This window comes from Streptomyces sp. AM8-1-1 (assembly GCF_032229325.1).
Classification (GTDB): domain Bacteria; phylum Actinomycetota; class Actinomycetes; order Streptomycetales; family Streptomycetaceae; genus Streptomyces; species Streptomyces achmelvichensis.
This window is the reverse complement of record NZ_CP135086.1, coordinates 5,819,584-5,932,012: the sequence shown is the minus strand read 5'-3', so window position 1 is coordinate 5,932,012 and position 112,429 is coordinate 5,819,584. Positions and strand designations below refer to the sequence as shown.

Here is a 112,429-nt window from a genome sequence, read left to right as displayed (position 1 = left end):
CTCGCCGAAGCCCATGACCTCGGTGGTCATCGAGGCCAGGTACGAGTAGACGGCGAAGACGCCCGCGAAGCCGAAGACGGCGGTGAGCAGGCCGAGGAGCACCTGGCGGTTGCCGAGCGCGCGCATCTCCCGGCCGAGGCTCTGGTGGTCGTCGACGGGTATCCGCGGGACGAGCCGGGCGAGCGCCGCCATGGCGACCAGTCCGATCACGGTGACCACGAGGAAGGTGGCGCGCCAGCCGAGGTGCTGGCCGAGGAGGGTGGCGGCGGGAACACCGACGATGTTGGCGACGGTGAGGCCGAGGAACATCGTGGCCACGGCCCGCGCCTGCCGCCCGTCGGCGACCAGCCGGGCTGCGACGACGGCGCCGACGCCGAAGAACGCCCCGTGCGGAAGACCGGCGAGCACCCGGCCCGCGACGAGCCAGCCGAAGCCGGGGGCGAGCGCGGAGGCGAGGTTGCCGACGACGAAGAGCGCCATCAGGAGCAGCAGCATCTTCTTGCGCGGGATGCGTGAGCCGACGGCGGTGAGCAGGGGCGCGCCGAGGACGACGCCGATCGCGTACGCGGAGACGAGATACCCCGCGGTGGGGACGGAGGTGCCGAGGTCGTCGGCGACGTTGGGCAGCAGGCCCATCATCACGAATTCTGTGGTGCCGATGCCGAAGGCGGAGACGGCAAGCGCGAGCAGCGCCAGGGGCATGGGGGTGGGCCTTTCACAACGCGTAAGTTCCTTTACTGAACAAAGGGTCTCACGAGCTGGGTCCCCCGGGGTGAACGCCGGGTTTCGGTCCGGGGTCCCCGGCCGGAGACCTCGCGGACCTTGAGGACCACGCGGACCGCAGACCGCGGTCAGAACCTGACGCGCGCCGCGATCGGCAGATGGTCGCTGTCCGTCTGCGGCAGCGTCCACGACGAGACCGGGTCGATCCCCCGCACCATGATCTGGTCGATCCGCGCCATCGGGAACGACGCCGGCCAGCTGAACCCGAAGCCGTCCCCCGCCGCGCCCTGGGTGGAGCGCATCTGCGAGGTGATGGCCTTCAGCGAGCGGTCGTTCATCGTCCCGTTGAGGTCGCCGAGCAGCACGACCCTGGTGACCGGCTCGCGGGCGATCGCCTCGCCGAGCGCGTCGGCGCTGTTGTCCCGCTGGTTGGCGGTGAAGCCGGCGTTCAGCTTCACCCGCACCGAGGGCATGTGGGCCACGTACACCGCGACCGCGCCCTGCGGGGTCTGCACGGTGGAGCGCATCGCGCGCGTCCAGCCCATGTTGATGTCGACGGGCGCGGTGTCGCTCAGGGGGTACTTGCTCCACAGTCCGACCGTGCCCTGCACCGAGTGGTACTTGTACGTCCCCGCGAGCGCTTCCTCGTAGGTGGAGACCTGCCCCTGGGGCAGTTCCTGGAGGGCCACGACGTCCGCGCCGGAGGCGGCCACCTCTTGGGCGGTGCCCCCGGGGTCCGGGTTGCCCGCGTTCACGTTGTGCGTGGCGACCGTCAGATCGCCGCCGGCGACCGACTTGTCGGTCAGCAGCCCGCCGAAGAGGTTCAGCCACACGATCGTCGGGAGCAGCAGGGCGATCAGCGCGGTGGCGGACCGCCGCCACACGGCGGCGACGAGGATCACCGGGATGAAGACGCCCAGCCACGGGAGAAACGTCTCCGCGAGACTGCCGAGGTTCCCGATCCTGTTGGGCATCTGCGCGTGCAGGATCATCAGCAGCGCGATCACCACGGCGCACGACGCGAGGAGGAGACCGCGCCGCCAGATGCCGCTGTCACCCCGCCAGCGCTCCAGGAGGCGCCGGACCCGGGATGAGGTGAACCGGTCCCCCGGGCCGCCGTTCCCGGTCTCCGTCTTGTACGCCTGCACCATGGAGCTGTCCTCACTGCCTTGCCGTCACACCAGCCTCGGCGTCGACACTAGGCGATGACGGTACTTTCCCTGCCGCCCCGGGGCGGCCGTACTGTTTCGGAGACGACAGCGTGGCGCACGGGGTTCCTGGTATCGGGCCAGGTTGGGGCGCTGTGACAGAACACGCACACTTCGGGCAACACCTCGGCCCGGCGTGTCACACGGGCCCGCGGACCCCGGCGAGCACCGCGTCGACCATCTGTTCCGCGCTGCCCGCGCCCGGCGTTGCCCCGGACCGCAGCACGGTCCGTACGAGCATCGGGCCGAGGAACAGGTCGCCGAGCAGATCGACGTCGACGTCGTCACGGATCTCGCCCATCTCGACGCCCCGGCGCAGCACTTCGTCCATCCGGCCGCGACGGGGTGCCACCGAGGTGCTCTGGTACATGTCCCAGAGCCGGGGGTAACTCTGCATCTGGGCGAAGACGTTGTGCAGCAGGGCCGAAGCCCCTTTGTCGAGTCCGCGCCGGCGCACGCTCTCCACCATCGCGACCAGGTCGTCCCGGACCGAGGTGCCGGGCAGCGGCGGGTCCACCGGTTCGATGGAGCGGACGACGTCGACGAACAGCGCCTCCTTGCCCGCCCAGCGGCGGTAGACGGTGGCCTTGCCGACGCCGGCGGTGCGGGCGATGCGGTCGACGGAGAGTTCGCAGAGCGGCAGGCCCTCCTCCAGCAGGGTCACCACGGCCTCGATGATCGACCGTTCGGCCGCCTCGCTGCGCGGCCGGCCGCGGCGGGCCACCGGCGCGGATCCGCCGGCGGTGCGGGACTCGGCGGGACGCGCGGCCCGTGCGGGGCCGGGGGACTCACGGCCGGGGCGCGCCTGGCCGTCCTGCACGGGCATGTCCGCACCGCCTCTCACTGTGTCACCGTCCGCCGGTACCCGGTTCGTCGCGGCCCGGTGCGCCGCCGCCGTCCGTCCGCCGCCGGGCCGCGGGTCAGCGTCCGGCGCCCTCCCGCTCGGGCAGCGCGTCGGGCTCGGGGGCCTGCGGGGCCGGGGCCCTGCCCGGCAGGAAGAGCGCCACGACGACCGCTCCGGCGACGGCCACAGCCGCCGCACAGGCGGCTGTCAGATGCATGGCGTCGAGAAAGGCGTCCTGCGCCGGGCCGACGAGTGCCCTGCCCGCCGGACCCATGGTGTCCGCCACACCGAGGGTGGCCTCGATCGATTCCCCGGCCGCGCTCCGGGCGTCCGCCGGAACGCTCAGCAGGTGCCCCTCGATCTCGCTGCGGTAGCGCGTGGACAGCAGCGAGCCGAGGACGGCGACGCCGAGCGCTCCGCCGACCTGGCGGAAGGTGTTGTTGATCGCGGAGCCGGACCCGGCCTTCTCGCGGGGCAGCGCCTGCATCACGGACAGCGTGACCGGCGGCATGATGTGCGCCATTCCCACGCCCTGGACGAACAGCATGAACTCCACGACCCACAGGGGCGTGGACGCGTCGAAGAAGACGAAGGCCGCGAGTCCGGCCGCGACCATCACCATGCCGACGGCGCAGACGGGACGGGCGCCGAACCGGTCGACGACGAGGCGGGCCCGCGGGGCGAAGACCACCTGGGCGACGGCGAGCGGCAGGACGAGCATGCCGGCGCGCAGCGGGCTGTAGCCGCGGATGCTCTGGAGGTAGAAGGCGGAGAAGAACGTCACGCCCATCACCGCGAAGAAGACCAGCGCCATGGCGGCGATCGCCGCGGAGAAGGCCGGCTTGGCGAAGCAGGAGAGGTCCAGCGCCGGATGGTCGATGTGCTTCTCGTACAGGACGAAGAGGGCCAGCACGACGAGGCCGCCGACCAGCGGGAGCAGCACGGACGCCGCGGTGAAGTCGGCGAGTTCGCCGCCGCGGATGATGCCGTACACCAGCAGCACCAGGCCGACGATGGACAGCAGCACACCGACGGGGTCGAGACGGCCGGGATTCGGGTCCTTGGAGTCGGGCACCAGGATCGCCATCGTGATCAGCGCGACGATCACGACGGGCACGTTGATCAGGAAGATCGAGCCCCACCAGAAGTGCTCCAGGAGCACTCCGCCGGTGAACGGGCCGATGGCGATGGCGACGCCCACGCTGCCCGTCCAGATCCCCATGGCCCGGGCCTGCTCGTCGCGCTCGAAGACGTTCATCAGGACGGCGAGCGTGGCAGGCATCACAAAGGCGGCGCCGAGGCCCATGATCGCCCGGTAGACGATGAGTTCCGAGGGGGTGGCGGAGAAGGCGGCGAGCGCGGAGCCCGTGCCGAACACCAGGACGCCCAGGAGCAGCACGTTCTTGCGCCCGAACCGGTCGCCGACCAGGCCGGCGGTGAACAGGAGGCCGGCGAAGACGAGCGTGTAGGCGTTGATGGCCCACTCCAGCTCGCTCTGGGTGGCGCCGATGCCCGTGGGTGCGGGGGTGGCGATCGTCTTGACCGCCACATTCAGGATCGAGTTGTCCAGCACCACGATGAGCATGCTGAACGTCAGGACGGTGAGGATCGCCCAGCGTCGACGGTGGACGATTTCGGGGACAGAGGGTGCGACACGACCCGGCGGTGTGGCCATCGGCGCAGAATATCCCATTTCGATACGAAATCGTCTCGTATGGCAGGCCGACACCCGGCCGGCCCCCTCCCCTTCCGTCCGGACGGCACGAGGTGCCACCATGGAGCTGATCCGGGGACGCCGTCAGGGTGCCTCGAGATGACGAAGGAGCCGTTAGCCATGACGCTTCAGGCTGCCCAGAAGCCCACCGACAGCAGCAAGGCGCTGTACGGCGGCAAGGGCACTCGCCGCATCACGGTCCACGACATCACCGCCGCCAAGGAACGCGGCGAGAAGTGGCCCATGCTGACCGCCTACGACGCGATGACCGCCTCCGTCTTCGACGAGGCCGGTATCCCGGTGATGCTCGTCGGCGACTCGATGGGCAACACCCACCTCGGCTACGACACCACCGTGCCGGTCACCATGGACGAGATGACCCTGCTCGCCGCGGCGGTCGTCCGCGGCACCAGCCGCGCCCTCATCGTCGGCGACCTCCCGTTCGGTTCGTACCAGGAGGGGCCCGTCCAGGCCCTGCGCAACGCCACCCGGCTGGTCAAGGAGGCGGGCGTCGGCGCGGTCAAGCTGGAGGGCGGCGAGCGCTCGCTGCCGCAGACCGAGCTGATCGTCCAGTCCGGCATCCCCGTGATGTCCCACCTGGGCCTGACCCCGCAGTCCGTGAACACCATGGGCTACCGGGTACAGGGCCGCGGCGACGAGGCGGCCCACCGGCTGGTGCGCGACGCCAAGGCCGCGCAGGACGCCGGCGCCTTCGCGGTCGTCCTCGAACTGGTCCCCGCGGAGCTGGCCGCCGAGGTCACCCGGTCCCTGCACATCCCGACGATCGGCATCGGCGCCGGGCCCGACACGGACGCCCAGGTCCTCGTCTGGACGGACATGGCGGGCCTCACGGGCGGCAAGGTGCCGCGCTTCACCAAGCAGTACGCCGATCTGCGCCGGACGCTCGGCGACGCCGCGAAGGCCTTCGCCGACGATGTCGTCGGCGGTGCGTTCCCGCAGGAAGAGCACACCTTCCACTAGCCACTCCCGGCACAGACGACAGCCCGCCGATCTTCCCCCGTCGGCGGGCTGTCGGCATGCTCACGTCAGAAATCGCACGCGCGGGGGCGGCCCCTCCCCGAGCAGTCGGACACCGGCCGTCGTCCGGCCGTCGACAAGGTGTCGGCGGCTTGTCGGCGGGCTGTCGGTGGGACCCTGCATTGTTGACGCCATGACGCGAATCGACAAGAACCCTGACGGCGGCAAGGACAACGCCGTCGAGGTGCGGGGGCTGGTCAAGCACTACGGCGAGACCAAGGCGCTGGACGGGGTGGACCTGGACGTCCGCGAGGGCACCGTGCTCGGTGTGCTCGGCCCCAACGGCGCCGGCAAGACCACACTCGTACGCTGCCTCTCCACCCTCGTCACCCCCGACGCCGGCACCGCGATCGTGGCGGGCTACGACGTGGTGAAGCAGCCGCGGCAGCTGCGCCGCACCATCGGACTCACCGGTCAGTACGCCTCGGTCGACGAGAAGCTGTCCGGCTGGGAGAACCTCTACATGATCGGGCGGCTGCTCGATCTGCCGCGCAGGGCGGCACGGCAGCGCGCCGACGAGATGCTGGAGCGCTTCTCGCTCACCGACGCGGCGAAGCGGCCCGCGATGCAGTACTCCGGCGGTATGCGCCGGCGTCTCGACCTCGCCGCCTCGATGATCGGGCAGCCGGCCGTGCTCTATCTGGACGAGCCGACGACCGGACTCGACCCCCGGACCCGCAACGAGGTCTGGGACGAGGTGCAGCGGATGGTCGCGGAGGGGGCGACCGTCCTGCTCACCACCCAGTACATGGAAGAGGCCGAGCAGCTCGCGAACGAGCTCACGGTCATCGACCGCGGGCGGGTCATCGCCAACGGCCGGGTGGACGAGCTCAAGGCCAAGGTCGGCGGACGCACCCTGCAGATCCGGCCGTCCGACCCCGCTCAGCTGCCCGCGATGGCGCGGGTCCTCGCCGAGGCCGGACTCGACGGCGTCTCCGGCGCCACCGTCGTGCCCGACGAGGGCCTGCTGTACGTGCCGATCCTCAGCGACGCCCAACTGACCGCAGTCGTCGGCCTGATGGGCTCGCACGGCTTCGGCATCGCACACATCGGCACCCATCTGCCCAGCCTCGACGAGGTGTTCCTGGCCATCACGGGCGAGAAGACGTCCGTGTCCGACACGATCGAAGAGGAGGTCGCCGCGTGAGCACGGCAACTGCCACCCCCGCGCCCACCGAGGCGCCCGCCCGACGCCCGGAGGCGCCGGCCGGCGAGGGCCGGATCGGCCTGCGCGGCAATCTGCGCCACATCGGCGCGCTGGTGCGCCGCAACGCGCTCCAGATCAAGCAGGACCCGGAGTCGATGTTCGACGCCGTGCTCATGCCGATCATCTTCACCCTGCTGTTCGTGTACGTCTTCGGCGGCGCGATCTCCGGCAAGGGCAACCAGGACGCGTACGTCAACTACGTGATCCCCGGCCTGATGGCCATGATGGGCATGAACATCGCCATGGCCGTCGGCACCGGTGTCAACGACGACTTCAAGAAGGGCGTGATGGACCGCTTCCGGTCCATGCCCATCGCACGGTCCTCGGTGCTCATCGCCAAGATCGTCGTCGAGGTCGGCCGCATGCTGGTCGCCACCACGATCCTGCTCGGCATGGGCTTCGCGCTCGGCCTGGAGATCAAGACCTCGGTGCTGCACCTGTTCGCGGCGATCGGTCTGTCCACGATCTTCGGCGCCTCGCTGATGTGGATCTTCATTCTGCTCGGTCTCACCATGAAGACGGCACAGGCCGTCCAGGGAGTGGCCATGCTCGTACTGATGCCGCTCCAGTTCGGGTCGTCGATCTTCGCCCCGCCGACGACGATGCCCGGCTGGCTGGAGAGCTTCACCGACTACAACCCGCTGTCCAACCTCGCGGACGCGGCACGGGCCCTGATCAACGGCGGTGCGGTCGCCCACTCGGTGTGGATGACGCTCGCCTGGGCCGCCGCGATCACGGTGGTGACCGCGCCGCTCGCGGTCGCCAAGTTCCGCAAGAAGACCTGAGTCCGCGGCCCGGTGGGGCCGGCGGATCAGATCAGGGCGGCGGCCTCGTCCACGGTGAGGCCGTCGCCCTCGGCGTAGGCGCGCTCATAGCCCTCGTCGCCGAGTTGTCCGCGCAGGACCGTCTCGCACTCGGCGCGGTTCTCCCGCTCGTGCAGGGCCGCGAAGTGACGGGGCGGCAGCTGGGCGTCGGCCACCGCGAGCATCCGGGCCGCGTCCGCCGAGCGTTCCGGCCGGTCCAGCGCGACCGCCCGGGCGGCCGTCACCAGATGCATGGAGAGCATTTGAGGGGCGACCATCATGCTCAGCGGGTCGCGTGCCCGCTCCAGCGCCGTGCGCGCGCCTGCCACCGCCTTGGGGTAGAAGCCGTCGACGAGATCGAGCCAGGCGACGAACCCGATCACCATGCCTTCGAAAATGGCCAGGGTGTTGGAGCGGAACTGCTCCATCAGATGGGCGATCTCGACCCGCGCTTCCTCGCCGCGGCCGGTGCTGCCGAGCCGCAGGGCGAGGAAGAGCCGGGCGACCGCTCTCGATTCGTTCTCCAGACCCCGGTTCTCGGCGAGGACCTCGCGGATGATCCGCTCGCCCTGCTCGCCCTCGCCGATCTCCATCATGATCCCCGCGAGCCGGCACCGCAGGACGGCCACCTGCGCCTGCGCGCCGATCCGTTCGGCGTATCCGATGGCCGCGCGGAAGTCCTCGGCGGCGCCCGTGTACTCGCCGCGCCGCTCCTGGGCCTCACCGCGCGCCGAGAGGGACTCGGCCGCGCCCCAGGCGTCACCGAGCCGGACGAAGATCTCCAGCGACTCGTCGGCGTCGCGGGTCGCGTCGCCGGCCCAATGGGTGCGGTTGGCCAGGACGTTGGCGCGGTTCTGGAGTGCGGCGGCGAGCTCCCACTCGTAACCGTAGGCGCGGCAGGCGCTGACGGTCTCGTCCAGCAGCGCCTTCAGGCTGTTGATGTCACCGGTCATCAGGACGGCGAAGAACCACAGCGCGCCGGGCGAGCGGCAGGTCTGCGGCAGGCCGGGGGCGTAGACCCGGGTGACGCTGCGCAGCCAGTCCATGGCCTCGGGAGTGGTCCACGCGTCGAGGTCGTGGTTCATGAAGACCATGCGCATCAGCGCGACGCAGCGCCGGGCCTCCTGCAGCAGCTCGGGCCCCATGGGCGGCGGGGCGTCCGTGAACCGTTCGAAGACCGGGGGCGCGGCCTCGGCCGGCGGCAGGAACGGATCCGGGCCGAGCGCACCGGCGGCGGAGGCCCAGTGCCGGGCCTCCGACCGCAGGTCCCGCATCTGCCAGTACCAGGCCAGCGAGAGGACGACGTGCAGCGCCTCCTGCTCGTCGCGGGCCGCGACGGCCCGGCGCATGGCGGTGCGCAGGTTCTCGTACTCGCGCTCGAAGAGGTCGATGGCGGCACGCTGGTCCGGGCCGCGCAGGAGCGGGTCCGTCGTCCGGGCCACCTCCCGGTAGTGGACGAGGTGGCGGCACTCCACGGCGGCCCGCTCGCCGGCCTCGTCGAGACGCTCGGCGGCGTACTCCCCCACGGTTTCCAGGAGCCGGTAGCGCATCAGGCCGTCCGGGGCGGGGGCGGCGACGACGAGCGACTTGTCGATGAGGGATCCGAGGCTGTCGGCGACGTCACCGGGGTGGGACGGACGGGCACCGGGCCGGGCGCCGTCCGGGCCGGCGTCCTCCGGGTCGGCGCACACCGCCTCGGCGGCGGCGAGGTCACAGCCGCCGGCGAAGACCGACAGCCGCCGCAGGACGGTCCGTTCGGCGTCGTCGAGCAGGTCCCAGGACCAGTCGACGACGGCGCGCAGGGTCTGCTGGCGCGGCAGGACGGTGCGGCTGCCGCCGGTCAGCAGCCGGAAGCGATCGTCGAGACGGTCGGCGATCTGCCGCGGGGTGAGCATACGCAGGCGGGCCGCGGCGAGTTCGATGGCCAGCGGCAGTCCGTCGAGGCGGTGGCAGATCTCCGCGGCCGCCTCCTTGTCGTCCTCGATCCGGAAGCCCGGGCGGGCGGCCGTGCCGCGGTCCGCGAGGAGCCGCAGCGCCATCGGATCGGGCAGTGGGTCCACCGGTCGCACCAACTCGCCCGGAACACCGAGGGGTTCCCGGCTCGTGGCGAGCACGGTGAGGCCGGGGCAGTGCTGGAGCAGCCGCTCGGCGAGCACGGCGGCGGCCTCGATCACATGCTCACAGTTGTCGAGCAGCAGCAGCATGCGGCGGTGCGAGCAGTGCTCGACGAGGCGGACGAGCGGGTCGTCGCCGTGCCGCTCGGCGGCCCGCAGCTCCTCCGCACCGGCACCGCGCAGCACGGTCTCGCGCCCACCGAGGGCGGTGAGAACGGCGTCCGGCACGTTGTCGGGGTCGTCCACGGGGGCGAGTTCAGCCATCCAGACGCCGTCGGGCCACGCCATGTGCGGCGCGGCGTGCTCGGCGGCCTCCTGCGACAGCCGTGTCTTCCCGGCCCCGCCGGGCCCGAGGAGGGTGACGAGCCGGGCGGCGCCGAGGTCCTGGCGGATGGCGTCGATGTCGGCGTCACGGCCGACGAAGGAGGTGAGCCGTGCGCGGAGGTTGCCCGCGCCGCGCACGGGACCGGTGTCCGTGCCGTCCACGTCCGGCCGCCCGTTGCCCGCCGTCTGCGCGGGAGCGGTGTCGGCGGCCGGGTCCGCCAGCAACTCCGCGTGCAGGGAGCGCAGTTCGGGCCCCGGATCGGCGCCCAGACGGTTGGCGAGGGATCTGCGCACCGTGTCGTACGCGGCCAGTGCCTCCGCCGGGCGGCCCGTGGCCCGCAGCGCGCGCAGCCGCAGCGCCTGGAGCGACTCGTCGATCGGATGGTCCTCGCAGAGCGCCACCAGCTCCGGCAGCGCCTCCTCGGCGCGGCCGAGGGCCAGCGCGGTCGCGAGACGGGTACGCCGGGCGTCCAGACGGCGGGCCTCCCAGCGGGCCGATTCGGCCGCGCGGGCGGGCAGGTCCGCGAGCACCGGGTCCTGCCACAGCGCGAGGGCGTCGTCGAGGAGGGCCGCGGCCTTGACCGGGTCGCCGCGTTCCAGCGCCCGCGCCCCCTCCCCCGCCAGCCGGTCGAAGCGGTGCAGGTCCACGTCGTCCCCGTCGGCGCACAGCCGGTAGCCGCCGCCCTCGGGTGAGGCGACCGCCTCGCGGCCCAGCACCCGGCGCAGCCGGCCCACGAGCGCCTGGACCGCGCCGACCGCGTCCGCCGGCGGATCGCCGTCCCACACCTCGTCCACGAGGGTGGTGACGGGGACCGTACGACCGGGCCGCAGCGCCAGGACGGTCAGCAGCGTCCGCAGCCGCGCACCGCCGAGCGCGACGGGGGTTCCGTCGTCGTGCCATGCCTGAGTGGTGCCGAGTAGCGAGAAGCGCACCCGCCCATTGTCCCTGCCGCGCCCGCGGACCCGTGCGGCAGGAACCCCCGGGCCGTCCCGGAACGTTCTGTTTCCGTCACCGGTACGGTCGACCGCACGTCCCCGCATCCCCAGGAGCCGCACCCATGACCACCGCCACCTCCCGCCACAGCGGCCGGGGCATCAGTCCCGTCTTCCTCGGCATCGTCGCCGTGATGGCGGTGACCGGCTGGGCGGTGTGGACGGAGTTCTCCGCGAGCACGGGCCTCGCGGTGTTCCTGTTCGTCACCTCGGCCTGGGTCGTCTCGCTCTGTCTCCACGAGTACGCGCACGCCCGGACCGCGCTGCACAGCGGCGACATCTCCATCGGGACGAAGGGGTATCTCACCCTCAACCCCCTCGCCTACACACATGCGCTGCTGAGCATCGTGCTGCCGGTGCTGTTCGTGATCATGGGCGGTATCGGTCTGCCGGGAGGCGCGGTCTTCATCGAGCGGAACCGCATCCACGGCCGCTGGAAGCACAGTCTGATCTCGGCCGCCGGGCCGCTGACGAACGTCCTGTTCGCGGTCGCCTGTACCGCCCCGTTCTGGCTGGACGCGCTGGACGGCGTGCCGCCGGTGTTCCAGTACGCGCTGGGGTTCCTCGCGCTGCTCCAGGTCTCCGCGGCGATCCTGAACTTCCTGCCGGTGCCGGGCCTCGACGGCTACGGCGTGATCGAGCCCTGGCTCTCGTACAAGATCCGCCGGCAGGTGGAGCCGTTCGCACCGTTCGGACTGATCGCGGTGTTCGGTCTGCTGTGGATCCCCGAGGTGAACGGGCTGTTCTTCGACGCGGTCGACGCGATCCTGCGCGGGCTCGGCGTCGAGACCGGGTTCCCGGGCTGCGGGCTGGACTACTACCGCTTCTGGCAGGGGACGCCCGAGGCCTGCCCGGCGTGACGGGGGCGAGGCCGGGGCGGCAAGGGCGCGCGGGTCAGCCGGCGGCGCGCTCCGCCTTAGCGCGGCGGAAGTAGTACCACGCCATGTTCGAGGTGAGGCCGGCGATCAGCACCCAGAGGATCCCGAGCCAGCTGCCCTGCACGAACGAGACCACGGCCGCCACGACGGCGAGCACGCAGAAGATGAGGGCGTAGAGAGCGAGGCGGGGCATGGGGTACGGCTCCTGTCGGGGGGTGATTCGTCCCGCCCAGTGTCCCCCATGCCCCCGCGCGACTACACGTCGGTGACGCGGAGCCCGGCGTGTGCCTTGTAGCGCCGGTTCACCGAGATCAGATTGGCGACCAGCGACTCGACCTGGTGGGCGTTGCGCAGCCGGCCCGCGAACACTCCGCGCATCCCCGGGATGCGTGCCGCGATCGCCTGCACGATGTCGGTGTCCTCGCGCGACTCGCCCAGCACCATCACATCGGTGTCGATCTCCTCGATCGACTCGTCCTGGAGCAGCACCGCGGACAGATGGTGGAAGGCGGCGGTCACCCGGGAGTCCGGCAGCAGGGCGGCGGCCTGCTCGGCGGCGCTGCCCTCCTCCGGCTTGAGCGCGTAGGCGCCCTTCTTGTCGAAGCCGAGCGGGTTGACGCAGTCGACGACCAGCTTGCCCGCGAGCTCCTTCTGGAGGGTCTCGAGCGTCTTGGCGTGCCCGTCCCACGGCACCGCGACGATCACCACGTCACTGCGGCGCGCGCACTCCGCGTTGTCCGCCCCCTCGACGCCGAGGCCCAGTTCGGCGGCGGCGGTCTCGGCGCGCTCCGCCGCGCGGGATCCGATGATCACCTTCTGCCCGGCCCGGGCGAGGCGGTAGGCGAGCCCGCGTCCCTGGTCCCCGGTGCCGCCGAGCACGCCGACGACCAGGCCGGACACGTCCGGGAGGTCCCAGGGGTCCTTGGCCGCGGGCTTCGGCGCCGTGCCTGCGTTGTCAGTAGAAGTCATGCAGCCGACCTTACTTGCTGGTATCGGGCTCACGAACGGGTGAGCCGCACCGAAGCCCGCCCGCCGGCGCGGGGTGTCGGGCAGGATGCGGGGCCATGGATGCCGTACGCGTCGCGCTGCTGCGCGAAGTCCTCGCGGGTACCGAGTGGCCGGCGGCGACCCGGCGGTTCGCCGGGGTCCTGCGGTCGTCCGTGGTCCCGCAGGGCGGCGGGCTGCTGCTGGTGGGGACCGAGGCGTACGAGCCCTGGCATCTCGCGGCGCATCTGGTGGACGAGGCCGCGTGGTCGGGGCAGCCGGAACTGACGCCGACGCTGGTACGCCACCGGGTCCGGCCCGGGGACCCGCCGCAGCTCGCGGTGGGACTCGGCCGGCTGGAGGCGGCGCGCCGCGGCGAGACGCTGCTGGTGGTCGCGCCGGGGCAGCCGGAGGCGGAGCTGCTGGAGCGGGTGCACGACGCGCGGCGGGCCGGTGCGACGGTGCTGGCGCTGGACGGCGGGGATCCGGAGGTGCACGGGCTCGCGCACGAGGCGCTGACGGTGACCGCGGCCGCGGACGAGGTCGATCTGGACACCGTGCAGCATCTGGTGAGCGCGGCGGCCGGGGAGAACAGTCTGCCGGTGGCACGCGGCCGGCGGAGCCTGCGGGACCGGCTCTCGCGCCTCGCCGACCAGCTGACCTCGCCGCCGCCGCCTCGCTGGTAGTCCGTCGCCTCCCAGGAAATCCGGTTGCCGCAGGCTACCGGCCGCCCGGAACATGGCCTCCTGTGACCTCCAAGCTCTCCGCGCTGCTGCCCGACCTCTCTCCGTGGCGCTCGTCCCGCGACTTCCGCCTCCTGTGGGTGCAGGGCGTGGTCACGTACTTCGGCAGTTTCATGGCGATGATCGCGCTGCCGCTCCAGATCAAGGACCTGACCGGATCGCCGCTCGCGGTGGGCGTGATGGGCGCGGTGGAGCTGGTGCCGCTGGTGGTGTTCGGCCTCTACGGCGGGGCGCTCGCGGACTCGGCCGACCGCCGGAAGCTGATCCTCGGCACGGAGGCCGGGCTCGGCGTGCTGGCGGTCGTCCTGCTGGTGAACGCGATGCTGCCCGATCCGATGCTGTGGCCGCTGTACCTGGTCGCGGCCGGCGTCTCGGCCCTGGCGGGTCTGCAACGCCCGGCGCTCGACTCGCTGATGGCCCGTATCGTCCCGCACGACCAGCTGACGGCGGCGGCCGCGCTGAACGCCCTGCGCTACCAGCTGGGCGCGATCGCGGGACCCGCGCTGGCGGGTCTGGTGGTGGCCTACGCGGGCCACGCCACGGCGTACGGCGTCACGGTCGCCGGTTTCGCGGTGTCCGTCGTCCTGTGCCTGCGCCTGGCCCCGGCCCCGGCGGCACACGATGCCCAGAAGCCTTCGCTGCGGGGCATCGCGGAGGGCGCGCGCTATGCGTGGTCCCGCCCGGTGCTGCTGGGGACGTACGCGATCGACCTGGCCGCGATGTTCTTCGCCTTCCCGAACACGATCTTCCCGTTCCTGGCGGACGACCTGGACGCGGAGTGGTCACTCGGCCTGATGTACGCGGCGGGTTCGGTCGGATCGCTGGCCCTGAGCATGACGAGCGGCTGGACGTCGCGGGTGCGGCGGCACGGCCTGTTCGTGGTGTTCGGCGCGGCGGCCTGGGGCCTGGCGATCGCGGCGGCGGGATGGTTCTCGAACGTGTGGCTGGTCCTGCTGTGCCTGGCGTTCGCGGGCGCGGGCGACATGCTCAGCGGCCTCGGCCGCTCGACGATCTGGAACCAGACGATCCCGGAGGAGCTGCGGGGACGGCTCGCGGGGATAGAGGTGCTGTCGTACAGCGTCGGCCCGCAGCTGGGCCAGGTCCGCGCGGGCGCGATGGCGGGATGGACGGGCACACGAGCGTCGATCTGGTCCGGCGGCGTGGCCTGCGTGGCCTCGGTCGGCCTGCTGGCCGCGGTACTCCCGAAGCTGATCACGTACGACGCCTCGACGGACGAGGACGCGTTGCGCCGCCGCGCGCAGCAGGAGGCGCTGACGAAGGCGTGAGCCTTCGCGCACGGGCCGCGCCGGGCAGGCGGAGGACCACGTCCAGCCCCGCCGGACGGGGCTGAACCTGCGGACCACATGCGGCCGTATTCAGCCCCGCCGGCGATTGAGGCGCGGGGTCCGGGGCAGAGCCCCGCGAACAGCCCGCACCCACGGGTACGCGCCCACCCCGCGAGGGCGCGCCCTTCAACCACCCGGCAAACCCAGCCCCGCCGGCGATTGAGGCGCGGGGCCCGGGGCAGAGCCCCGCGAAGGGCCCGCACGTCCCGCACCCGCCTCGATCGCCGGGACCGGCTGAACGAGCGCGCGCACAACGGGCGCGACCCCGTGGCCCACCGCCGTGAGGACTACTCGCCCTTCGGCGCGTCGTGCCAGCGCGGATCGTTCTCCCATTCGAGGTTCTTCTCCCGCGCTGTCTCCATCGCGTGGGTCGCCTCCTCACGGCTCGCGTACGGGCCGAAGCGGTCCTTCGCGGGGCACTCCGGGCCCTCCTCGACCTTCTTGTGCTCCAGGCAGTAGAACCACTCGCCCGGTTTGCCGGCCGTACGCTTCTTGAACAGGGCCATCGTCGGCTCCTTCCTCTGACGCCATGCTGCCCCAAGGACGTCCCCCTACGCCCGGGAGGCGTGCCGGGCCCCCGGTTAGACTCGCGGCATGTCTGGCCAGTCGCTGCTCGTACCAGGCGAGCTCTCCCCCACCCGCTCCGTCCCCGGCTCCATCCGGCGCCCCGAGTACGTCGGAAAGCCCGCGCCGACCCCGTACACCGGGCCGGAGGTGCAGGACGCCGACACCGTCGAGCGGATGCGCATCGCGGGCCGTATCGCCGCGCAGGCGATGGAGGAGGCCGCCAAGCACATCTCCCCCGGCGTGACGACCGACGAACTGGACCGCGTCGCGCACGAGTTCATGTGCGACCACGGCGCCTATCCGTCCACGCTCGGCTACCGCGGCTTCCCCAAGTCGCTGTGCTCCTCGGTCAACGAGGTGATCTGCCACGGGATCCCCGACTCCACCGTCCTGCGCGACGGCGACATCGTGAACCTCGACGTCACGGCGTACATCAACGGTGTGCACGGCGACAACAACGCCACCTACCTCTGCGGCGACGTCGACGAGGAGTCGCGGCTGCTCGTGGAGCGGACCCGGGAATCCCTCAACCGGGCCATCAAGGCCGTGAAGCCGGGCCGCCAGGTCAATGTCATCGGACGGGTCATCGAGTCGTACGCCAAGCGCTTCGGCTACGGCGTGGTCCGTGACTTCACCGGCCACGGGATCAATTCCTCGTTCCACTCCGGCCTGATCATTCCGCACTACGACGCCCAGCACGCGACGACCGTGATGCAGCCGGGCATGACGTTCACCATCGAGCCGATGCTCACGCTGGGGACGTACGAGTACGACATGTGGGACGACGGCTGGACCGTGGTGACCAAGGACCGCAAGCGGACCGCGCAGTTCGAGCACACGCTGGTGGTCACGGAGAGCGGCGCCGAGATTCTCACGTTGCCCTGACGCCGTTCGGGGGTAGCGTTTTACCGACAGGTCGTCGGGAACCAGTTGACTTAGGTAAGCCTAAGTAGCAGGATCATAACCGGTTCCCGTCCCCATCGGTCCCCCGGAGGTCCGCCTTGGACACGCCATTCTCGACACTCATCCGTGTTGCCTCGCACGAGCAGCACACCGAGGCCGAGACCTCGCCCTTCATGAGCGATCTGCTCGGCGGCCGGCTGGGCGTCGAGGCCTACGCCCGCTACACCGAGCAGCTCTGGTTCGTGTACCGGGCACTGGAAGGTGCCGCGGGCGCGCTGGAGGACGACCCGGTGGCGGGGCCCTTCATCCGCCCGGAGCTGATGCGTACCGCCGCGCTCGAACGCGACCTCGCGCATCTGCGCGGCGCCGACTGGCGCGCGGGCGCCGCTCCGCTGCCGGCGACCGAGGCGTACGCCGCCCGGGTCGAGGAGTGCGCCCGCACCTGGCCCGCCGGGTACATCGCGCACCACTACACCCGTTACCTCGGTGACCTCTCCGGCGGCCAGATCATCCGCGACCGCGCCGAGAAGACCTGGGGCTTCGCCCGCAAGGGCGACGGGGTCCGGTTCTACGTCTTCGAGCAGATCGACAACCCGGCCGCCTTCAAGCGCGGTTACCGCGAACTGCTGGACGCGGTGAACGCCGACGAGCTGGAGAAGAAGCGGATCGTCGAGGAGTGCAAGCGGGCCTTCGACTTCAACGGAGCAGTCTTCCGCGAGCTGGGCGAGGAGTTCCCGCTCAGCGCATGAGCGAGATCCGGCGGGCGGCCGGCACGGGCGTCGCGAGGCGCACCCGCCCGCCGATCTCGATCGTGCCGTCGGGGCCGGGGGCCGTCAGAATCTGCGACCCGCGGCCCTGCGTGATGTTCAGCGCGCGGCCGAGGCTGTCGGTGAGCAGCAGGGCAGCCGCGCCGGTCGCCTCGTCCTCCACGATGCCGTCGTCCCGCCGGGGGAAGGCGCGGGCCCGGACCCGGCCCGCGGCCTCGTCCTCCCAGGCCCAGGCGTAGAGCCAGCCCTCACCGGGCGGCGGCGCGGGCAGCGCGTCCACCTCGGCCGGTGAGGCGTACTGCCGCAGCGTGCGCGGCGGGGCCCATTCGGCGCGGGCGGTGATCCAGGTGAACTCGCCGTCGCTGCGCGCCCACACCTCGCCCGCGGGAGGGTTCACCGCCTCCAGGTCGAGCAGCCAGGCCACTCCGACGAGCGGGTGCCCGGCGAACGGGAGCCTCAGGCCGGGGGTGTAGATGTCCACGACCCCGCGCTCGGGGTCGTCGACGAACACGGTCTCGCTGAAGCCCAGTTCGGCCGCGAGCGCCTGCCGGGACGCCGGGTCGGGAACGGCCCGGGCGTCGCGTACGACTCCCAGGGCGTTGCCATGGCCCCCGTCGGCCCCGCAGAAGACGTGGAGCACGTCCAGTACGTCGAGTTCGTTCACCCCGGCATTCAAGCATCCCGGTACGACAGGGCCGCACCGGCGGCGACTGCTGCCGGTGCGGCCCGTGACGCGGGACCCGTGGGTCAGGAGCGGGTCGCCTCCCGGCGGCGGATCGCGAAGACCACGGCCGCGCCCGCCACCGCGATGCCCGCCGAGGCGGCCGCCAGCGCGGTCGTCGGGACCTCGGAACCCGTGGAGGCCAGGGCGCCGCCCGTGCCGCCGACGGTGCCGCCCCCGGTGGTCGTACCGGCCGAGCCGCCCTCCGTCGAACCGCCCGCGGAACCGCCGGAGCCGCTCGTGCCGCCGGTGCCCTCGGGCAGTTCGGCGTCCTCGTCGAGGGAGACCGCGACCGTGACCGGGTCCAGCTCCTCACCGGCCGGGTACATGCCGCCGAACGCCTTGGTGCCCTCCGCCGTGAGCTTCGCCGGTACGCCCGTCAGCTTGACCACGTCCGCCTGTGCCGTGAGCGCGCCGGCCGGAACAGTGAGCGAGGCGATGCCCAGGTTCTGGTAGGTCGCGACCTTGCCGGTCTCCCGGTCCTTGGTGCTGACGTCGGCCACCAGGGTGCCCCGGGTGCCGTTCACCTCGACCTCGACGCCGCTCAGCTTCAGATCGAGGACGTACTGGCCGCCGGTGAGGTGGCCGAGGAAGCGGACGCCGCCGTCGAAGGAGGCCGCCAGGGTCTTCGTGCCGGCGTCGTAGGAGCCGCGGCCCTCGGGAAAGCGGTAGCCCTCGCCCGACTTCGCCGCGCCGCCGGACAGTTCGACCTTGCCGTGGGCTATCGGGCCCGTGACGTAGTCCCGGAACCGCTTCTTGACACCCCAGTCGAGATTGCCGTCCACGACCGAGCCGTCGCCGCTCTCGGGGTCACCGGTCGCGGTGTCGGTGGGGGACGGTGTCGCGGTGGGGTCGGTCGTCGCGGTCGCCGTCGCGGTCGCGGTGGCCGTCGGGGTCGGCGTCACCGGCGGGGTCACGCTCGGCGTGGCCGACGGGGCCGGCTTCACCGCCTTGACCGAGAGGGTCGCCGGGTCCAGCGCGTCGCCCTCCTTGTACATACCGTTGAAGGCTTTCGCGCCCTCGGCGGTGAGCGCGGCCGGAATGTCCTTGAAGACCATCGCACCGCCCTCGCCCTGCCCCGGGGCGACCTTCGACAGATCGAGCTTCGCCACCGCGATGTCGTCCTGCGTCGTGCCGTTGAGGGTGACGTCGGCCTGGATGCTGCCGGTGGTGCCCGCGGTCAGCACCTTCACATCGGCGAGCTTGATGGCGAAGCCGTGGGCAGTGGAGGAGAACAGGACATTGCCCTTGAAGGCGGTGTCGGTGGCGTGGGTGCCCGTGTCGTAGCTGCCCGTACCGCCGGTGAAGGTGAAGGGGCCGTTGTCCGGCGCCTGCGTGGCGCCGTCCGCCGCCACGATCGTGCCCTTGGCCATGCCCGTGACGTACGAGCGGAAGGACTGCTTGAAGCCCCAGTCCAGGGTGCCGTCCTTCAGTTCCAGTTTCGGGGCGCCGGGGGCGGCGGAACCGCTGCCGGCCGCGAGCGCCGGGAGGGCGAAGGCGGTGGCGCCGAGCGCGGCCACGACGGCTGTCGCGGCGGCGAGGGTGATGGGGCGGCGAGTGGCTGCCATGGTCGTTGGTCTCCTCAGTGCTGGGCCGTCCGGCGGCGCCGGACGACATACAGGGCGATGGCCGCGGCGGCGAGGGCTCCGGCGCCCACGGCGAGGTAGGTCCCGATGGGGGACGAGGTGTCGGACGACGCGGTGGCCGCCGCCGGCCCGGAGGCGGTGGCTGGCGCGGTCGTGGTCTGTCGCGGTGACGGGGCGGCCTCGCTGCCCAGGTCGGGCAGGGCGGGCAGGCGGGCGGCCCGGTCCACGGTCACGGCGAGCGAGACCGGGTCCATGACCGTGCCCGCGGCGTACATCCCGCCGAAGGCCTCGGCACCTTGCGCGGTGAGGGTCGCCGGTGCCTCGGTGACGGCGGCAAGGCCCTTCTTCGGTACGAGACGCGGGGCGGCGAAGGTCACCAGGGGTACGGCTCCGAGCGTCGTGCCGCCGCGCGCCACATCGGCGGTCAGCGTGCCGCGGCCGGCCGACACCGTGGCCCTGACCTTGCTCAGCCGGAGGTCCAGTCCGTCGCCGGTGAACCGGACGGAACCGGCGAACGACGCCGCGAGGGTTCCGCGTCCGGCGTCGTAGCTGCCCTTGCCGCGCGGGAAGCGGAAGAGCGCCCCGCCGTCCTGCGCGCCGTCCGTGAGGGTCCAACGGCCCTGCGCGACCGGGCCGGTGACGTATTCGCGGAAGGTGCGGCGTACGCCCCAGTCGACGGCGGCGTCCTGGAGCGAACCGGCCTTGGCGGGCAGGGTGGCGGTCGCGGACGGTCGCGCGGAGGGCTTCGTGCGGGCGGGCGCGAGGTCGACGCGGAGGCTGATCGGGTCGAGCGGGGTGCCGGAGGTGTAGTAGCCGGCGAAGGCGGCGGCGCCCTGCGAGGTCAGTGTGGCGGGGACGGTGCGCAGTTCGATGGGCCCCGCGCCGCCCTTCATCGAGATGCCGGAGAGGTTGAGCGAGGCGAAGGGGACCTCGCTCGACGTGGTGACCCTGCCCGTCGACCGGGCCCTGCTGACCATGTCCGCGAAGAGCGTGCCCTGTCCGCCGGAGATTCTCACCGTGGGGCGGCTGAGCGCGAGGTCGAGCTCATGGCTGCCGTCGGCCTTGCGGTGGCCCAGGAAATGCACGCCGCCCGAGAAGCGGGAGGTGAAGGAGCCGGTGGCGGGGTCGTAGGTACCGGTGGCGGAGTGGAAGCGGAACTGACTGCCGCCGACGGTGGCCGCGCCGCCGGTGAGCCGCCAACTGCCGTGCGCGATGGGGCCGGTGACATACCGCTGGAACGAGGACTTGATGCCCCAGTCCAGTCTGCCGCCCTGCACCGTGCGGTCCGCCGCCTGTGCGGTGCCGGCCGGGAGCAGGGCTCCGAGCAGGACCGCGAGAAGCGCCACGGCGGACCCGCGGGCCGGTCTGAAGGGCAGCATGACGAATCCTCCGGGGCACAACGCACTGGTCAGTGAGGTAAGGCTAACCTAAGCTCTGATCCGTGCGGTTCGGAAGACCCCACCCACCCGAAACATCGGCCAACTCCCCGCCCACCCATGGCAGACTGCCGCGGTAACCGTCTTAGACAGTGAACAAGAGAAAGGTGTCCCGGTGCGCACACCTCGCCTGGCAGGTGCTCTCCTCTCGGTCCTCGCCCTCGCCCTGACGGCGACCGGCTGCGGCGGAGGCGACGAGTCGCCCGCCGCCACGGGCAAGCCGAAGGCCTCCGTGGCCGCCGACCGGATCGAGCCGCTCGCCGCGACCCCGAAGCCCGAACTCCCGGTCACCGTGCGCTCGGCCGACGGCAAGAGCGTCACCGTCCCCGCCGCGGACCGGATCGTGCCGTTGTCCGGTGGGCTCAGCGAGATCGTCTTCACGCTCGGCCTGGGCAAGCAGGTGGTGGCGCGCGACATCACCGCGACCTTCGAACAGGCCCGCGCGCTGCCGGTGGTGACCCGGGGACACGACGTCTCCGCCGAGAGCGTGCTGTCGCTGAAGCCGACGCTCGTCCTCGCCGACTCGACGACCGGCCCGGCCGAGGCCATCGCCCAGATACGCGCCGCGGGCATCCCGCTCGTCGTCGTCAAGGCGCCCAAGAGCCTCGCCGACGTCCGGACGCGGATCGACGCGGTGGCCGGCGCGCTGGGGGTCAAGGCGGCCGGGGACCAGCTCAACACCCGTACCGCACAGCGGATCGCGGCGGTGCAGAAGGACATCCCGAAGCCCGCCGAGGGCAAGCAGCCCCGCGTCGCCTTCCTCTATCTGCGGGGCTCGGCGTCGGTCTACCTCATCGGCGGCGCCGAGTCCGGGGCCGCCTCGCTGCTGGAGGCGGCGGGCGCCGTGGACGCCGGCAAGGAGTCGGGGCTGGCGAAGGACTTCACCCCGATCACCGCCGAGGCCCTCGCGAAGGCCGCGCCGGACGCCATGCTGGTGATGACGGACGGTCTGACGTCGGTCGGCGGCATCGACGGTCTGGTCAAGATTCCCGGCGTGGCCCAGACCCCGGCCGGGATGGACCGCCGCGTGGTGAGCGTGGACGACGGCGTCCTGCTGAACTACGGACCGCGCACCGACCGGGTGCTCCGGTCGCTGGTTGACCAGCTCTACCCGGGCGGCCGGTGACGATGGCCACGCACGCTGACCACTCCCCCTCACCCGCCCGTCCGCGCGACCGGGACCCGGAACCGGACCGGGACCAGCACCAGGACCGGGAGCGGGACCGGGACCGACCGAGCGGCCCCGAGGGCCGTGAGGTCCCGGGGCGCTCCGAGGCCCGCGAGAGCCGTGAGGCCCCTGAGGGCTCCCGAAGCACTTCCGACCCGGGCACCCCGAAGGACACCACCGACGCCGTCCCCCTGGCCCGCACCCGCACCGGGGCCGGACTGCTCGCCGGCGGACTCCTGACGGGCGTGATCGTCCTGGCCCTGGTGTCCGCGGCCTACGGCGCGTACGACATTCCCGTCACCGATGTCATCGCCTCGGTGCAGCACCGGGCCGGGCTCGGCGGGCACGCGCTCGACCGGGTCGGCGAGAGCGTGTTGTGGAACGTCCGCCTTCCCCGTGTCGTCCTCGCGCTCCTCGTCGGCGCGTCCCTCGGCTGTGCGGGTGCCCTGATGCAGGGCGTCTTCGGCAACCCCCTCGCCGAGCCCGGCATCATCGGCATCTCCTCCGGCGCGGCCGTCGGCGCCGTCGCGTCCATCGCGCTCGGGCTGAGCTTTCTCGGCAACTGGACCATCACGGCCTGCGCGTTCGTCGCCGGCCTGGTGACCGTGCTCCTCGTCTACGCGATGTCCCGCTCGGGAGGGCGGACCGAGGTCGTCACCCTCATCCTGACCGGCATCGCCGTCAACGCCTTCGCCGGCGCTCTCATCGGCCTGTTCATCTTCTTCGCGGACAACGCCCAGATCACCCAGATCACCTTCTGGCAGCTGGGTTCGCTCTCCCAGGCGACCTGGCCCAAGGTGCTCGCCGTGCTGCCGTGCGCGCTCCTCGGTCTCGCCATCGCGCCCCTGTACGCACGGAAGCTGGACCTGCTCGCCCTCGGCGAGCGGCCGGCGCGGCATCTCGGCATCGACGTCGAGCGGCTGCGGATCGTCCTCGTCCTCGTCGTCGCCCTGTTCACCGCTGCCGCGGTCGCCGTCGCCGGGATCATCACCTTCGTCGGGCTGCTCGTCCCGCATCTGCTGCGGATGGCGCACGGGCCCGGCCATCGCTTCCTGGTGCCCGGCAGCGCACTCGGCGGCGCGCTGATGCTGGTCGCGGGAGACCTCGCGGCACGCACCGTCGCCGAGCCCGCCGAACTCCCCCTCGGCGTGCTCACCGCACTCTTCGGCAGCCCGTTCTTCTTCTGGCTGCTGCTCAGGACCCGTCGCAGGCAAGGTGGTTGGGCATGAGGTCCGTGACCCGTCTGTTCGGTGTGCGCCGGCGGGAGCTGCCCGCGCGCCCCGAACCCGGTTCCGTCGTCGCCGAGGCCCGCGGTCTCCATGTCCGCCTCGGCGGCCGTGAGGTGCTCGCCGGGGTGGAGCTCGCCGCACACGCCGGCGAGGTACTGGCGCTGGTCGGGCCGAACGGCGCCGGGAAGTCGACCCTGTTCGGCGCTCTCGCCGCCGATCTGCCCGCCGACGGCGGCTCGGTGAGCATCGCGGGCCGGCCGGCCGGCGGCTGGACCGCTCCCGAACTCGCCCTGCGCCGCGCCGTGCTGCCCCAGGCCGCCGCGCTCTCCTTCCCCTTCCTGGTGGAGGACGTCGTACGGATGGGGCGCGCACCCTGGGCCGGGACCGCGCTCCAGGAGGAGGACGACGCGGCCGTCGCCGAGGCGATGGCCGTCACGGAGGTCGGCGGCTTCGCGGCCCGCCCCTTCTCCGCGCTCTCCGGCGGTGAACGCGCCCGGGTCGCCCTCGCCCGCGTCCTGGCCCAGCGGGCCCCGCTGCTGCTCCTCGACGAACCGACGGCGGCCCTCGATCTGCGCCACCAGGAACTGGTGCTGCGCATCTGCCGTGAGCGTGCCGCGGCCGGTGACGCCGTGGTCGTCGTGCTGCACGATCTCGGTCTCGCCGCGGCGTACGCGGACCGGGTCGCCGTGCTGCACGAGGGCCGGCTCGCGGCCGAGGGCCCGCCCGCCGAGGTCTTCGACGACGTGCTGCTGAGCCGGGTCTACCGGCAGCCCGTCGAAGTGTTCCCGCACCCTCGCTCGGGCGTCCCCGTGGTGCTTCCGCAACGGGCCGGTTGACCTCTGCTTGACCGAGTCCTGGGGTCCCGATGGGCAGCCTGTGACCCGTCCGTTTCCGGACGTACGTCATGAGTCCCAGATCACTGCACGGGCGGGTACCGCCGAGGTAAGGCTCGGTTAAGTTAGGTCAGCCTCACCCACCCTCAGCCCGCCTCCGCCGGGCCTCTTGCCGCATGGAGTCCGTATGCGAGTCCGTCTTTCCGTCGCCACCGCCACCGCCGTCGCGGCCGCTCTGGCCGCCGTCACGGGCTGCGCCGAGAAGGCCGACGACAAGGCCGGTGACGGCGGCGCCATCAAGGTCACCGCGAAGGACGATTCCTGCGAGGTGTCGAAGAAGGAGTTCGCCGCCGGGCACGTCCAGCTCGACATCGAGAACAAGGGCGGGAAGGTCACCGAGGTCTACATCCTGTTCCCCGACGACCGGATCGTCACCGAGCGGGAGAACATCGGTCCCGGCACCAAGGCCCGGCTCACCGCCGAGGTGAAGTCCGGTTCGTACGAGATCGCGTGCAAGCCGGGTATGAAGGGTGACGGCATCCGTCAGAAGGTCACCGCGACGGGCGGCAAGGCCGTCGAGCGGAGCCCGGAGATGGACGCCGCGGTCGCCGGCTACCGCAAGTACGTCCAGGCGCAGGCCGACGAGACGCTGCCGAAGGCGAAGGTGTTCACCGACGCCGTCAAGGCCGGTGACATCGAGGCGGCGAAGAAGGCGTACGCCGAGTCCCGTATCGGCTGGGAGCGCACCGAGCCGGTCGCCGAGTCCTTCGGCGACATCGACCCCAAGGTCGACCTGCGCGAGGACGGTGTCGAGAAGGGCCAGAAGTGGACCGGCTGGCACCGGCTGGAGAAGTCCCTGTGGCAGGACAAGAAGCTCGGCCCCGCCGACACCGCGCTCGCCGACACCCTGATCAAGGACCTCACGGTCTGGCAGAAGAAGGTCGGCACCGCCGAGATCACGCCGACCTCGATGGCCAACGGCGCCAAGGAACTCCTGGACGAGGTCGCCACCGGCAAGGTCACCGGTGAGGAGGAGCGTTACAGCCACACCGACCTGGTGGACTTCAAGGCCAACGTCGAGGGTGCGCAGACCTCGTACGAGCTGCTCAAGCCGGTCGCGTCGAAGAACGACCCGAAGCTGGTGGCCGAGCTCGACAAGCAGTTCGCCGCGCTGAACACGCTGCTCGACAAGTACCGCAAGGACAAGACCACCTACGTGTTCGCCTCGTACGACACCGTCGGCAAGGACCAGCGCAAGGAGCTCAGCGACGGCGTCAACGCCCTTGCCGAGCCGCTGTCGAAGCTCGCCGCCGCGGTCGTCAAGTAAGGGGACCGTGATGTCGGCTTCCGACGACCAGCAGACCGACGCGACGCCCGGGGCCGCGGGCCCCGGGGAGCCCGGCACGGGCACCGGTACGCCGTCCCGGCGTGCGCTGCTCGGCTGGGGTGGTGCGGGTCTCGCGCTCGGTGCCGCCGCGGCCGGCGGCACGGTGGCCGCGCTCGGCGGCGGGGACGAGACCGCCAGCGCGGCGGCGAGTGGTTCCGCCGTTCCCTTCCACGGGGTGCACCAGGCCGGCGTCGCCACCGCCGTGCAGGACCGGCTGCACTTCGCGGCCTTCGACGTGAAGACGAAGGACCGTGCCGAGCTGGTCCAGCTGCTGAAGGACTGGACACGGGCCGCGGAACGCATGACCGCCGGACTGCCCGTCGGCGAGGGCGCGTTCGGCGGCCTCGCCGAAGCACCGCCGGACGACACCGGCGAGGCACTGGGACTCAAGCCGTCCCGGCTGACGCTGACCATCGGCTTCGGCCCCTCCCTGTTCACCAAGGACCGCTTCGGACTCGAGGGCCGTCGGCCGAACGGCCTGGCGGAGCTGCCGAAGTTCTCCGGCGACAACCTCGACCCGGCACGCAGCGGCGGCGACCTGTGCGTCCAGGCCTGCGCCGACGACCCCCAGGTCGCGGTGCACGCCATCCGCAACCTCGCCCGGATCGGCTTCGGCACCGTCGCCGTGCGCTGGTCGCAACTCGGCTTCGGCAAGACGTCGTCGACGACCCCCGACGCCCAGACACCCCGCAACCTCTTCGGCTTCAAGGACGGCACCCGCAACATCGCCGGCACGGACGCCCCGGCACTGGAGAAGCACGTATGGGTGGCGCACAAGGACGGACCGGCCTGGCTGGCCGGCGGCTCCTACCTCGTCGCCCGCCGGATCCGGATGAACGTCGAGACCTGGGACCGCACCTCCCTGCAGGAGCAGGAGGACATCTTCGGCCGGGACAAGGGCAAAGGCGCTCCCGTCGGCAAGGCGAACGAGCGCGACGAGCCGTTCCTGCCCGCGATGCTGCCCACCTCGCACGTCCGGCTCGCCCACCCCAACTCCAACGGCGGGGCGAGGATGCTGCGCCGCGGCTACTCCTTCACGGACGGCACGGACGGTCTCGGCCGCCTGGACGCGGGGCTGTTCTTCCTCGCCTACCAGCGCGACATCGACAAGGGGTTCGTCCCGGTGCAGCGCTCGCTCGCGCGCGACGACCTCAACGAGTACATCCAGCACGTGGGTTCGGCGCTGTTCGCGGTCCCGCCGGGCGTCCGGGACACGGACGACTGGTGGGGACGGGCGCTGTTCTCATGACCAGAAGGGACCGGCCGTGTTCGGCAACTATCTGATCGGCCTGCGCGAGGGCCTGGAGGCAAGCCTCGTCGTCTGCATCCTCGTCGCGTATGTCGTCAAGACCGGCAGACGGGACGCGCTGCGGCCGATCTGGACCGGCATCGGCGTCGCGGTCGCCCTGTCGCTCGGATTCGGCTTCGCCCTCGAATACGGCTCGCAGGAGCTGACGTTCGAGGCACAGGAGCTGCTCGGCGGTTCGCTGTCGATCGTCGCGGTGTGCCTGGTGACCTGGATGGTCTTCTGGATGAAGCGCACCGCGCGGCACCTTCGGTCCGAACTGCACGGCAGGCTCGACGCCGCCCTGCAGATGGGCACGGGCGCGCTGGTCGCCACCGCGTTCCTGGCGGTGGGCCGCGAGGGCCTGGAGACGGCGCTGTTCGTCTGGGCCTCCGTACGGGCCGCCACCGACGAGGCGGGCTCACAGGGCCCGTTGACCGGAGTGCTCCTCGGTATCGCCACCGCGATCCTGCTCGGCTGGCTCTTCTACCGCGGCGCCCTGAAGATCAATCTCGCCAAGTTCTTCACCTGGACCGGCGGCATGCTCGTGGTCGTGGCCGCGGGTGTCCTCGCGTACGGCGTCCATGACCTGCAGGAAGCCCGCTTCCTCGGCGGTCTGGCGAACAAAGCCTTCGACATCAGCACGACGATTCCGCCCGACAGCTGGTACGGGACGCTGCTGAAGGGCGTCTTCAACTTCCAGCCGGATCCGACCGTTCTCCAGACCGTGGTGTGGGCCCTGTATCTGATCCCGGCACTCGGGTTCTTCCTCGCCCCGGTAGGGTTCGGACGGTCAGTGGGGGTCGAGGAGCAGAAGGCAGCCGATGAGAAGTCCGATTCGGGTGACAGGACCGCGCCGGGCGGCGACGGGCCTCGTGGCGATGACGACGCTGGCCCTGACGGCGAGCGGGTGCGTGACGGTGCACGGGGAACGGGAGATCGTTCCGTCGGTGACGAAGGCTGAGGCCGTCGAAGCCGTCAAGCAGTTCACCGCCGCCTACAACGCCGCCGACAAGGCGTACGACCCGGCTCTGGACGCGGGCCGGGTCACCGGTGCGCTCGGAGCCATCAACCAGGCCGGGTTGAAGGCACGCAGCGTCAACTACCCGGACGGCAATCCGCAGCACGTGCCGCTGGAGCTCAGCGACCCGAAGATCACGATTCCCAAGAAGGCCGGCTGGCCGCGCTTCTTCCTGGCCGACGTCGACTCCAACCGCGACCGGGACCGGGGCAGCGAGGACAACCGCTGGGTGCTGATCTTCGTGCGCAACGGTCCGGCGGAGGTGTGGAAGGCGACGTACCTGACCATCCTCACCCCCGGCCGCATTCCGGAGCTGAAGACGGACCAGGACGGCTACGCCGAGCCGGTCGCCGTGGACAGCGGTGAGCTGGCGGTCGCCCCACGCGATCTGAGCGGGGACTACTCCTCGTACATGCAGAGCGGGCAGCCGGACAACTTCAAGGACGGACCGCACACCTCCGACTGGCGCGCCTCGCGGCAGAAGGAGGAGAACCTCCCGGGCATGTCCACGCAGTACATCGACCAGCCGCTGGACAGCGGTGACTTCGCGCCGCTGGCGCTCGCGACGCGGGACGGCGGGGCGCTGGTCTTCTTCACCGTGCGCAACTACGAGCGGCAGACCGCGGCGAAGGGTGTGCGCCTGAAGGTGCACCCGGACGTGAAGGCGCTGCTCACCGGCGAGGTGAAGCAGACGATCACCAAGGAGCGGGTGTCGAGCCAGGCGGTGGCGGTCCCGGCCTCCGGCGTCGGCAAGGTCGACGTCCTCGGCCGGCTGACGGGTCTGACCTCGGCGAAGGGGTCGTAGACAGGCGGTTCCGGGCCCGGCGAGGTCGGGCCCGAATCGAACGACATGCTCCGGGTCCGGCCCGAACCGAACGACAGGCCCCGGCAAGGTCCGGCCCGGACCGAACGGCGGGCCCGGGTCGCGGCCCAGCAGCCCCCGCGGCCCAGTAGCCGCCGCGGCTCAGCGGCCCAGCGGCCAGGCCGGCGCGTGCCGGTTCAGTTCCTCGTCGTCACCCGCGTAGCGCGCGCACGCGTCGGTGAGCGTCTCCAGCAGGGTCAGCGGGTCCGGCAGCGGATACTCCGGGCCCCGTACCCACTCCACTGCCAGATCACCGGGAAGCCGGGCGGGCGGTACGAGTACATAGCTGCCCCGGCAGTGCCAGCGCAGCCCCGGGTGCTCGTCCATCGTCTCGGGGTGGCAGTCCAGCTCGCAGGGCCACCACTCGTCCTCGTCCTCGGGCGTACCGCGGGTGGCGGTGAAGAACAGCAGCCGTCCGTCGCCGCCCGTGCCGCCGGACTCGGCGACCGGACCGACCTCGATGCCCCGCTCCAGGAGGCGTTCGAGTGCGTCGAGCCCGGCTTCCAGCGGGACGTCGAGGACGTCGTGGACCATGCCGGTCGCGGTGATGAAGTTCGCCTCGGGCTGGCCCTGGGCCCACCGCTCGATCTGGGCGCGGTCGGTCGTGGACTGGGTCTGCCAGGCGAAGGAGACGGGGTGCATCGCGGGCGTCGGACAGCCGATGCGGTCGCAGGAACAGCGGTACGCGACGGGATACGCGGCGGGCGCGAGCGGCAGTCCTGCTCCGGCGGCGGCCAGGAGAAGCGACTCACGGCGTGAGTCCTCCGGCTCGGTGTCGCGGGGGCGCCGGCGCAGCCACTGGGGCAGCCGGCTCTCGCGGGGGAGCCTGTTCTCCGTGCCGCGGTAGCGGCCTTTACCGTCGCCCATCTATCCCCTCACACCTCACACTCGGCACCGGCGGACTCTGCCATGGTCCCACCATCCTGCTCCCCGGGTGGCCACAGTGCTCAACCGGGGGGTGGACCCGGGCATTCCGCGGGGGTCAGCCGCGGGGTGCGAGACCGTTCACGGCGTACGGGGTGCGAGACCGTTCAGGGCGTAGTCGACGACGGTGTCCGCGTACGCGTGGGTGAGGGGCAGCGTGCGCAGCAGCCAGCGGTGGGTCAGCGGTCCGACCAGGAGTTCCAGCGCGATCCGCAGGTCGGTCCCGGCTCGTACCTGGCCCGCGTCCTCGGCGGAGCGCAGACGGGTCGCGTAGAGCTCCAGCTGGGGGTCGAGGAGCTTCTCGACGAACCGGGCCCCGAGGACCGGGTCGATCACCCCCTCGGCGGCGAGCGCGCGTGCGGGTCCGTCGTAGGCGGGGCTGTTCATCTCGTCAACGGTGGCGCGCAGCACGAGTTTGAGGTCGGTCGCGAGGTCGCCCGTGTCGGGGATGTCGGCCTCCCCTGCGGCCGCCTGCTCGGCCAGGTCGAGAAAGGCTTCGAGGAGCACGGCCGACTTGGAGGGCCACCAGCGGTAGATCGTCTGCTTGCCGACACCGGCCCGGGCCGCGATGCCCTCGATGGTGGTGCGGGTGTAGCCCTCCTCGGTGACGAGGGCGAGGGCGGCCTCGTAGATCGCACGGCGGGATCGTTCGCTGCGACGGCCGGCGTCGGGTGCCTTGGTGTCGGTCATCCCGTCAATCTAGGTGCCGTTCCGGGCAACCACAAACCGATACGTATCGTCTCGATTCGTCGGTTCGCATGACACGGTGGAGTACGCCGGCCTGCGCTTACCTCACAAATCGGTGAACCACGTGGTCGATCTCCTGCGAAGCGGCCGGTTAGGCCGCACCATGGCTGCACGCAGACCGCGTGCCCCTGTTCGTTCGTGAGGAGCCCTCATTGCGCTCATCGCTTCGTGACGCATCGCCGCGTCGCTATCTCATGTGCCCACCCGTGCACTTCAAGGTGACGTATTCCATCAACCCATGGATGGATCCGGCGAAACCGGTCGACCTACCGCTGGCCCTGACCCAGTGGGAGGACCTGCGCGACCGCTACCGCGCGCTCGGCCACACCGTCGAGCTGCTGGAACCGCAGCCCGACCTGCCCGACATGGTCTACGCCGCGAACGGCGCGACCGTCATCGACGACCGGGTGCTGGGCGCCCGGTTCGCCCACCGGGAACGCGAGGCCGAGGCGGCCGCGCACCTCGCGTGGTTCCGCGCGGCCGGCTACACCGAGATCCACGAACCCCTGCACATCAACGAGGGCGAGGGGGACTTCGCGGTCACCTCGTCCTATGTGCTGGCGGGCCGCGGGTTCCGCTCCAGTCCGCTCTCGCACGACGAGGCGCAGGAGTTCTTCGGCCGGCCCGTGATCGGGCTGGAGCTGGTCGATCCGCGCTACTACCACCTGGACACCGCGCTGAGCGTGCTGGACGACGCGGCCGACGAGATCATGTACTACCCGGGCGCGTTCTCCCCGGGCAGCCGCAAGGTGCTTGAACGGCTGTTCCCCGACGCGCTGATCGCCGAGGAACGGGACGCCGCCGCGCTCGGTCTGAACGCGGTGAGCGACGGGCGCCATGTACTGCTGCCGCAGGCGGCGGTGGGCCTCTACGAGCCGCTGCGCGACCGCGGCTTCGAACCCCTGGGCATGGACCTGGGTGAACTCCTCAAGGGCGGTGGCAGCGTGAAGTGCTGCACACAGGAGCTGCGCCCCTGAGATCAGCCGGTGTGGGGTGGCCAGGCGTCGCCCCACGCCGCATCCCGTGCGGCCCTGTAGAGCTCGCCGTGGCGCTTGGTCGTCGTCGTACGGGTCAGGGCCCCCTCCGGCTCGCAGAGGTCGAGCAGCACCAGGCCCTTGCGGATCTGCGGCTTGCGGACGATCCGCGACGACGCCGGCTCCGGCGGGAAGCGGGTGGCCGCGACATAGCTGAACTTCTCGTCCTCGTACGGCAGTGAGCCGCCCTTCACCTGCCGGTGCAGCGAGGAGCGGCTGACGCGGGCCGCGAAGTGGCACCAGTCCGTACCGGGGACGATCGGGCAGTCCCCGCTGTGCGGGCAGGGCGCCGCCACGGTCAGTCCCGCCCCGATGAGCAGGTCGCGGGCCTCGATGATCCGGGCATAGCCGTCCGGCGTGCCCGGCTCGACGATCACCACGGCCTGTGCGGTGCGCGCCGCCTCGGTGACCACGGCGGCCCGGTCCGCCTCGGTGAGTTCCTTGAGGACATAGGACACCGTGACGAGATCACTGCTCTCCAGCCGGAGCGACGCGCTGATCCGTGAGCGCTCCCAGCGGGCGGCGCGCAGCGCGGGCACGCCCGACGCCGCGGCCAGCTCCCGGCCCAGCGCCAGCGCCGGCTCCGCCCAGTCCAGCACCGTGGTGTGCGGGGCCTCGTCCTCCCAGGCCTCGGCCACGGCCCAGGTCGCCGCGCCCGTGCCGCCGCCGATGTCGGTGTGGGTGGCCGGGGTGAACCCGGGCGCCGCGTCGCGCAGGGCGCCGAGCGCGGACCGTACGGCCTCGAAGGTCGCGGGCATCCGGTACGCGGCGTAGGCGGCGACGTCGGAGCGGTCGCGCAGCACGGGGGCGTCGGTCGGCGTCGTCCCGCGGTAGTTGGCGATCAGCCGGTCGACGGCCTGCACGGCCTGCGAGGGCGGCAGCCCGTCCAGCAGACCGGCGAGTGCGCTGCGCAGGGCGTCCGCGGTGGGAAGGGTGGCGTTCACCGAGCGATTCTAGGTCCTGTCCGGTGGTCTCGGCAGCCCGCGAAGATCAGCCGGGCAGGACCGGGGTGATCGACGCGGCCACCCCGGGGCACGGCGGGGCCACCGCACCGGGTACGGGATCGAACTGCTGTGGCCTCAGGGGCGGTTGCTACGCTGTGGCCCTCGCCGCACACGGAACGTGAGGCGTGGCTTCCGGGGGGACCATGAGACAGCGGGTCGTGCGGTTGGCTCTGGTGGCCGGGGTGACCGCCGTGGCGCTGCTCCTCGCACTGAGCCTGCGCGGCGGCGAGGGCGGGACCTCCGAGGACAAGCCGCGCACCGCCCGGCACTCCGCGGCGACGCAGCCCCGGCTCACCGTGCCCGCGGGCTACGATCCGCGGCCCGGCTGGGAGATCGCCATGGCGTCGGCGGAGTACGCGATCGCGCGGAAGGCCGGCCGGATCGGTTATCTGGAGCGCACGGGCGGCGACCGCTTCCGGCTGCGGACCCTGGACGCGGCCACCGGCAGGGCCGGCTGGACCGGCCGCCCGTGGCGTCCGCCCGCCTCAGACGGTCCGGTCCCCCGGCTGCTGTCCGTCGCCAGGGACGGCCGCGAGTACTTCGTGACCTGGACGTTCGGCCGGGCGGGCGAGGACTCGCTGACCACGGCCGGCACCTTCGTCGTGCTCGATGTGTACGGCGCCGACGACGGCACCCGGCGGCGGGTGGAGATCCCATGGCCGACCGCGCCGACCGTGTCCGGCACCGGTCCCGGCATCCTCATCGGGGACGGGCGCACCCGCAGCGCCGTGGTCGACCCCGCGTCCGGCACGGTGACGCAGGTGCCCGAGACATCGCTCGGCCATCCGAAGGGCTGCGCGGGGTGCCGGCGGCTGACCGAGGTACGCGCCCTGACCGCCAAGGGGCTGCTGCTGAGCGGCGAGTCGGGCTTCTGGGTCCGCGGGGGCTGGTACAGCCGCGATGTCGCCCCGGCGGGCAGTGACCGCGCCTCGGGGGTGCCGACGTCGGTGGTGGCGGGCCGGCTGCTCGCCGTGTGGCGGCCCGCGAAGGGCGCCAAGGACGCGGCCACGCACGACATCTGGGCGGTGCACGACTCGGCGTCCGGCCGTCCGCTGGTCCAGGTGCGGTGCCGGCGGCCGGCGATCGAGCCGGGCGAGTACCCGCAGGCGGTACTCGCGCCCGGCGGCGGCTTCCTGGTCGCCGGGAACCTCGCCTTCGACCTGGAACGGCGCGAGGGCCGCTGCTTCGAGGAGTCGGACGGCTCCAAGCCGCTGACGCTGACGACCGTGACGGACGCCGGTCTCGCGTACGGCGCGACGAGCGCCCGCGGCCCGGCGGACGCGCTGGCGGGCGGCGGCACACCCATCGCCCTGGACCTGGCGTCGGGGGTGCCGCAGCCGCTGGCGTCCGGGGTCCGGCTGCCGGGCGCGGAGGCCGCGGGCGTCGGCCTCTTCGGCTGGACGGACGCCCAGGACCGGCCCCGGCTGAGCGGGCATCCGGCCCGTACGCCCTGAAGCGCGCCCGTACGCCCCGAATCACGGCGGGCGGTGGGCGGTCGGCGACCGCGCTCAGGCGATCGCTTCGGCTCGCCGCTGCCACGGCCGGCACAGCCCGAGGAAGCAGCCCACCGCGCCGAGCGCGCAGGTCAGTTGGACCGCGGCCATCGGGACGGCCGTCGCCTCGCCGGCGATCCCGACGAGAGGTGAGGCGACCGCGCCCAGCAGGAACGCGGAGGTGCCGAGCAGCGCGGACGCGGAGCCGGCGGCGTGCGGAGTGCGCATCAGGGCCAGGGCGTTGGTGTTCGGCATCGCGAGGCCCATGGCGGACATCAGCACGAAGAGTCCTGCGGCCACGGCGAACAGGCTCGCCCTGCCGAAGACGCCGGAGGTCATCAGCAGCAGCCCGGTCGCGGCCAGGGTGATCATGCCCAGTCCGAAGCCGAGCGCCTTGTCCAGACTGACCCGGCCCACCAGCACTCTGCCGTTGATCTGGCCGACCGCGATCAGGCCGACGGAGTTGAGGCCGAAGAGCAGGCTGAAGGTCTGCGGGGACGCGCCGTAGATCTCCTGCACCACGAACGGCGAGGCCGCGACGTAGGAGAACAGGGCCGCGAAGGCGAGCCCGCCGGTGAGCATGTAGCCGCTGAAGACCCTGTCGCCCAGCAGCGACCGCACGGTGCGCAGGGTCTCCCCCACGCCGCCGCTGTGCCGCCGCTCCGGGGCCAGGGTCTCGGGCAGCCACCTCACCACCACGAGGGTGAGCAGGATGCCGACGCCGGTGAGCACGACGAAGATGCCGCGCCAGTCGGTGACCCGGAGCACCTGGCCGCCGATGAGCGGCGCGATGATCGGGGCGACGCCGGATATCAGCATCAGGGTGGAGAAGAACCGGGCCATCTCGACGCCGTCGTACAGATCGCGGACCACGGCGCGGGCGATGACGATGCCCGCGGCGCCCGCGAGGCCCTGGAGCAGCCGGAAGCCGATGAGCAGCTGGACGGAGGGGGCCACCGCGCAGATCGCGGTGGCCACGACGTACACGACCATGCCGATCAGCAGCGGTCTGCGGCGTCCCCACCGGTCGCTCATCGGGCCGACGACGAGCTGGCCGAACGCCATACCGGCGATGCACGCGGTCAGGGTCAGCTGGACGGTGGCGGCGGGCGCGGTCAGGGAGTCGGTGACCGCGGGCAGCGCCGGGAGGTACATGTCCATGGAGAGCGGCGGCAGTGCGGTGAGGCCGCCGAGGACGAGGGTGACGAGCAGGCCGACGCGGCGCGCGGCGGCGACCGCTTGGTGTGCGACGGGAGCGATGGGTCCCGTGGGAGCAGGCGCCGTCACCGGGTCGGCGGCCGGTATGTGTCCTTCTGTACGGTCCTGGCCGGTCTCCGGCTGCGGCATTGGCTCTCCATGTTGTTGAATCCCTCCCTATGCTCTCAGCTCGTCCGGAGTGGTCGAGTCCCTTTTCAGGCTGGGATGGAATGAGCGGAATCATGCGATGGGGCGTACTGGCGACGGGCGGCATCGCCGCCGCTTTCACGGCTGATCTGCAACAGATGCCGGATGCCGAGGTGGTGGCGGTGGCGTCCCGCAGCGAGGCGTCCGCGCAGGCCTTCGCCGACCGCTTCGGCATCCCCCGGGCGTACGGCGACTGGGCCTCGCTGGCCGCCGACGAGGACGTCGATGTGGTGTACATCGCCACACCGCACTCCGCGCACCGGGCGGCCGCGGGGCTCTGTCTGGCGGCCGGAAAGGCGGTGTTGTGCGAGAAGGCGTTCACGCTCGACGCGGCCGAGGCCGGGGAACTCGTGGACCTCGCCACCGAGCGCGGGCTGTTCCTGATGGAGGGGATGTGGATGTACTGCCATCCCCTGATGCGCCAACTCGTCGAGCTCGTCGCCGACGGCACGATCGGCGACATCCGCTCCGTGTCCGCCGACTTCGGCCTCGCGGGCCCGTTCGACGCCGGCCACCGGCTGCGCGATCCGGCGCTCGGCGGCGGCGCGCTGCTCGATCTCGGTGTCTATCCGGTGTCGTTCGCGCAGCTGCTGCTCGGCGAGCCGGACCGGATCGAGGCGCACGCGCTGCTCGCGCCCGAGGGCGTGGATCTGCACACGGGCATGCTGCTGGGCTGGGAGTCGGGCGCGTCCGCGCTGCTGTCGTGCTCGATCGTGGCGGACACCCCGATGACGGCGTCGGTGACCGGCACGAAGGGCCGCGTCGAGTTTCCGCGCGGCTTCTTCCACCCCGAGCGGTTCGTCCTGCACCGGGAGGGCGAACAGCCGCGGGAGTTCGCGGTTCCGGCCGACCCGCATCCGTTCCGGCACGAGGCGGCCGAGGTGATGCGGTGTCTGCGGGCCGGCGAGAAGCAGTCGCCGCTGGTGCCGCTGGAGGGGACGCTCGCGGTGATGCGGACGCTCGACGCGGTACGGGACCGCATCGGCGTCCGCTATCCCGGCGAGGCGGGCAGCGTCACACCGGGGTGAGGCCCGGGTTGCCGGACTCGGTGACGAACGACGCCGCCGTGGTGAGCGGCGCGCCCGGGGTGGTGACGGCGCTGACGGTCTTGAAGTCCGCCCGTGCCTGACGCTCGCCGTAGGTGACCGTCACATAGCCGCGCCGGCCGTTGTAGAACTTCATGTGCGGGTTGGCCTGGGTGAAGCTGTCCCAGTTGGCGGGCTTGTCGGCGCCGTCCTTGCCGCTGCTGATGGACGTGGCGACGATCTCGGTGCCGAGCGTGCGGGACGCGGGGTCGGCCCAGTCCTTCTTGAGGTCGAAGCCGTAGCCGACGTGCACGTCACCCGTGAGGACCATCAGGTTCTCGATGCCGGCGGTCTGCGCGCCGGCGAGAACCCGCTGCCGGGACGCCGGGTAGCCGTCCCATGCGTCCATGCTGAGCTTGTAGGCGGCAGTGGGGACGTCCCGGCGCTGGGCGAACGCGACCTGCTGGGGCACGACGTTCCAGCGGGAGCCGGACCGCTTCCAGCCGTCGATGAGCCACCGCTCCTGCGTCGCACCGGTGAGGGTGCGCGACGGGTCCTCGGACTCCGGGCCCGGCACCTTCCAGCCGTCGCCGTACGCCTGGTCGGAGCGGTACTGGCGGGTGTCGAGGATGTCGAACTGGGCGAGCCGGCCGAAGTGCAGCCGCCGGTAGAGCTGCATGTCGGGCCCCTTGGGCTGCTGGGGCCTGCGCAGCGGCTGGTTCTCCCAGTACGCCCGGTAGGCGGCGGCGCGGCGGAGCAGGAATTCCTCCGGCGGGACGTCGTTCTCGGGTGTCTCGTCGGCGTAGTTGTTCTCGGTCTCGTGGTCGTCCCAGGTCAGGACGAAGGGGTGCGCGGCGTGGGCGGCCATCAGGTCGGGGTCCGACTTGTAGAGGCCGTAGCGCATCCGGTAGTCCTCGAGCGTGACCGTCTCCCGGTTGAAGTGGGCGGGCAGCCGGCGGTCGGTGTAGTTGCGGGCGCCGCCGACGGCGTTCACGGCGTACTCGTAGAGGTAGTCGCCGAGGTGGAACACGGCGTCGAGCTCCTCCTCGGCGAGGTGCCGGTACGCGGTGAAGTAGCCGTCGTGGTACGCCTGGCAGGACACCGCGGCGATCTTCAGCTCGCCGATGCGCGCGGAGCGGGCGGGCGCGGTGCGGGTGCGGCCGACCGGGCTGATCCAGGTGCCGGTGCGGAAGCGGTAGTAGTAGGGACGGTCGTTGTCGAGCCCGCCGGCCTCGACGTGCAGGCTGTGGTGGAACTCGGGGTGGGCGGTGACCGAGCCGCGCCGTGCGATGCGCGCGAAACGGGAGTCGTGGGCGATCTCCCAGCGCACGGTGAACGTGCCGCGGGGCAGTCCGCCGTCGGGCTCGTAGGGGCGGGGGGCGAGACGGGTCCACAGCAGGACGGAGCCGGGCTGCGGGTCCCCGGACGCGACGCCCAGCGTGAAGGGGTCCTCGGTGATCTTCCTGGAGTCCAGTGCGGCTGCGTGGGCGGTGCCGGGCAGGTCGACGGCGAACGCGAGCGCCGCGGCGGCACCGGTCACGGTGAGAAACCTGCGGCGGCCGATGTGCTGGGCGGCGGCCCGGAGCTCGGGTGCGTGCGATGCGGGTCTCATGTGCCCCTCCCATGACGGATGTTGTCCTTCCGCATTGGAGTAGGGGCCGACGACTCCGCGTTGTCGAGTACACAACATCCGTATGTCGGTCGGATGAGTTCCCCGTACAGGTACGCGGCTACGCTGCGCGTCCATGAACACTGGGACGAGGATTGCGGTGGTGACGGGAGCGGGTTCCGGCATCGGCCGGAGCGTCGCGCTGACGCTGGCCGAGGCGGGATGGTCGGTCGCGGTGGCGGGCAGAAGGGCTGAGGCTCTGGAGGAAACGGCGTCGCTGGCGGGTGGGAATGTCCTGTGTGTTCCCACTGATGTGACGTCACCGCCCGATGTCACCACGCTCTTTGCCACGGTTTGTCAGCATTTCGGGCGTGTCGACCTGCTCTTCAACAACGCGGGGGTGTCGGGTCCCCGGGGTGTCCGCTTCGAGGACCTCTCGTACGAGGACTGGCGCACGGTCGTGGACGTGAATCTCACCGGCGCGTTCCTGTGCGCGCAGGCCGCGTTCCGGGTGATGAAGGACCAGTCCCCGCAGGGCGGGCGGATCATCAACAATGGCTCGATCTCGGCGCACGTCCCGCGTCCGAACTCCGCCCCCTACACCGCGACCAAGCACGCGATGACCGGTCTGACGAAGTCCCTGTCGCTGGACGGCCGTCCCCACGCGATCGCCTGCGGCCAGATCGACATCGGCAACGCGGCCACCGAGATGACGCAGCGCATGCGGTCGGGGATTCTCCAGGCGAACGGCGAGGTGGTCGTGGAGCCGGTGATGGACGCGGCGGACGTGGCGCGGACGGTGCTCCACATGGCGGAGCTGCCGCTCGCCGCGAATGTGCAGTTCGCGACGGTGATGGCGACGGCGATGCCGTACATCGGGCGGGGCTGAGGGAGCGGACGCTCCGGGGTGGGTGCGGGTGCGGGTGCTCCGGGGGTCGGTGCGGGTGGTCCGGCTCCGGTGCGGGTGCGGGTGGTCCGGCTCCGGGTCGCGTACGGGTACTCCGGGGCGGGTGCGGGTGGTCCGGCTCCGGGTCGCGTGCGGGTGGTCCGGCTCCGGGTCGCGTGCGGGTACTCCGCCCGAGCCCGGGCCGCTCGGAGGGCGGCCGGAGCCGCGGCCGCCCCGGGGCTCACCCTCCGAACCGCACCGGCAGGTATTTGATGCCGTTGATGAAGTCCGACCGCATCCGCCGCGGCTCGCCCGTCAGCTCCACCTCGGTGTGCCGGCGCAGCAGCTCCCGCGTCAGGGCCTTGATCTGGGTCCTGGCCAGACCCGCGCCGAGGCAGAAGTGCGGCCCGCCGCCGCCGAAGGTCAGATGCTCGTTCGGGGTCCGGCGGATGTCGAAGGTGTCCGGCTCCTCGAAGACCGCCTCGTCCCGGTTGGCGGAGGTGTAGTACAGCACCGCCTTCTGTCCGGCCTTGACCGGTACGCCCCGCACCTCGGTGTCGCGGGTCGCCGTACGCCGGAAGTTGTGGATCGAGCCGTTCCAGCGCAGCAGCTCCTCCGTCGCCGTCGCCCACAGCGCGTCGTCGTCGATCCCCGCGGCCAACTCGGCGCGTGCCGCCGGCTGTTCGACGAGCGTGAGCATCGTGCCCGCCAGCAGGTTGCGGGTGGTCTCGTTGCCGGCCACGACGAGCGTCACAAAGAACATGTCGATCTCGTGGGTGCTCAGCCGCTCCCCCTCGACCTCCGCGTGGACCAGCGCGCTCATGATGTCGTCGCGCGGTGATCCGCGGCGGACGGCCGCCAGATCGTCGCAGTAGGCGTAGATCTCCGCGGCCGCGTTCTGCCCGTCCTCGGGGGAGGTACGGAAGTCCGGATCCTGGTGGCCGACCATCCGGTTGCTCCAGTCGAAGATGCGGTCCTCGTCCGCGGCCGGGACGCCGATCATCTCGCAGATGATCTGCAACGGGAGGCGGGCCGCGATCTCCTGGACGAACTCCGACTCGTACCCCTTCGCCGAGACCGTCGATGCCAGCACCTGTGCCCGGCGCTGGATGTCGTCGGTGAGCTTGCGGACCATGCGCGGCGAGAACGCGGAGCTCACCAGGCGCCGGTAGCGGGTGTGCTTGGGCGGGTCCATCCCGACCAGGGTGAGGCCGAGACTCTCCAGCGCCTCGGGGGTCTGGTCCCGGATGAAGAACGAGCCGAGCTCCACCGACCACAGCTCGGGGTCGCGGCTCGCGGCGACGATGTCCTCGTGCCGGGTGAGCGCGAAGAAGCCCTGGTTGCCCGGGACTTCGTGCCAGTGCACCGGATCCTCGCGCCGCAGCAGGGCGAACTGCCCGTGCGGAACCTCGCGCGCCCACGTGTCCTCGAGCAGATCGATCATGACCGGGCTCCCCGGGATGTCGTCGCAGTGGCGGTACATCCCGAGGAACCCACAGATCTGACGGTCCGTCAATCCTGTCGTCGGTCCTGTGTGCGGGAGAGGAGCCTGTCGATCTCCTCCATCTGCTCCGGCCGCAGCGGGCCGTACGCCAGCGCGCCGGCGTTCTCCTCCGCCTGGGCGACGGTCCGGAACCCGGGGATCGGCACGGTCCGCGGGCTGCGCGCCCACAGCCAGCCGAGCGCCCCCTGGGCGAGGGTGCGGCCGCCGGAGGTGAGGATGTCGCGTACGGCGTCGACCCGCGCCAGCCACTCGGGCTCGGGAACCCCTCCCGCGCCGAACCAGCGCAGCCAGGACGGCGGTGTCGCCCGGATGTCGCCCGCGGCGCCGCGGCTGCCGGAAGCGTGCTTCCCGGTGAGCAGTCCCATGGCCAGCGGGCTGCGGTTGATGCTCGCCAGACCGTTTTCCTCGCAGAGCGCGAGCATCGCCGGCGCGTCCTCCAGCACGTTGCAGGCGTGCTGCACGGCCGCGCAGTGCGGGCCCTCGGCGAAGACGGCGGCACGTTCCGGGTCGTCGGTGCTCCAGGCGTACGCCCGGATCAGCCCCTCGGTGACCAACTCCTCACAGGCGTCCCGTAGTTCTGCCGCCACATCGAGCGGAGCGTCGGAGAGGTGCAGCTGGTAGAGGTCGACACGGTCGGTACCGAGGCGGGTGAGCGAGCCGGTGAGCGCCCGGCGCACATACCCGGGATCGGCGTCGCTCCCGGTCAGGGTGCGCGTCGTCTCGTCGAACCGGTTGCCCCACTTGGTCGCGAGCACCACCTCGTCGCGCCGGCCGGCGACCGCCCGGCCGAGCACCCGTTCGCTGTGCCCCGCGCCGTAGGTGTCGGCCGTGTCGAAGAAGGTGACGCCCAGGTCCAGGGCGCGGCGTACGGCGGCGACGGACTCGTCGTCGTCGACCGCTCCCCAGCCGAGCGGGTTGCCCGCGCCGTCCTGCCACTCACCACCGATGGCCCAGCACCCGAACCCGAGCGCGCTGACCTCGATCCCGCCGGCGCGTCCCAGTGTCCTCGTGCCGGCCGTCCGTACTGCATCCGTTGCGTCCATGGCGCAGGAGGCTACGAGTTGGAGTGCACACCAGGACAAGGCCCGCGACCGCCGGGCGAGCGGGGAACGCCGATCACCGGGTGGGCGACTGGTTCGCCGCCCTGCGACCCCGCGGCAGGCTGTGCGTCGTCGGCCTGCCGACCGAGCCCATCACCGTCAGCCCTCTCAGCGTCATCCCCGCCGAGAAGTCCGTCGTCTCGGCGGGGATGGGGCCTCCGGCCGTCACCCGGCGGCTCCTCGGCTTCGCGGCACAGCACGGCTCGGCACGGCATCCACCCCGAGGTGGAGGTCTTCCGTCCGCACGCATCGACGAGGCCATCGACCACGTCCGCAGGGGCCGTGCCGCTACCGGACCGTCGTCGACCTGCGGACGAACGGCTGACCGGCCCGACGTGCCCCGTACCCGACCGGCCCCACGCGCCGGTACCGCTGACCGGGCCCCGCGCACCCGGTACCGCTGACCGGGTCCCGCGCTCAGGCCTGGCCGGTCTCGAAGCGGGCGACCCTGCCACCCTCGATGCTGAACTTCCACGACGTCCGCATCTCGCCCCAGGTGTCGTTGCGGTAGCGGGCAACGAGGGAGAGACCGTCCGCCGACTGCGACTCGACCTCCATGTGGCCACGCGAGTCGAAGACCTCACGCCCCGTCCACTCGTCGATGTCACGGTCGTTGCCGTCGTCGGACATCGTCGCGCCGGGCGCCAGGGTGGTCCGGAATCTGTCCCGGTCACCGGAGTTGAGGGCGCCGACGAAGGCACGGACGGCGGGTTCGGTGAGCTTGTCCACGGAGATGGTCACGGAGGTCTCCTTCGGGTGCGGGACGGGCCTGCGGCCCGTATCGGTACCGGTGTGCGCCGGGGGCGCGGTCCCCTTCATGCCTACACCTCCGCGTCCGCCCCCACCTGTCGGCCTGCTCCACCCGCGCGCCCCCTGCGGGGCCCCGCGGCGTGGGAGGCTAGCGCGCATGGACCACACCCTGGACGCCACGCTCGACCCCATCTGGGACACGGTCGACCGCCTCAACACCTGGCTGGACGAGAACCGGACCCTTCCCGCGCAACAGGAGGTGCTGCTGCGCATACTGAAGCTCTCGGAGGAGGTGGGCGAGGTCGCCCAGGCGGTGGTCGGCGCGACCGGCCAGAATCCCCGCAAGGGCCACACCCACACCTGGCGGGACGTCGAGTCCGAGCTGTGCGACGTGGTCCTCACGGCCATGGTCGCCCTGCGCACGCTGACCCCGGACGCACCCGAGGTGTTCGGCGCGCATCTGCGCAAGGTCGCGGCGCGCTCACTCTCTTCCTGACGGCGGCCGCCGTCAGGTCGCTGGCCGTCGCCACGGACGGCGGGACCGACGCCGGTACCGGCTCAGCCGCCCGGCGGGGGCTCCCACGGCAGCGCCTCGACCGTGGCCAGCGGCCAGCGGTGGTCCTGCTTCCTGTCCGGGTGGTACGCCTCCGCGTCACTCGCCTGGCGCTCCCGCCACAGCGTCTGCTCGTGGTGCAGCGCCGTACGCGACAGCCGCCCCAGCGAGGGGTGGCAGGCGCCGAGGACCTCGGCCAGCACCAGCGCGGCCCGGGCGTCGCTGCCCGGGTCACCGGGGTTCTCGTGCGGGACGCCGTACCAGGCGGTGACCTTGCGCAGGGAGCGGCCGCCGCTGCGGTACCGGTCGACGTGGCGGTCGACGACCAGCGGGTCGCAGAGCGGGAACAGCCCCGCCGGACAGCGCTCGGCGAGCGGTCGCAGCCCGTGGCGCAGCAGTTCGGACTCCATGAAGGTCAGGACGTACGGCGCGTGCCAGACCACGAGCAGTTCTTTGGTGGCCAGATGCGCGGCGACCGCGTCGGCCGTCTCGTCCAGCGCCCGCTCCGGCGGGAGACCGTCCGCACGGGCCCGGTCCAGGGTGATGCCGTGTGCGGTCCGCGGATCGAGGGCGAGTCCCGGCCCGGGGTCGATCAGCCAGTCCCGGCCCGGACCGTCCGAGACGCGCAGGGCGACGGCGAGGATGCGGTCGACGCCGGTGCGCGGGCCGGTCGACGCGATGTCCAGGGACATCAGGCGGCGGTGGTGCCAGCCGGGGTGCGTGCCCCGGGGCGGCGGACCCGGCTCGCGGGCGTGCTCGGGGTGGTAGATCTCCCAGCCGCCGTGGCTTTTGGGCAGGACGACACCGGCTTCCGCGGGAACGGTCGTGCCGCACACGGCGCACGGGCCCTCGTAGTGGTTCGTCCGCGCCGTCGTGTTCACGGGGCCGCCTTCGCTCGTCGCAGCTCTCTCCCCCCGCGGAGGCGGCAGACGAGTCGGCTGTACGCCGGAGAGTGCCCACCGCAACGCTATGACCTGCACAAACCGTATAGGGAGGGCGCTTGTGTGGCTACTTTGATGGCTACGTAAGACCACGTCGCACCCTGCAGCAGTCCGGACGGGGTCTTTGTCCTTTGAGGTCAGACGGTCTGCTCGATGCGCTCGACGACGCCCGGTTCCGACTCCATTCGACCGCCGTCGCATACTGCAGCGAACCCGACGGGTGGTCACGTAGACCGCGAGCCCCTCAACGGCTGGACGGAGCGGAGCCTCAGCAGGAGCACAGACACGAGGTTCTCCTAAGGGGCAATCGACTCGCACGGGTGGGGGGTGCCCTCACCTAGGGGAAGCCCGTCGGACCGCAATTGGTACAGGTGATCTTAGTTTCTCGTGGACGTCTATTCAGGCCCGCTACGCGGCCAGGTGGCGGATTCCCGCTCGGCTCGGAGGCACCGCCGTGGCCTGGATCCCGACGACCTCGACGGCGACGCCCCACGCCTCAAGGAGCTTGGCCGTCTGCACAAGGGTGACCTGGGAGAACGGGAACAGCGTGTCGGCGGTGAGGTCGGTCCCGCTCTTCAGCAGGATCGCGAAGACGACCTTCGACGGCCGGAAACCCTCCGGCAGGGCCCGGAAGGTCCGGGCCGCGGCCACCTTCCGAGCGAACCCGTCCATGGCCTCCGGCGAGTGCAGCAAGGTCTGCACGGCGACCACGGCCTGACCGAACAGATGGCTCAGCGCATCGGACCCCTTGGCCCGCTTCACCATGACCAGGACGTCATCCGGGCTCAGCAGGTCGCAGATCTCCACGCCGTTGCCCCGGTGCAGCGCCGTCCGGACGTTGTCACGGTCGAAGCAGACGTACCCGGGCCGCAGGTCGGGCACCGACTCGTTGTAGTCCCGCTCCTTGTCCCCGAGCACCCAGGCCGGAAGGTCGACCGAGGGCACGTCGGCGATGAGCCGCTCCACCTGCGAACGGATCGCCTTCAGATACGCCTCGCCGATCTCGTACCACTGCCCGTCCAGCAGGAAGAACCGGCGGACACCGAGCGCCAACTCCGCCTCGATCCAACGCAGCACACTCGACGTCCAGATGACGTCGCCCTTCTCTGCCCTGGTGTGCGCATGAAGAGTGACCGTGCCGTCCCGGAGCGCGGCGAAGCGCGTTCCCGCCCTCTGCACGCGGGCCCGGTTGAGGACGTACTCCAGGCTGAAGTCGTCGGCGAGGTGGGCGTCCTTGCTGTGCACCTTGATGGCGAACGCCTGGGCGGCGCCGAAGTCGTCCCAGTGGTCAGACGGGACGGCGACCGCGATACGGCCGTCCGGCTGCTCGCCGAGCATGTCGTCGAGCCGCTCCTCCAGCCGCGTGACGAGGTCGTCGTCCTTGACCGGAACGATGTGCTCGACGAACTCCAGTTCCGGAGTCGGGGCCTCGTCCCGAAGGACGCGGGCGATGGCCCGGATGTCCGCGACCAGGTCCGCGGCGTCGATTCCGAGGCGCATCCGCAGCCCGGTACCGCCCTCGACGCTGGAGATCTTCGTACGGTCGTCCTGAGCGATCGTCAGCTGGAGTGCGTCCAGCCGACCGCCCAGCCGCCGCACGATCTGCGCGTGCTCCTGGACACCCAGACTCCAGACCGGAGCGCCGCCGGGCACGAGGGTGATGTCGGTCCGGCCGCCGCCCGGCGTATGGGAGACCATGTCCCGGATCTGGGCGGGGTCCACCCTGCGGATCACGAAACTCAGCCCGAACCGCCGGTCCTTGACCCGGTCGGGCACCAGGCGGAAGCCCTGGTCGTAACCGACGGCGTACACCTCGTCGTCGACCGCGAGCATCAGCAGCCCGGCCGACCGGTTCACGGGTCGCGACACCTCGCACCCGGTCGTGCGATTGATCTCGCCGCACCAGCTCGCGACCGGCTGCTCGAAGCTGCCGGTGACCAGCAGCGCCGGAACACCCAACCGCTCCTCCGGGAAGTGCAGCTCCGCGTCGACGGCTTCGAGCCGAGCCGGGTCGAGTACGTCGAACATCGCGTCGACCGTGGGAGCGATACCCGTGAGCCGGTAGAGGGTGCGCTTGGACGTGCCGGAAGTGCTGGTGGCCATGATGCCGCTCCATTCGAATCGACGTGATGCGGGCAGAGGGATGCCCGGGAGACCCGGGGAAGCCGGGAAGCCAAGTGAAAGCACAACCAGTAGAGCGTCAACTGAAAGCACTGTCAAACACTTCACATCGATTGGGCGCCGGTATAGAGTGAAGCCGTCCAGCACGCCCGCCCCCACGTCACCCGGCAGGAGCCCATGAACCAGCAGGCCAGTGCCCTCGTGACCGCCGCCGACATCTCCCGGCTGGCCGGCGTCACCCGCGCCACGGTGAGCAACTGGCGTCGTCGGCATCCGGACTTCCCCGCCCCTACGGGAGGCACGGACGCCAGTCCCACCTACGATCTCGACGTCGTACGCGCCTGGCTCTCCGCCCGTGGCCAACTTCCCGAGGACACACCGGCGGACCGGCTTCGCACCGCGCTGCGCACCCACCCCGGCGGCGGCGAACTGGCCCTGCACCTGCTCCCTGTGGTGCTCGCGGCTGCCCGGCTGGACCGGAGAGACCGCGAAGCCCTTCCCGAACTGCGCGACGACGCACTGCTGCGTTGGGTCCGGTCAGCTGCGGACGACGGAGCCCAGGACATCCCGGGAACCGAGGACGCCGCATACGGCCCCGAGGCGGCCGGGCCGCTGAGGGCCTTGTTGCAGGCCGTCGTCACGGATGGCGCCGAGGCTGCGACGGATGTCCTGGCCGAACGCCTGCTGGAGGACACGGGGGGCACCGGCACCTACCTCACGCCGCGGCCGTTGGCCGCCCTCATGGCCCGGCTCCTGACCGACAGCGCGGGTGCTTTCCCCACGACCGTTCTCGACCCCGCGTGCGGTACCGGATCGCTGCTCGCCGCTGCGGCATCCGCCGGCGCGACCGAACTGCGCGGCGAGGACGTCCTGGTCGCGCAGGCCGCGCAGGCCGCAGTGCGGCTCCGATTGAGCGCCCCTGAGACTGCCGTCACCGTACGTGCGGGAGACAGCCTGCGCTCGGACGCCTTCAAGGGCCTCACCGCTGACGCCGTCCTGTGCAATCCTCCGTACGGAGTCCGTGACTGGGGGCACGAGGACCTGGCGTACGACCAACGCTGGGCCTACGGCGTGCCGCCCAAGGGCGAGCCCGAACTCGCCTGGGTCCAGCACTGTCTGGCCCACCTCGCGCCCGGGGGCCGTGCCGTACTACTCATGCCGCCCGCGGTCGCGGAGCGCACCGCCGGCCGGCGTATCAGGGCTCAGCTCGTACGTGACGGAGCCCTCCGGGCGGTCGTCTCGCTTCCCCAGGGCGCGGCCACCCCGCTCCACATCGGCCTGCACCTGTGGGTGCTCGAACGGCCCGATCCGCAGGCTGAAGCCCCGGGTACGGTCCTGCTCGTCGATGCCTCCGCTTCCGAGAACCGGGATCTCGACTGGGCCGCCATCGACGACACCGTGCTCTCGGCGTGGCGGCCGTACCTCGCCGACCAGAACGGCTTCACCGGAGCCCCGGGCATCGCCGGCGCCGTACCGATCACCGACCTCCTCGACGAGGCCGTGGACCTGACTCCGGCCCGCCACATCCGAACGGCTTCCCGGCAGACTCTGCGCCCCGCCCTACTGGCCCGGCAGGCATCGGAGCTGTACGACCAACTCCACCAAGCCGCAAGGGACCTGACCGGCCTCAGCACCGAAGGCGACTGGCCACCGGCCGACGACCGACCCCGCGACTGGCGCACGGCGACGGTCGCGGATCTTCTGCGCGGCGGCGCACTCAGTCTCCTTCGCACCGCGCCCGGAAGCCGCCGGACCCGTAGCGGTCAACCGCTACCGCAGCCCGAACCAGAACTCGGCGGACGACCGACGCTCACGGCAACCGACGTCATGAAGAACCAACCCGCCTCCGGAACGGAGGCGGACCTTCCCACCGGCGCCGCCCTCCCCTTGGTCCAGGGAGGCGACGTGCTGCTCACAGAGACGCTCCGCGTGAGGCTTGACTCCGTGGCCCGGGTCGTCGAGCCGAGCGAGACAGGCTGCTTCCTCGGACCCCATCTGCTGCTCTTCCGCCCGGATCAACGTCGGCTCGACCCCTGGTTCCTGGCCGGGTTCCTCTCAGCGGAGCAGAACGTCAACGCTGCGGCCACCGGCACATCCATCGTGCGAGTGGACCCTCGACGACTACGCGTTCCCTTGCTCCCACTCGCCGAACAGCAGCGCTACGGCGCCGCCTTCCGCCGCCTGCACGAACTGCGTACCGCAGCCCGCCGTGCCGACCAGGCCGCCGAGGACGTCACGCGTCTCCTCAGCAGCGGACTCGCCGGCGGCGCGCTGTTGCCGCACGGCCACGGATCGGCGTGAAACGTGCGGCCCGGCACCGCGAACGGCCAGACTTGACCTCTCCGTCCCTCAGGGACGGCGAAACTCCGGAAGGACAGCGTTGAACAGCAGTAAGCACACGGAACTGGCGAACCACGCGTGGTCGGTCGCCGACCTCCTGCGCGGCGACTACAAGCAGTCCGACTACGGCAAGGTGATCCTGCCGTTCACCGTGCTGCGGCGCCTGGAGTGCGTCCTCGCCCCGACCAAGGACAAGGTCCTGGAGGTCGCCGCCCGCTACGAGAACCAGGACATCAACCCCGACCGCTTCCTGCGCAAGGCGTCCGGCCACAGCTTCTACAACACCAGCACCTACACGCTGAAGGCCATCGCGGGCGACGCCTCGCACGCGGCGAAGTACCTCAACCAGTACTACGGCGCCTTCTCCCCCAACGCGCGGGAGGTCCTGGAGCGGTACGACTTCGCCCAGCAGATCAAGCGGCTGGACGCGGCGGACCTGCTGTACCAGGTGGTCGGGCGGTTCGCCGACCTCGACCTGCGGCCGGTGAAGAGGGACGTAGACGGCAACCTCGTGCTCGACGAGCACGGCAAGCCGATCGAGATCGTCACCAATCACCAGATGGGTTACACCTTCGAGGAACTGATCCGCCGCTTCGCCGAGCAGTCCAACGAGACGGCCGGTGAGCACTTCACGCCCCGGGAAGTCATCCGGCTGATGGTCAACCTGCTCGTCGCACCGGACAGCGACGCGCTGGCCTTGCCGGGCACCGTCCGCACGGTCATGGACCCGGCCTGCGGCACCGGCGGCATGCTCAGCGCGGCCGAGGAGCGCATCACCGCTCTCAACCCGGACGCCACGGTCAAGGTCTTCGGCCAGGAACTCAACCCCGAGTCCTGGGCCATCTGCCGGTCAGACATGATGATCAAGGGCCAGGACCCGGAGAACATCAAGTTCGGCAACTCCTTCAGCGACGACGGCTTCGACAGCAACGACCCCAAGAGGGACGAGAAAACGCCCACCACCTTCGACTACCTGCTGGCCAACCCGCCGTTCGGCGTGGAGTGGAAGAAGGTCAAGGACGCGGTCGAGGACGAACACGAACGCCTCGGTGAGAGCGGGCGGTTCGGGGCCGGCTTGCCGCGCATCAACGACGGCTCGCTGCTCTTCCTCCAGCACATGATCTCGAAGATGAAGCCGGTGGACGCGTCGGGGGCGGGCGGCAGCCGGATCGCGATCGTCTTCAACGGCTCCCCGCTGTTCACGGGGGCGGCGGAGTCCGGTGAGTCCAAGATCCGGCAGTGGATCCTGGAGAACGACTGGCTGGAGGGCATCGTCGCCCTCCCCGACCAGCTCTTCTACAACACCGGTATCTCCACGTACTTCTGGGTGCTCAGCAACCGCAAGGCCAGGGACCGGCGCGGCAAGGTCGTCCTGCTGGACGCGCGCGACTACTGGCGCAAGATGCGCAAGTCTCTCGGCGACAAGCGCAAGGAACTGAGCGAGCAGCACATCTCCGAGATCACCAGGCTCTACACGGAGGCGCTGGCGGTCGTCGACGCGGCGGAGAAGGGCGGCGGCCACGACCTTGCCGACCGGGCCGGGAAGATCAAGGTCTTCCGCAACGAGGACTTCGGATATCACCGGATCACCGTCGAACGGCCGTTGAAGCTCCGCTTCGAGGTGACGGAGGAGACGTTGGCGGCGATCACCGCGTCGAAGCCGATCGCACGAGCCACGGACGCCGAGGAGTTCACGGCGGCGCTGCGCCCGCTGGTCGGCAAGTCCTGGAAGACGAAGTCCGATGCGTGGATCGACCTGAAGGACGCGATCGTCGCGGCCGGCCTGATGTGGCCGACGGGCGCGCCGTTCGGCAAGGCGCTGCGGGAGGCGGTCGGCGTTCGTGACCCGGGGGGCGAGGTGCAGAAGGTCAAGGGCGAGCCGGAGCCTGATCCGGAGCTGCGGGACTACGAGAACGTGCCGCTGGAGGAGGACGTGGAGGATTACGTGCGGCGGGAGGTTCTGCCGCACGTTCCGGATGCGTGGATCGACCGGAGCAAGACGAAGGTGGGGTACGAGATTCCGTTCACACGGCATTTCTACGTGTACAAGCCGCCGCGACCGTTGGCGGAGATCGACGCGGAGCTGAAGTCTCTGGAGGCGGAGATTCAGGCGCTGCTTGGGGAGGTGACGGAATGAACATCACACTCCCTTCACTGCCCGCCGGATGGAGCAGAACTCGGGTGGATCGGGTGGCTACGGTCAACGCGCGAATTGGCTGGAAGGCTCTCACGGCAGCCGAGTACCAGTCAGACGGATACGCGTTCCTTTCGACTCCCAACATCAAGGGGCGGGATATTGATTTTTCCAACGTGAACTATATTTCCGAGTTCCGTTACGAAGAGTCTCCAGAACTTCGACTGAAGCCAGGAGATGTGCTGCTCGCCAAAGATGGCAACACGCTTGGAATCGTCAATATCGTTCGGAACCTTCCTCGCCCGGCGACCGTGAACGGATCGATTGCCGTCATCCGACCGACCGGAATTAATCCATCCTATCTGCGGCACGTCCTAGCCAGCCGGGTGACACAGGAAACCATCAACATGCTTAAGGGCGGAATGGGAGTTCCGCATCTGTTCCAGTGGGACATCAATCGCTTGCCTATCCCACTACCGCCGGAGGAGGAACAGCACCGCATCGCCGACTTCCTCGACGCAGAAACTGGGCGTGTCGAGCGGATGATCTCACTACAGCACAGGATCGCGCGTCTCCTTGAGGAACGTGAAGCCGCGCAGTTGGACATTGCGATCGACGAACAGAGCGCACGGTCGGGAGTGTTGCCACTTCGTCGTTTCCTGTGGGGAGTCGACCAAGGAACTAGCCCACAATGCGATGCCGTCCCGGCTGGCGAAGATGAATGGGGCGTGCTCAAGGTGAGCTGCCTTCGTCCAGGTGAATTTCTCGCTCATGAAAATAAGCGCCTCCCCACCTCCGAGCCGCCGATTAGGCGCAGCGAAGTACACGAGGGGGACTTGCTTATCACGCGGGCTAATACACCTCAATTGGTTGGGTCTACGGCCGTGGTCCCCAAGGTAAGAGGCAAGTTGTTGCTTCCGGACAAGATCTTTCGCGTCCGACTGAGAAACGGATTGGATCCGGAATACGTGGCAACGGTGGCCCGGGGAACTCGAATCCGGTCTCTCTGCTCTGCAACTGCGAATGGGGCCTCGCAGTCGATGGCCAATATTCGATTCGACGAGGTCAAAGCATGGCCCATCCCTGTTGCCGATTTGTCGGAGCAGCGAGACTTTGCCGAAAAGATTGCTTGCAGTCGCGAGCAAGTTAACGCGCTCCGCTCGACCATCACGCGTCAAATCGACCTCCTCGCCGAGCGCCGCCAGGCCCTGATCACCGCCGCCGTCACCGGTCAGATCGACGTGTCCACCGCCAGCGGACGAGGAATCGAGGAATGATCGCGCCATGAGCCCCGCCGCGCCCCACCGCCCGCCGCCGTCCATCGCACGCGGTCGGGTAGACAACTCCAAGTCCATCGCTAGACGTTACGCGACGGCAAGGTCTGGCTGACTCGAGAAACCGACCTTAACCTTGCCCGCACCAAATCATCGTCTATCGACAACTTCTGCCACGGCATCACCTATCAGGCCACCGGAAAGCGGGGGGAATACCGCTCATGCCCGTCCACGATGAAGCAGCCTTTGGAAACGCAATAGTCGGCGCCTTGCTCAAGCGAGGTTGGTCTGAAGGAAACCGACAGGACTACCGCCCCCAACTCGGCCTGGACACAGCTCAGCTCTTCGATTTCATCGGCAAGACCCAAGCCGACGACTGGGCCGAACTGATCGCCCTCTACGGCGAGGATGCCAACGCCGCCCAGGCCGGGTTCGCCAAGCGCGTCGACCAGGCGATCGCAACCGACGGTGTGCTGGACGTACTCCGCAAGGGCGTGAAGGACCACGGAGTCCTGATCAGGCTCGCGTACTTCAAGCCGTCGCTCGTCGCCTCGGATGCTGTCCTGGACGACTACCGGGCGAACCGGCTGACCTTCGTCAAGGAGTTGCAGTACGCGGCGAAGCAGGCGGACAAGGGCAACGAGCTGGACCTCACCCTGTTCCTCAACGGAATCCCGCTGGCGACCGCCGAGTTGAAGAACGCCCTCACACGGCAGGGCGCGGAGCACGCCAAGGAGCAGTACCGGTCCAAGCGGGACCCAACCGAGCTGATCTTCGCGCGACGCGTCATCGCGAACTTCGCCGTGGACACGGACGTGGTCTACGTCGCGCCCGAACTGCGCGGCAAGCTCACGCGGTTTCTGCCGTTCAACACGGGATCGGAGGGCCCGGGGAACCCCGGTGGTGCCGGGAATCCTGCGCCCACCGTCCCCGGGACGTACGCGACCTCCTACCTCTGGGAACAGATCTGGGAGCGGGACACCTGGCTGGACCTGATCGAACGGTTCGTGCATCTCAGCAAGGAGAAGGGCCCGGACGGGCGGACGCGGAAGAAGCTGATCTTCCCGCGCTACCACCAGTGGGACATCGTCAAGAAGCTCACTGGCCACGCCGCCCGCCACGGCGCCGGTCACAACTACCTGGGCATGGCCTCCGCCGGGTCCGGCAAGTCGAACACCATCGGGTGGTTGGCGCACCGCCTGTCGTCGCTGCACACGCCTACCGACCCCGCCGAGATCGACCCCGAGGCCCTGGCCGCCGGACTCAAACCCGGCGTGCCCGTCTTCGACAAGGTCGTGATCATCACCGACCGTCGCAATCTCGACGCCCAACTGCGCGAGACGGTCGGCAGTTTCGAGAAGACCGCCGGCCTGGTCGTGAAGATCGACGAGAAGCACGGCGCGAAGTCGGACCAGCTCGCCAAGGCGCTGTCCCGCGAGACCGGGAAGATCATCACCGTCACGCTGCACACCTTCCCCGCCCTCATCGACTACCTGCGCCGCAACCCCACCGAGATACAGGGCCACAATTTCGCGATCATCGTGGACGAGGCGCACTCCTCGCAGTCCGGCGGTGCGGCCACCGACGTACGCGCGGCCCTGCGCGACCTGGGCCTTGACTCGGACTCCGACGAGGCCGGGGCAACCGAGCAGGCGGCGGCCACCACCGACGCCAAGCTCATCCGCAAGGCCATCCAGCGCAGCATGGCCTCCAACCTCTCCTACTTCGCCTTCACGGCCACGCCCAAGGCCAAGACGCTCGAACTCTTCGGCACTCTGGACACCGTCGACGGCAAACCGGCGTACGTCCCCTTCCACACGTACTCGATGCGCCAGGCCATCGAGGAAGGGTTCATCCTCGACCCCCTCCGCACCTACGTCACGTACGACACGTACTGGAAGCTGGTGAACAAGAACCCGGCCGAGCGCGAGGTGGACCCGTCCAAGGCGAATCCGCTGCTCGCCCGGTACGCGCTCACGCACGACTCCACCGTGACACAGCAGGCGCAGGTGATCGTCGAGCACTTCCGCACGCACACCGCCGGCCGGCTCGGCGGGCGTGCCAAGGCCATGGCGGTGACGGCCTCCCGGCACAGCGCCGTACAGATGGCCCGTGCCATCAGGAAGTACATCGGCGACAACGCGTACGCCGACCCCGGCGTCCTGGTCGCGTTCTCCGGCAGCCTGACGTATGACGGCGAGGAGACCACCGAGCCGAAGGAGAACGGCGGCCTCGCCGAGTCCGCGCTGCCGAAGGCGTTCGCGTACACGCGCAAGGACGACAAGGCCGTGCGCACGGGCGGGACGGCGACTCAGCGCGAGTACCGCATCCTGGTCGTCGCCGAGAAGTACCAGACCGGCTTCGACCAACCGCTGCTCACCACGATGTACGTGAACAAGAAGCTCGCGGGCATCAGCGCCGTCCAGACCCTCTCCCGTCTGAACCGCACCGCCGACCGCAAGTCGCAGGCGGACTTGGCCGTACTGGACTTCGTCAACGACGCCGAGGACATCAAGGAGTCCTTCCGCCCGTACTTCGAGGAGGCGAACACCCTTCCCTCCGACCCCAATCTCCTCTACACCGCGCAGAGCCAGGTCATGCGGGCCGACATCCTCGTCGAGGAGGAGATGCGGGAGTTCGCGGACGCCTATCTGGCAGCCGAGGAGAAGGCAGCAGGCTCGGCCGCCCGCTGGGAGAAGCTCCACGCGGAGCTGTACCGGCACCTGGACCCTGCCGTCAAACGGTTCACCGAGTTGCTGGACCGCAAGGACGAGGCGGGCGATCCCGACGAGGAAGCCGCCGAGGCCGCCGAACAGTTCCGCGCGGATCTCAACGACTACGTGCGGAAATACGGCTTCCTCTCGCAGATCGTGCCCTACCGCGACGCCGACCTCGAATGCCTCTACCTCTACGGCCGCCACCTGCTCAACCGCCTGCCGCGACGCGGAGACGGCGGCGTGGACATAGGAGACGTCGACCTCAGCCACCTGCGCATCCAGAGGACCGGCCAGCATGACCTCGCGCTGACCGCCGAGGGAGCCGCGGAGCTGCGCGGCTTCGGTGAAGGCGGGGGCGGTGCCAAAGAGCAGGAGAAGTCGCTGCTGTCGGAGTTGATCGAGAAGTTCAACGACAAGTTCGGCACCGACTTCACCGATCAGGACGTGATCACGCCGTTCTCGGAGGCGAAGGCCGACCCGAAGGTCCGCGCCGCCGCCGTCAACGACGAGGAGAACTTCGGGCTCGTCTTCGATGAGGTCTTCGAGGACAAGATGGCCGAACACATCGACACCATCGCCGACATGGGACGGCAGTACTTCAGCCACGACGACAGCTTCAAGCAGTCGCTCAACCAGAGTGCGCGCCGGGCGGCCTGGCGAATGATCCGCCGGGAGGAGAACATCGACGACGACGCGGCCTGACCCGCCGGGCCCTCCGCCCCCTCCCTGCCGACCGCTTCCCCTGGTCAGCCTCCCTGGTGGAACGAGAGCCCCGCGATCACGGACGTTCCGCGCGTGGGGCGGGGCCTGACGGTCCAGGCGGTGGCGAGGCTCTCGACGAGGAGCAGGCCCCGACCGTTCTCGCAGTCAGGGCCCGGGTGGGCCGGAACGGGTTTGCCGGTACCCGGGTCGGAGACGGCCAGCCAGTAGTGTCCGTCGGCCGGCCACAAAACGAGTTCGACGAGGTCCCCGTCCTCCCCGCAGGCGCCGTGACGGATGGCGTTGGTGAGCAGCTCCGAGGTCAACAGGCCCAGGTCGTCGCCGAGGTGTGGGCGGAGGACGTCCGGCAGCGATTCGGTGACAGCGTGCCGGGCCCGCCGTACGGAGGCGGGATGGGCGGGGAAGCGCCAGTGGGCAGGGACGAGGGGGATCTCGGGCATGGCGAACTCCACGACTCTGTGAGGGGTTTGGGTCGCCGGTGGCCTACCGCCCTGGTCGCGGGCACACCCGTCCCAGGGCGGACGGGCATGCTCGCGCGGTGCGCTTCCGGCATTGCGGTGTGTAGCGTGCGCGATACTCACAGTAGGACATCAGGGGTACATGTGCTACCAAGTCCCGAAGTCCGTTGGAACGAACTTCGCTTCGGGGCAAACTGAGCCGCACGCGACGAGAGGGAACGCATGCCGCCGAGGAGCAATCCGACCGCACGCCAGCAGCGTCTGGGCGCAGAGCTTCGCAAGCTGAGGGAAGGGGCGGGACTGTCCACCGAACAGGCCGCCGTGCTGCTGGACACGAAACGGACCGTAATCACCAGCACCGAGGCTGGACGCCACGGCGTCAGCCCGGAGCGTGTCCGGCGCATTGCCTTCCGGTATGAGTGCACTGACCAGGCCCTGGTGGATGCACTGGTCGCCATGTGCGGCGACCGCACGATCGGCTGGTGGGAGGCGTATCGCGACCTCCTGCCCGCGACATTCTTGGACATCGCCGAGTTGGAGTGGCACGCCAAGGGCTTGCGTGTCAGCACGATGACGCACATGCCGGGACAGTTGCAGACCGAGGCATACGCGCACGCTCTCTTCCAAGCTGCCATCCCGCCGCTGCCCGCCGAGGAGTTCGAGGCCAGAGTCGCCCACCGCGTGCAAAGACACCAGGTTATCGACCGGCCAGGGGCTCCGGACTACGTGCTGGTCATCCACGAAGCCGCCCTACGGATCGAAGTCGGTGGACGCGCGGTGCTACGAAACCAACTTGGTCACCTGTTGGCAGCCGCAGACCGCGACAACGTCACAATCCAGGCCATCCCCTTCTCCGCGGGGGCGTTCCCCGGTTCGGGACAGGCGATCCTGTACGCCCTCGGCCAGATGCCCCCGCTCGACACCGTGCAACTGGATCGCACCACGGCAGGAGAATTCCTTTATTCAGGCGCTCATTTGTGCAAGTACCGTCTGCAACTCGACGAGATGCAAAGGATTGCGCTCAAGCCTGAGGAGACCCTCGATCTCATGCACACCATTTCCCAGAGCCTTTAGGAGAGTCATGTCTGACATCAGCTGGGAAGCCCCCTTCTGCCAGGATGCGAGCAACTGCTTCCGCCTCGGCACCGACGCCGACGGCAACGGCTACATAGCCGTCAACGGCCAGGAGGACCGCTACCTCACCGACTCCCTCGAAGCCCTGCGCACCCTCATCACCGACATCAAGGCCGGCAAAGCCGACCACCTGCTGTAACCCCTGCCGCGCGCCCCGCCAATAGGTACCGTGTACAGCGATCGACTGACGTGGCATCAGGACGACGGGGGCGCAACGCGTGGCGCAGGCACGGAGAATCGGCGAGCAGGGCCGCTATGAGCTGATCGAGGAGATCGAATCCGGCGGTATGGGCACGGTCTGGCGCGGCTACGACGCCGTTCTCGACCGTGAGATCGCGGTCAAGCTCATCCGGCCCGACGTCGTCGCATCGCCGGCACAGGCGGAAGAGTTCGCCCGCCGCTTCGAACGCGAGGCGCGCGTCACCGCTCGGATCGGGCATCACGGAGTGCCGCAGGTGTTCGACGCGGTGCTGGACGAGGCGTCGTACGACCGGCTGTACCTGGTGATGGAGTACGTGCGCGGGATCTCCCTGCGCAGGGTGCTCACGGGCCTGGGGGACGGCGCGGCGGCGCTGCTCCCGGTGAGCTGGGCCGCGTCGATCGCGGCGCAGATCTGCACAGTCCTGTCGTACGCGCACGCCATCCCGGTCGTGCACCGCGATCTGAAGCCGGACAACGTCCTGATAGCCGCTGACGGCACGGTCAAGGTGCTGGATTTCGGCATCGCGAAACTGCTGCGCACGGACGTCACCCGGCTCACGGCCACGGGCAGCCGGATCGGTACCAGCCGTTACATGCCGCCCGAGCAGATCGACTGCGCGCAGATCACCCCGCTGAGCGACCTCTACGCGCTCGGCTGCGTGCTGCACGAACTCCTCGCCGGAGAGCCGGTGTTCAGCGGCGACAACGAGTACCAGCTTCTGCACCAGCACATGAACGTGCCGCCGAAGCCATTGCGCACCCTGCGGCCCGAGGTGCCGGAGGACCTTGAGGCGCTGGCCCTGGACCTGCTGGCGAAGGTGCCGGAGCAGCGTCCCGTCGACGCGTACGCGGTGTACGAGCGCCTGTCGCCGCACCTGCCGCAACCGGGATCCGCAGCCGATTCCCTGGCCCTCACCCATGGCGGCTCCCCTTCCGAACTTCCCGATCCGACGGTGGTCTACCGACAGCCGAACGCACCCCTGCGACGGACCACGCCGCCCGTGCCCTCGCTCGGGCCGGTGGCGCCCCTACCGGTCCCGGCGCGCGTCGACACCGCGCTGCGGGACGCGATCAGGGACGCCTACGCCCGGTCCGCGGACCTCGCCGAGAGCGGACGGTTCGCCCAGGCCGCGGACGTCCTCAAGGCGGTGATCGCCACAGCGGCCACCGCCCTCGGCGCGCACAACTCCCGTGTGCTCGGCCTTCGGAGGCAGCGCGCGGCAGTCCTCATGGCCGGCGAGGACTTCCGGCGTGCCTTGCCGGAGTTCGACGCTCTGGCCGCCGTCTACGCCCGCACGGCGGGACCGGGCGATGAAAGCACGCTGGAGTGCCGTCGGCACGCCGCCCACTGCCGGGCAAACCTAGGTCAGGCCACCGTCGCCCTGCGGGAGTTCCAGGAGGTTCTGGAAGTCGTTTCCGACGCGGCCGGGGACGCCTCGGAAACCGCTCTCGACCTACGGCGCAGTATCGGCGTGCTCCTCTTCTCCGAGGGGCGCCGCACCGAGGCCGAGGGGGTCCTCGACGCCCTCCACGAGGACATGTGCGTCCTCCTCGGTGAGGACCACGAGGAGACCCGCGAGATCGCCGATCTCCTCGCCCGGCTGCGCGACCCGGAGGGACCACTCCCTGACTGACGTCCTGCCGGTGCGGTGCACACGCCGTCAGGCCTCGTCCTCGGCCTCTTCGCCGTGGATGCGCTGAGCCAGATTCCACAGGCTCAGACCATCCGACTGGAACCAGCGAGCCGTTCCCTGGTTGGCCACGGGTCGCTCGTCCCAGTCGGCGTCCGCCCACATCTTCGACACCAGCCCGGACGGCGAGTACTGCTGCTCGTCGTGCGCCCAGAGGATGGGCTTCGTCCGGTGATTGACCCAGGTCGCCTGGCGTCGGCTTTCGTCTGCGGCAAGCCACTCTTCCATGGCGTCACGTTCGGGCTCGGTCTGAGCCACGTACCGAAGGGGCGATCCGTCCTTGATGGCACGGCGGTCGACCAGGAGCGGCACGGTGTTCGGGCGACGCGGCTTGCGCTCCTTCGCGGGAGGTGCGGGAATGGCGACGCCATTGGCCAGGTCACCGAGGACCTGCTTCGCGAGATCCCGGCACGTATCCACGCTCTGGAAAGCGGTCCTGATCTGGGGACGCGGCCCGTAACGAGTGACGATCTGGTGCGTCAGCCGACGCACCAGGTCCGGTACGAGGGCGGGAATCTTCTCCAGCACCTCGCTCTCCCAGTCGAAGTCGGGGTCATCGATACTGGTGGCGCCGAGATGCTGAAAGAGCAAGTGTGTGACGAGAAAGCCACCGTGCTCGGTGGTAGCGGCCTCGCGGCTGTTCTGACCACTGCCCAGTTCGTAGACCGCGCTCCGTGCCGCGCGCAGCGTGAGCACGGAACGCCACACCTTTTGTGGCGAGGGCTCGCGTTTGAACAACAGGGTGTGGCTGCCCTTGGGGCCCTGCTCCCAGAGGTTCTCCGTCGAACTGGCGGCCCGGGCGGCCTGTTCCGCATCCGGGTACAGGCACGCGAGCGCGAGAGCGAGCTCGTCCAGTGAACAACCCGTCTCGGGCGCGGCGACCGGCTCGCCCCGCTTGATCACGTACTGCTTGCGCAGTTCGGCGCGCAGGTTGGCCTTGATCGCCTGGTGCACAGGCTCGAGCGCGATGTGATCGCGCTGCTCGATGGCGTTCTGCCGGTTCGCCGCCTGCGAGACCTGGATGCCGAATTCCCGGTCTTCATGCGTGTTGATGACCTTGATGCTCAGAGTGGCGTTGGCCGCAGCCTCACCGTCGTCGTGCATGGCTCTGGCGACAGCCCGTACCGTCTGAGCGCCGTTGACGATGCTCGCCCCACTCACGGTGAGAGTGGTCGGCCTGCTCTGCGGTGCCTTGGCGCTGTCGTGCTTCGCCGTGAGCGAGTCGCAGATCATGGTGATGCCGTTGTTCAGGTGCCAGAACTTGGTGGGATCGGACGTAAGGGTCTGACCGATCTCCGCATTCGTGACCGTCGTCCCGAGGGGGGCCCGGAGATTCTGCTCGAACAGGCCGGTACCGTGCGTCTCGTACCACTCGGCAACGCTCTCGGCGGAAACCGTGCCCTGATAGGCGTCGAGCGGTCCCTTCTGCTGGTACCAGTCGTCAAGGCGGACGTCCAGGCAGATCGGCTCCGGCCGAAGATCCGCATGGATCTGGTCATGGAAATCTGCGGCGTACAGCACCTCGACGCTCAAGCGGGCACCATGCTTGTTGAACTCGTCGAGAGCATTGTTAAGAACCTCGAGCGCTGGCGGAGAAGGCTCCGCCGTGCCCATCAGCGCGATGAGCAGGGTGGCCTTTTTGTTGATGATGAACGGCCTGGCTTCCAGCGCGAGGGCGCCGGCACGCTGGTTGAACTGGTCGTACAGCTCGTTCTCGATGCGGTTCAGGCCGTCCACCATCGCCTTGGCGGCATCCACGTCGAAGGTCGCCGTACCCTTGTCGCTCCACTTTGCCTGGACGAGCAGAGCCTGCCCGCTCTCCGGCAGGGGCGCCACGGCATCCAAGCCCTGGTCCGCGATGCCGTCCGTGACGAACCGGGCCGCCTCGGCCACAGAGCATTGGGCCACGCGTCGTACCGCGAGGGCTGCGAGGGCGCGGGAGAGGAAGCGCTGTTCGTAGTTGCCCCCGCGGAAGTGGGCGATGTCGCTGTCGAATATCACCCCGTCAAATGTCTCGTGCAGCTGCTCGCGGACCTGCGTGACCTGGCGAGGTGTGTCCGCCCCCGAGGTGGCCATGGATGGTTGCCTTCCCACTGGTGGTGTCTTGTTGATGGCCTACGCCGGCGTCTTGATCCCTGAGCCGTCGCCACGCTGCCGGAGGCTGAAGTCCACGACCACCAAAGCAACACCAGCCGTGTCGATCGTGGCCTCCACCCAGTCCAAGGCCGCTTCGAAGGGCACCCCGCTCGCGCCGAACCAACCGTCGCGCACCAGCTGGGCGAAGTGGGTCGGTACCAGGTGACGGGTGAGCGCGCCTACGGAAGGGCCTGGGAGACCGGGTTCCGCCGCGGCCGAGATCGCTGCGGCGACCTGGTCGTAGGGGTAGATCGCACCGGAGCTCGTCCGGTGCAGAGCGGCGGTGAAGGGCTCCGGCTCATGCATGCGGAGAAAAAGAGGGTCGTCCAGCAAGCTGTAATCGTCGGCACTCCGCCGGTCGCGTCGCGGCAGGCGGTGAACACGGCTGTGGAACTCGTCCAGACTGTGCCGGGCCTCAGGCGAGAAGAGCCCGTTCGGGTCGGGACGCACGTAGCGCAGCGTGACGAGCGTCCGAGTGTCGACGTGGTAGTAGTAGGCGTCGAGGGAGCCCTCCCGACCGTCCACCACCGACTGATCGGTTATCGACGTGGCCTCGAAGTCATAGCTTCGGTTAGCTCCGCGACTCGCGAATGCTTGGACGACGGTCTCACCAATGCCGCTGAACCTCGTCGCTGCCTGCCCGCGGATGTCGCCGAGCATCGGCTGAACCGGAGTCCCGACAAGCCCGCTGATAAAGGCTGCCTGGGCGGCTGTCCTGTCCCAGAGACGTACCTCCGAGAAGTCGCTCCGGCCCAACCCCGCTATCTTGGCGAAGAGCAGAAGAGCGTCACGCTCATCACGCCAGCGGAGTTCCCGCTCGCTCCAGCCTTCGGCGTCGTCGAGGAGAGGCATCAGCCTCTGGACTTCGGCCTCGACATCAGGGGAGATCCGCCGGAGATTGGCGAACACAGTGTCTGCGCCGACCGTGACAGGACCGCTTTCCGGTAACGACTTGGAGAGTGCGGTGTCCCCCTCGCCGCCGGCGCACCAGAGCCCTGAGGCAGGCACCATGCCTCGAAGACGTCTCACACGGGCGACGACGACCTTCCGGTCTCGGTCGGTCTCATGAGCAGGGCGCACGATACCCAGCCCCCAGATCCGGTCCGCTTGCTCCCCGCCGTCTTCCTCCCCCTGCTGGTCGGCGGGAGCAAGCAGGATCGCGAGGTGTGACTTGACCTCGGGCCAGTCACGGCAAGGTTGGGAGTAGGACCTTTCCTTGGAGTGGTCGGCATCAAGCAGACGAAGTAGGTCTTCGTCAGGGCGCAGAATCGCCAGTCGCGGCGATCGCCCAGAAGACGGGAAATCTAATCGTCTTGGCTGTACGAACGTCATTCACTCCCCCGAACCGCCTGCCACCACACCGAGCCAGGCTCAGGGGAATGGTAGCGCGCCAAGTCCAGCTTCCGGCTTACACGTCCCCAGTTCTCGCTGCCCCCGCCGACTCCGTTCTCCCAGTTCCTCAGAGACCAAGCCTACGGACCCACCGATTGCCTGACGTCCGGTCAACGGTGCGCTCAGGTCGTTGCCCCCGCATCAAACGGCCTACCCTGGAAATTACAGCCGTCCGCTGGTGGAGGGTTCCTTGCGTTCGGGCGAGCCGGGCAGTAATGCACAGAGAATCACCGCAGCCCAGTGATCAGGACGAGTGCCCACAGGGGCCGCGTGGGTGGCTACCTTCGTGGCTACGTTCATAACCGTGAGGTCCGGTTTGAACCGGTACAGACCGGGGTTCGATCAAGCTCCTGACCTGGCGCAAAAGGGCCCCTGACCAGCATGTTCCCTGGTCATGGACGCTTGGCGGCAGACGAGTCGGGCTGTACGCCGGGTTCTGTCGCCCGGTCGCCTCGCGGCGGCCGGGGAGACGGCCATCCATCTAGGGCCGGCGTTGCCGCCGGCCTCGTGCGGTCTACCCGCGGACTCGGGCGGGCAGCCCTCGAACGTCCGCGCAGGAGCACCTCGTATCGCTACAGGCGCTCCCTCTTGACCTTGCTCCAGGTGGGGTTTACCTAGCTGCCCAGGTCACCCTGGGCACTGGTGGTCTCTTACACCACCGTTTCACCCTTACCGAGGACCGAGGTCCCCGGCGGTCTGTTTTCTGTGGCACTGTCCCGCGGGTCACCCCGGGTGGCCGTTAGCCACCACCTTGCCCTGTGGAGCCCGGACGTTCCTCGGGAGGATCCGAGGATCCCCACGCGGCCGTCCGCCCGGCTCGTCTGCCGTGCCGACCATGCTACCCGGCACCGGCGGACGGGAACGCCGTGGAGCCGGCGGCCCGGACCGCGGGCCGCCCCGGGACCCGTCCCCGAAGCCGGCGGACAGGGCCGCGCGGGCGAGTCTTGACCCTGCCGCAACGTCATGGTTTCTACTGGCCGCATGAGGATCGGAGAGATCGCCGCACTCGCCGGCGTCACCCCCCGTACCGTCCGCCACTACCACCATCTCGGCCTGCTGCCCGAGCCCGAACGCCGGCCCAACGGCTACCGCGACTACGGGCTCCAGCACGCCGTGCTGCTCGCCCGTGTCCGCCGGCTCACCGAGCTCGGTCTCGGGCTGGCCGAGGTCCGCGACGTGCTCGCCGACGACGCCGGCCGCGAACTCGCCGAGGTGCTGGCGGAACTCGACGCCGATCTGGCGCAGCAGGAGAGCGCCATCGCCGAGCGGCGCGCCCGCCTCGCCGAGCTGATCCGGCAGGCGAAGGACGGCACCCTGCCCGCGGAGGGGCCGGTCTCCCCCGAACTGGCCCGGCTGCTCGGCTCGCTCACCGCGAGCGACTCCCCCGCCGCCGCCAAGGACCGGGCCCATCTGGCGCTGCTGGACTCGATGGTCGAGCCGAAGGACCGGGACCGCCTGTTCACCGCGCTGCAACCCCTCGCGGACGACGCCGAATTCTCCGCCCGGGTCCAGGAGTTGTACGAACGCCTCGACGAACTCGCCGACGCGGACGGTGACGACCCACGCGTCCGGCCGCTCGGCGAAGAACTCGCCGCCTGTATGCCGGACGAGTTGATCGCGCTGATGAACGAGAGCGGCGAGGGCTTCGAGGAGAGCAAGGGGTCGTTCGGCGAGGCGTTCCTCGCTGACTTCTCGCCCGCGCAGGCCGCCGTCGTACGGCAGATGCTGGCCACCCTTTCCGCCCGTGCCGAGGAGCTGCGATGAGATCCGCCACCGTTCTCCGCCGTCTGGCCGTGCACGAGGTGCGCGCCCTGCACAGCCTGGCGCTCTGGGTGCTGCGCCGCCGGCACGGGGTGCGGACGGCCGCGTACACCGCCAAGTACACCGAGCCCCAGACCGCGATGCTCTACGGATTCCTCTTCGTGGCGATCGTCGAGACGGTGGCCCTGGCGGTGCTGATCCCCTGGCCGCTGGTGCATGCCATCACGCTGTTCATCGATGTCTACGGCGTGGTCCAGCTGATCGGTTTCCACGCGGCCTGTGTCACCCGGCCGCATGTGGTGGAGGCGGACGGATCGCTGCGCATCCGCTACGGGGCCCTGTTCGACCTGCGGATTCCCGCGGAGCAGATCGTCCGGGCCAGCGTCGACCGCCGCTATCCGGACGGCAGTCGGGGCACGGCGCGCGACGACGGCACACTGGAACTGGCCGTCGGCGGGCAGACGACCGTGACCGTGCAGCTGGCCGCGCCCGTCACCTTCGTCCGGCCGCTCGGCAGGGTCGGCACCGCGCACACCGTCCGGTTCAACGCCGACGATCCCAGGGCGCTGGTCGCCGCGCTCAGGCCTGCGCAGGAGCGAACTGCACCTTCGCCGAGCCCGGTTCCGCCTGGATGAGCCGCACCCGCAGCCGCTCGCCCAGCGGCAGCGGGCCACCGCCCTCGACCCTGGCCACCACCGCCGGCTCCTCCACCTGGACGGTGCCGACGGCCGGTTCGTGCTCCTTCACATCCACCACGACACCCTCGAAGACCTCGCCGATCCGGTCCTTCAGCAGGGCCGCCTCGATGATGTCGACGCACTCACGCTCCACGGTGTTGGCCCGCCGCCCGCCGTCCGCCATCTCCCGGGGGAGGTCGTCCAGCGCGGCGAGCACCCACTCCGGCACGCCCTGCCCGGCGCTGATGGCCAGACACAGCTCGCCGGCGTAGCGGTCCACGAGTCTGCGCAGCGGTGCGGTGCAGTGCGTGTAGGCGGCGGCGACGGCCGCGTGGACGGCGTGCGCGGGCAGTTCGCCGCCGCTGAAGACGGTGTAGCCGGCGCCGCGCAGCAGGGTGGTGCACTCGTGCAGAAAGGCCGCGTGCGAGGCGTTGCCCGGGTCGAGGGACCGTACGACGTCCGCGTACGAGACATGGTGGGGCCAGTCGATGTGCAGGGCCCTCGCGGAGCGGCGCAGCCGTGCCACCGCGCCGTCGGGTGCGGTGGGCAGGGTGCGCAGGATGCCGGTGCCGGACGCGGTCATGAGGTCGGCGGCGGCCATGCCGGTGAGCAGGGAGATCTGGGCGTTCCAGCCGTCGGCCGGCTGCGGGGCGCGGTAGTGGAGGAAGTAGGTGCCGTTCCGCTCGGTGATCTCCTGCTCGGGGACGCCGAGGGAGATTCCGCCGCGTTCGCGTTCCAGCTCCTCGCGCAGCAGGCCGACGGTCTTCAGCAGCGCGAGGGGCTCCTCGGCGGTGCCGTCGTCGATCTGCCGCTGCGCCCCCTCGTAGTCCAGCTTGGCCCGGCTGCGGACGAGCGCCCTGCGCAGGTCGGTGGCGACGGTACGGCCCTCGGCGTCGAGGTCGATCCGCCACAGCAGCGCGGGCACGTTCCGGCCGGGCAGCAGGCTGGCCGCGCCCTCGGAGAGTACGGCCGGGTGCAGCGGCACCTTCCCGTCGGGGAAGTACAGGGTCTGGACGCGACGGTGCGCCTCCGTGTCGAGCGCGCCGCCGGGCTTCACGAAGGCGGCGACGTCGGCGATGGCGTAGTGCACGCGGAAGCCGTCGCGCCGCCGGGCGAGATGCATCGCCTGGTCCAGGTCGGCCGAGTCCGGGGGGTCGACGGTGAACAGCGGGAGGTCGGTCGCGTCGGTGTCCGGCAGCGCGGGCGCCGCGGCGGCCGACTCCGCCTCCGCGAGCACCTCGGGCGGGAACTCGCCCGGGACGCCGAGAGTGATGCGCAGCTCGCGCAGTGCGGCCCGCAGCGGAGCCTCGGCTGCGCCGGTGGTGTGCAGAGGGCGGCGGGGCATGGACCGAGCGTATGGCGGCGGGCGACGGACGGCACCCCGGATGACCGTAGGCTGGCGCGGGGGCCGCACCCCCCGCCCCCGTACGTACGAAGGAGACTTGCCGTGCTCGTGCTGTTGCCGCCGTCGGAAGGTAAGGCCGCTTCCGGTCGCGGGGCTCCGCTGAAGCCCGAGTCGCTGTCGCTGCCCGGTCTGGCCGGCGCCCGCGCCGCGGTGCTGGACGAGCTCGTCGAGCTGTGCGCGGCCGACGAGGACAAGGCGCGGGAGATCCTCGGGCTGAGCGAGGGCCTGCGCGGTGAGATCGCGAAGAACGTGCAGCTGAGGACCGCGGGAGCCCGGCCGGCGGGCGAGCTCTACACCGGTGTGCTGTACGACGCCCTGGGGCTCGGGACGCTGGAGCCGGACGCCCGGCGCCGGGCGCGCGCGTCGCTGCTGGTGTTCTCGGGGCTGTGGGGCGCGGTGCGGATCGGCGACCGGATTCCCCCGTACCGCTGCTCGATGGGCGTGAAGCTGCCGGGGCTCGGCGCGCTCGGGACGCACTGGCGCACGCCCATGGACTCCGTGCTGCCGGAGGTGGCGGGCAGCGGTCTCGTCCTCGATCTGCGCTCGTCCGCGTACGCGGCGGCCTGGAAGCCGAAGGGCGAGGTGGCCGGGCGTACGGCGACGGTCCGGGTGCTGCACTCGCAGCTGGTCGACGGGGTCGAGAAGCGGTCGGTGGTCAGCCACTTCAACAAGGCCACGAAGGGCCGGCTGGTGCGGGACCTGTTGGTGACGGGTGCCCGGCCGAAGGGTCCCGGCGAGCTGGTGGAGGCGCTGCGGGACCTGGGGTACGTGGTGGAGGCCGAGCCTCCCGCGCGGGCGGGCCGGCCGTGGTCGCTGGACGTGGTGGTCACGCAGATCCACTGAGCCGCAACCCGCCGCGTTGCGCTCTGCGCAACGCTCGTTGCGCAGAGTGTGGGCATCGGGGCAGGATGGCGGCATGACCTCCCTGCTGGACCTCGCGCCCGTCGTTCCCGTCGTCGTGATCGAGGACGCCGCCGATGCCGTACCGCTCGCACGGGCGCTCGTGGCGGGCGGACTGCCCACGATCGAGGTGACGCTGCGTACGCCCGCCGCGCCGGACGCCATCCGCGCGATCGCCGACGAGGTGCCGGACGCGGTCGTCGGCGCGGGGACGGTGATCTCCGCACACGGTGTGGACGCGGCAATGGCGGCCGGGGCCCGGTTCCTGGTGAGCCCGGGCTGGACGCCGACGCTGCTGGAGGCGATGCAGCGCTCGGGTGTGCCGTTTCTGCCGGGCGTCTCCACCACCTCGGAGGTGGTGGCGCTGCTGGAGCGCGGGGTCGACGAGATGAAGTTCTTCCCGGCCGAGGCCGCGGGCGGGACGGCCTATCTGCGGTCCCTCGCCGGGCCGCTTCCGCAGGCCCGCTTCTGCCCGACCGGAGGCATCTCGCTCGCCTCGGCGCCCTCCTATCTGGCGCTGCCGAACGTCGGCTGTGTGGGCGGCACATGGATGCTCCCGGCGGACGCGCTCGCCGCGAAGGACTGGGGCCGCGTCGAGGAACTGGCCGCCGGGGCGGCCGCGCTGCGCGGCTGAGGGCGCAGGGTCCGCACAGCTCAGGGTCCGCACAGTGTCGTCGTCCGCCCGGAGGGCGGGGTTCGCGGCGTCCGGTGCATGCGAGCGCAAGGCGCCGGTGCGCCCTTGTGGCGGAGCTGAGCGGACGCATCGGCAAGGCAGCGTGGGGGCACCTCCCGTTCCCGAAGGGCCACGGGGGAACTCGGCGTCGCGCGCCGGACGAGACCGTGCGGACGCGACCTAGGTGAACGCCAGGTCGACGTAGTCCTGGACGGCCCGGTAGCCGAGGCGCTGATAGAGGGCGCTGCTCGTCGGGTTGTCCGTATCGGCGAAGAGCAGGACCATTTCGGCCCCGTCCGCGACGGCCGCCCGGCTGACCGCCGCGGTCACGGCTCCGGCGTAGCCCCGGCCGCGGAAACCGTCCGGCGTGTAGACGGGCGAGACGCGCGACTGGCCGACCAGCACCGGGGAACGGGACGCCATGGAGACGGGCCTCCCCTCCACCTCCCACAGCCACAGACAGCCGTCGGCGATCCGCCGGGCGGCGTTGGCCGTCTGATCGGCGTCCGCGTCACCGCCGATGTCGGCGGCGAAACCGCGCATCCAGGCGGCGACCAGCGGCACATCACCGGCGCACGCCCGCCGGGCACGGCCGGGCGGCTCGGGCGGGGTCAGCTCCCCCAGCCGGAACAGCCGCAGCCGGACGACGACCGACCAGGAGCCGGGTCCGGCCCACGCGTCGGCGAACGCCTGCGCTCCGCCGTCCGCGCCCTTCACCCCGCTGACCGGCACCTCGTCGCCCGCCGCCCGCAGCACCCGGGCCAGCGACCGGGCGTGCTCCGGGTCGATGCTCCCGAACATCGGTGCGTGCGGCGGGGTCTGGACGAAGGCGGCCTCGACGGGGGCCGAGGGATCCTCCCGCCACCAGCCGAAGCGGGGCGGCGGGCCGCCGGCCCCGTACACCGACGGGCCGTGCCGCCGGACCGTCTCGCTGACGGTGATCAGCGCGGTGGTGCCGACGGGGTCGGCCGCCAGATACGGACCCGCGACCCGCTGGAACTCCTCGACGTCGCCGGTGAGTTGCCAGGTCACCCGCGCAGGTGGGACGTGTCGTTCAGCAGCCGCAGGGACGCGTTGCCGTCCGCGTAGTAGGCCACCGCCGACAGGGACGCCGCCGAGAGCTCCATCCGGAACAGGGACTCCGGCGGTGCGCCCAGCGCCAGCCGGACCAGCGTCTTGATCGGGGTGACATGGGTGACCACCAGGACCGTGCGGCCCCCCGACTGCGTCAGCATCGTGTCGCGGGTCGCGGCGACCCGGCGTGCGACGGTCGCGAAACTCTCACCGCCGCCGGTCGGGGCCACCTTCGCCGAGGCGAGCCAGGCCGTGAGGTCGTCGCCGTAGCGCTCCTGGACCTCACCGAAGGTGAGTCCCTCCCAGGCGCCGAAGTCCGTCTCGCGCAGGCCGTCCTCGATACGGACGTCGAGGCCGAGCCGGGCCGCGACGGCCTCCGCGGTCTGCCGGCAGCGCTTCAGCGGGGAGCTGACGATCTCCTGGATCGTGCCGCGGGCGGCGAGGGACGCGGCGGCCGCTTCGGCCTGGCGCAGGCCGGCGGGCGAGAGCTCGTGGTCGCCGCTGCCGGAGAAGCGCTTCTCCGGCGTGAGAGCGGTCTCGCCATGGCGCAGCAGGACGAAGGTGGTGGGGGTGCCGAGGTCGGCGCCCCAGCCCTGCGAGGCGGGCTTCTCGGCCGTCGGACCGGACTCGCCGGCGTTCTCGGTGCCCGGGAGGAGCCCCGCATCTCCCCGGCCGCCGCCGGAGAGCGCGGCACGCGCCTTCGCGGCACCCGCCGTCGCGTCACCGACGACCCGGGCCGCCGTGTCGTCACGGGTGGTGAACTCGGCGGTGGAGCGGGAGGGTTCCCACTGTTTGCCCTGCTTGCCCGCGTCCATCGCCTCGTTGGCGAGCCGGTCCGCGTGCTTGTTCTTCTCGCGCGGGATCCACTCGTACGTCACCTGGGAGGCGGGGAAGACCTTGGCCGCCTGGGCGGCCAGCGGCTTCATGTCGGGGTGCTTGATCTTCCAGCGTCCGGACATCTGCTCGACGACCAGCTTGGAGTCCATCCGGACGTGCACGGACGCGTCGGGCGCGAGGGCGTACGCGGCCTTCAGTCCGGCGACCAGGCCCTTGTACTCGGCGACGTTGTTCGTCGCGACACCGATGTACTCGGCCGCCTCGGCGAGCGTCTCACCGCTGGCGGCGTCGATGACGACGGCGCCGTAGCCCGCCGGGCCGGGGTTGCCCCGTGAGCCACCGTCCGCCTCGACGACGAACCGCGGCATCAGAGACCCGACTCGGAGGTGCGGACCAGGATGCGGCGGCAGTTCTCGCAGCGCAGCACCGTGTCGGGGGACGCGGCGCGCACCTCGTTGACCTCGGTGATGTTCAGTTCGAGCTGGCAGCCTTCGCAGCGGCGCTGGAAGAGGCGGGCCGCGCCCACCCCGCCCTGCTGGACGCGGAGCTTCTCGTACAGCTTGAGCAGGTCGGCGGGCACGGTGGCCGACAGGAGCTCGCGCTCCTTGGTCAGTGTCGCGGTCTCGGCGTCGAGTTCCTGCTCGGCCACGTCCCGGCGTGCGGTCGCGTCGTCGGCCTTGGCCTGGACGGAGGAGACCCGCTCGGTCAGTTCGGCGACACGTTCCTGCGCGGACTCCCGGCGCTCCATGACCTCGAGGACGACGTCCTCCAGGTCGCCCTGGCGCTTGGCGAGGGAGACGATCTCGCGCTGGAGGTTCTCCAGGTCCTTGGGCGAGGTGACCGCGCCCGAGTCCAGGCGCTGCTGGTCACGGACGGCACGCTGGCGGACCTGGTCGACGTCCTGCTCCGCCTTGGTCTGCTCGCGGGAGGTGTCGCTCTCCTCGGTCTGCGCGGCGACCAGCAGGTCGCGCAGCTGCGTGAGGTCCTTGGTGAGCGACTCGATCTCGGCGTGCTCGGGGAGCGACTTGCGCCGGTGCGCGAGCCGCGACAGACGGGCGTCGAGGGCCTGGACGTCGAGGAGTCGGATCTGGTCGGCGGGCGCGGCGTTCAGTTGGGGGCTCCAGGAGAAGAGTGTTGGGAGGTCCAGGGATCGGTGACCGTGCGCGACACGTGGACCCGCAGGTCCCAGCCGTGCCGGTCGGAGATCTCGTCGAGCTGGGCGGCCGCCTGCTCGCACCACGGCCACTCGGTGGCCCAGTGCGCGGCGTCCACCAGTCCGAGAGGGGACTGCTGGGTGGCCTCGGACACCGGGTGGTGACGGAGGTCGGAGGTGAGGAAGACGTCCACGCCCGCGGCGCGGACGGCGTCGAAGAGGCCGTCGCCGGAACCGCCGCTCACCGCGACCGTACGCACGGTCGCGTCCGGGTCGCCAGCGACGCGGATGCCCTGGGCGGTGCCGGGCAGCCTCTTGGCCGCCCGTTCGGCGAACGCGCCGAGCGTCTCGGGCTGGTCCAGTTCGCAGATGCGGCCGAGGCCGCGGCGGCCCGAGGCATCCGTCGGGTCCGGCACCAGGGGCCCGACGACGCGGAGGTCCAGCGCGCCCGCGAGGGCGTCGGAGACACCGGGGTCGGCGGTGTCCGCGTTGGTGTGCGCGACGTGCAGCGCGATGTCGTTCTTGATCAGCGTGTGCACGACCCGGCCCTTGAAGTGGCCGGCCGCCACGGTCGTGGTCCCGCGCAGATAGAGCGGGTGATGGGTGACGATCAGCTGGGCGCCGAGCGAGATCGCCTCGTCGGCGACCGCCTGGACGGGGTCGACGGCGAACAGCACGCGTCGGACCTCCGCACCGGGGTCGCCGCAGACCGTACCGACCGCGTCCCACTCCTCCGCGCGCTCGGGAGGCCAGAGGACGTCGAGCGCGGTGATGACTTCAGACAGACGGGGCACGGAAACAGGTTACCCGCGCTCGGCGCCCCGCCGGCCTGGGCATCCGGCCACGATGCTCCCGGGCCCCGTCCGGGACGGGACCTACGGGACGAGGAAGCCGCGCAGATCGTCCAGCACGCGGTCGGCGGCGGTCACACCGAGACCGAGATACCACGTCTCGTCCGGTACGTCCTTGGCCCGGCCGGCCTTGACCGCTTCGAGGTTCTTCCACAGCGGGTTCGACCGGGCGGTGTCCCGCTTGGTCGTCTTCGGGTCTCCGTAGACCCCGGTGAAGATCCAGTCGGCGTCGGCGTCGTCGATCTTCTCGGGGCTGATCTCGACGGCGAGATCATCGATCTGCTGGTTCTCCGGCCGCGGCAGTCCGGTGTCCTTCAGGATCGTGCCGATGAAGGACGCCTGGGCGTACAGCCGGATCTTGCCGGGCATGTAGCGGACCATCGAGACGGTCGGCTTGGTCGCGCCGATGTCGGTGCCGAGCAGATCGGCCTTCTTCTCGTACGCGGCGAGCTTCTCCTTCGCGGCGGCCGTCCTGTCCAGCGCCGCGGCGTTGAGGAGGTAGTTCTCCTTCCAGGTGAAGCCCGGGCGGATGGAGAAGACGGTCGGAGCGATCTGCGAGAGCTCCTTGTACTTGTCGGCGGCGCGCAGCTGGCTGCCGAGGATCAGATCGGGCTTGAGGGCCGCGATCGCCTCCAGGTTGAGGCTGTTGATCGTGCCCACGTTCGCGGGCTTGCCCGCCACCTTCGCGAGGTAGGCCGGGATGCCCTCGTCGCCCTCGGTGGGCGCGTAGCCGACGGGCTTGACGCCCAGCGAGGCAACGTTGTCGAGCTCGCCGACATCGAGGACCACGACGCGCTGGGGAGCGGCCTTGAGCTCGGTCTTTCCGAGGGCGTGGGTGATGGTGCGCGGGAACTGGCCCGGCTTCGCGTCCGTCCCCATCGCGGCGGTCTTCGCCGCGGCGTCGCCGAAGCCCTTGCCGCCCTGGGCGACGGCCTTCTTGCCGTCGGCGTCGGCCTTGCCGGACGGGCTCCCCGCGGTGTCACCGCTTCCGCAGGCGGCGAGGGTGAGCGCGGCGGCGCAGGCGATGGCTGCGGCTGTGCCGCGGCGGCGTAGGGACATGAGGTGCTCCAGATCCGGTACTCAGGGATGCCTGACTTTAAGCACGGCCGTTTCCGCGGGTGCCATCGGCTCCCCCCGCACCGCCGGGGTACCTGCCGAGCACACTCACCTCGCCCACCTCAGGAGAACCGTTGCATCAACACCCTTATGTGTGAAGACAGAGAGCTCGCGTTGTTCGGCAGGACGTACGAAACTTAGCGTCGTTACCGGAGGTGAAGTGCCGATGACAGCCTGTGCCATCGAGACCGCTCCGGAGGACGGTGCGGTGGGGAGTACGGGAATCACGATCGCGGTGGACGGTTCCTACGCGGCCCGGCTGGCCGGCGAGGGAGAGGCCCTGTACCCCGAGCGCTGGACGCTCGACGGTCCCGAGCCCTACGCCGTGCCGCTGCCCCTGGACCAGCCCGAGGAACGCGACACGGACGTGCACCCGCTGAGCGACGGGCGGGTGCTCATCCGGCGGCGGGTGGAGGACCGGCACGCCTTCTCGCTGCTGTACCCGACCGGTCCCGGGACGGGCGAGCTGCCGCTCGGCGGTGTGGAGACGGACGAGCTGACGATGCTTCCGCCGTCGCCGGACGGCAGCCGCGCCTATGCCCTCGCGCCCGGTGAGCACTCGACCGCGATCTGGCTGGTGGCGGGCGGCGCCTTCGGCCCGGAGCATGTCACCGACGTGCCGGGCCGCTGCACCGGCGGTGTGTGGCTGGACCGTACGGGACGGATGCTCGCGCTGGACCGGCAGCAGTCCGGGGCGCCGGTGAAGGCGGTCGCGGTGGACCTGGAGCGCGGCGGCGAGGTGACACCACTGCTCCAGATCACGGAGGACAGCAACGACCGGCTGCTGCTGGCGGACCCGGACAGCGGACTGCTGCTCATCCGGTCCGACGCGGCGGGGCACGACCGGCTGGGATGGGGTGTGCTCGGCAGCCTGCGCCCGGTGCGGTTCCCGGAGTGCCTGCGGCTCGCCGACTGCGCGGTGACGCCCTTCGCCGTGCAGCCCGGACAGGTGCTGGTGCCGGAGAGCTGTGCGGTGGGGCTGCGCGTCGACGGCGCGGCGGGGAGCTGGCTCGGCATCTGGCGTCCCGCGGGCCGCCGGCTGCATCAACTGGCCGCGCCGGACGGGTGGCTGGCGGGCTCGGGAATGTGGAGCCGGGAGGGGGTGCTGCAACTCCCGTACACGACCGGGACCGTGGCCTGCGCGCTGGCGCGGATCGACGCTTCGGAGGTCTTCGCGCACGAGACGGTCACCGAACCGGCACAAGCGGAACACGCAGGTGGGGAACCGTCCGGGGGCTCCGGGACTCCCGCTGTGTGCAAGCCGGTTCCTTTGCAGCAGGCGCCTCTCACCGGCCGACTGGGCCCTGGATAAACTCTGCCGCCGGTGCGGGTGACACCGCACCGGCCGGACACGTATGTCGACGATCTCAACGGGGGAATTTCCCACATGTCTGAAGCCCGAACCGACACCACCGACGCGCGTCCGCAGGAGGCGGAGGCAGGGGGTGCCGGTAAGCACCGAGGGGGTGCGGCGCGCACGGAGGACTACGCGTCGCCCGCGCACGGCAAGCACCGCCGCCCCGAGCCGGACGGCCGCACGAACTGATGCTCCGGGGCCCGCGCCCCTCGTGCCCGCGCGCCGGCGGGGCCGCGTCCCCGCCGGCGTACGAGCACGGCATCCGGCCGGACACCCTTGCCCGGACGGAACACCTCAGGACAGGTTCTGGCCGCCCCGTCCGCGTTTGAGGCCCAGCACCTCCGACGCCGCGAACGTCTCGTGCGCGCTGCGGTCCGCGTAGAACGGCGTCAGCAAGGCGTCCAGTTCGTCGAAGCTGAAGCTCTCCTTCGCGGTGTCGAACTGCGCCGAGACCTTGGGGCGTTCCACGACCGCCACCATCCCGCCGTGCACGACGAGCAGCTGACCGCTGACCCCCGCGGCCGCCGGTGAGGCGAGATAGCCGACCAGCGGTGCCACATGCTCCGGCGCCAGCGGGTCGAGCCCGCCGTCCCTCGGCTCCTCGAAGCCCGCGAAGACGTCCTGGGTCATGCGAGTCCTGGCCCGCGGGCAGATCGCGTTCGCCGTGACCCCGTACTTGGCGAGGGCCAGTGCCGACGACGTCGTCAGACCGACGACGCCCCCCTTGGCCGCCGCATAGTTCGGCTGGCCCGCGGAGCCCGCGAGGAACGCCTCCGAGGAGGTGTTGACGATCCGTCCGTAGACCGGCGCACCGGCGGACTTGGAGCGTGTACGCCAGTGGACCGAGGCGAAGTGGGTCATGTTGAAGTGACCCTTGAGATGGACGCGGATCACCGAGTCCCATTCGCCCTCGGACATCGAGAAGATCATCCGGTCCCGCAGGATGCCCGCGTTGTTGACCAGGATGTCCAGCTTTCCGTAGGTGGCGACGGCCAGGTCGACCAGCTCGCGGGCCCGGTCGAAGTCGGCGATGTCGCCGTGGTGCGCGACGGCCGAACCGCCCGCCGCACGGATCTCCTCCGCGACCTCCTCCGCGGGGGTCGCGGAGGCCTCACCGGAGCCGTCCCGGCCCGGGCGTCCGTAGTCGTTGACGACGACGCCCGCGCCGAGGCGGGCCAGTTCGAGCGCCTCCGCGCGGCCGAGCCCGCGGGCCGCCCCGGTGACGATCGCGGACAGGCCGTCGAGTGGCAGAGACATCGGGTTCCTTTCCCGTAGGGGGTACCGGCGGTGTCAGATCTCGATGCAGGTGCGCAGCGCCTCACCGGTACGCATCTGGGCCAGTGCGTCGTTGATCTCCGCGAGCGGCACCCGGTGGGTGATCAGCCCTTCGAGGTCGATGCGGCCCGCCCGCCACAGCGCGATCGCCCGCTCGTAGGAGGTGAGCACGTCCCCGCCGCCGTACATGGACGGCAGGATGCGCTTCTCGTCGAAGAACAGCTCGAACATGTTGAGCTGGAGGAAGTCGTCCATGGCGCCCGCGCCGACGATGCACAGGGTGCCGCCGCGCCGGGTCGTCTCGTAGGCCGTGCGTGCGGTGGCCGACTTGCCGACGACCTCGAAGACGTAGTCGAAGCCCTCGCCCGCGGTGATCCGCTGCTTGGCGTCGCCGAGTTCGTCGGGCGAGACCGCTTCCGTGGCGCCGAACCTGAGGGCCGCCTCGCGACGGGTGGCGACCGGGTCGACGGCGACGATCTGCGCCGCCCCCTTGAGCCGAGCGCCCTGGATGGCGGAGATGCCGACACCGCCGCAGCCGATGACGGCGACCGACGAACCGGCCTCCACATCGGCGGTGTTGATAGCGGCGCCGAGTCCGGTGGTCACTCCGCAGCCGATCAGCGCGGCGATGTCGAACGGCACGTCGTCGGGTATCGGCACCGCGCAGGCCGCGTCGACGACGACCTCCTCGGTGAAGGTGCCGGTCCCCGCGAAGCCGAAGACATCGCCGCCGGGACGCTTGAAGTTGGGGGTGCCCGCGTTCAGGAAGCCCGCGAGGCACAGTTCGGTCTGCCCGCGCTTGCAGGAGGGACAGATGCCGCAGGCGGGCAGCCAGCACAGCAGCACCCGGTCGCCCTGCTTCAGCCCGCCCACCCCGTCGCCGACGTCGATGATCTCGCCGGCGCCCTCGTGGCCGGGGACGAACGGCGCGGGCTGCGGCAGGACGCCGTTCATCGCGGAGATGTCGGAGTGGCAGAGCCCGGTGGCCCGGATCCGGATCCTGACCTTGCCGGGGCCGAAGCCCACCGCCTCGACGTCGTCGAGTACTTCGAGCTTGTCCTGCCCTGTCTCGTGCAGTACGGCTGCGCGCACGGTGCGGCTCCCTCGGTTCGTGTCGTGTCCGGTCAGTCGTGCTCGACGGTGGTGTCGGCCAGTACGGGAGCGTCGTCGCGCTCGACGGCCGTGACCGACACCCCGATGCCTTCGGTGCCCTCGGTGCGGCGCCACATCCTGATGCGCAGGGTCTCGCCGGGGAAGACGATCCCGGCGAAGCGAGTGGTGTACGAGCGGACCCGGGTCACGTCCCCGTCGAGCAGGGTGTCGACGACGGCCTTGAGCGTCATGCCGTACGAGCACAGGCCGTGCAGGATGGGGCGGTCGAATCCGGCGCGGGCGGCGAACTCCGGGTCCGCGTGCAGGGGGTTGAGGTCGCCGGACAGGCGGTAGAGCAGGGCCTGGTCCTCGCGGATCCGCTTCTCCACGGTCTTGTCCGGTTCCCGCGCGGGGAGTTCGGTGCGGGACGAGGGCCCTCTGTCACCGCCGAAGCCGCCTTCGCCGCGTACGAAGATCTGTGAGTCGTTCGTCCACAGCGGGCCGTCGTCGTCGGCCGCCTCGGTGCGCAGTACGAGGACCGCCGCCTTGCCCTTGTCGTACACGGCGGCGACCCGTGTCGTGGAGAGGGCCGTCCCGCCGGGCGGAATCGGCCGGTGCAGCCGAACGGTCTGTCCGCCGTGCAGGACGGACGCGAGGTCGATGTCGAGTCCGGGTCCGGTGAGCCCCCCGACGACACCCTTGCCCGCGCCCGCGACGGTGGCGAAGCTCGGCAGGACGTGCAGCCTCGACTCCAGGGTGTAGCGCAGCTCGGCGGGGTCGGTCGCGGGAAGACCGGCGCCGAGGCCGAGGTGGTAGAGCTGGACGTCCTTGCGGTCCCAGCTGATCTCGGCGCTGCGGGGCTCCGCGGCGACGGCCTTTGCGGGATCGATGGGCATGAGGCTCTGGCTCCTTGAGGAGGGGAAGACCTCGGCACGGCCGTCCGCACCGTCGGCCGCACCGAGGTCGCGTGGGACCGGCCCGGCGCCCCGTTCTAGAACGCGTTCTAGGGCCGGTGGCCCCTATGTATAACGCAGGCCACAGGACATGTGAAGAGCGCGGACACCAGACCGGTGAAGGGAATTGACGGGTAGTCAGGAACGGGTACGGGGCGACTGGGGAGGGTGCCGCCGCGGTCGCTGTCGGTCCGGGTGGGGGCTCGGGTCCGGGTGGGGGCTGGGCTCGTTCCGGGTCGGGGCGGGGGCTGGGCTCGTTCCGGGTCGGGGCGGGGCGGCGCTCGGTCCGGGACGCGACTCGGTCCGCTCGGCCGGCATCCGCGTTCGGCCGGCATCCGCGCCCCCGCCCGGGACATTTGTCACCGCCGGGTCCGTACACCTGTGTCTGCCGGGAAGCGCGTCCTCTCCGTAGCGTCGTCCGTATGACGAAGACAGCGGACGGCGAGTGCGGCACACGCCACAGGATCGGCCTCGGGAAGCGGCGGCCGTCACAGAGGTGCGGACCGGCGCGGGACGGCATCGGTCCGCCGAGCGGATTCACGATGCTGCCCTGGCTGCTGATGGGGATGGGCGCCATCGCCAATCTCGTACGCGGCGAGACGCCCAATCCCTGGATCGGCGCCATCGGAGTGCTGATCTTCAACTCGCTCTACATCGCCCTCGTCTTCCGCGCCTTCGACCGCAGGGCGCGGGAGACGACGACGACCCGTCTGCTGCTGCTCGCGCTCGCCGCGGTCACCTTCGCCCTGGCGGGGGGCTACGGCGGCGAGTGGCTGTACTTCTTCCCGCTGCTGGGCCTGGCGACGGGCGCCGTGATGCGCGGCCCCCGGGTCGGCGTGGTGGTCCTCGCGCTGACGGTCACCGCCGGTCTGGTGGCGGGGCTGCGGGACGGCTGGGGCGCGATCAGCGTCGCGTACGGCACCCTCATCTCCGGGATGGTGACCGCTGCGATCCTGGCCCTGTCCGAGACGGTGCGGGAACTGCGCGACACCCGGCAGGAACTGGCCCGCACCGCCGTCGAGAAGGAGCGGCTGCGCTTCTCCCGCGATCTGCACGATCTGCTCGGCCACACGCTGTCGGTGATCGTGGTGAAGTCCGAGGCCGCGAGGCGGCTGGGGTCACGGGACATGGACGCGGCGCTGGCGCAGATCTCGGACATCGAGTCGGTGGGCCGCCAGGCGCTGACCGAGATCCGCGAGGCGGTGACGGGCTATCGCCGGGGCAGCTTCGGAGCCGAACTGGACCGGGCCCGTTCGGTGCTGAGCGCGGCCGGCGTCGAGGCGGTGGTGCGCCGGTCGGGGCCGCCGCCGGAACCGGAGACCGCGGTGCTGCTCGGCTGGGTGGTGCGCGAGGCGGTGACCAACGCGGTACGCCACAGCGGCGCGACCACCTGCGAGATCACCCTCACGACCGCGGCGGAGCGGGTCGAGCTGACGATCGCCGACGACGGCATCGGGGCTCCCGTCGACACACTCGCGGAGACGGAGGGCACCGGGCTCAGGGGGCTCGCCGAACGCCTGGCCGCGGTGGGCGGCACCCTGGAGGCGGGCCCGGCCGGTGCGGGTTTCCGCGTCCGCGCCCGGCTCCCGGTGCAGGACGACAGCCCGGCACCCGCGCTCTGACCCGTGCCGCGTCCAGGGGCAGGACCGCTACGGCCACGTCCACGGGCAGGCCCGCTGTGTCCACGCCCGGGGGCCGGGTGCGTCGCACAGGAGGCGTTCGCGCTGGTCGGACATACGATGACGGAGTGGAAGAGATGCCGCGGGACCACCGTCCGTCCAAGTCCGTCCGCGTGCTTCTCGCCGAGGACCAGGGCATGCTGCGGGGCGCTCTCGCACTGCTGCTGGGCATGGAGCCGGACCTGAACGTGGTGGCCCAGGTCGGCCGCGGCGACGAGATCGTCCGGGCGGCGCTGGAGTGGCGGCCCGATGTGGCGCTGCTGGACATCGAGTTGCCCGGTCGCAGCGGCCTCGACGCGGCGGCGGATCTGCGGGACGAGGTGCCCGACTGCAGGGTGCTGATCCTGACGACGTTCGCGCGGCCCGGCTATCTGCGCCGGGCGATGGAGGCCGGGGCGGCGGGCTTCCTCGTCAAGGACGGGCCGGTGGAGGAACTGGCGTCGGCGATCCGCCGGGTGCTGACCGGGGAGACCGTCATCGACCCGGTACTCGCCGCCGCCGCGCTGAGCGCGGGGCCCAATCCGCTCACCGCGCGGGAGCAGGACGTGCTCAACGCGTCGGTGGACGGTGCCACCGTCGCCGACATCGCGGGCACCCTGCATCTGTCGGAGTCGACCGTACGCAACTACCTCTCGTCCGCGATCGGCAAGACGGGCACCCGCAACCGCATGGAAGCGGTCCGGGCGGCACGCCGGCAGGGCTGGCTCTGAACTCCCCTGAGTGCCGGGGCTGCTCGTACTCCGGCGGGCGTTGACGGCCGCTCTACGGCTCCACCCGGCGCGGCAGCAGGAGCAGCATCAGCACCGCTCCGGTCACCAGCACCCCCGCTCCCGTACGGAAGGCGAGCGCGTATCCGGCGGCCAGCTCACCCGGCCCGGTGCCTCCCCCGGTGCGCGCCGCCGCGACCGTGGACAGCACGGCGAGACCCAGTGCGCCGCCCATCGTGCGCGAGGTGTTGATCAGGCCCGAGACCAGACCGGCGTCCGCCGGCTCGGCACCGGCGGTGGCCAGGGCGGCGAGCGGGGTCGCCGCGAGGCCGACACCCGTCATCATCAGGATGCCGGGTCCGAGGATCGAGGTCAGATAGCCGCCGTCGGCGGTCATCGTGGACTGCCAGCCGAAGCCGGTCGCGGCGATCAGTGCACCGATGACGGCGACGTTGGTGGCTCCCGCCCTCGCCATGAAGCGGGGCGCGAGCTTGGAGCCGACGATCACGCTCACCGAGCTGGGGATCAGCGCGAGTCCCGCTTCGAGCGGGGTGTACCCCAGCACGTTCTGCGCGTACACCGTCATGAAGAACCACATGGAGAAGGACGCCGAACCGCACACCATCATGGTCACGTTGGCGGCCGAGACCGCCCGGGACCGGAACACCTTCAGCGGCATCAGCGGGGCCTTGGCCCGCGCCTCGACGGCGACGAAGAGCCCGAGGAGTGCCAGGCCGCCGAGCAGGGGCAGCAGAGTGGCGGAAGCGGTCCAGCCCGACTCCTCCGTCTGCACGATGCCGTACGCCACCGAGGCCAGGCCGCCCGTGACGAGGACCGCGCCCGGCAGGTCGAGGCGGCGGCCCGCCCCGTTCCTGCTCTCGGTCAGCCAGACGGCCGCCCCCAGCAGCACCAGCGCACCGACCGGCACATTGATCAGCAACACCCAGCGCCAGGACAGCAGATCGGTGAGGACTCCCCCGACGAGACCGCCGGCGGCGCCACCCGCGGCTCCCACCGCCGACCAGGTGCCGATCGCCCGGGTGCGGGCGGGGCCCGGCGGCACGGCGGCCGTCACGATGGTCAGGGTCGCCGGGGCGAGCACGGCCGCGCCCAGCCCCTGCACCGCCCGGGCGGCGAGCAACTGCCAGCCCTCCTGGGCGAGTCCGCCCGCGAGGGACGCGGCGGTGAACAGGCCGAGTCCGACGAGGAAGGTGCGCTTGCGGCCGAAGATGTCCGCGGCCCGGCCGCCGAGCAGCATGAACCCGGCGAAGGCGATGGAGTACGCGTTGAGCACCCACTGGAGCCCGATCGTGGAGAGCCCGAGGTCGGCGCGCATCGAGGGCAGCGCGACGTTGACGACGGACACGTCGAGCACGACGAGGAACTGCCCGGCACACGCGGTGAGCACCACCAGCCAGGTGCGGGCGCTCTTGGCGGGTGCGGGTATGAGGGATTCGGGGGCGTCTGAGCGGGCGTGGACCATGGCCGTCATGGTCTCAGCCGACGTACGGTCCGTACATCCGGATAAAGATGTACGCGCCCCGTGCCGGGAGACCTAGGGCTGTCCCGTAATCCCCGGTGGACCAGCGCGCGGCGTCAGATGCGGTGCATCGCAAGGCGATGGGGGCACCCCCGCCGGAGGCTGGGGGAGGTCGTCCTCATACTGGGCGTATTCGGGCGATCCGACAACGCAGCGTGGGGGTCCCCCCTGCTCGAAGAGCTTGGGGGAGTGCCGTAGATGTCGTCGTGCGCCCGCCGGGGATTACGGGACAGCCCTGAGGCCTCTGTCGATGCGGCTAGGGCTTGCGCAGCAGGGTGACGACCGCCGCCCCGCCCAGGCCGATGTTGTGGGCCAGCCCCACCCGCGCGCCCTCGACCTGACGCCTGCCCGCCTCGCCCCGCAGCTGCCAGGTCAGCTCGGCGGCCTGCGCGAGGCCGGTAGCGCCCAGGGGGTGCCCCTTGGAGATCAGCCCGCCGGACGGATTCACCACCCAGCGCCCGCCGTGGGTGGTCGCGCCGCTCTCCACCAGTTTTCCGGACTCGCCGTCCGGGCACATGCCGAGCGCCTCGTAGGTGAGCAGTTCGTTGACGGAGAAGCAGTCGTGCAGTTCGACGACGTCGACGTCCTCGATCCCCAGGCCGGACCGCTCGTAGGCGAGGCGGGCGGCGGCCCGGGACATCGGCTTGCCGACGACGTCGATGCAGGAGCCGGAGGCGAAGGACTCCTCGGTGTCGGTGGTCATGGCCTGACCCGCGATCTCCACGGCCTTCTCGTGCAGCCCGTGTCGGACGACGAACCGCTCGGAGACGACCACGGCCGCTGCCGCGCCGTCCGAGGTGGGTGAGCACTGGAGCTTGGTCAGCGGGCGGTGGACGGTGCGCGCGGCGAGGATCTCGTCGACGGACCAGACGTCCTGGAACTGGGCGTTGGGATTGTCGGCGGAGTGCCGGTGGTTCTTGGCGGCGACGGCCGCGAGCTGCCGCTCGGTGGTGCCGTGGCGCTCCATGTGTTCCCGGGCGGCGTTGCCGAAGATCTGCGCGGTGGGCGGTGTCGCCTCGAAGCCGTGGGCCGCGGCCATGATCCCGTAGTGCCGCGCGACGGGCGAGGACGCGAAGTCCCCGCCGTCCGCCCCGGCCCCGAGCGCGCCGCGGGCCATCTTCTCGAAGCCGAGGGCCAGGACGCAGTCGCTGATGCCGCCCTCGACGAACTGCCGCGCCATCATCAGGGCCGTGGAGCCGGTGGCGCAGTTGTTGTTGACGTTGTAGACGGGGACGCCGGTGAGCCCGATCACGTAGACCGCGCGCTGGGCGGCCGTCGACGCCTGGAAGCAGTGGCCGACGGGGACCTGTTCGACGTCCTCGTAGGCGACCTGGGCATCGGCAAGGGCCATGGTGCCCGCCTCCTCGGCCATGTCCCAGTACTGCCAGGCGCGGGTGCCGGGCTTCTCGAACTTCGTCATCCCGACGCCGACGATGTAGCTCTTCACAGCGTGCTCCTTCAGTCCCGGGGAAGGCCGAGGATGCGCTCGGCGACGACGTTGAGCTGGACCTGGGTGGTGCCGCCGGCGATGGTCAGGCAGCGCGACATCAGCAGTTCGCGCACCGCCGCCTCCCCCGGCCCCTCGCACACCGAGCCGTCGGGCCCGAGGAGTTCCAGGGCCAGTTCGGCGGTCTTCTGCTGGTGCAGGGTCTGGACGAGTTTGCGTACGGAGGCGCCCGCGCCCGGTTCGAGTCCGGACACCTGCCGCATCGTCGTCCGCAGGGCGAGGCAGCCGAGTGCGTGCGCCTCGGCGGCCAGCGCCCCGACGCGGGCGCGGTACGCGTCGTCGAGGCCGGGCGCGCGGGCCAGCAGGGCTTCGAGGCCGGTGCCGAAGGTGAGCTGGTCAGCCATGTGGACGCGTTCGTTGCCGAGGGTGTTGCGGGCGACCCGCCAGCCGTCGTCCACGGCACCGACGACGGCGTCGTCCGGCAGCAACGTACCGTCGAACCACACCTCGTTGAAGAGGGAGTCGCCGGTGATCTCCTTCAGCGGGCGGATGTCGATACCGTCGGTGTGCTTCATGTCGACGACGAAGTAGGTCAGGCCCCGGTGCTTGGGCGCCGTGGGATCCGTACGCGCCAGCAGGATGCCGTGGTCGGCCCGGCCGGCGGCACTCGTCCACACCTTCTGGCCGGTGACGCGCCAGCCGCCGTCGACCCGCTCGGCCTTCGTCCGCAGCGACGCCAGGTCGGATCCCGCTCCCGGCTCGCTGAAGAGCTGGCACCACCGGAGGTCGCCGCGCAGCGTCGGCAGCAGATAGCGCTCCTTCTGGGCGTCGGTGCCGTACGCGATCAGCGACGGAACCACCCAGGCCGCGATGGACAGTCCGCTGATCGCCACGCCCGCGTCGGCCAGTTCCTGCTGCACGGCGAGCTGCTGCACCGGTCCTGCGCCCCGCCCGTACGGCGGTGGCAGATGCGGGGCGGCGAGGCCGGTGGGCGCGAGGGCGCGGCGGGCGGCGTGCGGGGAGAGCCCACGGACCGCCTCGATTGCCGCGCGTACGTCGTCACGGTGGGCCCGTGCCTCTCCGGGCAGTTCGAGGCGCAGCGCACGCCGTACCCCACCGGCGGCCAGACGTACGGCCCGCTGCCGGTGACTGTCGCCCGGCCCGAGCAGCTGGCGTGCCACGAGTGCGCGGCGCAGATACAGATGCGCGTCGTGCTCCCAGGTGAAGCCGATGCCGCCGAGGATCTGGATGCAGTCCTTGGCGCAGGTGTACGCGGCGTCCAGCGCGGTGGCGGCGGCGAGCGCGGCGACCAGCCCGAGCGCCTCGGGCTCGTCCCGGGCGGCGCGGGCCGCGTCCCAGGTGAGGGCCCGTGCCTGTTCGAGGCGGATGAGCATGTCGGCGCACAAGTGCTTGATCCCCTGGAACTGCCCGATGGGCCGGCCGAACTGTTCGCGCACGGTCGCGTGCTCGGTGGCGGTCTCCAGGGCGCGGGAGGCCACTCCGCAGGCCTCGGCCGCGAGAAGCACGGCCGCCAGGTCGCCGACGAGCGACCCGGGGACGTCCAGGACGCGCTGCCCGGGGACGAGGACGTGATGCGCGGCCACCTCGGCGGTCGGCCGGGTCGGATCGGCACTGTCGTGGGCGCGTACGGCGAGGGCCTGCGCGTCCACCGCCGTCCACACCGTGCCGTGCCCCGACTCCGCGGCGAGCAGCAGGAGATCGGCCTGTGCTCCGGCGAGGACGGGCGGGGCGGAGCCGTCGATCCGCACTGCTCCGTCGCCGGCCGGGACGGCGGTGAGGGTGCCGGCGCCGAGGGCGACGGAGGCGATCCGGCGGCCGTCGGCGAGCGCGCGGACGAGGTCGTGCCGGCCGGCGCGGCCGAGCACTTCGGCGGCGAGTGCGTTCATCACGTACGGCCCGGGGAGCAGGGCGCGGCCGGCCTCCTCCAGGACGACGGCCAGATCGACGAGAGAGCCGCCGCCCCCGCCGTGCTCCTCGGGCAGATGCACACCGAGGAGCCCCTGACCCGCCGCACCGTCCCAGTGCCCGGGCCTGCCGAGTCCGCCGGAGGGCACGTCGAGCAGCTTCCGCACCTCCCCGGGAGGCACGGCGCGCGCCAGCCAGCCGCGCACGGAGGCGGCCAACTCCCGTTCTTCGTGCGTGATTCCGATGCCCATGGGCGGCAGACTAGAACACGTTTCAATCTGACGGTAGGTCAGGTACGGGGGTTCCTGTCGGCCGCCTACCGCGCCGTACGGCACCATGGGCAGCCCCGGACACCCGTACGACCTGGAGGAATCCACCCATGGCCGCCGCCCCCGCGCCGAAGACCCTCGCCGCCTTCGAGGCCGCCACGGGCTTCATGCCCCTGAACGAGGGCCTCGCGCTGTACGCGGCCGCGGCCGAGGCCGCAGCGCTGGGACTGCCCCTCCTGGAGGTGGGCACGTACTGCGGGCGCTCGACGATCCTGCTCGCCGATGTCGCCCGAGAGGCCGGCACGACGGCCGTCACCGTCGATCACCACCGGGGCAGCGAGGAGCAGCAGCCGGGGTGGGAGTACCACAACCCGGAGCTGGTCGACCCCGAGGTGGGGCGGATGGACACGCTGCCCGCCTTCCGCCGCACGCTCTTCCACGCGGGCCTGGAGGAGCACGTCGTCGCCCTCGTCGGCCGCTCGCCCCAGGTGGCCCGCATCTGGAACACCCCGCTCGGCCTCGTCTTCATCGACGGCGGCCACACCGACGAGCACGCCGGGGGCGACTACGAGGGCTGGGCGCCCCATGTGGCCGACGGCGGACTGCTGGTGATCCACGACGTGTTCCCGGACCCCGCGGACGGTGGCCAGGCCCCGTACCGCGTGTATCTGCGGGCACTCGCGTCCGGCGCGTTCACCGAGGTCTCGGTGACCGACTCCCTGCGCGTCCTGCGGCGTACCGGACCGGGAAGCTGACCGGCCCGGCTAGCATCGCGAACGTGTCGTACGACGAGAACCAGCACTCCCCCCGCCCGCGCCGCACCCTTGGCACCCTCACCATCGTGATCGCCGCTCTGGTGCCGAGCGCCCTGGCGGGCTGGCTGGTCTGGCTGGCGATGAGCGGTCCGGACGACAGCGAGCCGCCGAAGGTGCTGCCGCTGCCGAGCGGGCGGACCACCGTGGGCAAGCCGGGACCGGACGCCTCCGACACCCCCTCGCCGACCCCGCCGGCCACCTCGGCGCCCGCCCCGACCCCCTCCGCGCCTCCGAAGGGCGGCGGGGCAGGACCGCTCGCCGGAAAGGTCGTCGTCGTCGACCCCGGACACAATCCCGGCAACTTCAAGCACACGTCCGAGATCAACAAGCTCGTGGACATCGGAACCAATCGCAAGGAATGCGACACAACGGGTACGTCCACCAATGACGGCTACACCGAAGCCGCATTCACCCGTGATGTTTCACAACGTCTTCGCACTCTGCTGGAAAAGCAGGGCGCAACGGTCGAATTCACCCATGACAAAGACCGGGCGTTCGGTCCCTGCGTCGACGAGCGGGCCAGGATCGGCAACAAGGCGAAGGCGGACGCGGTCGTCTCCGTCCACGCCGACGGCTCGGCCGCGGGCAATCGCGGCTTCCATGTGATCCTTCCCGCCCTGGTCAGCGCGGGTGGCGCGGACACCGCCGCGATCGTCGGACCGTCCCGCGACCTCGGCGAGCGCATCGCCGGAAAGTTCGTCCGGGCGACCGGAAGCGCACCCTCCAACTATGTCGGTGACGGTACGGCGTTGGACGTGCGGAAGGATCTCGGCGGACTCAATCTGTCCACCGTGCCCAAAGTGTTCATCGAATGCGGCAATATGCGTGACGCACAGGACGCGGCACTTCTGACAAGCTCCGGCTGGCGTCAGAAGGCGGCGCAGGGAATCGCGGACGGCATCGGCAGCTACCTCACGAGGTAAGTCCCGATACCGGGCAGACGACCGGATCGGCCAGACGATAGATTCATCCCTACGATGGGGAGTCACCCCCGAGCTCCGCGTTGTGCACACCGCCGAACCGGCGGCAGCGACGACCGCCCCGATGAGACGACCGACGAAGGACTTTTCACGTGAACATCCGCTCCCTCACTCGAGGCGACGGCGTGGTGATCGGAGCAGCGGTGTTGCTGTTCATCGCCTCGTTCCTCGACACATTCGACTGCTCGGGCAACAACTGTGACGACGTACCGACCGCCTGGGACAACGGGACCCTGCTCCTGGGTGTCTACCTGGCCGGCATCATCGCGGCGGTGCTGATCGCTCTCTCGCACGCGCTGCCCCAGCCGCCGAAGGTCATCGGACTGGACCTCGGCCAGGTCGGCGTCGCGCTGGCGGTCTTCACCGCGTGGACCGCGATCGGCGCGATCTTCGACCCGGCAGGCCCGCTGGACTTCGGCGAGAGCGTGGACGCGGGCGTCGGCCTGATCCTCGGCTTCATCGCCGCTCTCGTTCTCGCGGCCGGCGCCGTGTGCTCGCTGATCGTGCCCGCCTTCCGGGCCCCGCTCCTCGGCGCCCCGCGTCCCGCCCCCGCTCCCTACGGCGGCCAGCCGCAGGGTGGTTACGGCTACCCGGGTGCCCAGCAGCAGCCGTACGGCGCGCAGCCCGGCCAGCCCCAGCAGCCCTACGGTGGTCAGCCGCAGCCCGGGCAGCCGCAGGCGGGGCAGCCCCAGCCCGGTCCGGCCGCGCCGCAGTCCGGTGCCGAGTTCACGCCGTTCTGGTTCGCGGTGCCGGTGGCCCGCCCGCTGTACGGCGAGGACGGTTCGCCGACCCCGATCGCCGAGCTCGCGCCCGGCACCTGGTACCTCGCGGTCGAGCAGCGCGGTCCCGGCCTGATCGCCCAGACGCAGGACGGCCGCCGCGGCGTGCTCCAGGACACCTCGGGCATCCAGCGCGGCTGATCCGCCCGTTGGCCCGACCGACGGCCCCCCGCCCTTCCCGGGCGGGGGGCCGTCGGCGTATTCTGACGCACCGTCAGAAGTTGTGGGACAAGGCTCCGGAGGGTGTCTGGCATGCGACTCGGACTTGCTCTCGGCTACTGGGGCCGCGGCCCCGACCCCGGCCATCTCGAACTCGCCCGCGAGGCCGAGCGCCTGGGCTACGACTCGGTGTGGACGTCCGAGGCCTGGGGCTCCGACGCCTTCACCCCGCTCACGTGGATCGCCGCGCACACCTCGCGCATCCGGCTCGGCACGGCGGTGGCGCAGATGGCCGCCCGCACCCCCACCGCGACCGCGATGCACGCGCTCACCCTGGACCACCTGTCCGGCGGACGGATGATGCTCGGCCTCGGTCTGTCGGGACCGCAGGTGGTCGAGGGGTGGTACGGCCGGCCGTTCCCGAGCAGCCCCCTCACCGCGACCCGCGAGTACATCGACGTCATCCGCCAAGTCCTGCGGCGCGAGGCGCCCGTTGAACTCGACGGGCGCTTCCACACGCACCCCTACCGCGGCGACGGTGCCACCGGTCTCGGCAAACCGCTGAAGCCCATCACGCATCCGCTGCGCGCCTCGCTGCCCCTGCTGCTCGGGGCCGAGGGGCCGAAGAACATCGCGCAGACCACCCGCATCGCCGACGGCTGGCTGCCGCTGTACTGGTCCCCGCTGCGGACCGATGTGTACAAGGCCTCGCTCACGGACCTGCCCGACGGCTTCGTCATCGCGCCGATGGCCCGCGCGCAGGTCTGCGACGACCTCGCCGAGGGCCTGCTGCCGGTCAAGATGATGCTCGGCTTCTACATCGGCGGCATGGGCCACGCGGCCCGCAACTTCCACGCCGATCTGATGGCGCGCATGGGCTACGAGGCCCAGGCCCGTGAGGTCCAGCGGCTGTTCGCGGAGGGCCGGCGCGAGGAGGCGGTGCACGCGGTGCCGGACGCCTTCGCCGACGAGATCTCGCTCGTGGGGCCGCGCGCACGGATCGCGGAACGCCTGGAGGCGTGGCGGTCCGGACCGGTCACCGACCTGCTCGTGACCGCGCCGGATCCGCACACCCTGCGCGTTCTCGCCGAACTCGCCCTGTAGCAACGGCTACTGCCGCCCTGCGGGACCTGCTGCGCCACGTGTTCGAGAAACAGTGGGTTTCACACGGGCACAAGCGGCAATCCGAGGGCTATGAGTCCTCGTCATCGCACTGGAAGCAACCAGGCCGGGACGGTCATAGCGATCGTCGCGGATGTCATGGCCTTCATCCTGGGCCTGTGGATCCTGATGTACCTGCTGGACGCCAACCGCGCCAACGACCTGGTCAACTTCGTCCAGGACGTGGCCCACTGGCTCGCCGGCTGGTCCTACGACCTGTTCACCTTCGACGAGGCGTGGGCACGCGTCGTCGCCGGATACGGCCTCGCAGCCGTGGTCTACCTCTTCGTCGGCCATGCCGTGGCCGGCAGGCTGCGCCGCCACTAGTACACCAGCACACCGTCCACTGGTACCACCAGCACACCGTACGGACAGGGGCCGGCAACAGGCCCTATGCCGTGCAGCAGTCGGGAGCCAACCCCCGCGGCAGGCGCTCGCCTCCGAAGACCGCGGTGGTCGCCTCGTCCCCCCCGAGCGCGGCCACCGCGAGGAGCAGGGAGCCCGCCGTCCAGGTGGTGAGTTCCTCCGGCCACACGGCCGGGCTGCCCTCGAAGACGTACCCCGTCCAGTACATACCGCCCTCGGCCCGCAGATGACCGACGGCCTGAAGGATCTCCAGCGCACGGTCGGACTCGCCCATGACCCACAGGGCCAGGGCGAGTTCGCAGCTCTCGCCGCCGGTCACCCACGGGTTCGGCAGCACACAGCGCACACCGAGCCCCGGCACGACGAAGTCGTCCCAGTGCTTCTCGATGCGCTCCGACGCCTCCACTCCGGTCAACGCGCCACCGAGCACCGGGTAGTACCAGTCCATCGAGTAGCGGCTCTTGTCGAGGAAGCGCTCGGGGTGACAGCGGATGGCGTGCGCCAGAGCGCCCGCCGCCAGCTCCCAGTCGGGCTGCGGCTCCTCGCGCTCCTCGGCGATCGCCAGGGCGCAGCGCAGTGCGTGGTGCACGGACGAACTGCCGGTCAGCAGTGCGTCGGTGACCGCCGCGCCGCCCTCCTCGGCGGCCTCGCGCTTCCAGCCGATCTGCCCGCCGGGCTGCTGGAGCCGCAGGACGAACTCGATCGCCGCCTGGACGCACGGCCACATCCGGTCGAGGAACGCCTCGTCGCCGGTGGCCAGGAAGTGGTGCCAGACGCCGACGGCGACATAGGCGACGAAGTTGGTCTCCCGGCCGCGGTCGGTCGCCAGGGTGGCGTCCCCGTCGTGGTACGCCGCGTACCAGGAGCCGTCCTCGTTCTGGTGCCGCAGCAGCCAGTCGTAGGCGAGGGAGGCGGCCTCGTGCTCGCCCGCCGCGTCCAGCGCCATGGCGGCCTCGGTGTGGTCCCACGGGTCCAGGTGGTGCCCGCGGAACCAGGGGATCGCCCCGTCCTCGCGCTGCACGGCGACGATCCCGGCAACGGTCTCGGCGGCCTGTTCGGCGGTGAGCACCCCGGGCAGGACCAGGTGTTCGGTACGGCCGTGGCTGCGCCTGGGCACAGTCACGCCCCGACCTCCGGGTGGTGCGGCTTGGTCGCGTAGGCCACGAAACTCTTGCCGATCAGCGGGTTCAGCGCCTGTTCGGCGAGCCGGGTGGCCAGCGGCTTCTTCATGATGTCCCAGACGAGCAGCTGGTGGTACGCCTTGACCGGCAGGGCCTTGTCGTTGTCGACGCCGAACGCGCACTTGAGCCACCAGTAGGGGCTGTGCAGGGCGTGGGCGTGGTGGGTGCCGTACGGCTCCAGACCGGCCTCTTTGATCCTGTCGAGCAGTTCGTCGGCCCGGTAGATGCGGATGTGCCCGCCCTCGACCTCGTGGTAGGCGTCGCTGAGGGCCCAGCAGATCTTCTCGGGGCCGTAACGCGGCACCGTGATCGCGATGCGTCCGCCGGGCTTGAGCACCCGCACCATCTCCGCGAGCACGCCCTTGTCGTCGGGGATGTGCTCCATCACCTCGGAGATGATCACGACGTCGAACGACTCGTCGGGGAAGGGGAGGTTGAGCGCGTCGCCCTCCATGGCGGTGGCCGTCGCGCCCTGAGGGGCCTCACCGGCCTCCTTCATGGCGGCGAACCACTTGGCGACCTCGCGGATCTCCTCGCCGTTCTGGTCGAGCGCCACGACCTGCGCGCCACGCCGGTAGCACTCGAACGCATGCCGGCCGGCACCGCATCCGAGGTCCAGGACCCGGTCGCCCGCGGCGAGCGGGAAGCGGGAGAAGTCGACGGTCAGCATGAGTGGTTGCTCCCCACCACTGGGGCCGCGGGGCGGCCTGGTTCCTTGGCCGTGGAACGGCCCATGGCGATGGCCTCGCGGTAGCGCTCGGCCGTGCCCTGTGCCGCTCTGGCCCAGGTGAAACGGGACAGCACCCGCTCGCGGCCGCCGGCACCGAGACGCGCTCTCAGCTCGGGGTCGCCGAGCAGTCTGCCCAGCGCCGCAGCCAGCGCGCCCGCGTCACCGGGCGGCACCGCGAGACAGCTCTCGCCGTCGGGGCCCGCGACCTCGGGGATCGCGCCGCCCGTGGTGGCGACCAGCGGTGTTCCGGTGGCCATCGCCTCGGCCGCGGGCAGTGAGAAGCCCTCGTACAGCGACGGCACACAGGCGACCTGCGCGCTGCGCACGAGGTCGACGAGTTCGGCGTCCGTGATGCCCTTGACGAACTCCACGGCGTCCTGGAGTCCGTACCGCTCGATCAGCTGGGCGACCGGCCCGTCCTCGGCGCGCTTGCCGACGACGACGAGATGGGCCGCGGGGTGCTCGGTGCGCAGCTTCGCCAGCGCCTCCACCAGGTGGACGAGGCCCTTGAGGGGGACGTCGGCGCTGGAGGTGGTCACGATGCGCCCGGGCACCTCGGCCACGGCGGGATTCGGCGAGAAAAGGTCGGTGTCGGCGCCGATGTGGACGACGTCGATGCGGTCGCGGCGCACGCCGAGGTGCTCGACGATCTCCTGCTGCGAGGTGCCGGAGACGGTGAGGACGGACGGCAGCCGGCGCGCGACGCGCTTCTGCATGCGGGTGAAGCCGTACCAGCGGCGTACGGAGAGGCGGCGCCGGCGGCCGTCCGCGGCGTCCAGCTCCAGCTGCCGGTCCACCGTGATCGGGTGGTGGATGGTGGTGACGAGCGGTGCGCCGAGGTCGCCCAGCAGCCCGTAGCCGAGCGTCTGGTTGTCGTGGACGACGTCGAACTCGCCCCGGCGCGCGAGCAGATGCCGGCGGGCGCGCAGCGAGAAGGTGAGCGGTTCGGGGAAGCCGCCGGTCCACATGGTGGAGACCTCGACGGCGTCGATCCAGTCGCGGTACTCGCCGCGGCGGGGCGTACGGAACGGGTCCGGGCTGCGGTACAGGTCGAGACTCGGGAGCTCGGTGAGCGGCACGCCCTCGTCGAGCACGGGGTAGGGCTGGGCGCCGATCACCTCGACGCTGTGCCCGAGTCGGGCGAGCTCGCGCGAGAGGTGGCGCACATAGACGCCCTGGCCGCCGCAGAAGGGGTTGCCCTTGTAGGTGAGGAGCGCGATGCGCAGCGGTGTGTCACCGCCGCCGGACGGCCCTCGGCGAGGGCCGGCCTCGATGGCCTCAGCGGTCACTCACGGCCCCCTTCTCATGCGTTTTCGCCGGAGCGTAACCGGTCGCGCTAATCTAGAACAAGTTTCAGACTTGATCGTTCGAGGAGCTTCGAATCTACCGGCTGGTAGCACCGCCGTAAGAGCCGGATCAGGTGATTCGCGCCACGACGGGACCGCTGCCATGCTGTGCGATCCGAAGTCGCGCGTGGAACGGGACCTATGACAGCCGAAGCCAAGCCGGCGGGGCCGGCGTCGCCGCCCCTGACGGAGCGCCAGGAGGCGCGCCGCCGTCGCATCCTGCACGCCAGCGCCCAGCTCGCCAGCCGGGGCGGCTTCGACGCGGTGCAGATGCGCGAGGTCGCCGAGGCCGCGGGGGTGGCCCTCGGCACGCTGTACCGCTACTTCCCCTCCAAGATCCATCTGCTGGTCGCCACCATGCAGGACCAGCTCCAGCACATGCACACGACACTGCGCAAGCGCCCGCCGGCCGGGGAGAACGCCGCCGACCGGGTCGCGGAGACCCTGATGCGGGCCTTCCGCGCCCTCCAGCGCGAGCCGCACCTCGCGGACGCGATGGTGCGGGCGCTGACCTTCGCGGACCGCAGCGTGAGCCCCGAGGTCGACACGGTCTCGCGCCAGACGACGGCGATCATCCTGGACGCGATGGGCCTGGAGAACCCGACCCCGGAACAGCTCTCGGCGGTCCGGGTGATCGAGCACACCTGGCACTCGGCACTGATCACCTGGCTCTCGGGCCGGGCCTCGATCGCCCAGGTCAAGATCGACATCGAGACGGTGTGCAGACTGATCGACCTGACGGACCCGCGGCGCGGTCACTGATCACGCAGGGCGGCCGGCCGTGGGGGCGCCGCCGACCTGAGTGCACAGGCCGGGGCTGCGCACCCCTCACCTGTCGGGGCGGTCGATCCGGGAGAGAACCCCGGTAACGCTGTAGCCGAACGGTTCCCGCGCGGTGTGCGGCAGCGGCACCTCTGCCAGTTTGCCGTCATGGATCATCCACAATCCGAAGCAGTCGTCGTCCTCGTCGCGCACCAGGACCTGGACCGAATGGGGGTTGGGCCACGGAAGCGATTCAAGGTGGGCCAGGAGCCCGTGCCAGTTGAGGCGGACGAACTGGATGACCCACGTATAACAATGGTCACGCGGCATGTGCGAACCCTCGAACATGCCGTCATCGACGCGCGTGAAGCATTGATGCCACTCCCGGTTCTCGTCCGGCCGGGTCAGCGGCTCCATCACCTCCTCGGCACTCCTCGCAAGCACGATGACCTCGGCGAATCTGCTCATGCACCCAGTTTCCCAGTGGGTCGGCCCAGTGATCCCTGCGGACCCGGACAGCCGGACATGTCCGCCTCGCCGGCCCACTGCGCCCCGCGCAGACTCCGCCCGCCCGCCGGGCCGGCTACTCCTCCGGTGGGAAGACCGGCTCCCCGCTGTCCAGGAGCGTGATCGCGATCGCCTCGACCGGGCAGCACTCCGCTGCCGCCAGGATCCGCTCGTTCGCGTCGGTGTCCGTGTCGCGGGCGTGCGACTGGCGCGCCGAGTCGAGGCGGAAGCCCTCCGGGGCGTTGCCCACGCACAGGCCCGAGCCGATGCAGACGCCCCGGTCGACCTCGACGTGCCAGCGGTCCCCCATCAGACGCCCCCGTGCCCGGCCGGCAGGTGGATCATCTTGTGCTCCAGGTACTCGCTGAGCCCCTCGGGGCCGAACTCCCGGCCCACGCCCGAGTCCTTGTAGCCGCCGAACGGGCCGAGCATGTCGAGGCTGAAGGTGTTGACGTTGTACGTGCCCGTCCTGACCCGGCGGGCGAAGTCGATGCCCCGTGCGACGTCGGAGGTCCACACGCTGCCGCTCAGCCCGTAGTCGGAGTCGTTGGCGATCTTCGCCGCCTCCGTCTCGTCGCCGTAGGGCAGCAGGCAGATGACCGGGCCGAAGATCTCCTCGCGGGCGATCCGCATGGAGTTGTCGACGCCGCCGAACAGCGTCGGCTCCACGTACCAGCCCCTCTCCTGCGCCGCCGGGCGGCCGCCGCCGGTGAGGATCTTGGCGCCTTCCTCCTGCCCGATCCGGATGTAGTCGAGGGAGCGCTGCTGCTGGCGCCTCGCCACGAGCGGGCCGACCTGGGTGGCCGGGTCGAGCGGGTCGCCGACCACCAGGGCGGCGGCCGCTGCCGTGAGCGCCTCGGCGATCTCGTCGTAGCGGCTGCGCGGCGCGAGGATGCGGGTCTGGGCCACACAGGCCTGGCCGTTGTTCATCCAGGCGGCGGGCACGATCCCGGCGATCGTGGTGTCGAGGTCGGCGTCGGGGAGGATCACGGCCGCCGACTTGCCGCCGAGTTCCAGGGTCACGCGGGTGAGGTGACGTGCCGCGACCTCCATGACGCGCTTGCCGGCCGCGACGGAACCGGTGAAGGAGACCTTGTCGATGCCGGGGTGCCCGACCAGGTACTCACTGACCTCGCGGTCGGCGGGCAGGATCGACAGCACGCCCTCCGGCAGGCCGGCCTCCTGGGCCATCTCCGCGAGGATGTAGGAGTCGAGCGGCGACTCGGGAGACGGCTTGAGCACGACGGTGCATCCGGCGAGCAGCGCCGGGCCCAGCTTGGCGGCGGCGGTGAACTGCGGGACGTTCCACGGCACGACGGCCGCCACCACGCCGACGGGCTCGCGTGTCACGAGGATCGGCCCGAGCGCTCCGGCCCGCGTCTCCTCGTAGACGAAGTCCCGTGCGACGGCGATCGCCGAGTCCCAGACCATCATGGCGCCGAGCGCCTGGGCGAGGACGCTCCAGGAGTAGGGGGAGCCGTTCTGCGAGCTGATGGAACGGGCGATCTCCTCGTGCCGTACGGCGATCGCGTCCTTGATCCGGCTCACGACGGCGATCCGCTCCTCCAGCGTCGCCCGCGGCCAGGGGCCCTCGTCGAAGGCCTTGCGCGCGACGGCCACGGCGCGGTCGACGTCGGCGCGCGAGGCGTGCGGGACGCGGCCGATGACCTGCTCGGTGTGGGGTGAGACGACCTCGATGGTCCCGCCGCCGGCGGGGTCGGCCAACTCGCCGCCGATGAACAGTTTTCCGTGTTCCACGAGCTCGGTCATGGCTGCTGCCTCCTGCACCCGGGCTGTTTCTGACACTGTTTCAGAACTGATATCAGTTCTAGTTATGGGGAGCAATGGCGGCGACGAAGAAGCCCGCCAGCGGCAGCACACCCCCGATCCAGGGGAAGGCGCGCCCTCAACCCCACGGGAAACCGGTCGACTTGGGCGACCATTGGAACCCGTTCTAGTTATAGTGGGAGGGCGTGGCCCTGCCGCCGGACAGAGACGAGGCCCCCATGCCCCAGGTGATCGACCACCGCGGCGGCGTCTGGTCCATCGAGGTGCCCATCCCGGACAACCCTCTCGGGCACACTCTCGTCCATCTCCTCGACACCGGCCGCGGGCCCGTCCTTGTCGACACCGGATGGGACGACCCCTCCTCCTGGGACGCCCTCGATGCCGGACTGGACTCGCTCGGGGTGCGGATCGCCGACATCCACGGGGTGGTCGTCACCCACCACCACCCCGACCACCACGGCCTCTCCGGGCAGGTCCGCGAGGTGTCCGGGGCCTGGATCGCGATGCACGCGGCGGACGCCGACGTCGTACGCCGGACCCGGGAGGCCGAGCCCGCGAGGTGGCTCGACTATCTCGCCGACAAGCTCTGCCGGGCCGGGGCGCCGGACGAGCATGTCGCGCCCCTGCGGGCCGCCCGGGAGCAGGGGCGGATGCGGACGCTGCCGGGACTGCGGGCCGCACTGCCCGACCGGGAGATCGTGCCGGGCGAGCTGCTGGACCTGAAGGACCGGCAGCTGCGGGCGATCTGGACACCCGGCCATACACCCGGCCATGTCTGCCTGCATCTGGAGGAGGACCACCCGGCCGGGCTGCCGGGCCACGGGCGGCTGTTCTCCGGGGACCATCTGCTTCCCGGGATCACCCCGCACATCGGGCTCTACGAGGACCCCGACGACGCCACGGTCACCGACCCGCTGGGCGACTACCTCGACTCCCTGGAGCGCATCGGCCGGCTCGCGCCCGCCGAGGTGCTGCCCGCGCACCAGCACGCGTTCGCCGATGCCCCCGGCCGCGTACGGGAGTTGCTCGGCCATCACGAGGAGCGCCTCACCGGGCTGCTCGACCTGCTGGCCGAACCGCTCACGCCGTGGCAGACCGCCGAGCGGATGGAGTGGAACCGGCCGTGGGAGGAGATCCCCTACGGCTCGCGGAACATCGCCGTCTCGGAGGCCGAGGCGCATCTGCGCCGACTGGTCAAGCTCGGGCGCGCGGAGGTGCTGTCCGGGACGCCCACGACGTACGTCGCTCTCTGACCGGCCGCCCGCCCCCGCCCCCGGTGGACCGCCGGACCACCCCGCCGCCCCTTCCCGCGGACCGGCCGCCCGTTCCGGAGAGACCCGCCGCCGCTCCCCCGGGCGGGCCCCCACCGCCGTGGGCGGGATCCGCCCGGAGGGGACCTGGTGACCGGCCGGTACAGTGAGCGAGTCGTCATCACACCCGTACGGGGGGAAGCCGGTGCAAATCCGGCGCTGACCCGCAACCGTGAACCGCCGTCGCCGGCGGTGAGCCGGACTGCCCCGTACGCGGCCGTGACCGGCTCGTGCCCCGGCAACCGCCGGTGGCCGGCACCGTCGAGGAATACGGAGCCGGAGCCCTGGTGCCCACGTGTGCCCGTGCCCGGCTCTCCCGCAGGAGAGGCCCGCCCGCCATGACCCCCGTTCGCCGCACCACCGCAGCGGTCGCCGCATCCGCCGTTCTCGGCATGGCCGTCGTCGCGGCCGCCGCACCGGCAGCCTTCGCGACTCCCGCCCCCAAGCCGTCGCCGTCCACCGTGCTGCCCTCCGGTCTCTACGGCACGACCGACCCGGCCTACGACGGCGTCTGGCGCCAGTCGCTGGCCCTGCTCGCGCAGGACACCGTGAAGGTGAAGCCCGCCACCAAGGCGGTCGACTGGCTGACCGGCCAGCAGTGCGCGAGCGGCGCCTTCCCCTCGTACCGCGCGGACGCCACCAAGCCGTGCGACGCCAAACTCCCGCTGGACTCCAACGCCACCGCGGCCGCCGTCCAGGCCCTCGCCGCCCTCGGCGGCCAGGACGCCACGGTGAAGAAGTCCGTCGCGTGGCTGAAGTCGGTGCAGAACGCGGACGGCGGCTGGGGCTACAACCCCGGCGGCGCGAGTGACGCCAACTCCACCTCCGTCGTGATCGGCGCGCTCGCGTCGGTGGGCGAGAAGCCGGCCGCGGTGAAGGCGAAGAGCGGGAAGTCGCCGTACGACGCTCTGCTGACCTTCGCGAAGCCCTGCACCGGCAAGGACGCCGGCGCGTTCGTGTTCCAGGTGAAGCAGCCCGGCATAGTCGCCGACTCCACGGCGGCGGGCGTGCTGGGCGCGCTCGGCAAGGGCCTCGCGGTGGAGGGCGCGAAGCCGGTGGCTCCCGCCGCGTGCGCCGCAGGGGCCACGCCGGAGCAGGCCGCGCAGAACGGTGCCGCCTACCTCGTGAGCGCGCTGAAGAAGACCGGTCACCTCGACTCGGCGCCGATGCCCGGGGCCGAGAACCCGGCCCCGCAGCCCGACTTCGGCAACACGGCGGACGCGGTGACGGCCCTGTCCGCCGCCGGACACTCCGACCAGGCGGCCGCCACGACGACGTGGCTGGAGAAGAACTCGGCGGCCTGGGCGAAGGCGTCAGGACCGGCGGCGTACGCGCAGCTGATCCTCGCCGCCCACGCGGTCGGCGCGGACCCGCAGGAGTTCGGTGGCGCCGACCTCGTACAGCAGCTGAACGCGACCGGGCCCGCTCCGCAGGCGTCCGGCGCCGAGAAGTCTGATTCGTCGGGGTCTTCGGACGCGTCCGAGAAGGACGACAAGGACGACTCCGGCATCGGTGTGTGGTGGATCGTCGGCGCGTTCTTCGTGGCCAGCGTCGGCGTGGGCATCCTGTTCAGCGGCCGCCGCAAGAAGCAGTGATGCGGGCGCGACTGCTCGCCCTGGTCCTCGCGCTCGGCACCGCGCTGACGGTGCTGGGCGCGGGGCCCGCCCATGCGGCGGGCTACCGCTACTGGTCGTTCTGGCAGGGCGCCGGTGACGGGACCTGGGCGTACGCCACCGAGGGACCGGCAACGGCGCGCCCCGACGACGGTGCGGTCAACGGCTTCCGGTTCTCCGTGAGCGAGGACAGCTCGGACTCGGCGCGACCGCGGAAGGCGCCGGACTTCGCGGCGATCTGCGCGGGCACGGCCCCGAAGGCGGGCACGAAGCGGATCGCGCTGGTCATCGACCCCGGCACCCCGCAGGACGCGGCGAAGGGCGAGGCACCTCCCGCGCTGCGGGCCGCGTGCGCCCGGGTGGCACCCGACGCGACGACGGCGGAAGCGCTGGCGTCGGTGGCGAAGCCCCTGCGGTACAACAACCAGGCGCTGCTCTGCGGGATCTCGGGCTATCCGGTGTCGGGCTGCGGCGAGCAGATCGCGGATCCGGCCGCCTCCTCCTCACCGGCCGCCTCCGCGACCGCGGCTGCCTCCGACGGTTCGGCCGGCTCGGACGGCGGTCCGTCGCTCGGACTGGTGGCGGGCCTGGCGGCGATCGGGCTGCTGGCAGCCGCGGCGGTGTGGCAGTCCCGGCGCCGACGCGGATGAGGACGGACACCGGCGTGCGGCGCGAACCGGCGGACAGGGCGGGTGCGGAGGGACACCGTTCCCCGTGGCACCGGCTGCGCGCGCCCGAGGCGCACCGCGGCAACTCCCTGCACGCCGGTGCCTGGTGGCTGTGGGCCCTCGGGCTCGCCACCGCCGCGTCGCGGACCACGAACCCCCTGCTCCTCGGGCTGCTCGTGGGCGTGGCCGGCTATGTCGTCGCCGCCCGGCGCACGGACGCGCCCTGGGCCCGTTCCTACGGCGCGTTCGTCAAGCTCGGTCTCGTCGTCATCGTCATCCGTGTCCTCTTCTCCGTGGTGCTCGGCTCCCCCATCCCCGGCACGCACGTGCTGCTCACGCTTCCCGAAGTCCCGCTTCCCGACTGGGTCCGCGGCATCCGGATCGGCGGCCGGGTCTCGGCCGAGCAGATCGTGTTCGCGCTGTACGACGGCGCGAAGCTGGCCACCCTCCTCATCTGCGTCGGCGCCGCCAACGCCCTCGCCAATCCGGCCCGGCTGCTCAAGTCGCTGCCGGCCGCGCTGTACGAGGCGGGTGTCGCCGTCGTCGTCGCGATGACCTTCGCGCCGAACATGGTGTCCGACGTCGTCCGGCTGCGCACCGCCCGCCGGCTGCGCGGCCGCCCCACCGGCGGGATCAGGGCGATCGCGCAGATCGGGCTGCCTGTGCTGGAAGGTGCGCTGGAGCGTTCGGTCGCGGTCGCCGCGTCGATGGACGCGCGGGGGTACGGGCGCAGTGCGCAGGTCCCGCCCGCCGTCCGCCGTACGACGACCGTGCTGACGCTCGGCGGGCTCCTCGGAGTCTGCGCGGGCACGTACGGGCTGCTGGCCGCGGAAGGCGCCGCGTACGGACTGCCCGTCCTCGTCGGCGGGCTCGGTGCCGCGATGGCCGGGCTGTGGCTCGGCGGCCGGCGCTCCGTCCGCAGCCGCTACCGCCCCGACCGGTTCGGCCCGCGGTCCTGGCTGGTGGCCGGATCGGGCGTGGCCGTCGCGGCGTTGATGATCCGCGCGGGCACCTGGGACCCCCAGGCGCTGCACCCGGGCGTCGTGCCGCTGACCGCGCCCACTCTGCCGCTGTGGCCCGCGGTCGGCATCCTGATCGGACTGCTGCCGGCATTCGTCGCGCCCGTCCCTGAGGCATCCAAGGAGTCGACCCCGTGATCCGCTTCGACAACGTGTCGGTGACTTACGGCGATGCCGCGGCGCCCGCGATCAGCGGTGTCGATCTGACCGTTCCCGAAGGGGAGCTGGTGCTCCTCGTCGGTCCGTCGGGGGTCGGCAAGTCGACACTGCTGGGCGCGGTGTCCGGCCTGGTGCCCCACTTCACCGGCGGCACCCTGCGCGGTCGCGTCACCGTCGGCGGCCGTGACACCCGCACGCACAAGCCGCGCGAACTGGCGGACCTCGTCGGCACGGTGGGCCAGGACCCCCTGGCCCACTTCGTCACCGACACGGTCGAGGACGAGCTGGCGTACGGCATGGAGTCGCTCGGTCTCGCGCCCGCTGTGATGCGCCGGAGGGTCGAGGAGACGCTCGATCTGCTCGGCCTGGCGGAGCTGCGCGACCGGCCGATCGCCACGCTCTCCGGCGGGCAGCAGCAACGGGTCGCGATCGGCTCGGTGCTCACCCCGCACCCGCGCGTGCTGGTCCTCGACGAGCCGACGTCCGCGCTGGACCCGGCCGCGGCGGAAGAGGTGCTCGCGGTCCTCCAGCGGCTGGTGCACGACCTCGGCACCACGGTGCTGATGGCCGAGCACCGGCTGGAGCGGGTGGTGCAGTACGCGGACCAGGTCGTCCTGTTGCCCGGGCCCGGCACGCCTCCCGTGATCGGTGAACCGGCCGGGGTGATGGCGGCGTCGCCGGTGTACCCGCCCGTGGTGGGCCTCGGACGGCTCGCGGGCTGGGACCCGCTGCCGCTGTCCGTACGGGATGCCCGGCGCCGGGCATCCGGCCTCCGGGAGCGTCTGGCGGGCCTCTCCCCCACCAGGACCGGACCGGAAGAGGGCGATCGGGGTCCCGAGGTGCCCGGCCCGGACCGGGCTTCCGGTACGGGCCGGGCTTCCGGGCGCCGGAAGCTCATGCCTCTCCGGGGCGCGGCCGCGGGCCGGGAGACGGGCCCGGCGCAGGCAGGACCGACGGACCACCTCGCCGTCACCACCCGGCTCGGCGTGCGCCGCGGCCGCGTGGAGGCGCTGCGCGGAGTCGGCATCACGGTCGGCGCCGGCGAGACCGTGGCGCTGATGGGGCGCAACGGCGCCGGGAAGTCGACCCTCCTCTCCGCCCTCGTCGGCATGGTCGAACCCGCCTCGGGCAGCGTCCTGGTGGGCGGTCTCACCCCGCACCGGACCAGCCCCCGCGAGCTCATCCGGCAGGTCGGGCTCGTGCCGCAGGAGCCGCGCGACCTGCTGTACGCGGACACCGTCGCCGCCGAGTGCGCGGCCGCCGACGCCGACGCGGGTGCCGAGCCGGGCTCCTGCCGGGCGCTGGTCGGCGCGCTGCTGCCCGGCGTGCAGGACGCCACACATCCGCGCGATCTCTCCGAGGGACAGCGGCTCGCGCTCGCGCTGGCCGTCGTGCTCACCGGGCGTCCGCCGCTGCTGCTCCTCGACGAGCCGACCCGCGGGCTGGACTACGCGGCGAAGGCCCGGCTCGTCGGTGTGCTCCAGGCTCTCGCGCGCGAGGGGCACGGCATCGTGCTGGCCACGCACGACGTGGAGCTGGCGGCGGAACTGGCGCACCGGGTGGTGATCCTGGCCGACGGCGAGATCGTCGCCGACGGGCCGACGGCCGACGTCGTCGTCTCGTCGCCCGCCTTCGCGCCGCAGGTCGCCAAGATCCTGGCCCCCCAGCCCTGGCTGACCGTCTCCGAGGTCCGGGAAGCGCTGCGATGACGACAGCACGTCCGGTGCGCCTCGGCCCCCGTTCCGTCCTCGCGCTCGCGCTGGTGAGTGCGGTCGGCGTGGTCGCCTTCGGCTGGCCGCTGCTCGCCGACCCCGGGTCCGGTCTCGCCCACTCCGCGGACGCGCCCTGGCTGTTCGCCGCGCTGCTTCCGCTGCTCGTGGCCGTCGTCGTCGCGACGATCGCGGACAGCGGCATGGACGCCAAGGCGGTGGCCATGCTCGGCGTCCTCGCCGCGGTCGGGGCGGCGCTGCGTCCGCTCGGCGCCGGGACCGCGGGCCTGGAGCCCATGTTCTTCCTGATGGTCCTCAGCGGCAGGGTGCTGGGGCCGGGCTTCGGCTTCGTCCTGGGCTCGGTCACGATGTTCGCGTCCGCGCTGCTCACCGGCGGTGTCGGGCCCTGGATGCCGTTCCAGATGCTGTCGATGGGCTGGTTCACGATGGGCGCGGGGCTGCTGCCGGGAGCCGGGAGGCTGCGCGGCCGTGCCGAGGTGCTGATGCTCGGCGCGTACGGCGCGGTCGCGGCGTTCGTCTACGGCACGATCATGAACCTCCAGGGCTGGACGTACATCGGCGGGTTGTCGTCGGGGATCTCCTTCCGGCCGGGCGATCCGGTCCACGACAACCTGGTGCGCTTTCTGGCCTATTGCGCGGCGACGTCGTTCGGCTGGGACCTCGGGCGGGCGGCGCTGACGGTCGTCCTGACGCTCACGGTCGGCTCGACCGTCCTCAAGGCGCTGCGCCGTGCCACGCGCCGGGCGGCGTTCGAGGCGCCGGTCGCGTTCGAGGGTGCGGCCGGGGGTGCGGCCGGGCCCGCGGGGCCGGTTGCGTCCGGAGGTCCGATCGCGTCCGAGGGACCGGCAGATCCGGACCGGGGCCCGGGCTCGGGTCTCTCCCCGGACCCGGGTCGGGGCCCGGGAGGGACCCCGACCGCGTGACCGTCCCGCCCGCTACAGCCGCTGGATGATCGTCGCCGTCGACAGCGCGCCACCCGCACACATCGTGATCAGCGCGAACTCCCGGTCACGCCGTTCCAGTTCGTGCAGCGCCGTGGTGATCAGCCGGGCGCCCGTGGCGCCCACCGGGTGGCCGAGTGCGATGCCTCCGCCGTTGACGTTGACCTTGTCCAGGTCCTGCTCGAAGACCTGCGCCCAGCTCAGCACCACCGACGCGAACGCCTCGTTGACCTCCACCAGGTCGATGTCCCGCAGCGACATCCCCGCCTTGCCCAGGACCGCGCGGGTCGCGTCGATCGGGCCGTCGAGGTGGAAGTGGGGGTCGGCGCCGACGAGCGCCTGCGCCACGATCCGGGCGCGCGGCTTCAGCTTGAGCGCCCTCGCCATCCGCTTCGACGCCCACATGATGGCCGCCGAGCCGTCCGATATCTGCGAGGAGTTGCCCGCGGTGTGCACAGCCGTCGGCATGACCGGCTTCAGCCGGGCCAGCGCCTCCATGCTGGTGTCGCGCAGTCCTTCGTCACGGTCGACGAGCCGCCACATGCCCTGCCCCGCGGCCTGCTCCTCCTCGGTCGTCGGCACCTGGACGGCGAACGTCTCGCGCTTGAAGCGCTCCTCGGCCCAGGCCTCCTGGGCGCGCTCCTGCGACAGCAGCCCGAGCGAGTCGACGCGTTCGCGGGACAGCCCGCGGTGGCGGGCGATGCGCTCGGCGGCCTCGAACTGGTTGGGCAGATCGACGTTCGACTCGTCGGGGAAGGGCTTGCCCGGGCCGTGCTTGGAGCCGCTGCCCAGCGGCACACGCGACATCGCCTCGACACCGCAGCTGATGCCGACGTCGATGACGCCCGCCGCGATCATATTGGCGACCATGTGGCTGGCCTGCTGCGAGGATCCGCACTGGCAGTCCACGGTCGTCGCCGCCGTCTCGTAGGGCAGCCCCATGGTCAGCCACGCGGTGCGCGCGGGGTTCATGGACTGTTCGCCGGCATGGGTGACCGTGCCGCCGACGATCTGCTCGACGCAGTCGGCCTGGATGCCGGTACGGCCGAGCAGTTCACGGTAGGTCTCGCCCAGGAGATAGGCGGGATGCAGATTGGCGAGCGCGCCTCCGCGCTTGCCGATGGGGGTGCGTACGGCTTCGACGATGACGGGTTCCGCGGCCATGAGCTCGTCCTCTCCTCCACATGTGCGGGGCGTCCCGGCGCCGTCGCACGAGAACTAGTACGCGTTCTAGTTCTCTGAGAAGTCTTATGAGTGCTACCCCCGGTACGCAAGGGCCTTGCACGCCCCCGCTGCGGACTTGGCGCGCAACAGTTCCCGCCGTGGCCCTTGCCACTTGTAGAACTCGTTACTAGCTTTCGGTCAATTCTGATGGGTCGTCAGAGATCTGGTGCCCTCGGGCACCGCCGCCGGACCCCGCCGGACCCCGCCGCGAGACCCTGGAGTTGACGTTGAAGCTGCCGAAGGACTGCCCCCATCTGCCCGCAGGGTTCGACTTCACCGACCCCGACCTGCTCCAAGCCCGCGTCCCGCACCCCGAGTTCGCCCAGATGCGGCAGACCGCACCGGTCTGGTGGTGCGCGCAGCCGGCCGGCATCTCCGGTTTCCAGGACGAGGGGTACTGGGCGGTCACCCGGCACGCCGACGTGAAGCATGTCTCGACCCACCCGGAACTGTTCTCGTCCAACACCAACACCGCGGTCATCCGCTTCAACGAATCGATCAGCCGGGACCAGATCGAGGTCCAGAAGCTGATCATGCTCAACATGGACCCGCCGGAACACACCCGGGTGCGTCAGATCGTCCAGCGCGGTTTCACTCCCCGCGCCGTGCGGTCCCTCCAGGACGCTCTGCGCTCACGGGCCCGCGGCATCGTGGAGAGCGCGCGGGCGGGCGCGAAGAGCGACGGCAGCTTCGACTTCGTCACCGAGATCGCGGTGGAACTCCCGCTCCAGGCGATCGCCGAACTCATCGGCGTACCGCAGGAGGACCGGGCCAAGATCTTCGACTGGTCCAACAAGATGGCGGCGTACGACGATCCGGAGTACGCCATCACCGAGGAGATCGGCGCCGAGGCGGCGATGGAGATCGTCTCGTACTCGATGAACCTCGCCGCGGCCCGCAAGGAGTGCCCGGCCAAGGACATCGTCAGCACACTGGTCGCCGCGGAGGACGAGGGCAACCTCTCCAACGACGAGTTCGGCTTCTTCGTGATCCTGCTGGCGGTGGCCGGAAACGAGACCACACGCAATGCCATCAGCCACGGCATGCACGCCTTCCTCACCCATCCCGACCAGTGGGAGCTCTACAAGCGCGAGCGCCCCGAGACGGCGGCCGAGGAGATCGTGCGGTGGGCGACCCCCGTCGTCTCCTTCCAGCGCACCGCGACCCAGGACCTCACGCTCGGCGGGCAGCGGATCAGAAAGGGCGACCGGGTCGGGATCTTCTACTCGTCCGCCAACAACGACCCCGAGGTCTTCGACGCCCCCGAGCGGTTCGACATCACCCGCGACCCCAACCCGCACCTCGGCTTCGGCGGCGGAGGCCCGCACTTCTGCCTCGGCAAGTCGCTCGCGGTGATGGAGATCAACCTGATCTTCAACGCGATAGCGGACGTGCTGCCGGACCTGCGTCTGGCGGGCGATCCCCGGAGGCTGCGCTCGGCCTGGCTGAACGGGATCAAGGAACTCCAGGTCGTCCACGGCTGACCGGCGCCCGGGGCCGTGCACCGGCGCCCGGCATCCGCCCACCGAACGCGGGAGGCGGGGGCCCCTCACCCACGCCCCGCCCCTGCCTCCCGTCGCCCCGGGCCCGCACATCACTCCCGGCTGCGCGTCACGTCGGCCGTGCACATCACGCCCGGCCGCGCCTCACTTCGGTGCGGCCGGGACCGCGGACTCCTCGGTGTTCTCCGCCGGTTCCTCCGCGCGTTCCTTGCGGAGCCGTGGCCCCGCTTCCGCGGGTCCCGCCGTCGCCGTCGACGGCAGCAGCTTCCGGCGTCCGGAGAGCAGGTACGTCAGGCCGAAGCCCGCGCCGACGACCGCCGCACCACCCACCGCGTCCAGGATCCAGTGGTTCGCCGTGGCCACGATCGCGCCGGCCGTGAACAGCGGGTGCAGCAGGCCCAGCAGCTTCATCCACAGCTTCGGCGCGAGCAGGACGACCACCAGACCGCACCAGAGCGACCAGCCGAAGTGCAGCGACGGCATCGCCGCGTACTGGTTGGTGACCGCGGTCATCGCCCCGTAGTCGGGGTTGGCGAGGTCCTGCGGACCGTGCACCGTGTCGATGAAGCCCATGCCCGGCATCAGCCGCGGCGGGGCCAGCGGGTAGAGCCAGAAGCCCAGCAGGGCAAGAACCGTGGCGAAGGCGAGCGAGGAGCGCGCCCAGCGGTAGTCGACCGGGCGGCGGACGTAGAGGATGGCGAGGATGCTGAGCGGCACGACGAAGTGGAACGACGTGTAGTAGAAGTTGAAGAAGGACTCGGCCCACTCCGCTTTCGCCACGGCCTTGTTGGCCCACAGCTCGATGTCGATGTGCAGCGCCTGCTCGATGGCGACGACCTGCCGGCCGTGCTCCTCGGCCGCGCCGACGCTGCCGGTGGCCGCGGTGCGGATGTGCGAGTAGACGGAGTAGCCGACCCGGATCACCAGCAGTTCGAGGAGCAGGTTCGGGCGGGCCGACACGCGCCGCCAGAACGGCAGCAGCGGGATCCGGCTCCAGCGTGAGGGGACCGGGGAGACGTACTCGGTGGGGACCGGGCGGCGGAAGTACGGTGAGGTGCGCGGCAGGAACGGCACCGCGACGGCGGCGGCGAGCGCCGCGACCAGCAGGGCGTTGTCGCGCACCGGGTGCAGCGCGGTCATGTTGGGCAGCAGCATCTTGCCCGGCAGGGTCATCACCAGAATGACGAGCACCGGCCAGAGCATCCGGTCGGACGCCCGCTTGCCGACCCGGCCCACCACGGCGAGCAGCACCCACAGGAGTTGGTGCTGCCAGGCGGTGGGCGAGACGGCGACGGCGACACAGCCGGTGAGGGCGACCGCGAGAAGGAGCTGACCGTCCCGGGCGTACCGCACCGCGCGGCGCAGGCCGAACCAGACGACCGCCGCGGCCAGGGCGGCGTACAGCGTGATCTCGAGCGGGCCTTCGAGGCCGAAACGCAACAGGGCCCCGTGCAAGGACTGGTTGGCGAGGCTGTCGGGGCGGGCGCCCAGGCCGGCCCCGGCCACATGGTGGACCCAGTACGTCCAGGAGTCGCCGGGCAGCGCGGCCCAGGAGAGCGCCGACAACGCGGCGAAGGTCCCCGCCGAGGTGACGGCGGCCTGTTTGCGTCCGGTGAACCACAGCAGGGGCGCGAAGAGCAGGGCGGTGGGCTGAAGGGCCGCGCCGATGCCGATCAGCACACCGGACGATCTCTCCCCGCGGGCGACGAAACAGCCGACGAGGACGAGGAGGACCGGGATGATGCTCGTCTGCCCGAGATAGAAGCTGTTGCGCACCGGCAGCGACAGCATCAACAGGCTGATGGCGATGGGCGCCGCCAGCAGACCGCTGCGGCGCGAGACGGGCCCCGGCAGCGCACGGGCGACGACCAGGCCTATCCCGACGACGAGCAGCAGGGTCCCGAAGGTCCAGGCGACGCCGAGGCTCTGCTCGGCGGAGCGGGTCAGCGGTTTGAGCACCAGCCCGGCGAACGGGGTGCCGGTGAACCGGTCGGTGTCGTAGAGGGAGCCCTTGACGTGCAGGACGCCGTTCTCACCTATCCAGGTCTCCAGGTCGATGAGCCGTTCCCCCGGTGGCAGGCGCAGTACCGCGGTCGCCTGCCGTATGGCGAGGACCGCGGCCACGAGCCACAGCACCGCCCTTGCCGCGCCCATCCTCGAGTCCGTCGTCGCACTTCCGCGCACGCTGTGCTCCGCGTTCGCCACGTCGCGCCGCGCCTCCCCTGCGTCTGTGATTCTGGTCCGTAGAGCCTTGCACTGCCCCGTGAAGGAGACGCAGGCAACCCCCTCTTTGCCTGAGTGTCACCCCGTTTTGACCGAATATCTCGCCAACCGGCCCCGGAACCACGGGCCCCGGGCCGTCGTCGGAGGAGGTATGCGGGGGAACATACAAGAACACCGGCGCGCGCACCTGCGGGTTCGGACGCACGGCACCTCAGCGGGTGTGCTGCGGCAACGCGTTGTCCTGGTGGTGCTGGCGCTGTTCGCGCTCCAGCTCGGATCGTTGATCGCTCCGGCGTACGCCTGCGGCTGCGGCGCCATGATCCCGGACCGGGGATCGCGGATGGCGGTCGACCGGGAGACGTCGGTCGTGAGCTGGGACGGGCGCGTCGAGCGGATCCAGATGCGGTTCACCGTCGACGGGGACGCCCCCGAGGCCGCGTGGATCATGCCCGTGCCCACCCGCGCCACCGTCGAACTCGGCGATCAGGCGCTGTTCGACGAGCTGGAGCGGACGATCGAGCCGGAGGAGAGGACGCGCCACTACTTCTGGCCGCGCGAGGGCGACTGGCCCCTCTCGGACGGTTCGGCAGGCGACTCGGCCGGCGCGCCGGCACCGGGCGCCGGCGCTCCCGGGGTGGGGGTCGTCGGACGCGAGAGGCTCGGCGACTTCGATGTCGCCCGGTTGACGGCGACCGACCCGCAGGCGCTGCGAAGCTGGCTGAAAACCAATGGTTTCGAGCTGCCGGACGGCCTGGAGACCGAGCTGCGCCCCTACGTACGGCAGAAGTGGGAGTACGTGGCGGTCCGGCTCGCTCCGGATGCCGAGGACGCCGTACTGCGCGGCACACTGGACCCGTTGACGCTCCGGTTCGCCAGCGACCGGCCGGTCTATCCGATGCGGCTGTCCCGGCTGGCGAAGAACCCGCAGTCGCTCGGGCTGTTCGTGCTGGCCGCGCACCGGATGGAGCCGCAGAGCGCCGTCGGCGGTGACGAGCCGGAGGTGCTGTTCGCCGGCGCCGCGGACCGCAGCCCGGCGCTGGACGCCTTCACGGGCGGCGGCGAGAGGTTCCTGACCGCGCTGGAGCAGGAGTTCCCGCGGCCGGACCGGATCGACGGCGACCACGTCCTGCGGGCCGCGGAGCAGGACACGCCCTTCCGGCGGGTGGTGTACGAGGACGAGTTGCTGACCGTCGGCGGTCTTCCCGTGTGGCTGCTGACCGTCGGCGGCGGGCTCGCGCTGGTGACGGTGATCGTGCTCGTGCGGGTGCGGGCCCATCGCCGCAGGCCGGTGCTCCCGCCGCCGCCCGTCCACGCGCCGCCGCCGCTGTCCTGAGAGCGATGTCCGGACGGGCACCGGCCTGACGGGAACAGGCACGTCGGGAGACGCTCCCGCGGGAGCGGGTCCGGACGGGAGGGACACGGCCTGGAATAGGTTGGACGTATGACTCAGGAGCAGTGGAACGCCGTCGACCGCTACATCACCGACCTTCTCGCCCCCGACGACGAGGCCCTCGCCGCGGCCCTCGCCCAGAGCGAGAGCGCCGGGCTCCCCGCCATCGCCGTCGCCGGGAACCAGGGCAAGCTGCTGCATCTGCTGACCCGGCTCCAGGGCGCGCGTACGGTGCTGGAGATCGGGACACTGGGCGGCTACAGCACGATCTGGCTGGCCAGGGCGCTGCCCGAGGGCGGCAGGCTGATCTCGCTGGAGTACAGCGCCGAGCATGCGGAGGTGGCGCGGACCAACCTGGCCCGTGCGGGCCTGGACAAGATCGCCGAGGTGCGGACGGGGGCGGCGCTGGACACGCTGCCGCTGCTGGCGAAGGAGCCGGGCGCGGGCCCGTTCGACCTGATCTTCATCGACGCGGACAAGAAGAACAATCCGCAGTACGTGGAGTGGGCCCTCACGCTGTCCCGCCCCGGCAGCGTGATCATCGTCGACAACGCCGTACGCAACGGCGCCGTGGTGGACGAGAACAGCACCGACCCCGCGATCGTCGGCACCCGCCGTATGTACGAACTGGTGGCGAACGAGCCGCGGCTGGACGCCACGGCGGTCCAGACGGTGGGCACCAAGGGCTACGACGGCTTCCTGCTGGCGCGCGTCGTCTCCTGACGGGCCCGCCGACGGCCGGCACGTGCCCCGGCCCGGGGACGGGGGAGGCCCCGGGCCGGGAGTCGGTGGGTCAGCGCGGGGCGCTGCCGCCGCTCGCGGCGTCCGTGCGCGCCTGGTCCTCGATGCGCCGCTTGGCGTCCTTCCAGGTAATCGGCAGCTCCGCCACCGGGACTTCCCAGAAGGTGAACGTGGACTCGCTCATGACGGAGCGCAGTCCGGTCATGATGCTCTTGTGGGGCTCGGTCCGCGCGTAGGTGTAGAGGGCTTCCTTGTCCTCCCACGCGGAGAGGGTGAAGAAGACCCCCTTCAGGAGCTGGGCCTCCAGGGAGGCTCCGAGGGCTCCCGGCGCCTTGCGCACCTGCCCCCAGGCGGAGAGCGACTTCAGGAAGAAGCGCGGAACGTCCTTGGCAGACCTCACATCGAGACGGGAGGCCATGACGAAGGCGGTGGTGTCGGGCCGGGCCGGGTTCGGCGTCGCCCAGGGAAGAGTCGGCACGGTATCCTCGCATCCACAGTTGGTGAGTGGCAGTATCTATATTAGACAGTAGTGCTGCCCAATTGCCAGTGGGAAGCGGGATCAGGGTGAGAATTTCCGAGTTGAGCCGCCGCAGCGGGGTGTCCACCGCGACCATCAAGTACTACCTGCGCGAAGGGCTGCTGCCGCCCGGCCGCGCCACAGCCGCGACCCAGGCGGAGTACGGCGAGTCGCATGTGCGCCGCCTCCGGCTGATCCGGGCCCTCATCGGCGTCCGCGGTCTGACGGTCAGCGCCGCCAAGGACGTCCTCGACACCATCTCCGAGGGCAACGCCGACACCCATGAGCTGCTGGGTCTCGTCTTCGGCGTGTGGCCGGCCGGCGGCGCCAAGGACGAGGGCGGCGAGGAAGAGGACCACTCCGGTGTGACGGCGCTCGTCTCCGAGATGGGCTGGAAGGTCAGCGAGCACAATCCCGCCCGCCAGGTCATCACCCAGACTCTCCACACCCTGCGCTCCCTCGGCATGGACTACGACTGGCACGATCTCGTCCCGTACGCCGAACTCGCCGAGAAGACGGCCGTGCTCGATCTCGACCAGCTCCAGGGACCGGACGATCCGCTCGAGAAGGCCGAGCGGGCCGTGCTGCTGACCTTCCTGCTGGAACCCGCGCTGCTGGCCCTGCGCCGGCTCGCCCAGGAGGCCGAGTCGACGATCCGGCACCGCGGCTGACCCGAACGGTCCCCCGCGTTATCGGAATCGACCGGACCCACGTGTGCCGTCCATGCCATCACGGTGTGCGCGGCGGACACATGAGTGTTCGGTACTCACCCCGGTGGTGAACTCCCGCGCCGCACACGGCGCGGAACACCGGGGTGACAGCGGGGAAGTGAGTAGCCGCAACTCAGGCTTGCCCGGTCGTACGAATGGTCTCCTCGTGTGCTGAATGCAGCACGGTGAATACCGTGCACCGCGCACGGGGAGGCAAGAGCATGCAGTTCAGAATTCTGGGCGCGCCCGAGTTGTACGACGAGAAACGTCACCGGCGCATTCCGCTGACGAGTCCCAAGCAGCGCATGCTGCTGGGCGCACTGCTCGCCCGCGCGAATTCCGCGGTCCCGCGGGAACGGCTGGTACGCGAACTCTGGGGCGCGCTGCCGCCGAAGAAGGCCCGCAACACGCTCAACGCCCATGTGTCGGGACTGCGCAAGGCACTCGCGGAAGCGGAACCGGAACGGGCCACGACACCGCGACTGGTGGCCCATGCCTCCGGGTACCTGCTCCAGGCCCGCCGCACGGAGATGGACAGCGGTCAGTTCTGCCTCGCGGTGGATCAGGCCCAGCGGATGTACCGGATCGACCCGCAGAGCGCGTACGCGACCCTGCGCGGCGCCCTCGGTCTCTGGCGCGGAACCGCCCTGGAGGGCGGTCCGCACGGCCCGGTCTGTGCCGCGCTGGTCGCCCGCCTGGAGGAGGAACGCCAGCAGGCGCTGGAGATCCTCTTCGACTCCGCGCTGCGCACGGGCCGGCACCGGCGCATCATTCCGGAGCTGGAGGAGGTCACCGCCGCCCATCCGCTGCGCGAGCGTTTCCACGACCAGCTGATGCTGGCGCTGTGCCGCTCCGGCCGCGGCGGCGAGGCGATCGGCGTCTACACCCGCGCCCGGCACCGGCTCACCGCGGAACACGGCCACACGCCCCTGCTGTCCGCGCGCCTGGAGCAGATCAGCGTGCAGTCCCCCGTGCTGTACGGCGCCGAGGCGGAGACCCCCGACGCCCGCGCCCGCCTGGAAGCGGAACCTCCGCCGACCGGCGCCCGCGAGTTCACGCGCACCCGTTTCACCGTGAAACGCATCGAACAGGAGGACCCGGCGGCACGCTCGGTCATGGGTTTCCTGACCGAACTCCTCAGCGGCCAGGCGCTGCACACGGGCGGGGTCTGAGAAGACGCGAGAACGCCCCGGAGAATCCCTCTCGGATTCTCCGGGGCGTTCTCGTGCCCGCCGTCAGAGCTCGCTGATGAGCTGCGCCGCGATCTCCATTCCTGACGAGTAACCCGCCTCGTGCGAGCCGATCTGGTCCACGCCGTGGCGCTTGGCGTGGAAATAGGAACCGCACAGCTTCACCCGCGTCCCCTCGTTGACGTTGTAGATGTCCTTCTGCATCTCGCGGACATCGACGTCGATGATCGGGTGCGTGTAGGGGAATTCC

At 71.1% G+C, this 112,429-nt stretch carries 99 protein-coding genes, 1 other RNA gene and 1 riboswitch (2 of these 101 running past the window's edge); of the genes, 52 read left to right on the top strand and 48 right to left on the bottom strand.

The features are described 5' to 3' along the window. The 4 genes from RPQ07_RS26460 to RPQ07_RS26445 all read right to left on the bottom strand — a co-directional run. Positions 1-702, bottom strand: the 5' portion of a protein-coding gene (locus RPQ07_RS26460; protein WP_313946691.1) for an MFS transporter. 531 nt of this gene lie to the left of the window's left edge; 702 of the gene's 1,233 nt are visible here — the first part of the coding sequence; its start codon is at positions 700-702; the stop codon falls past the left edge of the window. A 149-nt stretch (positions 703-851) separates the two neighbouring features. Further along, complete coding sequence (locus tag RPQ07_RS26455; protein ID WP_313946690.1) at positions 852-1,874, bottom strand: endonuclease/exonuclease/phosphatase family protein; 1,023 nt, start codon at positions 1,872-1,874, stop codon at positions 852-854. A gap of 196 nt (positions 1,875-2,070) precedes the next feature. Continuing rightward, a complete protein-coding gene (locus tag RPQ07_RS26450) occupies positions 2,071-2,757 on the bottom strand; it encodes a TetR/AcrR family transcriptional regulator (RefSeq protein WP_313946689.1) in 687 nt (228 codons plus the stop codon). A 94-nt stretch (positions 2,758-2,851) separates the two neighbouring features. Next, positions 2,852-4,450, bottom strand: coding sequence for an MFS transporter (locus RPQ07_RS26445; RefSeq protein ID WP_313946688.1), 1,599 nt, complete (start codon positions 4,448-4,450; stop codon positions 2,852-2,854). Positions 4,451-4,609: 159 nt separating this feature from the next. Between RPQ07_RS26445 and panB the strand changes: the two genes are divergently transcribed. From panB to RPQ07_RS26430, 3 genes are all read left to right on the top strand, one after another. Beyond that, entirely contained in the window at positions 4,610-5,470 is an 861-nt protein-coding gene (gene panB, locus RPQ07_RS26440) for a 3-methyl-2-oxobutanoate hydroxymethyltransferase (protein ID WP_313946687.1), read from the top strand. Positions 5,471-5,660: 190 nt separating this feature from the next. Then, positions 5,661-6,674: an ATP-binding cassette domain-containing protein gene (locus RPQ07_RS26435; RefSeq protein ID WP_313946686.1), complete on the top strand. Its 1,014-nt coding sequence runs from the start codon at positions 5,661-5,663 to the stop codon at positions 6,672-6,674. Beyond that, positions 6,671-7,519: an ABC transporter permease gene (locus tag RPQ07_RS26430; protein WP_391839081.1), complete on the top strand. Its 849-nt coding sequence runs from the start codon at positions 6,671-6,673 to the stop codon at positions 7,517-7,519. The genes RPQ07_RS26435 and RPQ07_RS26430 overlap by 4 nt, the downstream gene beginning before the upstream one ends. Before the next feature lie 26 nt (positions 7,520-7,545). On the opposite strand, the gene RPQ07_RS26425 is transcribed toward RPQ07_RS26430, so the two are convergent. Then, positions 7,546-10,908 carry an AfsR/SARP family transcriptional regulator gene (locus tag RPQ07_RS26425; protein WP_313946685.1) on the bottom strand — a complete coding sequence of 1,121 codons (3,363 nt, stop codon included), beginning with the start codon at positions 10,906-10,908 and terminating at the stop codon, positions 7,546-7,548. Between the two features lie 125 nt (positions 10,909-11,033). Here RPQ07_RS26425 and RPQ07_RS26420 point away from each other — a divergent pair, with 125 nt between their 5' ends. Continuing rightward, on the top strand, positions 11,034-11,828 hold the full coding sequence (locus RPQ07_RS26420; RefSeq protein WP_313946684.1) for a site-2 protease family protein: 795 nt from the start codon (positions 11,034-11,036) through the stop codon (positions 11,826-11,828). Positions 11,829-11,862: 34 nt separating this feature from the next. On the opposite strand, the gene RPQ07_RS26415 is transcribed toward RPQ07_RS26420, so the two are convergent. After that, positions 11,863-12,039: a hypothetical protein gene (locus RPQ07_RS26415; RefSeq protein ID WP_313946683.1), complete on the bottom strand. Its 177-nt coding sequence runs from the start codon at positions 12,037-12,039 to the stop codon at positions 11,863-11,865. A gap of 62 nt (positions 12,040-12,101) precedes the next feature. Further along, entirely contained in the window at positions 12,102-12,815 is a 714-nt protein-coding gene (gene npdG, locus RPQ07_RS26410) for an NADPH-dependent F420 reductase (protein ID WP_313946682.1), read from the bottom strand. Positions 12,816-12,910: 95 nt separating this feature from the next. Here npdG and RPQ07_RS26405 point away from each other — a divergent pair, with 95 nt between their 5' ends. Together RPQ07_RS26405 and RPQ07_RS26400 are read left to right on the top strand one after the other, a co-directional pair. Next, the gene (locus RPQ07_RS26405) at positions 12,911-13,516 is read left to right on the top strand and encodes a hypothetical protein (protein WP_313946681.1); all 606 of its coding nucleotides are present in this window, start codon (positions 12,911-12,913) and stop codon (positions 13,514-13,516) included. 62 nt (positions 13,517-13,578) lie between these two features. Next, positions 13,579-14,859, top strand: coding sequence for an MFS transporter (locus RPQ07_RS26400; RefSeq protein WP_313946680.1), 1,281 nt, complete (start codon positions 13,579-13,581; stop codon positions 14,857-14,859). Positions 14,860-15,206: 347 nt separating this feature from the next. Here RPQ07_RS26400 and RPQ07_RS26395 read toward each other — a convergent pair whose 3' ends face one another. Then, the gene (locus tag RPQ07_RS26395; RefSeq protein ID WP_313946679.1) at positions 15,207-15,425 is read right to left on the bottom strand and encodes a hypothetical protein; all 219 of its coding nucleotides are present in this window, start codon (positions 15,423-15,425) and stop codon (positions 15,207-15,209) included. An 88-nt stretch (positions 15,426-15,513) separates the two neighbouring features. Between RPQ07_RS26395 and map the strand changes: the two genes are divergently transcribed. Then, positions 15,514-16,371, top strand: a complete 858-nt coding sequence (gene map, locus RPQ07_RS26390; protein WP_313946678.1) for a type I methionyl aminopeptidase — start codon at positions 15,514-15,516, stop codon at positions 16,369-16,371. 116 nt (positions 16,372-16,487) lie between these two features. Next, on the top strand, positions 16,488-17,138 hold the full coding sequence (locus RPQ07_RS26385) for a biliverdin-producing heme oxygenase (protein ID WP_313946677.1): 651 nt from the start codon (positions 16,488-16,490) through the stop codon (positions 17,136-17,138). Here the strand turns inward: RPQ07_RS26385 and RPQ07_RS26380 are convergent. The 3 genes from RPQ07_RS26380 to RPQ07_RS26370 form a co-directional block, all read right to left on the bottom strand. Next, positions 17,128-17,820 carry a PhzF family phenazine biosynthesis protein gene (locus RPQ07_RS26380; protein WP_313946676.1) on the bottom strand — a complete coding sequence of 231 codons (693 nt, stop codon included), beginning with the start codon at positions 17,818-17,820 and terminating at the stop codon, positions 17,128-17,130. The two genes, RPQ07_RS26385 and RPQ07_RS26380, sit on opposite strands and share 11 nt — an antisense overlap. 83 nt (positions 17,821-17,903) lie before the next feature. Next, the gene (locus RPQ07_RS26375) at positions 17,904-19,445 is read right to left on the bottom strand and encodes an HtaA domain-containing protein (protein WP_313946675.1); all 1,542 of its coding nucleotides are present in this window, start codon (positions 19,443-19,445) and stop codon (positions 17,904-17,906) included. Between the two features lie 14 nt (positions 19,446-19,459). Continuing rightward, positions 19,460-20,842: an HtaA domain-containing protein gene (locus RPQ07_RS26370; RefSeq protein WP_313946674.1), complete on the bottom strand. Its 1,383-nt coding sequence runs from the start codon at positions 20,840-20,842 to the stop codon at positions 19,460-19,462. 172 nt (positions 20,843-21,014) lie between these two features. Between RPQ07_RS26370 and RPQ07_RS26365 the strand changes: the two genes are divergently transcribed. The 7 genes from RPQ07_RS26365 to RPQ07_RS26335 all read left to right on the top strand — a co-directional run bounded on the left by RPQ07_RS26365 (position 21,015) and on the right by RPQ07_RS26335 (position 28,627). Beyond that, positions 21,015-22,025, top strand: coding sequence for a heme/hemin ABC transporter substrate-binding protein (locus RPQ07_RS26365; RefSeq protein ID WP_313946673.1), 1,011 nt, complete (start codon positions 21,015-21,017; stop codon positions 22,023-22,025). Between the two features lie 2 nt (positions 22,026-22,027). Then, on the top strand, positions 22,028-23,296 hold the full coding sequence (locus RPQ07_RS26360) for a FecCD family ABC transporter permease (protein ID WP_313946672.1): 1,269 nt from the start codon (positions 22,028-22,030) through the stop codon (positions 23,294-23,296). After that, positions 23,293-24,132, top strand: a complete 840-nt coding sequence (locus RPQ07_RS26355) for a heme ABC transporter ATP-binding protein (RefSeq protein ID WP_313946671.1) — start codon at positions 23,293-23,295, stop codon at positions 24,130-24,132. Before RPQ07_RS26360 ends, RPQ07_RS26355 begins: the two co-directional genes overlap by 4 nt. A gap of 184 nt (positions 24,133-24,316) precedes the next feature. Beyond that, positions 24,317-25,456, top strand: coding sequence for an iron uptake system protein EfeO (gene efeO / locus RPQ07_RS26350; protein WP_313946670.1), 1,140 nt, complete (start codon positions 24,317-24,319; stop codon positions 25,454-25,456). A 10-nt stretch (positions 25,457-25,466) separates the two neighbouring features. Next, positions 25,467-26,765: an iron uptake transporter deferrochelatase/peroxidase subunit gene (efeB, locus tag RPQ07_RS26345; protein WP_313946669.1), complete on the top strand. Its 1,299-nt coding sequence runs from the start codon at positions 25,467-25,469 to the stop codon at positions 26,763-26,765. A 16-nt stretch (positions 26,766-26,781) separates the two neighbouring features. After that, positions 26,782-27,765, top strand: a complete 984-nt coding sequence (gene efeU, locus RPQ07_RS26340) for an iron uptake transporter permease EfeU (protein WP_313946668.1) — start codon at positions 26,782-26,784, stop codon at positions 27,763-27,765. Further along, positions 27,683-28,627 (top strand): hypothetical protein, encoded by a 945-nt coding sequence (locus tag RPQ07_RS26335; RefSeq protein WP_313949031.1) that lies wholly within the window; start codon positions 27,683-27,685, stop codon positions 28,625-28,627. Before efeU ends, RPQ07_RS26335 begins: the two co-directional genes overlap by 83 nt. Before the next feature lie 159 nt (positions 28,628-28,786). On the opposite strand, the gene RPQ07_RS26330 is transcribed toward RPQ07_RS26335, so the two are convergent. Then, positions 28,787-29,551, bottom strand: a complete 765-nt coding sequence (locus tag RPQ07_RS26330) for a bifunctional DNA primase/polymerase (protein ID WP_313946667.1) — start codon at positions 29,549-29,551, stop codon at positions 28,787-28,789. A 138-nt stretch (positions 29,552-29,689) separates the two neighbouring features. Continuing rightward, positions 29,690-30,298: a TetR/AcrR family transcriptional regulator gene (locus RPQ07_RS26325; RefSeq protein WP_313946666.1), complete on the bottom strand. Its 609-nt coding sequence runs from the start codon at positions 30,296-30,298 to the stop codon at positions 29,690-29,692. Between the two features lie 209 nt (positions 30,299-30,507). On the opposite strand from RPQ07_RS26325, the gene ddaH reads away from it, so the two are divergent. Then, positions 30,508-31,332: a dimethylargininase gene (ddaH, locus tag RPQ07_RS26320; RefSeq protein ID WP_384439720.1), complete on the top strand. Its 825-nt coding sequence runs from the start codon at positions 30,508-30,510 to the stop codon at positions 31,330-31,332. A gap of 2 nt (positions 31,333-31,334) precedes the next feature. Here ddaH and RPQ07_RS26315 read toward each other — a convergent pair whose 3' ends face one another. Further along, entirely contained in the window at positions 31,335-32,333 is a 999-nt protein-coding gene (locus RPQ07_RS26315; protein ID WP_313946665.1) for a small ribosomal subunit Rsm22 family protein, read from the bottom strand. A gap of 203 nt (positions 32,334-32,536) precedes the next feature. On the opposite strand from RPQ07_RS26315, the gene RPQ07_RS26310 reads away from it, so the two are divergent. Further along, positions 32,537-33,847 (top strand): hypothetical protein, encoded by a 1,311-nt coding sequence (locus tag RPQ07_RS26310; RefSeq protein WP_313946664.1) that lies wholly within the window; start codon positions 32,537-32,539, stop codon positions 33,845-33,847. Positions 33,848-33,901: 54 nt separating this feature from the next. Here the strand turns inward: RPQ07_RS26310 and RPQ07_RS26305 are convergent, their stop codons facing one another. Continuing rightward, complete coding sequence (locus tag RPQ07_RS26305) at positions 33,902-35,233, bottom strand: multidrug effflux MFS transporter (protein WP_313946663.1); 1,332 nt, start codon at positions 35,231-35,233, stop codon at positions 33,902-33,904. A gap of 80 nt (positions 35,234-35,313) precedes the next feature. Here RPQ07_RS26305 and RPQ07_RS26300 point away from each other — a divergent pair, with 80 nt between their 5' ends. Continuing rightward, positions 35,314-36,318, top strand: coding sequence for a Gfo/Idh/MocA family oxidoreductase (locus RPQ07_RS26300; RefSeq protein ID WP_313946662.1), 1,005 nt, complete (start codon positions 35,314-35,316; stop codon positions 36,316-36,318). On the opposite strand, the gene RPQ07_RS26295 is transcribed toward RPQ07_RS26300, so the two are convergent. Beyond that, positions 36,305-37,927 carry an alkaline phosphatase D family protein gene (locus RPQ07_RS26295; RefSeq protein ID WP_313946661.1) on the bottom strand — a complete coding sequence of 541 codons (1,623 nt, stop codon included), beginning with the start codon at positions 37,925-37,927 and terminating at the stop codon, positions 36,305-36,307. The genes RPQ07_RS26300 and RPQ07_RS26295 overlap by 14 nt on opposite strands. A 133-nt stretch (positions 37,928-38,060) precedes the next feature. Between RPQ07_RS26295 and RPQ07_RS26290 the strand changes: the two genes are divergently transcribed. Next, on the top strand, positions 38,061-38,813 hold the full coding sequence (locus tag RPQ07_RS26290) for an SDR family oxidoreductase (RefSeq protein WP_313946660.1): 753 nt from the start codon (positions 38,061-38,063) through the stop codon (positions 38,811-38,813). Positions 38,814-39,051: 238 nt separating this feature from the next. Here the strand turns inward: RPQ07_RS26290 and RPQ07_RS26285 are convergent, their stop codons facing one another. The 4 genes from RPQ07_RS26285 to RPQ07_RS26270 form a co-directional block, all read right to left on the bottom strand. Further along, a complete protein-coding gene (locus tag RPQ07_RS26285; protein WP_313946659.1) occupies positions 39,052-40,254 on the bottom strand; it encodes a cytochrome P450 in 1,203 nt (400 codons plus the stop codon). Positions 40,255-40,322: 68 nt separating this feature from the next. Then, complete coding sequence (locus RPQ07_RS26280; RefSeq protein WP_313946658.1) at positions 40,323-41,357, bottom strand: aldo/keto reductase; 1,035 nt, start codon at positions 41,355-41,357, stop codon at positions 40,323-40,325. A gap of 73 nt (positions 41,358-41,430) precedes the next feature. Further along, complete coding sequence (locus tag RPQ07_RS26275) at positions 41,431-41,583, bottom strand: hypothetical protein (RefSeq protein ID WP_313946657.1); 153 nt, start codon at positions 41,581-41,583, stop codon at positions 41,431-41,433. 248 nt (positions 41,584-41,831) lie between these two features. Beyond that, the gene (locus RPQ07_RS26270) at positions 41,832-42,155 is read right to left on the bottom strand and encodes a nuclear transport factor 2 family protein (protein WP_313946656.1); all 324 of its coding nucleotides are present in this window, start codon (positions 42,153-42,155) and stop codon (positions 41,832-41,834) included. Positions 42,156-42,321: 166 nt separating this feature from the next. Here RPQ07_RS26270 and RPQ07_RS26265 point away from each other — a divergent pair, with 166 nt between their 5' ends. After that, positions 42,322-42,660, top strand: coding sequence for a MazG-like family protein (locus RPQ07_RS26265; RefSeq protein ID WP_313946655.1), 339 nt, complete (start codon positions 42,322-42,324; stop codon positions 42,658-42,660). Positions 42,661-42,722: 62 nt separating this feature from the next. Here the strand turns inward: RPQ07_RS26265 and RPQ07_RS26260 are convergent, their stop codons facing one another. Both RPQ07_RS26260 and RPQ07_RS26255 read right to left on the bottom strand, forming a co-directional pair. Further along, positions 42,723-43,598: a 3'-5' exonuclease gene (locus tag RPQ07_RS26260; protein ID WP_313946654.1), complete on the bottom strand. Its 876-nt coding sequence runs from the start codon at positions 43,596-43,598 to the stop codon at positions 42,723-42,725. A gap of 468 nt (positions 43,599-44,066) precedes the next feature. After that, positions 44,067-45,761, bottom strand: coding sequence for a TIGR04141 family sporadically distributed protein (locus RPQ07_RS26255; protein ID WP_313946653.1), 1,695 nt, complete (start codon positions 45,759-45,761; stop codon positions 44,067-44,069). 195 nt (positions 45,762-45,956) lie between these two features. On the opposite strand from RPQ07_RS26255, the gene RPQ07_RS26250 reads away from it, so the two are divergent. From RPQ07_RS26250 to RPQ07_RS26235, 4 genes are all read left to right on the top strand, one after another. Beyond that, positions 45,957-48,080 carry an N-6 DNA methylase gene (locus tag RPQ07_RS26250; protein ID WP_313946652.1) on the top strand — a complete coding sequence of 708 codons (2,124 nt, stop codon included), beginning with the start codon at positions 45,957-45,959 and terminating at the stop codon, positions 48,078-48,080. Between the two features lie 79 nt (positions 48,081-48,159). Next, positions 48,160-50,256 carry a class I SAM-dependent DNA methyltransferase gene (locus tag RPQ07_RS26245; protein WP_313946651.1) on the top strand — a complete coding sequence of 699 codons (2,097 nt, stop codon included), beginning with the start codon at positions 48,160-48,162 and terminating at the stop codon, positions 50,254-50,256. Further along, positions 50,253-51,530 carry a restriction endonuclease subunit S gene (locus tag RPQ07_RS26240; RefSeq protein WP_313946650.1) on the top strand — a complete coding sequence of 426 codons (1,278 nt, stop codon included), beginning with the start codon at positions 50,253-50,255 and terminating at the stop codon, positions 51,528-51,530. The genes RPQ07_RS26245 and RPQ07_RS26240 overlap by 4 nt, the downstream gene beginning before the upstream one ends. Positions 51,531-51,748: 218 nt before the next feature. Further along, positions 51,749-54,946, top strand: a complete 3,198-nt coding sequence (locus RPQ07_RS26235) for a type I restriction endonuclease subunit R (protein ID WP_313946649.1) — start codon at positions 51,749-51,751, stop codon at positions 54,944-54,946. A gap of 44 nt (positions 54,947-54,990) precedes the next feature. On the opposite strand, the gene RPQ07_RS26230 is transcribed toward RPQ07_RS26235, so the two are convergent. Beyond that, on the bottom strand, positions 54,991-55,404 hold the full coding sequence (locus RPQ07_RS26230; protein ID WP_313946648.1) for an ATP-binding protein: 414 nt from the start codon (positions 55,402-55,404) through the stop codon (positions 54,991-54,993). A gap of 240 nt (positions 55,405-55,644) precedes the next feature. Here RPQ07_RS26230 and RPQ07_RS26225 point away from each other — a divergent pair, with 240 nt between their 5' ends. From RPQ07_RS26225 to RPQ07_RS26215, 3 genes are all read left to right on the top strand, one after another. Continuing rightward, the gene (locus RPQ07_RS26225) at positions 55,645-56,496 is read left to right on the top strand and encodes a helix-turn-helix transcriptional regulator (protein ID WP_313946647.1); all 852 of its coding nucleotides are present in this window, start codon (positions 55,645-55,647) and stop codon (positions 56,494-56,496) included. A 7-nt stretch (positions 56,497-56,503) separates the two neighbouring features. Beyond that, complete coding sequence (locus RPQ07_RS26220) at positions 56,504-56,695, top strand: hypothetical protein (protein ID WP_313946646.1); 192 nt, start codon at positions 56,504-56,506, stop codon at positions 56,693-56,695. Positions 56,696-56,774: 79 nt separating this feature from the next. Beyond that, entirely contained in the window at positions 56,775-58,391 is a 1,617-nt protein-coding gene (locus RPQ07_RS26215) for a serine/threonine-protein kinase (RefSeq protein ID WP_313946645.1), read from the top strand. 27 nt (positions 58,392-58,418) lie between these two features. Here RPQ07_RS26215 and RPQ07_RS26210 read toward each other — a convergent pair whose 3' ends face one another. From RPQ07_RS26210 to rnpB, 3 genes are all read right to left on the bottom strand, one after another. Continuing rightward, entirely contained in the window at positions 58,419-60,524 is a 2,106-nt protein-coding gene (locus tag RPQ07_RS26210; RefSeq protein ID WP_313946644.1) for an AIPR family protein, read from the bottom strand. 39 nt (positions 60,525-60,563) lie between these two features. Beyond that, the gene (locus tag RPQ07_RS26205; protein ID WP_313946643.1) at positions 60,564-61,916 is read right to left on the bottom strand and encodes a hypothetical protein; all 1,353 of its coding nucleotides are present in this window, start codon (positions 61,914-61,916) and stop codon (positions 60,564-60,566) included. 469 nt (positions 61,917-62,385) lie between these two features. Then, positions 62,386-62,796: RNase P RNA component class A (gene rnpB / locus RPQ07_RS26200), an RNA gene on the bottom strand. Positions 62,797-62,957: 161 nt separating this feature from the next. Between rnpB and RPQ07_RS26195 the strand changes: the two genes are divergently transcribed. Beyond that, positions 62,958-63,740, top strand: a complete 783-nt coding sequence (locus RPQ07_RS26195; RefSeq protein ID WP_313946642.1) for a MerR family transcriptional regulator — start codon at positions 62,958-62,960, stop codon at positions 63,738-63,740. After that, on the top strand, positions 63,737-64,372 hold the full coding sequence (locus tag RPQ07_RS26190) for a hypothetical protein (RefSeq protein WP_313946641.1): 636 nt from the start codon (positions 63,737-63,739) through the stop codon (positions 64,370-64,372). Before RPQ07_RS26195 ends, RPQ07_RS26190 begins: the two co-directional genes overlap by 4 nt. Here RPQ07_RS26190 and RPQ07_RS26185 read toward each other — a convergent pair. Continuing rightward, positions 64,317-65,759, bottom strand: coding sequence for an RNB domain-containing ribonuclease (locus tag RPQ07_RS26185; protein ID WP_313946640.1), 1,443 nt, complete (start codon positions 65,757-65,759; stop codon positions 64,317-64,319). The genes RPQ07_RS26190 and RPQ07_RS26185 overlap by 56 nt on opposite strands. Before the next feature lie 102 nt (positions 65,760-65,861). Between RPQ07_RS26185 and yaaA the strand changes: the two genes are divergently transcribed. Both yaaA and eda read left to right on the top strand, forming a co-directional pair. Further along, positions 65,862-66,662, top strand: a complete 801-nt coding sequence (gene yaaA, locus RPQ07_RS26180) for a peroxide stress protein YaaA (protein ID WP_313946639.1) — start codon at positions 65,862-65,864, stop codon at positions 66,660-66,662. 73 nt (positions 66,663-66,735) lie between these two features. After that, positions 66,736-67,353 carry a bifunctional 4-hydroxy-2-oxoglutarate aldolase/2-dehydro-3-deoxy-phosphogluconate aldolase gene (gene eda, locus RPQ07_RS26175; protein ID WP_313946638.1) on the top strand — a complete coding sequence of 206 codons (618 nt, stop codon included), beginning with the start codon at positions 66,736-66,738 and terminating at the stop codon, positions 67,351-67,353. A gap of 219 nt (positions 67,354-67,572) precedes the next feature. Here eda and RPQ07_RS26170 read toward each other — a convergent pair whose 3' ends face one another. The 5 genes from RPQ07_RS26170 to RPQ07_RS26150 all read right to left on the bottom strand — a co-directional run bounded on the left by RPQ07_RS26170 (position 67,573) and on the right by RPQ07_RS26150 (position 72,366). After that, positions 67,573-68,424, bottom strand: a complete 852-nt coding sequence (locus RPQ07_RS26170; RefSeq protein WP_313946637.1) for a GNAT family N-acetyltransferase — start codon at positions 68,422-68,424, stop codon at positions 67,573-67,575. Next, a complete protein-coding gene (locus tag RPQ07_RS26165) occupies positions 68,421-69,671 on the bottom strand; it encodes a bifunctional RNase H/acid phosphatase (RefSeq protein WP_313946636.1) in 1,251 nt (416 codons plus the stop codon). The genes RPQ07_RS26170 and RPQ07_RS26165 overlap by 4 nt, the downstream gene beginning before the upstream one ends. Continuing rightward, a complete protein-coding gene (locus tag RPQ07_RS26160) occupies positions 69,671-70,414 on the bottom strand; it encodes a zinc ribbon domain-containing protein (RefSeq protein WP_313949029.1) in 744 nt (247 codons plus the stop codon). The genes RPQ07_RS26165 and RPQ07_RS26160 overlap by 1 nt, the downstream gene beginning before the upstream one ends. Then, a complete protein-coding gene (locus RPQ07_RS26155; RefSeq protein ID WP_313946635.1) occupies positions 70,411-71,250 on the bottom strand; it encodes a Nif3-like dinuclear metal center hexameric protein in 840 nt (279 codons plus the stop codon). Before RPQ07_RS26155 ends, RPQ07_RS26160 begins: the two co-directional genes overlap by 4 nt. Before the next feature lie 81 nt (positions 71,251-71,331). Further along, on the bottom strand, positions 71,332-72,366 hold the full coding sequence (locus RPQ07_RS26150; RefSeq protein ID WP_313946634.1) for an iron-siderophore ABC transporter substrate-binding protein: 1,035 nt from the start codon (positions 72,364-72,366) through the stop codon (positions 71,332-71,334). Positions 72,367-72,589: 223 nt separating this feature from the next. Between RPQ07_RS26150 and RPQ07_RS26145 the strand changes: the two genes are divergently transcribed. Then, entirely contained in the window at positions 72,590-73,735 is a 1,146-nt protein-coding gene (locus RPQ07_RS26145) for a hypothetical protein (protein WP_313946633.1), read from the top strand. A gap of 75 nt (positions 73,736-73,810) precedes the next feature. Beyond that, positions 73,811-73,969 (top strand): hypothetical protein, encoded by a 159-nt coding sequence (locus RPQ07_RS26140; protein ID WP_313946632.1) that lies wholly within the window; start codon positions 73,811-73,813, stop codon positions 73,967-73,969. Between the two features lie 105 nt (positions 73,970-74,074). Here the strand turns inward: RPQ07_RS26140 and RPQ07_RS26135 are convergent, their stop codons facing one another. From RPQ07_RS26135 to RPQ07_RS26125, 3 genes are read right to left on the bottom strand one after another with little or no spacing between them, the layout of a single operon-like run. Beyond that, on the bottom strand, positions 74,075-75,037 hold the full coding sequence (locus RPQ07_RS26135) for a 3-oxoacyl-ACP reductase (RefSeq protein ID WP_313946631.1): 963 nt from the start codon (positions 75,035-75,037) through the stop codon (positions 74,075-74,077). A gap of 33 nt (positions 75,038-75,070) precedes the next feature. Then, positions 75,071-76,147, bottom strand: a complete 1,077-nt coding sequence (locus tag RPQ07_RS26130) for a Zn-dependent alcohol dehydrogenase (RefSeq protein ID WP_313946630.1) — start codon at positions 76,145-76,147, stop codon at positions 75,071-75,073. 32 nt (positions 76,148-76,179) lie between these two features. Further along, positions 76,180-77,043: a MaoC/PaaZ C-terminal domain-containing protein gene (locus tag RPQ07_RS26125; RefSeq protein ID WP_313946629.1), complete on the bottom strand. Its 864-nt coding sequence runs from the start codon at positions 77,041-77,043 to the stop codon at positions 76,180-76,182. Between the two features lie 479 nt (positions 77,044-77,522). Between RPQ07_RS26125 and RPQ07_RS26120 the strand changes: the two genes are divergently transcribed. After that, positions 77,523-78,722: a sensor histidine kinase gene (locus RPQ07_RS26120; protein WP_313946628.1), complete on the top strand. Its 1,200-nt coding sequence runs from the start codon at positions 77,523-77,525 to the stop codon at positions 78,720-78,722. A 134-nt stretch (positions 78,723-78,856) separates the two neighbouring features. After that, complete coding sequence (locus RPQ07_RS26115; protein WP_313949028.1) at positions 78,857-79,489, top strand: response regulator transcription factor; 633 nt, start codon at positions 78,857-78,859, stop codon at positions 79,487-79,489. Between the two features lie 52 nt (positions 79,490-79,541). Here the strand turns inward: RPQ07_RS26115 and RPQ07_RS26110 are convergent, their stop codons facing one another. The 3 genes from RPQ07_RS26110 to RPQ07_RS26100 all read right to left on the bottom strand — a co-directional run bounded on the left by RPQ07_RS26110 (position 79,542) and on the right by RPQ07_RS26100 (position 84,650). Next, complete coding sequence (locus tag RPQ07_RS26110; RefSeq protein ID WP_313949027.1) at positions 79,542-80,969, bottom strand: MFS transporter; 1,428 nt, start codon at positions 80,967-80,969, stop codon at positions 79,542-79,544. A 313-nt stretch (positions 80,970-81,282) separates the two neighbouring features. Continuing rightward, positions 81,283-82,473, bottom strand: coding sequence for a lipid-transfer protein (locus RPQ07_RS26105; RefSeq protein WP_313946627.1), 1,191 nt, complete (start codon positions 82,471-82,473; stop codon positions 81,283-81,285). A gap of 11 nt (positions 82,474-82,484) precedes the next feature. Further along, positions 82,485-84,650 carry an acyl-CoA dehydrogenase gene (locus RPQ07_RS26100; protein ID WP_313946626.1) on the bottom strand — a complete coding sequence of 722 codons (2,166 nt, stop codon included), beginning with the start codon at positions 84,648-84,650 and terminating at the stop codon, positions 82,485-82,487. 128 nt (positions 84,651-84,778) lie between these two features. Here RPQ07_RS26100 and RPQ07_RS26095 point away from each other — a divergent pair, with 128 nt between their 5' ends. The 5 genes from RPQ07_RS26095 to RPQ07_RS26075 all read left to right on the top strand — a co-directional run bounded on the left by RPQ07_RS26095 (position 84,779) and on the right by RPQ07_RS26075 (position 88,889). Beyond that, the gene (locus tag RPQ07_RS26095) at positions 84,779-85,423 is read left to right on the top strand and encodes a class I SAM-dependent methyltransferase (protein WP_313946625.1); all 645 of its coding nucleotides are present in this window, start codon (positions 84,779-84,781) and stop codon (positions 85,421-85,423) included. 23 nt (positions 85,424-85,446) lie between these two features. Then, a complete protein-coding gene (locus RPQ07_RS26090; RefSeq protein WP_313946624.1) occupies positions 85,447-86,406 on the top strand; it encodes an N-acetylmuramoyl-L-alanine amidase in 960 nt (319 codons plus the stop codon). Between the two features lie 149 nt (positions 86,407-86,555). Then, positions 86,556-87,383 (top strand): DUF5336 domain-containing protein, encoded by an 828-nt coding sequence (locus tag RPQ07_RS26085; protein WP_313946623.1) that lies wholly within the window; start codon positions 86,556-86,558, stop codon positions 87,381-87,383. 111 nt (positions 87,384-87,494) lie between these two features. Beyond that, positions 87,495-88,505: an LLM class F420-dependent oxidoreductase gene (locus tag RPQ07_RS26080; RefSeq protein WP_313946622.1), complete on the top strand. Its 1,011-nt coding sequence runs from the start codon at positions 87,495-87,497 to the stop codon at positions 88,503-88,505. Between the two features lie 90 nt (positions 88,506-88,595). Beyond that, on the top strand, positions 88,596-88,889 hold the full coding sequence (locus RPQ07_RS26075; RefSeq protein ID WP_313946621.1) for a hypothetical protein: 294 nt from the start codon (positions 88,596-88,598) through the stop codon (positions 88,887-88,889). 64 nt (positions 88,890-88,953) lie between these two features. On the opposite strand, the gene RPQ07_RS26070 is transcribed toward RPQ07_RS26075, so the two are convergent. The 3 genes from RPQ07_RS26070 to RPQ07_RS26060 are packed head-to-tail and all read right to left on the bottom strand — an operon-like array spanning position 88,954 to position 92,128. Next, positions 88,954-90,051, bottom strand: a complete 1,098-nt coding sequence (locus RPQ07_RS26070) for a prenyltransferase/squalene oxidase repeat-containing protein (RefSeq protein ID WP_313946620.1) — start codon at positions 90,049-90,051, stop codon at positions 88,954-88,956. Continuing rightward, the gene (locus RPQ07_RS26065) at positions 90,048-90,779 is read right to left on the bottom strand and encodes a class I SAM-dependent methyltransferase (RefSeq protein ID WP_313946619.1); all 732 of its coding nucleotides are present in this window, start codon (positions 90,777-90,779) and stop codon (positions 90,048-90,050) included. The genes RPQ07_RS26070 and RPQ07_RS26065 overlap by 4 nt, the downstream gene beginning before the upstream one ends. Beyond that, positions 90,773-92,128 (bottom strand): glycosyltransferase family 4 protein, encoded by a 1,356-nt coding sequence (locus tag RPQ07_RS26060; protein WP_313946618.1) that lies wholly within the window; start codon positions 92,126-92,128, stop codon positions 90,773-90,775. Before RPQ07_RS26060 ends, RPQ07_RS26065 begins: the two co-directional genes overlap by 7 nt. A 198-nt stretch (positions 92,129-92,326) precedes the next feature. On the opposite strand from RPQ07_RS26060, the gene RPQ07_RS26055 reads away from it, so the two are divergent. Further along, on the top strand, positions 92,327-92,947 hold the full coding sequence (locus RPQ07_RS26055) for a TetR family transcriptional regulator (protein WP_313946617.1): 621 nt from the start codon (positions 92,327-92,329) through the stop codon (positions 92,945-92,947). Between the two features lie 66 nt (positions 92,948-93,013). Here RPQ07_RS26055 and RPQ07_RS26050 read toward each other — a convergent pair whose 3' ends face one another. From RPQ07_RS26050 to RPQ07_RS26040, 3 genes are all read right to left on the bottom strand, one after another. Next, on the bottom strand, positions 93,014-93,415 hold the full coding sequence (locus RPQ07_RS26050) for a hypothetical protein (protein ID WP_313946616.1): 402 nt from the start codon (positions 93,413-93,415) through the stop codon (positions 93,014-93,016). Between the two features lie 115 nt (positions 93,416-93,530). Then, positions 93,531-93,764: a ferredoxin gene (locus RPQ07_RS26045; protein ID WP_313946615.1), complete on the bottom strand. Its 234-nt coding sequence runs from the start codon at positions 93,762-93,764 to the stop codon at positions 93,531-93,533. Continuing rightward, positions 93,764-95,224 carry an aldehyde dehydrogenase gene (locus tag RPQ07_RS26040; protein WP_313946614.1) on the bottom strand — a complete coding sequence of 487 codons (1,461 nt, stop codon included), beginning with the start codon at positions 95,222-95,224 and terminating at the stop codon, positions 93,764-93,766. The genes RPQ07_RS26045 and RPQ07_RS26040 overlap by 1 nt, the downstream gene beginning before the upstream one ends. Before the next feature lie 236 nt (positions 95,225-95,460). On the opposite strand from RPQ07_RS26040, the gene RPQ07_RS26035 reads away from it, so the two are divergent. The 6 genes from RPQ07_RS26035 to RPQ07_RS26010 all read left to right on the top strand — a co-directional run bounded on the left by RPQ07_RS26035 (position 95,461) and on the right by RPQ07_RS26010 (position 102,664). Next, positions 95,461-96,495 carry an MBL fold metallo-hydrolase gene (locus RPQ07_RS26035; protein WP_313946613.1) on the top strand — a complete coding sequence of 345 codons (1,035 nt, stop codon included), beginning with the start codon at positions 95,461-95,463 and terminating at the stop codon, positions 96,493-96,495. A 192-nt stretch (positions 96,496-96,687) separates the two neighbouring features. After that, a riboswitch (cobalamin riboswitch) is annotated at positions 96,688-96,760 on the top strand. Positions 96,761-96,890: 130 nt separating this feature from the next. Next, complete coding sequence (locus RPQ07_RS26030) at positions 96,891-98,147, top strand: prenyltransferase/squalene oxidase repeat-containing protein (RefSeq protein WP_313946612.1); 1,257 nt, start codon at positions 96,891-96,893, stop codon at positions 98,145-98,147. Next, on the top strand, positions 98,147-98,815 hold the full coding sequence (locus tag RPQ07_RS26025) for an SCO2322 family protein (protein ID WP_313946611.1): 669 nt from the start codon (positions 98,147-98,149) through the stop codon (positions 98,813-98,815). The genes RPQ07_RS26030 and RPQ07_RS26025 overlap by 1 nt, the downstream gene beginning before the upstream one ends. Then, positions 98,812-99,990: an energy-coupling factor transporter transmembrane component T gene (locus tag RPQ07_RS26020; protein WP_413777781.1), complete on the top strand. Its 1,179-nt coding sequence runs from the start codon at positions 98,812-98,814 to the stop codon at positions 99,988-99,990. Before RPQ07_RS26025 ends, RPQ07_RS26020 begins: the two co-directional genes overlap by 4 nt. Further along, positions 99,987-101,720: an ABC transporter ATP-binding protein gene (locus RPQ07_RS26015; RefSeq protein ID WP_313946610.1), complete on the top strand. Its 1,734-nt coding sequence runs from the start codon at positions 99,987-99,989 to the stop codon at positions 101,718-101,720. The genes RPQ07_RS26020 and RPQ07_RS26015 overlap by 4 nt, the downstream gene beginning before the upstream one ends. Further along, a complete protein-coding gene (locus tag RPQ07_RS26010) occupies positions 101,717-102,664 on the top strand; it encodes an ECF transporter S component (RefSeq protein ID WP_313946609.1) in 948 nt (315 codons plus the stop codon). Before RPQ07_RS26015 ends, RPQ07_RS26010 begins: the two co-directional genes overlap by 4 nt. Positions 102,665-102,676: 12 nt before the next feature. Here RPQ07_RS26010 and RPQ07_RS26005 read toward each other — a convergent pair whose 3' ends face one another. After that, on the bottom strand, positions 102,677-103,846 hold the full coding sequence (locus RPQ07_RS26005; protein WP_313946608.1) for a steroid 3-ketoacyl-CoA thiolase: 1,170 nt from the start codon (positions 103,844-103,846) through the stop codon (positions 102,677-102,679). A gap of 287 nt (positions 103,847-104,133) precedes the next feature. Here RPQ07_RS26005 and RPQ07_RS26000 point away from each other — a divergent pair, with 287 nt between their 5' ends. Next, positions 104,134-105,390, top strand: a complete 1,257-nt coding sequence (locus RPQ07_RS26000) for a cytochrome P450 (protein WP_313946607.1) — start codon at positions 104,134-104,136, stop codon at positions 105,388-105,390. A gap of 162 nt (positions 105,391-105,552) precedes the next feature. On the opposite strand, the gene RPQ07_RS25995 is transcribed toward RPQ07_RS26000, so the two are convergent. Next, complete coding sequence (locus tag RPQ07_RS25995) at positions 105,553-107,562, bottom strand: bifunctional glycosyltransferase 87/phosphatase PAP2 family protein (protein WP_313946606.1); 2,010 nt, start codon at positions 107,560-107,562, stop codon at positions 105,553-105,555. A gap of 289 nt (positions 107,563-107,851) precedes the next feature. On the opposite strand from RPQ07_RS25995, the gene RPQ07_RS25990 reads away from it, so the two are divergent. Both RPQ07_RS25990 and RPQ07_RS25985 read left to right on the top strand, forming a co-directional pair. Further along, positions 107,852-108,964, top strand: a complete 1,113-nt coding sequence (locus tag RPQ07_RS25990) for a DUF2330 domain-containing protein (RefSeq protein ID WP_313946605.1) — start codon at positions 107,852-107,854, stop codon at positions 108,962-108,964. A gap of 108 nt (positions 108,965-109,072) precedes the next feature. Beyond that, positions 109,073-109,744 (top strand): O-methyltransferase, encoded by a 672-nt coding sequence (locus RPQ07_RS25985; protein ID WP_313946604.1) that lies wholly within the window; start codon positions 109,073-109,075, stop codon positions 109,742-109,744. Between the two features lie 70 nt (positions 109,745-109,814). Here the strand turns inward: RPQ07_RS25985 and RPQ07_RS25980 are convergent, their stop codons facing one another. After that, positions 109,815-110,240 carry a DUF3291 domain-containing protein gene (locus tag RPQ07_RS25980; protein ID WP_313946603.1) on the bottom strand — a complete coding sequence of 142 codons (426 nt, stop codon included), beginning with the start codon at positions 110,238-110,240 and terminating at the stop codon, positions 109,815-109,817. An 86-nt stretch (positions 110,241-110,326) separates the two neighbouring features. On the opposite strand from RPQ07_RS25980, the gene RPQ07_RS25975 reads away from it, so the two are divergent. Continuing rightward, positions 110,327-110,950: a MerR family transcriptional regulator gene (locus tag RPQ07_RS25975; protein WP_313946602.1), complete on the top strand. Its 624-nt coding sequence runs from the start codon at positions 110,327-110,329 to the stop codon at positions 110,948-110,950. 260 nt (positions 110,951-111,210) lie between these two features. Then, entirely contained in the window at positions 111,211-112,161 is a 951-nt protein-coding gene (locus RPQ07_RS25970; RefSeq protein ID WP_313946601.1) for an AfsR/SARP family transcriptional regulator, read from the top strand. 63 nt (positions 112,162-112,224) lie between these two features. Here RPQ07_RS25970 and RPQ07_RS25965 read toward each other — a convergent pair whose 3' ends face one another. Continuing rightward, a protein-coding gene (locus RPQ07_RS25965; RefSeq protein WP_313946600.1) for an NAD(P)/FAD-dependent oxidoreductase crosses the window boundary here: on the bottom strand, positions 112,225-112,429 show its final stretch. 1,112 nt of this gene lie beyond the right edge of the window; the window shows 205 of its 1,317 coding nt (coding positions 1,113-1,317); its start codon lies off the right edge, out of view — the gene reads right to left on this strand; its stop codon occupies positions 112,225-112,227.

What these genes read in the sequence shown, in the direction of transcription:
- RPQ07_RS26455 (WP_313946690.1), bottom strand. Translation starts at nt 1,874, where the DNA reads ATGGTGCAGGCGTACAAGACGGAGACCGGGAACGGCGGCCCGGGGGAC.
- RPQ07_RS26450 (WP_313946689.1), bottom strand. Translation starts at nt 2,757, where the DNA reads ATGCCCGTGCAGGACGGCCAGGCGCGCCCCGGCCGTGAGTCCCCCGGC.
- RPQ07_RS26445 (WP_313946688.1), bottom strand. Translation starts at nt 4,450, where the DNA reads ATGGCCACACCGCCGGGTCGTGTCGCACCCTCTGTCCCCGAAATCGTC.
- panB (WP_313946687.1), top strand. Translation starts at nt 4,610, where the DNA reads ATGACGCTTCAGGCTGCCCAGAAGCCCACCGACAGCAGCAAGGCGCTG.
- RPQ07_RS26435 (WP_313946686.1), top strand. Translation starts at nt 5,661, where the DNA reads ATGACGCGAATCGACAAGAACCCTGACGGCGGCAAGGACAACGCCGTC.
- RPQ07_RS26420 (WP_313946684.1), top strand. Translation starts at nt 11,034, where the DNA reads ATGACCACCGCCACCTCCCGCCACAGCGGCCGGGGCATCAGTCCCGTC.
- RPQ07_RS26415 (WP_313946683.1), bottom strand. Translation starts at nt 12,039, where the DNA reads ATGCCCCGCCTCGCTCTCTACGCCCTCATCTTCTGCGTGCTCGCCGTC.
- npdG (WP_313946682.1), bottom strand. Translation starts at nt 12,815, where the DNA reads ATGACTTCTACTGACAACGCAGGCACGGCGCCGAAGCCCGCGGCCAAG.
- RPQ07_RS26405 (WP_313946681.1), top strand. Translation starts at nt 12,911, where the DNA reads ATGGATGCCGTACGCGTCGCGCTGCTGCGCGAAGTCCTCGCGGGTACC.
- RPQ07_RS26395 (WP_313946679.1), bottom strand. Translation starts at nt 15,425, where the DNA reads ATGGCCCTGTTCAAGAAGCGTACGGCCGGCAAACCGGGCGAGTGGTTC.
- map (WP_313946678.1), top strand. Translation starts at nt 15,514, where the DNA reads ATGTCTGGCCAGTCGCTGCTCGTACCAGGCGAGCTCTCCCCCACCCGC.
- RPQ07_RS26375 (WP_313946675.1), bottom strand. Translation starts at nt 19,445, where the DNA reads ATGGCAGCCACTCGCCGCCCCATCACCCTCGCCGCCGCGACAGCCGTC.
- RPQ07_RS26370 (WP_313946674.1), bottom strand. Translation starts at nt 20,842, where the DNA reads ATGCTGCCCTTCAGACCGGCCCGCGGGTCCGCCGTGGCGCTTCTCGCG.
- RPQ07_RS26360 (WP_313946672.1), top strand. Translation starts at nt 22,028, where the DNA reads ATGGCCACGCACGCTGACCACTCCCCCTCACCCGCCCGTCCGCGCGAC.
- RPQ07_RS26355 (WP_313946671.1), top strand. Translation starts at nt 23,293, where the DNA reads ATGAGGTCCGTGACCCGTCTGTTCGGTGTGCGCCGGCGGGAGCTGCCC.
- efeO (WP_313946670.1), top strand. Translation starts at nt 24,317, where the DNA reads ATGCGAGTCCGTCTTTCCGTCGCCACCGCCACCGCCGTCGCGGCCGCT.
- efeB (WP_313946669.1), top strand. Translation starts at nt 25,467, where the DNA reads ATGTCGGCTTCCGACGACCAGCAGACCGACGCGACGCCCGGGGCCGCG.
- RPQ07_RS26335 (WP_313949031.1), top strand. Translation starts at nt 27,683, where the DNA reads ATGACGACGCTGGCCCTGACGGCGAGCGGGTGCGTGACGGTGCACGGG.
- RPQ07_RS26330 (WP_313946667.1), bottom strand. Translation starts at nt 29,551, where the DNA reads ATGGGCGACGGTAAAGGCCGCTACCGCGGCACGGAGAACAGGCTCCCC.
- RPQ07_RS26325 (WP_313946666.1), bottom strand. Translation starts at nt 30,298, where the DNA reads ATGACCGACACCAAGGCACCCGACGCCGGCCGTCGCAGCGAACGATCC.
- RPQ07_RS26310 (WP_313946664.1), top strand. Translation starts at nt 32,537, where the DNA reads ATGAGACAGCGGGTCGTGCGGTTGGCTCTGGTGGCCGGGGTGACCGCC.
- RPQ07_RS26305 (WP_313946663.1), bottom strand. Translation starts at nt 35,233, where the DNA reads ATGCCGCAGCCGGAGACCGGCCAGGACCGTACAGAAGGACACATACCG.
- RPQ07_RS26300 (WP_313946662.1), top strand. Translation starts at nt 35,314, where the DNA reads ATGAGCGGAATCATGCGATGGGGCGTACTGGCGACGGGCGGCATCGCC.
- RPQ07_RS26295 (WP_313946661.1), bottom strand. Translation starts at nt 37,927, where the DNA reads ATGAGACCCGCATCGCACGCACCCGAGCTCCGGGCCGCCGCCCAGCAC.
- RPQ07_RS26290 (WP_313946660.1), top strand. Translation starts at nt 38,061, where the DNA reads ATGAACACTGGGACGAGGATTGCGGTGGTGACGGGAGCGGGTTCCGGC.
- RPQ07_RS26285 (WP_313946659.1), bottom strand. Translation starts at nt 40,254, where the DNA reads ATGATCGATCTGCTCGAGGACACGTGGGCGCGCGAGGTTCCGCACGGG.
- RPQ07_RS26280 (WP_313946658.1), bottom strand. Translation starts at nt 41,357, where the DNA reads ATGGACGCAACGGATGCAGTACGGACGGCCGGCACGAGGACACTGGGA.
- RPQ07_RS26265 (WP_313946655.1), top strand. Translation starts at nt 42,322, where the DNA reads ATGGACCACACCCTGGACGCCACGCTCGACCCCATCTGGGACACGGTC.
- RPQ07_RS26255 (WP_313946653.1), bottom strand. Translation starts at nt 45,761, where the DNA reads ATGGCCACCAGCACTTCCGGCACGTCCAAGCGCACCCTCTACCGGCTC.
- RPQ07_RS26250 (WP_313946652.1), top strand. Translation starts at nt 45,957, where the DNA reads ATGAACCAGCAGGCCAGTGCCCTCGTGACCGCCGCCGACATCTCCCGG.
- RPQ07_RS26240 (WP_313946650.1), top strand. Translation starts at nt 50,253, where the DNA reads ATGAACATCACACTCCCTTCACTGCCCGCCGGATGGAGCAGAACTCGG.
- RPQ07_RS26235 (WP_313946649.1), top strand. Translation starts at nt 51,749, where the DNA reads ATGCCCGTCCACGATGAAGCAGCCTTTGGAAACGCAATAGTCGGCGCC.
- RPQ07_RS26230 (WP_313946648.1), bottom strand. Translation starts at nt 55,404, where the DNA reads ATGCCCGAGATCCCCCTCGTCCCTGCCCACTGGCGCTTCCCCGCCCAT.
- RPQ07_RS26225 (WP_313946647.1), top strand. Translation starts at nt 55,645, where the DNA reads ATGCCGCCGAGGAGCAATCCGACCGCACGCCAGCAGCGTCTGGGCGCA.
- RPQ07_RS26220 (WP_313946646.1), top strand. Translation starts at nt 56,504, where the DNA reads ATGTCTGACATCAGCTGGGAAGCCCCCTTCTGCCAGGATGCGAGCAAC.
- RPQ07_RS26210 (WP_313946644.1), bottom strand. Translation starts at nt 60,524, where the DNA reads ATGGCCACCTCGGGGGCGGACACACCTCGCCAGGTCACGCAGGTCCGC.
- RPQ07_RS26205 (WP_313946643.1), bottom strand. Translation starts at nt 61,916, where the DNA reads ATGACGTTCGTACAGCCAAGACGATTAGATTTCCCGTCTTCTGGGCGA.
- RPQ07_RS26195 (WP_313946642.1), top strand. Translation starts at nt 62,958, where the DNA reads ATGAGGATCGGAGAGATCGCCGCACTCGCCGGCGTCACCCCCCGTACC.
- RPQ07_RS26190 (WP_313946641.1), top strand. Translation starts at nt 63,737, where the DNA reads ATGAGATCCGCCACCGTTCTCCGCCGTCTGGCCGTGCACGAGGTGCGC.
- RPQ07_RS26185 (WP_313946640.1), bottom strand. Translation starts at nt 65,759, where the DNA reads ATGCCCCGCCGCCCTCTGCACACCACCGGCGCAGCCGAGGCTCCGCTG.
- eda (WP_313946638.1), top strand. Translation starts at nt 66,736, where the DNA reads ATGACCTCCCTGCTGGACCTCGCGCCCGTCGTTCCCGTCGTCGTGATC.
- RPQ07_RS26165 (WP_313946636.1), bottom strand. Translation starts at nt 69,671, where the DNA reads ATGCCGCGGTTCGTCGTCGAGGCGGACGGTGGCTCACGGGGCAACCCC.
- RPQ07_RS26150 (WP_313946634.1), bottom strand. Translation starts at nt 72,366, where the DNA reads ATGTCCCTACGCCGCCGCGGCACAGCCGCAGCCATCGCCTGCGCCGCC.
- RPQ07_RS26145 (WP_313946633.1), top strand. Translation starts at nt 72,590, where the DNA reads ATGACAGCCTGTGCCATCGAGACCGCTCCGGAGGACGGTGCGGTGGGG.
- RPQ07_RS26140 (WP_313946632.1), top strand. Translation starts at nt 73,811, where the DNA reads ATGTCTGAAGCCCGAACCGACACCACCGACGCGCGTCCGCAGGAGGCG.
- RPQ07_RS26135 (WP_313946631.1), bottom strand. Translation starts at nt 75,037, where the DNA reads ATGTCTCTGCCACTCGACGGCCTGTCCGCGATCGTCACCGGGGCGGCC.
- RPQ07_RS26125 (WP_313946629.1), bottom strand. Translation starts at nt 77,043, where the DNA reads ATGCCCATCGATCCCGCAAAGGCCGTCGCCGCGGAGCCCCGCAGCGCC.
- RPQ07_RS26120 (WP_313946628.1), top strand. Translation starts at nt 77,523, where the DNA reads ATGACGAAGACAGCGGACGGCGAGTGCGGCACACGCCACAGGATCGGC.
- RPQ07_RS26115 (WP_313949028.1), top strand. Translation starts at nt 78,857, where the DNA reads ATGCCGCGGGACCACCGTCCGTCCAAGTCCGTCCGCGTGCTTCTCGCC.
- RPQ07_RS26110 (WP_313949027.1), bottom strand. Translation starts at nt 80,969, where the DNA reads ATGGTCCACGCCCGCTCAGACGCCCCCGAATCCCTCATACCCGCACCC.
- RPQ07_RS26100 (WP_313946626.1), bottom strand. Translation starts at nt 84,650, where the DNA reads ATGGGCATCGGAATCACGCACGAAGAACGGGAGTTGGCCGCCTCCGTG.
- RPQ07_RS26095 (WP_313946625.1), top strand. Translation starts at nt 84,779, where the DNA reads ATGGCCGCCGCCCCCGCGCCGAAGACCCTCGCCGCCTTCGAGGCCGCC.
- RPQ07_RS26080 (WP_313946622.1), top strand. Translation starts at nt 87,495, where the DNA reads ATGCGACTCGGACTTGCTCTCGGCTACTGGGGCCGCGGCCCCGACCCC.
- RPQ07_RS26075 (WP_313946621.1), top strand. Translation starts at nt 88,596, where the DNA reads ATGAGTCCTCGTCATCGCACTGGAAGCAACCAGGCCGGGACGGTCATA.
- RPQ07_RS26065 (WP_313946619.1), bottom strand. Translation starts at nt 90,779, where the DNA reads ATGCTGACCGTCGACTTCTCCCGCTTCCCGCTCGCCGCGGGCGACCGG.
- RPQ07_RS26055 (WP_313946617.1), top strand. Translation starts at nt 92,327, where the DNA reads ATGACAGCCGAAGCCAAGCCGGCGGGGCCGGCGTCGCCGCCCCTGACG.
- RPQ07_RS26050 (WP_313946616.1), bottom strand. Translation starts at nt 93,415, where the DNA reads ATGAGCAGATTCGCCGAGGTCATCGTGCTTGCGAGGAGTGCCGAGGAG.
- RPQ07_RS26045 (WP_313946615.1), bottom strand. Translation starts at nt 93,764, where the DNA reads ATGGGGGACCGCTGGCACGTCGAGGTCGACCGGGGCGTCTGCATCGGC.
- RPQ07_RS26040 (WP_313946614.1), bottom strand. Translation starts at nt 95,224, where the DNA reads ATGACCGAGCTCGTGGAACACGGAAAACTGTTCATCGGCGGCGAGTTG.
- RPQ07_RS26035 (WP_313946613.1), top strand. Translation starts at nt 95,461, where the DNA reads ATGCCCCAGGTGATCGACCACCGCGGCGGCGTCTGGTCCATCGAGGTG.
- RPQ07_RS26030 (WP_313946612.1), top strand. Translation starts at nt 96,891, where the DNA reads ATGACCCCCGTTCGCCGCACCACCGCAGCGGTCGCCGCATCCGCCGTT.
- RPQ07_RS26025 (WP_313946611.1), top strand. Translation starts at nt 98,147, where the DNA reads ATGCGGGCGCGACTGCTCGCCCTGGTCCTCGCGCTCGGCACCGCGCTG.
- RPQ07_RS26020 (WP_413777781.1), top strand. Translation starts at nt 98,812, where the DNA reads ATGAGGACGGACACCGGCGTGCGGCGCGAACCGGCGGACAGGGCGGGT.
- RPQ07_RS26010 (WP_313946609.1), top strand. Translation starts at nt 101,717, where the DNA reads ATGACGACAGCACGTCCGGTGCGCCTCGGCCCCCGTTCCGTCCTCGCG.
- RPQ07_RS26005 (WP_313946608.1), bottom strand. Translation starts at nt 103,846, where the DNA reads ATGGCCGCGGAACCCGTCATCGTCGAAGCCGTACGCACCCCCATCGGC.
- RPQ07_RS25995 (WP_313946606.1), bottom strand. Translation starts at nt 107,562, where the DNA reads ATGGGCGCGGCAAGGGCGGTGCTGTGGCTCGTGGCCGCGGTCCTCGCC.
- RPQ07_RS25985 (WP_313946604.1), top strand. Translation starts at nt 109,073, where the DNA reads ATGACTCAGGAGCAGTGGAACGCCGTCGACCGCTACATCACCGACCTT.
- RPQ07_RS25970 (WP_313946601.1), top strand. Translation starts at nt 111,211, where the DNA reads ATGCAGTTCAGAATTCTGGGCGCGCCCGAGTTGTACGACGAGAAACGT.